The following is a 114,910-nucleotide window of genomic DNA, read 5'->3' as shown; positions in this document are numbered from 1 at the left end:
ACACTAAGTATTACAGGGGCTACAGCGCTGTTTTAAACAGAGATCACGATTTTACCAACTACTGGCCGTTTTAATTAAAATAAACCGATTTTTTACCAACTCATTGGGTCAAAATGGCCATTTAGAATAAATATTGAGCATTTAAGGCCAAATAATCATGAATACCAGCCAATTAATAGAGCAAGTTAGTAAATGCGTGATCTGCGAACCTCATTTACCTTTAGGCGCACGCCCAGTAATACAATTTAACCCTAACGCCCGTATTTTAATTGCAGGCCAAGCGCCTGGTATTAAAGTGCACCAAAGCGGTAAACCCTTTAACGATGCCAGCGGAAACCGCCTACGCGAATGGCTTGGGCTAACACCTGCTGAGTTTTATAACGCGAATAATATAGCTATTTTACCTATGGGCTTTTGCTACCCGGGTAAAGGTAAGTCGGGCGATTTACCACCTCGAAAAGAATGCGCGCCCGCATGGAGAGAGCAATTACTGGGCGCACTGCCAAATTTAGAACTGACAATAGTGCTTGGTAAATACGCGCAGGCGTATCATTTACCCCACACAAAAAATAAGCCTTTAACCGAGTTAGTAAAATCGTGGCGTGAGTATTGGCCACAATATTTAGTGTTACCGCACCCAAGCCCACGCAATAATATTTGGTTTAAAAAGAATCCATGGTTTGCACAAGGTGTACTGCCAGAACTTAGTAAGCGTGTTGCTGCAATATTAAATAAAGAGCCATAATGAACAGTTATAAATCAAACGGCTATATGCTTGTAAAGGGGCTTTACAGCACCAAAGAGCTAAATAAAGTTAAGTCAATTATTGATGCATTTCATACACAATGGAAAGCTAATAACCGTGAGTTTTATAAATCCCGTGCCATTAATAGCTCAGGCATAACAAATAGTGAGTATTTGACGGCGCAGCAAAACGAGTTTTTATTTAGTTTAATTGCTGATAACAAATTAATTAAGCGTGTAAAGCAAGCGATTAGTGAGCCACTGTTTTTAAACACTCAGTTATTTTTTAATCCCGTTAATGTTACACAAAAAAATTATTGGCATCGCGATATGCAATACCATTTAAATGTGCAAGAACAACAAGCCACGTTAAACGGCCCAGACGTAGTGCACTGCCGGTTAGCCCTACAAGACGAGCCAGGTATTGAGCTTGTGCCCCAGTCACATAAAAATTGGGATACCCCAGAGGAGCTAAATGTACGTCTTGCAAAAAATAATAAACTACCAAGCGATAACTTAACTACAGGTAAAACAATTAAGCTAAATGCGGGCGACTTATTGTTGTTTTCAGCCAATATGATTCACCGTGGCTTATATGGTAAAAACCGCTTAGCACTGGATATTCTTTTTTGCGAAAATGCACCACAGCTTACTGCTTTTATAAATGCAGCAAACACCCCAAGCTCAGCAATAGCAAATAAAACCGCTAATCCACAGGTATTTTTTAACCCGCTCTAACTCCTCACTAAACCTACATAGCCTCGTATAAAACTAAACTTTTTAGCTCAACTATAAATATTACTAATAGTGCTGAATAAATAAACATCACTGTTATTTATTTTAAGAGCCGTCAGTATGAAATAGACGCAAACATATCCAATAAAAATAACCTCAATAATGGAGTTGCAGCTATGACAACTGAACACACACAGTCACACACATGTTTAAATCATGCTTTTTTAAAGCAAAAAGCACTTACTTTATTTACCCTAAGCGCACTCAGTGTGGGCATGGCACAAGCTGCCGAGAATAAAGTAAATAAGAGCGAGCTTGAGACCATTACCGTTACCTCTCAAAAGCGGGTGCAATCACTGCAAGATATTCCTACCTCTATTCAAGCGCTTTCGGGTGACTACCTCGAGCAAAACAGTGTTGACGATTTACTTGCCCTAAGCGAAAACCTACCTAATGTGCATATAACCGAAACCTCAAGCAGTAAACGTATTTTTGTACGCGGTATTGGCTCTGGCACTAACTCAGGCTTTGAACAATCGGTTGCTATGTATAAAGATGGCGTTTATTTAGGGCGCGGGCATCAAGCTAAATTTCCATTTTTAGATATGCAGCGCCTTGAGCTTATTAAAGGTCCACAGTCGGTTATGTTTGGTAAAAACGCCACAGCAGGTGCCTTTAGTATGGTTTCAAATTCACCTACAGATGTACTTGAAGGCAGCGTATCGGCAGAGTTTGGATCAGATAACGAAAAGCGCTTTACAGGCGTTATAAATATTCCTATTCATGACGATTTAGCCGTTCGAATTGCTGCGTTTGATCATTCTGTTGATGGCTTTTTATATAACCAAGCTCGTCAAACCGACGAGCAATCTAACGATTCATCAGGCGCGCGTTTATCAATAGATTGGCAAATAAACGATGATATAAACGCATTATTTAAATGGGAACACGGTGAGTTTGAGTCGCACGGTTCGCGCTACCAATACATTATTGATACGCCAAACCGAGATTTACAAATAGCTAATGACCCTACTAACCCAGGCAATGTAGGGTATCGCTCACTTTTATTAAGCGATAACTCGGGCCTAGATTACACAAGTTCAGTATCGGGCGATGGCCACCCCGGTGGGCTTAATGAACAAAGTAAAACCACCCTTGATAACGCATCACTTAAGTTAACGTATAACCATGGCGAATACGAATTTACCTCCGTAACCACGTATAGCGAGTACGATTGGGACTCAACCTTTGACGCCGACTTTTCTGAAATCCCGCTTATAAAACAAGACTACTTAGAAAACTATAACCAGTTTACGCAAGAGTTGAGAGTAAGCTCGCCAACAGGGCGCACGCTTGAATACGTTGCGGGTATTTTTTATATGAGTAGCGAGCTTAAGCACCCAAACGATATTTTATTTGGCGCATCGTTACTTATTCCTGATTTAGTGGGTACATCACTGGGCGTAAATGCGCTGTTTGATCAAGACCAACAAAGCTACTCAGCATTTACCGCCCTTACGTGGAATGTAAACGCGCAATGGCGCGCTAATTTTGGCCTGCGTTATCAAAAAGAAGAAAAAGAAGTGAGTAGTATGCAAAGTGTATATAGCGAATTTGAGCCCAATACACCGCAAGCAGTACAACAATTTGCCAATGCTGCCGCGCCCACTATTGCGGGGCAACTTTCGGGCGCGGGGGTACATAACCTTAACGCTAAGCGAGATGAATCGCACTTATCACCCAATATTAGTGTGCAGTATTTAGGGCTTAACAACACGATGTTATTTGCAAGCGCAGGCATAGGTTACAAAGCCGGTGGCTTTGATGGCTCGGGCTTAAACGGCTCGCAAGGTAATATAATTGATGAAAACTCAGGCTTTGAGTTTGACGATGAAAAAGCCACAAATTTTGAATTTGGCATAAAAGCCGAGCCAATTAAAAATATATTAGAAGTAAACGCCACACTGTTTTATACCCTGTACGATGACTTACAAGTATCTGAATTTAATGGTAATGCATTTGTAGTTAAAAACGCTGCCAAAACCAAGGTAAAAGGAGTTGAATTAGACTCGCGCTGGGCAATAAATCAAAGCTGGCAGGTATCGGCAAATCTTGCGTTACTTGATTTTGAATACGAGCAATACGCTAGTGCCTCACCAACGGTTATGCAAAGCGAGCTACTTGGGCAAGCATTTCAAGATTTAACAGGAAAAACTGGCGCGTTTGCGCCCGATTACTCAGGCAATATAGCAATTGATTACAATACCGAGGTGTTTTCAAACCTAACGTTAAGCAGCAATTTAGCGCTTAACTTTAGTGACGATTACTTTTTAGAGCAAGATCTTGATCCAATAGCCAAGCAAAGTGCTTTTAAGAAACTTAATTTACGCGTAGAACTGGGTAGCAGTGAAGGGAATTGGTCGGTGTCGTTATTAGCTAAAAACCTAACCGATAAACAAACCTTTTCGCAGGCCAATGATGTGCCAGTAATTAGCTATGCTCACCGCTTTTTATCAGAGCGTGGGCGCAGCTATCACGCACAATTTAATTACCGCTTCTAAGTTTTTCAGCAGGGATAAGCTGCTGGGCTAAACCTAGCAGCTTCTCTCGCATCCAACTATTTACTAAATCGTCATTGGCTTGTTCGTGCCAGTACATATGCACGGGCATTAACGGCACATCAAACGGCAAACTAGTTACATGCACGGGCATTTGCTCTTTTAATACTTGCGCGTACGAGTTTGGCATGGTCATTATCATGTCGCTTTGGCTAATCACTTTAGTCGCCGCAAAATAGTGTTCACATTTAAGCACCACATTGCGCGCAAGTGCATGCTTTGCCAACGCCATATCTATAATATCTACCTGCGCCCCTTTTAACGACACCAACGCGTGCGACGCCTTAGCGTAATTTTGTACGGTTAAATCATTTAATATTGGGTGATCGTGCCTACATATCAGCGAAAAGTGTTCATTACAAATAAAGGTGTTTTTTATATGGTTGCTGGTAGGGGTAAGCACATCAATCACTATATCGAGTTCTTGGTTTTCGAGAGATTTTTCCATATCAACATGGGACACCTGCCGGCTGTTAATCGTGATATTAGGAGTGTTTGTAAGTAAATCGCTCATTAGTGGCGGAAAAAATATCGATTCTAAAATATCTCTAAAGCCAAATTTAATTTCGCGCTTAAACGCGGCTATATCAAAAAGCCGCTCGTTGTTCATGGTGGCCTCTAATGCCTGCACCGATTCAATCACTTGCGCTATTATTTTTTGGCAAAAAGGCGAGGGCACCATACGCCTACCGTGGCGAATAAATAAGGGGTCGTCAAACTTTTCTCTAAGGCGAGAAAGCGCATGGCTAACAGCCGGTTGCGTTAAGTGAAGTTTATCGGCCGCACAGGTAATACTGCCCTCTTGGTATACCGTTTTAAGTATTACAAACAGGTTTAAATCTATCTTTCCATGCATAGTATTTATGTTTAACCATTAATTAACATCACTTCTATTTATCATAAGCGAGACTAAACTAAAGTCAACAGAGTTTAATTTAGGATTATTATGAGCAATACACTAGAGCAACAAGCCGCAAAAATGACCATAGGCAGCGACAAATTTAAACTTATTATGCCGCCTAAATTTAACACCCTAGAAGAGCAACGCACCTACGAAAAACAACGCCTAGCCGCGGGCTTTAGAGTATTTGCGATGTACGGTTTTGACGAAGGGCTTGCAGGGCACATAACGCTTCGCGACTGCATAGAGCCCGATACTTTTTGGGTAAACCCCGTAGGTATGCACTTTGCGCATATTAAAGCGTCAGATCTCATTAGGGTTTGCCACAAAGGTAATATTATTGAAGGCAGCACACCGATTAATAATGCCGCGTTTGCTATTCATTCACGTATACATATGGCGCGCCCCGACGTAAACGCAGTTGCCCATGCACATACACGTTATGGCCGTGCGTTTTCGGCATTAGGTGAGCTTCTTAAACCTATTTCGCAAGATGCCTGCGTATTTTACGAAAACCACAGTGTATTTGATGTATTTAGCGGCGTAGTAGCCGATAGTGAAGAAGGCGATATGATAGCTAAATCACTCGCTGACAACTGCGCTGTTATTTTACAAAACCATGGTTTGCTTACCGTTGGCTCATCGGTTGATGCCGCAGTTGCCAACTTTGTATTGCTAGATAGCTGCTGCCAAAGCCAGTTATTAGCACAAGCCGCTGGCAAGCCTAAGCTTATCTCGCACGAGGTAGCGCTACATACTAAACAAGCCAATGGCTCAGAGCTGGTTACATGGGGAAATTTTCAGCCCATGTATCAGGTCGTTGCCGCAAAAGACAATAGCTTTTTAGATTAAAACAGTGGCACTTAGTTTTTGCTAAACTAAATTTTGCGCGGTAGCTGCCCACACAGCACAGCCGCGTTTAAACACCATGCACACACAACACACACATTATAAAAATACGTTGAGGGTTTTATGACTATAACAACAATTAAAAACCATGCCGATGTTGGCAATTTAAACCTTGCTGAAATATCCCCAGAGCAACTGCCTCGCTCTACTTATCATGCCATTTTACAGTCGGCAAAAAAATTTGGTGATGCAACCGCTATTGAATACATTTTAGATGGCGACTGTATTAACCCATCGCAAATTCCATTTGCTAAAAAGCTTATTCATCGCATTTTGATGACCTTTAAAGGCAAAAGCTTTGCAAATCCGCACCGTAAAATGAGCTACAAAGCGCTCGCCAATAACGTAACAGGGCTTGGCAATGCATTGCACTCGTTAGGCATAACAAAAACCGATGTAACCTCGCTGGTGTTACCTAACTTTCCTGAAACCTATGTATCGCTTTGGGCAGCAGAGGCCGCTGGCATTGCAAACCCAATAAACCCATTGCTTGATGAGTCCATAATGAAAGAAATTATGATCTCTGCTAATACCAAAGTCATTATTGCTCTAGGCCCAGTACCAGGTAGCGATATTTGGCAAAAAGTAATGGCAATTAAAGAGCATATACCCGGCCTAAAAGCCGTTATTAGCTTATTTGGTGACGACATAGCGTGCTCGCAAAACAATAAAGTACCGGTGTATGGGTTTAAAAAGTTACTCGCGGCGCAAAATACCCAAACAGCTAATTTTACTGTGCCTGAGCAAAGCGATGTGTGCGCGTATTTTCATACGGGCGGTACCACCGGCTTACCAAAACTTGCTAAGCACTTACACTTAAACCAGCTTACCAATGCAGGGCAGGTTAATTTACTTTCGCCGGTAAACGCAGGCGATACCATGTTAGTTGGCTTACCTATATTTCATGTAAATGCAGCGGTAGCAACGGGCATAGCCTCGGTAATGAAAGGCTGTAAAATTTTACTCGCAAGCCCGTCAGGCTTTAGAGGTAAAAACATCATTCAAAACTTGCTTACCCTAATTAATAATTACGATGTAGCGGTTATGACCGCGGTACCTACGGTTTATGCAGCTATGGTTGAGCAAATTACTTCGCAAAAAATGACTGTACCACCGCTTAAAATGAAGTTTGCTATTTGTGGTGCTGCGCCGCTTTCATCTGATTTACAAGCCCTGTTTACTAAACTCACCAACACCCCACTGGTAGAGGGTTATGGCTCAACTGAGGGCAGTTCGGTAAGTACGTTAATGCCTGTAAACCCAATTAATAAAGAGGCGTCTGTAGGGCTGCCAATACCCGGTATTACGCTTAAAATTGCCGAAATAAACGAGCAAGGCACACTTGTAAAAATGTGCGATACGCACGATGTTGGCGAAATAATAATAACCGGTAATAATGTATTTCCTGGGTACGTAGAAGATGCACATAACCAAGGTGCATGGGTTGTTGATGAAAACGGCCAACAGTATTTTAGAACCGGCGATTTAGGTAAAATAGACGAGAGCGGCTATGTATCATTATGCGGTAGGCAAAAAGAGCTAATAATACGCGGCGGGCACAATATAGACCCTAAAATGATTGAAGATGCCGCAACCAAACACCCAGATGTAACACTTGCAGCCGCCGTGCCACGCCCCGACAGCTACGCAGGCGAAGTGCCGGTACTTTACGTAACGCTAAGCCCAAATAGTACGCTTAATCTTAATGAGCTCACCGAGTATGTTAGCACCCACATACCTGAAAGAGCAGCAATACCGAAAGAAATTTATATAATTGATGAAATACCGCTAACTGCCGTAGGTAAAATTTATAAACCCGAACTGGTTTGCCTTGAAATAAAACAAACCATAACAGATGCACTTAACGAGCATTTAAAAAACAAAACCGTGCAAATAAATGTGTTTGCTGATAAAAAGTTAGGCATAAAAGCCACAATTTTAGTTAAAGAGGATGAGTTAAACGCGCTGCAACAACACATAAAAACGCTGCTAACCCCATACTCATTTAACTACGAAGTGCTGGCATTAAAAACAACAGAGGCCGCCTAATTTGAACGCATCATTTTTAACAGAAATCATACTCCCCCTCGCGCTTGCCCTTATCATGTTTGGCATGGGGCTTGGGCTTACACTTGACGACTTTACGCGGCTTTTTAAAAAGCCCATAGCAATTGCTATGGGCTTAGTGGGCCAAATTATTGCCATGCCGCTACTGGCTTTAGGTTTGTGTTATTTACTTAATTTACCCACGCCTATAGCAATAGGGTTAATGATTTTAGCCGCTTGCCCTGGCGGTACTATGTCGAACGTTGTAAGCCAGCTGGCAAAGGCTAATTTAGCGCTGTCGGTAAGCTTAACCGCGGCCTCAACTGCTATTAGTATTATTACCACACCGTTTATTATTGGCTTTGCCATGCACCAATTTGCCCCGCAAATTGATGCTAATTTTTCTATATTAACTACATCACTTGGGCTATTTGTCATTACCTTAGTGCCTGTAGCTATCGGCGTAAGCTTGCGCCATTTTAAAAGCGAATTTGCGATTAAAAGCGAGCCATTTTTTAGGCGTTTTTCGTTATTTTTTATGCTCGCCATGATAGCCGCACTCGTAATAAAAGAACGCGCATTATTGCTAAGCTCGTTTAACGATGTATTTTGGGCGTGTATAGCCCTTAATATTGGCTCAATGGTCATTGGTTTGCTCATAGCAAAACTCTCAAACCTAAACCTTACCGATTCGCTAACACTTGGGATTGAGGTAGGGATTCAAAACGCATCATTGGCTATTTTAATTGCTATAAGCTTTTTAAATAAGCCCGAATACGCAGTAACAGGCGGCGTATATGGCCTTGCCATGTTTATAGGCCCGCTGATATTAATTGCTGCGCTAAAAATTAAAAACAAGCGCGCACAAATTACGTTATAACCCTTAAATAATGCTTACAAAACGCCAAACCTAGCCCGCTAAGTTTGGCGTTTTTTTGTATCAATTAACGCTTAAAAATGTTTTCTACTTGGCTTCGTAGCCACATTAGTGCCTCGTCCTTATCGGTGTTTTGGTGCCAATATAAATGCTGGTAAATAGCAGGCATAGTAGTAGGTACTGACCGTGCTATAAGCGACTCATCAAGCAATTGACTGGCAACCAATGAGGGCAAGGTGAGCAAAAATGGCGAGCTTTTAATAACCTCTTTAGCTGCAAAATACGTTTGGCAGCGCATGGCTACCTCGCGGTTGAAGCTCAGCTGCAATAAAGCTATGTCTTCAATTACGGTGCCGGTGGCTCTGTTTGAAACCGCTACATGTTTAGCGCTTAAGTAATTTTCAATATTTAACTCATTTTTTAGTGGGTGATTTTTTTTCATTAATACACAAAAATGATCGCTAGAAAGCACGGCATGACTAATCGGCGCTTTTATTGGCCGTGCTACATCTATGGCCATGTCAATTTGATGATTAGCCAATTGTTTGTGCATGTCGTCGCGGTTTAGTTTAACGCTTGCAAGGCTAGCGTTAGGCGCGTGTTTTGCAATTATTAACTGTAATTTTGGCAGCACTATGGGCTCAATGGCATCGTGCAGGGCAATTTTAAATGTTTGCGCTGTGGTAGCTAAGTCAAAATCGCCACAGGCTTGCAGTACTTGGCGTAACTTTTCGAGTAAATCTATTAACTCGGGTGCCATACGCTGGCACGCAGGGGTTGGTACCATTAGTTGCCCTTGGCGCTCAAATAACGGATCGTTTAATACACTGCGCAAACGTTTTATAGCATGGCTTACGGCAGAGGGCGTTATGTATAGCACCTTTGCGGTTTCGCTCATGTTTTTTTCGCGGTAAAGGCACTCAAAAATTTTAAGTAAATTTAAGTCTAACTGCTGAATATTTTTAGCTTCAATCACGGTTTATCACCCACATATTATGAATTTGATTCACAGTACTTTGGTAATATATTTCATTTAATTCATTGGGGCGAATGTTTTATGCTGGGTTAACTAAAAAATAATCAGGCAACCCTAATGAATTTTGAACCAAGTCAAAAAAGCCAAGACTACCTAAAGCGTGTTACCGCCTTTATGGATGAACACGTATTGCCAATTGAGCAAGCGGTAGTTGCGCATAACCATACTAAAAATAATTCAAACGATTGGACTACTTGGCAGCTAAGTGAGCACATAGAGCCATTAAAAGCGAAAGCAAAAGCAGCAGGCCTGTGGAATTTATTTTTACCCGATACAGAACTAGCACAAGGTTTAACCTGCCTAGAATACGCCCCTATTGCAGAGCAAATGGGTAAATGTTTATTTGCCTCAGAAATATTTAACTGTAACGCCCCCGACACCGGCAATATGGAAGTACTTTATCACTTTGCAAATGATGAGCAAAAACAACAGTGGTTAACGCCTTTATTAAATGGCGAAATACGCTCTGTATTTGCCATGACCGAGCCCGATGTCGCCTCGTCAGACGCAACAAACATGCAAGCAACTATTGATACTGATGGCGACGAGCTGATTTTAAATGGCAAAAAATGGTGGACCACCGGCCTTGGCCACCCTAATGCGCAAGTGGCTATTTTTATGGGGCTTTCTAACCCCGAAAACGATAAACACAGCCAGCACTCCATGGTACTTGTGCCATTAAACACGCCAGGTGTAAAAATTAAACGTATGCTAAGTGCCTGTGGCGATTATGATGCGCCATATGGCCACGGCGAAATGGAATTTAATAACGTACGCGTACCAAAACAAAACCTTATTTTAGGGTTAGGCAAAGGTTTTGCCATTGCACAAGGGCGCTTAGGGCCTGGGCGAATTCATCATTGTATGCGCGCAATTGGCGCAGCAGAGCGCTGTTTAGAGCTCATGATTAAACGCGGGCTGTCGCGCAGCGCCTTTGGTAAACCGTTACTTAAATTAGGCGGCAATTTAGAACGCGTTGCGCAAGCGCGTATGGCAATAGATCAAGCCCGTTTATTAACACTGCACGCCGCATGGAAAATAGACACTCAAGGCGTTAAACACGCCATGACCGAAATATCGAGTATAAAAGTTGTAGTGCCCAATATGCTGCAAATGGTGTCTGATATGGCCATACAAGTATTTGGAGGCGCTGGGGTATCGAGCGACTTTCCTATTGCCTCGTTTAATGCAATGGGGCGTATTTTACGCCTTGCCGATGGCCCAGACGAAGTACATATGGGCATGGTTTCACGCCTCGAACTTAACAAATACCGCTAAGGCAACACCATGAAAACACGACTAATAATAACAGGTGGGGCCACAGGCCTGGGCAAAGCATTAGCGCTTAGTTACGCGAGTAATTTGGGCGCAAACTTACAAATTTGTATTGCCGATATAAACGCCGAACGTGCAGCCATAACCATTAGTGAGCTACAAACACTAAAAGCCGATGCCTTTTTTTACGCCTGCGATGTAACCAAACAAACAGATGTAAAGGGGCTTTACGATATTATACAAACCAAATGGAAAGGCGTTGATATTGTTATTAATAACGCCGGCGTTGCCACTGGCGGCTCGCTTGAGGGCGAATCGCTTGAGCAATGGCAGTGGATTATGGACGTTAATTTGCTCTCTATGGTGCGGGTGTGCAAAACGTTTTACCCGCAATTTAAGCAACAAGGCAGTGGCTACTTTATTAATATAGCCTCACAAGCAGGGCTGACCCCTATTCCGTTTATGAGCAGTTATAACACAGTAAAGGCGGCGGTTATTGGCTTTAGCGAAACCCTAAAACTTGAACTCGCCCACGATAATATAGATGTAAGTGTTGTGTGCCCCAGCTTTTTTAAAACCAATCTTGATGAATCAATGCGCACCAGCGAACCGGCTATGAAAACTATGCTTAACCGCGCCTTTGAGCGCTCACCCATTAATGCCGAGCAAGTTGCAGATATTATTTATAAGCAGTCACTTAAACGCCCATTTTTAATATTGACCCATAAATTAGGTAAACAGGCCTTTTTAATGAAAAAACTACTCCCCATTGAGTGGTACATTAAAAACATGCTGAAAAAAACACGCTCTATGCAACGTTTAAAATCAAAATAATAAAGGCTAACAATGAACACACAATTATTAGATCAAGCCAAAAACGTACGCCAAGGCGAAGAGCTCGACACCCAAAAAGTAGATGCATGGCTTAAACAACACATACCGCAGTTAACTGGCGAGCCAAGCGTTACACAATACGCAGGGGGTGCCTCTAACTGGACATACTGCCTAGAGTATCCTAATCAATCCCTTATTTTGCGCCGTGCCCCAAAAGGCACAAAAGCCAAAGGCGCGCATGATATGGGTCGCGAGTTTAAATTACAACAAGCACTAAAACCGGTTTACAGCTATGTGCCAAACATGGAGGCGTTTTGCGCCGATGAAAGCATACTCGGCACCGACTTTTACGTTATGGAAAAGCTTACGGGGATTATTCCGCGTAAAAATTTACCGCGCGGATTAACGCACACTCCCGAGCGCACAAAACAGCTGTGCGAAAACGTACTCGACTGCCTAGTAGAGCTACACAAAGTAGATTTCAAACAGGCCAATTTAAGCCATTTAGGCAAAGGCGAAGGCTACACACAGCGCCAAATTAGCGGCTGGAGTGAACGCTACACTAAAGCTAAAACATGGAACGTACCCAGCGGCAAAAAAGTAATTAAATGGCTTGAAAACAACATGCCAAGCCATGAGCGCATTTGTATAACACATAACGACTTTAGGTTTGATAACGTTGTGCTTGATGCAACCGACTACACGAAAGTTCTGGGTATTTTAGACTGGGAGCTTGCCACCCTTGGCGACCCATTGATGGATTTAGGCAATACATTGGCTTACTGGGTAGAACCCGGGGATGACTTTTTAGCCCAAGCCACGCGCCGCCAACCTACCCATTTAGAGGGCATGCTAACGCGCAAAGAAGTCGTGGCCTACTACTGTAAAAAAATGGATATAACCGTAGATGATTTTACCTTTTACGAAGTGTATGGGCTATTTAGGCTTGCAGGCATAGTGCAGCAAATTTATTACCGCTATCACCATGGGCAAACAAAAAACCCCGCGTTTAAAAACTTTTGGGTGTTTGTACATTACCTTTTATGGCGCTGTAATAAAGCCATTAAAAACCAAGGAAAAGCCTAATGTGTATTTTATATTTAGTGCGCCACGGACAGGCCAGCTTTTCTGCTGATAATTACGATACGCTCTCAAAAAAAGGGCAACAGCAAGCCACATTACTTGGTGAGTACTTAATACAAAAGCAGCTAACGCCCGATGTGGTATTTGCAGGGAGTATGCTGCGCCATAATCAAACCGCAGAGTTAAGTTTAGCAAGTGCTAATAATGCGCCTGTGGTAATAAACGATGCGCGTTTAAACGAGTACGATCATGAACATATTTTAGCGGTTTATAATCCAGCACTTGCCACTCCAAGCCAAGTGCGTGCTGCACTAAACAAACAAGCCGACCCTATGGAATATTTTAAAACGGTATTTATTAGCGCCATTAAGCAGTGGGTACTCAACCCCGACAGCACTCAATATAGCGAAAGCTTTAATGCATTTACTGCACGTGTATTGGGTGCCCTTGAGCAAATAGCCAATGAAAACCATGGTAAAAAAGTGCTTATTTATACCTCTGGCGGGCCTATTAGCATTATTACCAGCCATTTAATGGGGCTAAAACTCGAGCGCTTTATTGATATTAATTGGAGCTTAGTCAATGCAGGCGTAACCAAAGTAGTGGCGCGCGGCAAAGGGGTAAATTTAAAATTAACGATAAGTAGTTTAAACGAGCATCACTTTTTAGAGTGCCACCCACAACAAAAATTAATTACATACACCTAAGGATTTAATTATGCGCAAAAATATACTAATAACAGGTGCAAGTTCAGGCTTAGGCAAAGGCATGGCAAAAGAGTTTGCAAAACAAGGCTGTAACCTTGCCTTATGTGCACGGCGCTTTGAGCTACTAGAGCAGCTAAAAAGCGAGCTTGAACAGGTAAACCCCAATATAACCATTAGCATAAAAGTGCTTGATGTTAACGATCACGAGCAAGTGTTTAGCGTATTTAACGCCTTTAAAGAAGAGCTAAACGGCCTTGATAGAGTAATTATAAATGCAGGTATGGGCAAAGGCGCTTCTATTGGTACAGGTTATTTTAATGCCAACAAACAAACCGCACAAACTAACTTTGTAGCCGCACTTGCGCAAGCTGAGGCCGCAATGGAAATTTTTAGAGCGCAAAATAATGGCCACTTAGTGACTATTTCGTCTATTAGTGCGGTGAGAGGTTTTAGGCGTGCCATGACCGTTTACGCCGCCACTAAAGCAGCCATTACCTCATTAAGCGAAGGTATACGCATAGATGTAATGCATACGCCTATAAAAGTAAGCTGTGTACACCCAGGTTTTATAAGAAGCGAAATAAACGAAAAAGTAAAAACAGTGCCATTTATTGTTGATACCGAAACCGGCTGCAAAGCACTGGCAAAAGCCATAAATAAAGAAAAAGCCAACAGCTTTGTGCCAACTTGGCCGTGGGCATTGCTGCATTGGATTTTACGAATAGCACCGCTTAGTACAATTCGTAAAATGTCGTAATTATTAAATTTTGGCATTAAAAAAGGTGGCAAATGCCACCTTTTCAGTAAAAATTCACTTAATTACAGTAGTGCAAAAATCTTTTGCAGCTGTGGCATATACTCGCCCACAAGCTCAAGGTTATTTTCGCTTACTAGTGGGTCAGTAGATTCTTCTGCTGCGCTTGACGCTTTACCAAACGCACCCATTAGTGAGCTAGCATCACTGCTTTTAGCACTTTTAAGGCTTTGTAGGCCACCCATTACTTTATTTGCTGTTTCTTGGTTTTCAGCAGAAAGACCCGATTTAAGGTTTTCGATGTAAGCCATAGATACTTCAGAACCCACAGAAACTAATTCTTCAGGCGAAAAACCGTAACGGTTTGTCACACTTGCAAAGCTTTTGTATAGGTCTTGTTCTTTGATCATGTTTAGTGCGCTGTTAGCAAGAGAGCTTTGCTCTTCAACGCTTTGATCGGCAGAGCCACCTAGCATGCTTGCTAAATCAAGGTTTTTTAACGAATCTTGGCTGCTTGCCCAGCTAGAAACAGCCGGCAGTGCTTTCATGTAGCTTTGTAACTGGCCTTCGCTAATGTCTTCTGCAAGGCTTGAAAAACTCATTGCTAGTAAGCTAAGTGATAAAATTATTTTTTGCATTGGGGATTTCCTATTATTTAATTAAAGCCATTAAAAACTAAATGTAAGCGCTTGCCAATACAAAACTAAAGTATTAGGTGCATTTAAACTACAAAGTAGTATAAATACTTTAACCCCCTATAACTTAAGCTGATTCAGCACAAATATAGTTACAAATGTTATACTGCATTTTTGTCGATAAGAGCTGAACGTAATGTTAACTATTTCAAATACTGTCACTATAGATGAGTGGGAACTAGAGCTAACCGCTATTCGTTCGCAAGGTGCCGGTGGCCAAAACGTTAACAAAGTAGCCAGTGCTATTCATTTACGCTTTGATATTAACCGCTCAAAGTTACCCGACTTTTACAAAGAGCGACTATTAAAACTAAACGACTCGCGCATTACAAAAGAGGGCGTAGTGGTAATTAAAGCTCAAAGCTTTCGTACCCAAGAGCTTAACCGCGAGGATGCACTAAAGCGTTTAAAAGATTTAATTTTAAGCGCAACCAAAGTAAACAAAGCCCGCCGCGCAACTAAACCAAGCCGTAACTCGCAGCGCAAACGCATGGATAAAAAAACCAAACATGGGCAAACCAAAGCCCTGCGCGGAAATATTAAGTTTTAATAAAAGTTTGGGGTTATAAGTTTAAATTACTTGTAGATGCGAAACTTTTTTGCGTGATGAGCTATTAAAAGCTTCGCTTTTCGCGCGAGCAAGCTCTGCGCCTACGGCATAATTCTAACCTTGAGTTTAAATTACTTGTAGACGCGAAACTTGTTTGCGTGATGGGCAAGGCCCATAAACAAAGTGCCGTTAATTTAGCAAAGCCAAATAGGTGCAAGCGTGTAAACGGTTAAAGCCATTAAAAGCTGCGCTTTCGCGCGAGCAAGCTCTGCGCCTACGGCATAATCCTAACATTGGATTTTAATTACTTGTAGACGCGAAACTTGTTTGCGTAATGGGCAAGGCCCATAAACAAAGTGCCGTTAATTTAGCAAAGCGAAGCAGGAGATAGAGTGTAAGAGTATAAATTCATAATACGTAATTCACTGTAAGAAAGATTCTAATTCTATGTATTGATTTTTAGTCTTCAAATATATAAATTGAACCTCAATTAGGAAAATACAAAAAAGGATTTTATTATGCTAAAAGTACACGTCTAGTTACCTCACGGAAGTATGGTAGGTCATGCTTCAATTTCATTTGGCACTACTTACATTAGCTTTTGGCCAGCTGATGATGCTGGTAAAAAAGATTTAAAAATAAAGCGTCGTCGTCCTGGTCACTTTATGCAAGCACTGGAGTTTGATATTGAAAGTGAGGGTAACCGCCGCCCCATAACTGTTACTATTTCAGGCGCAAATACGAGTGCCTTAGAAGACTATGTTGTTTCTTTAATGGAAAATATACCTCAATACAAGCTAGCTAAATTCAATTGTTCAAATGTTGTAGCTGATTGCTTACGAGTTGCCTGTGCTAAAGAGCCTAGTTTTAAGCCTAATGCTGGTGCATATGGTAAATTAGCAAGAACATTAGGTGGTGGTATATGGACGCCCCATGAAGTTTTACGTTACGCGAAGGAACTTGCAGAAACGGAAAATGCATAGACATGAAAATTATTTATGAGCCCCGCTTTAATTATCAATTAGGATTACTAAAATACTTACACCCATTTGATGGTGAAAAGTTTGCAAAAGTAATTACAGAACTTGATAACTTAGATATTGAAATAATCTACCCACAGGGGCCTGTTTCGTCAGTCAAGATCAATGAATATCTCAATGAATTAATGCGAAAATTGGTTTTAAGTAAAACGCTTATACTTAGGGCTTTGGAAGTTCCGAAAATTCCTTTCGTTAGTTTTAATTTTCTAGATAATAAAATTTTGCTACCTATGCGCTTAGCTGTTGCGGGAACTTTGCTAGGTGCTGAAAAAGCATTAAGCTCTGGCGATATAATGTGGAATTTATCAGGAGGCTTCCATCACGCTAGCAATGTTAATATGGAAGGCTTTTGTATTTATAATGATATTGGAATTAGTTATCAGCAATTATGTAAAAATGGCCAATTAAGTGAAACGGATAAAGTATTAATTATAGATGTTGATGCTCATCACGGTAACGGTAATGCATACTCTTTCAAGGATAACCAAAATGTACATTTACTAGATGTATACAACGCAGATATTTATCCAACCTCTGATTTTACGCGTAATAGAGTTAACTTCCCCGTTCCATTGAAAAGTGGCATTGAAGGCCATGAATACTTGGATAATTTAAATCAAGCGCTAAAGTTAGTAGAAACTGATTATGCTTTAGCATTTATTATTGCTGGAACTGATGTGTTAGCCGTTGATAAGTTAGGTGGTTTTGAGCTTACTGTTGAAGATGTTGCTAAGCGAGAGAAAGCCATACTTACATATTTGAAAAACCTAGATATACCTACTGTAGTTACTGGTGGCGGTGGATATTCAAAACAAAGTGCCTCAGCCATAGCTGCATCAATTAAGACATGTTCAGAACTGTAAAGCTTCGCTTTTCGCGCGAGCGAGCTCTGTGCCTACGGCATATCCTAACCTTTGAGTATAAATTACTTGTAGACGCGAAACTTGTTTGCGTGATGGGCTGCACCGCCTACAGGTAAAATTACCTCTAGGCGTAAACAAACTACTCATAGGTATGATGGCGGGTGGCACTAAAGCGGTTTAATATATGGTGCATCACATACACCGCAGATAAACTGGCCACAATAGCCACCGCTACAGAGCTAAAGCGATACAGCGCGCTGTAAACTAAATCTTGCCCTGGGCCAAGAGAGTTGCCAAACAAAATACCAAAGGTAGTTAGTACGCCAAACCCTATGCCCGGTGCGCCGCCACCTATAATATGAAAGCGGCTAAACACAAACGAAAGCGTCCACAATATTAATACCGGAAAAAGTAAAAAGTCGGTGTGATTATAAAGTAAAACTTGCGCTAACAACGCCGCATTACAGCCAATCAATGTGCCAATAGCACGCTGCCAACCTGCCATGCCTGCCGCTTTCCAGCACAATGAAAACAAAATTAACACCGATGAGGCTTGCGCCGATATTGAATCTTGCAAATCCAGCACCTGAAACACCACAAACGAAAGCGTAGCGACCGTTGCGCACAGTAATACCTCATGGCGAATACTCTCTTTTGCCTTTGCAGGTACCGCTCTCACGGCACGCGCGGTTACATCGGGGAAAATACCATGCATAGCAAAAGCTATAGCCGTAGAGAGTAGGGTCGCCAAACCATTACTTAAAATAAGCGGATATACGCTGCTTGTACCCGTTACATAACTTGAAAAGTGCAGCTGAATAGATAACCCCACCACACCTAGCGCACCAAATAAAAAAGCCGCGCCTGAGCTCATTTGATAAAACAAAAAACAAAACGCTAAAAATACAATAATGGTCATTAAAACAGGTAAATGCGAAAACAAGCCCTGCATAACTAACACCATAGGAATACTAATGGCGGCACTGGCTAAAAACTGGCGTACTATGCTTTTATTTAATACCGGCACTAAACCAAGTAACAACATGGGGTAAACGGTAAAAAATATACCGTAAGGCCAGTTCATTAACTTACTAATAGTAAACCCTATGGTACAGCCACCGGCTATACGCAACGCTTGGCGTAAACCGTTTGAGTCTAATTGCGGCGCTTGGCTTACAACTTTGCTCATACCGCCTCCATTAATAAATGTAGTGTAACCAACTAATAAACCTAATTTGAGCAGACGCTAGCCACTGCCCAATTGTAGACTCAGGCAGTAGTTGCACTGTTGCACGTGCGCCACTTGGCATATTAGCAATTAATTTGGCGTTATCTGGCATCACTAAATGGATACGCTGACGCTGCGCATCGCGTACCCAACGATTACTTGTTTCGGTACTACTAAGCGAGCCATTAGCACTGAGTTGTCCATCGCTAACACCAGCCTCAAATGTGCTTATATGTGCGTTGTAAACCTCACCTGGGCGGCTATCAAACACAACACGAGCCAAGCTGCCCGGTTTCATATTGCGTAATGACTTTTCTCTAAAATCAGCCACTAAATCGGCTTTGTTTGCCACAATAGCTAAAAGTGGGCTACCTGTTACCGCATACGCACCATCAAGTAGTTGCAAGTTAGACACCACACCCGCACTTAGCGCTCTTATTTGGGTGTACGATAAGTTAAGCTCGGCCTGTGCTAATTGGTTTGCAGCGTGGCGAAGCGCTAAATTTTGCGCACCGCTTTCGCCACGGGCAAGTACTGCCTCAGCTAATTGCGCCTGTAATGAGGCAACATCTGACTTACTGGCTTCAAAGTTAGCTTTAATGCTTTCAAGCTCTTGTTCAGAGATAGAGCGTTGCTTAAATAATGCTTCGCCACGATTATTAAGTAATTGCTGTTCGTGCAGCTTAGCTTTGGCAGCCGAAATTTGCGCCTCAAGAGCTTTTACATTGGTATCTAGGCGTTTATTTTGTAATTTGGCATCGTCAAGGGCGAGCTGTGCTTGTTCGAGCGCTAATTTATATGGGCCGGAGTCTATTTCAAATAATACATCACCTGCCTGTACGGTTTGATTGTTATTAACCAACACCTTAGTTACACGGCCACTTATTTGCGGTGCTATTTGCACAACAGGGTGATAAACCCGTGCCTGTGGCGTTACCGGCATAAACATATCGGCAATTAAATAATATACAAATATAACTACAAACGTCGCTAACGAGAGTCTTACATAACGTGTAAATTTTTGATCCGGGGTCATTACGTGCTTTACCCTTTAACTTGGTTTTGAATACAGTTTAGTGCGTTTTTTTCTATTTCAACTATGCCATGCGCGAGTGCGTCGAGCTGCTGTGTGCTTAAGCCGCTATAAAGTTGGCTTTTAATATCAATGAGTTTTTCGTTTAGCAACTGTAAAACAGTGCCGCCTTGCTTGGTAAAGAAGATTTTTTTGCTGCGTTTATCGTGCTCATCAACTTTGCGGGTAATTAAACACTGCTCTTCTAGCTGCTTTAATGTACGGGTAAGTGAAGGCATTTCTATACCTAGGCTATTGGCAAGTTCAAGTTGAGTTAACCCTTCGCCATGCATATCTATATGCATAAGTGCGGTCCAGCGCGATTGCGTAAGCCCTAATGGCTCTACTGCGATAGTAACCGCTTCACGGCATAACCTATGAACGCGGCCCATATTACCAATTAAGGTTAAATCGAGCGTTTCGTGAAAAGGTTTTTGAGTAGTCATAACCACCTCAAGTTAGTTAGCATGCTAACTACTTTAACATTAGTTAGCGTGCTAAGTAAATATTGCGGTAGTTGGTAAATAAAAAAGCCCCAAAGCTGGGGCTAAATATACTCTATAAGTTTTAAAAATTAAGAAGGTTAGCGGGGGAGTATTGATCGGTTAGTATTTTGGTATTTGCTGGCCAGTCTTGGTTGTTTTTGGTGCTTTGCATATAGGTACTAATTGCTTTTATATCTACATCGTATTTTTTTAAACGTGGCGCAAGGGCTTTAATGCGCTCGTTAAGCTGCGCCTGCGTTGGCATGGCTTTAACGCCAGCTAAAACAATACGGTTAGAGCGATTAGGGAGGCTTACGTTTATAAAGTCGCCAAATACACTATGGTAGGTTGCCGACTCATGCTCGTATAATTTGCTGCTCGAAAACGTATTAGCTGCAATAACACCGCCTTCGGCAAGTACACTTTTAACCTCTTCAAAAAACTCTTTAGTAAGCAAATGCTCTGGAATGTAGTCACCATTAAATGCATCAAGAATGATCCAGTCGTACTTTTGCTTTTTAATAGCGGCGCGTTTTATAAATATACGGCCGTCTTGCACGCTTGATGTAACGTTGTCGGTTTCTATAAAATTAAAGTAATCGCGAGCTACTTTTAAAACGGCTGGATCTATTTCAACATTATGAATTTTAGCCGCAGGGTAAAGCTCATGAATTACATTAGAAAGTGTCCCGCCACCTAGTCCTATAATAAGCACGTTTTTGGGACTTTGTGTTACTAAAAGACTGGCAAACGTAAGCTTGGTGTAGTTAAAAACCAGTTTGTCAGGGTCGTTTTTATACATGCAGCTTTGGCTGGTTTGGCTACTTTTTGTATTAAATTTTAAGCAGCGTAAGTCGCGTGTTTCATCAACAATAATATTGCGATACAAGGAGCGCTCTTCGTGTATTACATTACTAAACGCTGCACCTGAAAACACACTGGCAGCTAAAAATAAGTATTTAAGCATGGGCCAACTCCTTATTACCTGCAATATTATTAATAACAATAGCCAGTACGCCAAGTAAGCCAAGTAAGCCAAGCGTAGACGCAAATGCGCTAATTATAGTGTTTACATCAAACGCCAGTACAAAGTAAAACGAGGTAATAATAGTGCCCAAAGCACTGCCCAGCGTGCTTACAAAGTATAAAATACCCGCCACTTGGCCGCTTTTTTCGCTATCAGTAACTAATAAACGCACCGAGTAAGGCGAGATCATGCCTAAAATAACGGTAGGAATAAAAAACAAAGCCGTAGAGGCAAGCAAAGAACCATAGCGTGTATCTTCAATGTGGGTAAAAATAAATTCCATTATTGGCTGCGAAAAAAGCGCAATAGGCACCACCATAATACTCGCGACTAAAAATATTAGCCCATATTTAGTAAGCGATGCATTTTTAGTACTGAGCTTACCACCAAGTAAATAACCAAATGAAAGGCTAAGCATAAATACGGTAATTATACTGCCCCAAATATGTACACTACTGCCAAAATAAGGCGCTAATATACGCCCACCTAAAAGCTCAATACCCATAATGCAAAAACCACTGCAAAAGGCTAAAAAGTAAATTAATGCGTTTGTTTTTATGCTCATATAATTATCGTTATGTAACCTAAATAGAACACCATACTAACGTGATGTATACAAAGCTGCTAATGCAATTTTTAAATTCAAAAAAGTCTTTTTGTTATAAAGTAACACATGCTAAACTTATCGTTATAATATCACATTTTCTTATTCCCTATTATCATCATGAAGTACTCTTTAATTTATTTAGCCTGTTTAGGCATGAGTGTGCAAACACTTGCGCAAGAGCAAACCGACGAAATAGAAAAAATATCTGTTACTTATAAACAAGCTTACCGTGGCGACATTCCTCAAAAGCAAATGCCGCAGTCTATTGTAAGTGTTAGCAGCGCTGCGCTTGATCAAAAAGGCATAACCGAATTACAAGACGCGCTTGATTTTTCGGCGAGTATTTCGCGCAAAAATAACAGTGGCGCATTATGGGATAGCTTTTCTATTCGTGGCCTTTCGGGTAACGAAAACATGCCATCGGGCTATTTAATTAATGGCTTTAGCGGCGGGCGTGGTTTTAGCGGCCCACGTGATGTATCTAACATTGACTACATAGAAGTACTAAAAGGCCCAGGCTCGGCACTTTATGGGCGCTCGGAGCCCGGCGGTACTGTAAATATTGTGACCAAAAAGCCACAGTTTGATTCTCAAGGTGAACTAAAACTAAGCTTAGGTAGCGACAGTTTTAACCGTATTGAAGGCGATTACACTAACGGCATTAGCGATACTACTGCGTTTAGAATAAATGGCGCGTGGCAAGATAGCGACAGCTACCGTGATGAGGTGTACACCAATAAAAAGGTGATTACGCCGTCTGTTTATCATCAAATAAACGCATCGACCAGTGTAACGTATGAGTTTGAATACGTAGATTTAGCTCAGCTATTTGACCGTGGCGTTGTTGTTCTTAATAACGATTTTGACACCGTACCAAGCTCGCGTTATTTAGGTAACCCAAACGATGGCGACACGCAGGTGTATTCGCGCGGTCACCAAATTACACTAAATCACGATATTAACGATGATTGGTCGTTAGTGGCCGGTGCAAACTATCGCAGCTCTACATTAACTGGGTTTTCGTCGGATGCTGAGCTTTCGCCATCGCGCCAATCGTTATTTGACGATGGCCGCACGCTTACCCGCCAGCAGCGCTATCGCGACTACGAAGTAGAAGATTTAAGTGTAAAGTTTGAGCTAAGCGGCAGTGTAGACACAGCAGGCGTTATGCATCACTTATTAATAGGTGCCGATGCATATAAATACGATTTACGTACAGCGCTTTCACGCTACCGTGGCGGTAACGGTACATATACTGTTGATATTTTTGAGCCAAATTACGATGTTGAGCGCCCAGAAGTAAGCCTACTTTACGAAAACGACGAAGAGCAAAACGCATACGGTATTTATGTTCAAGACCAAATGGATATTACCGATAAATTTAAGCTATTAGTTGGCCTACGATTTGACAGCGTTGACCAAGACATTTTAGAAACCAACAGCGGCGTTTTTTCAACCAGTTCACAAAGCCAAATAAGCCCACGTGTTGGCCTAGTGTACGAGCTTAATAATGCACTCACCTTATACAGCAGTTACTCAGAAGGCTTTTTACCACTAAGTGGTACTGATGCCAGCGGCGACCCGTTTGGCTTTGAATACAGCGACTCGTTTGAAGTTGGCGCTAAGTTTGAATACTTAGGCGTAAACGGTACAGTGGCATTTTTTGATGCTTCTAAAAGTAATATGTTAGTGGCAGACCCGGTAAACGTTGGTTTTTCGGCGCCTATTGGTAAAGCCGATAGCAAAGGGTTTGAGCTTGATTTAAACACCTATATTACTGATGCAACCGCGTTTAACTTATCGTATGCCTATATAGATGCCACCACAGCAAACGACATTATTAATGCCGATTGGGGCGTACCAATTGAAAAAGGTAGCCCGCTGGTAAATGTACCAAAAAACAACTTAAACCTTACGCTTAGCCATCAAACAGCATTAATGGGCAAAGAGCTTGAGTTTGGGGCAAGTTACCAATACACAAGTAGCCGTTTAGGTGATGCCGCCGATTTAAGTTTTAGGCTACCAAGCTACCAATTAGTAGGCGTGTTTGGCCAAGTTAATTTAACCGAGCAAACCGAACTTAATGTAAGTGTAAATAACATTTTTGATGAAGATTACGCCGAAAGCAGCTACAACGCTTTATGGGTTTACCCAGGTGCGCCAACTCAATTTAAAATGTCGTTAGCTTATAATTTTTAATAGCTAGCAAATTAAAGTTTTCATCCTAAAGCGTCTTAATGTAGTGGTTAAGGCGCTTTATATTTTTAAGCGCTTTTTTATAAAGAATGCATAAGTTTATTCAGCCAACCATCGGCCTTTGAAGGTTTGTATATCATTACAATGCTTTCAGTGTAGTGATTGTTAACCCCCTTTACAGTTAATTTTGTAAGCCCTAAGTCGTCAATCACAAAGTTAGGTAAATACGCTAACGCCAAACCACTTTGTACTACTTCTATTAATGCACTGTAGTCGCTACATCTAAATACAATATTGCGCGGGGCAGTGTGATCTTGCCAGCCGTCGGAGCCAATGCCTTGCTCGAGGCCGCATAACGGCGAAAACAAAGGGCATGCAAAAGCCGCGTGCAGTAATTGGTTTTTATCAAGCGTTAATGTACCTTGTTGTATTAGCTGATGCGAAGCGTGCGCAGCCACACTAAACCCAGTATTAAATACATCAACCGCCACTAAATTAGTATGTGAGCTATTATTTAGTGCCTCGCGAGTAACTAGCGCAATATGCGCCGAGCCCGACGCAACTTGGCTTATGGCTTCACCTTCAAAAACATTATTAATACGCACCGAGCAGGGCAGGTTACTAAGAGGAGTAAGCAGCTTTTTAAGGCCACTTTTAAGTAACATGGCAGGGCCTGCAACAACCGCATTAAATTTATGATTATCACTTTTAAAACGGCTAGTAAGCTGCTGGTAATTATGAACTAAATCGCTACTGTGCTTAACAAACTCTTTGCCTTTATCATTAAGTACTAAGGTTTTGCCTACACGGTTAAACAGCTCCGTGGCTAAGTTTGCCTCAACCTTTTTTAGCGTTTTAGACAGCGCCCCAGGGGTAATACTAAAATGCTTAGCGGTTGTATGCAGATTTTGCGAACCCGCCATATGAATTACTTTTTCAATGTCGTCTAAATGCATAACGCCAAACCGTATTGATTAAAAGGAAACAACTAACAACTTATTATCGATTATTTATACATAAAAACTAGCTTATAGTAACGCTATATTTATTTTTTGAGCATTAACATGAAACACATACTGCTAGTTTTTATTATATTTTCGAGCGCAGCGCTTGCAAACACACCTCAACACAATGCGCACAACACACATAAAGCCCACAGCTACGTGGGATTTCATGGCATGGCGCTTATATTAGCAGGCGATAAAGTACTGGCTAGCCACATGCCGTTATACGCCCCGCCACACGACTACCAAATAGTGTATGAAGTAACTAATAAAGACACCCATCCTAAAAGGGTAACTAATGAAGACACCCATCTTAAAAGTAAAAGTGATACTCAACTTGAAACTATCAAAAATATTTTAAAAAAAGCAGCAGACGAGCAACGTCAGATCACTATTTTACCAACCAAATTTGATCTAAATTTATTAATAAATAAGAAGACACCCACCTTAAATGTAACTGTATTTAACGGCCATTTTGAACGCGGTGGCAAAGCACTTTTTACTACCAAACTAACTTTTAAAAACCCGTTATATGTTGAAAAAATAACGACCAATAAAGCACGCAAAAATGCGTTTGAGTTAATAAAGCTAACAGCACAGCAAGGCTTGGTAATTCATAAAATACAAAGCAAGCCAAGCTATGACTCATTAAGCTTAGTGCCGCTTAATAGGGGGGAATATAATGGGGAGTTAAAGTGTGATGTTGCTATAAATACTTCGGTAAACGCTGCGCTGAAAAGCAAGCTAGAGGCATGTTTTAAAAGCGTGCCAAGCTATTTAGAAACAAAAGATTTTGCGGATAATTAATTTATAAATAGCCAGCGCTTGAGCTTAAAAAGCGCTGGTTTATAAAGTGTTACTTAGTATTTAATGAGTACAAGTTTGCCAGCATAATCAGCATTGTGTAACTTACAAAATGGCTTAATATACAAAGTAAGCCTCACCTACAAACTCATCAAGCTCTGCCCAACAAAATTTACGATGACACCCACTGTTAATTTTGTATTCTAACCATTTAGCAACTAAAGTTTATTTAGCTCAATAAATAAACAGGTGTCACATGGCTATTGCAAGAAAACGCCAAATAAGTTTGGCCGATACAAAATATTATCACTGTATTTCGCGCTGTGTGCGCCATGCTTACTTATGCGGCGAAGACTCATTAACTGGCAAATCTTACGAACACCGAAGGGGCTGGGTAGAGCAAAAGCTATTTAGCCTCACTAAAATATTTTGTATCGATATATGTGCTTATGCAGTTATGAGTAATCACACGCACATTGTGCTTTATGTTGATGATAAAAAAGCAAATAGATTGAATGATAAAGCCATAGTGTTGCGCTGGCATAAGCTATGTAAAGGTACACCACTAACGCAAAAATTTTTACAAGGTGAGGAGCTAAGCAGTACTGAGCGCTATTTTTTAAGCCAAACTATTATTCAATACAGAGAAAGGTTATCTAGCATTAGCTGGTTTATGCGAGTTTTAAACGAATATATTGCTCGAAAAGCTAATAAAGAAGATAAATGCACTGGCAGATTTTGGGAAGGGCGCTTTAAATCACAAGCTCTTCTTGATGAGGCAGCCCTTGCAGCTTGTATGGCTTACGTTGATTTAAACCCAATAAGGGCAAAAGTAGTAAAAACTCCTGAAAGCTCGCACTTTACCAGTGTGCAAAAGCGAATTCAAAGTGCTGAAAATGCAAAGCAGCCCAAACAACTTTTAAAATTTGCAGGTAAACCCCGTAAATTTATGCCAAAAGGTTTACCGTTCGAGCTTAAATATTACCTTGAATTAGTTGAACTCACAGGGCGAATTATTCGCAATGATAAACCAGGTTTTATTGAAAACACCCAGCTTCCTTTATTAGAAAGAGTAAACATATCACCAGAGAATTGGTTAAAACTTACTACTGATTTTACCCGCGTATTTCACGGCGCAGTAGGTAAGCCGCAATCACATGTAAGTTACTGCGAACACTTAAATAAAAAGCGCCGAGTAAATTATAGTAATTGTAAAAAGCTACTAGCCTAAAACCTTCTTAATAGTTTTAAAACTGCCTTGCTGCAGGTTTAAGCATGCCCTTAATTTAGCTAACCATATACATAACAGTACATTTTTAAAATGTGCTGCCGTAAATGCCTTTAAATAAGCCATTAGTTTATGAATTTTTAAAATTGGCTAGTTGATTATGTCGATTTATTTAAAAATTGAGATGGGTGTCATTTTAAAAGTATCATGTCGATTTATTCAAAAATTGAGATGGGTGTCATTCTAATTCTAATTTAGTTATGGATTATTTAAGTGGGTGTTAGGTTAAATTTATAAATCAGGACATTATTCTGCCAGAATCTAGGTTCTAATTAATACCGAAAAGTTAAGATGGGTGTCATCTTAAAAATAATCTTAAATTTTAAAATAAACAAACGCTGCAGCTATATACAGCGTTTGTTGTTATTTAATATTCTAAGTGCTAATTAAAACTCATAGCTTATTTTGGCTGAAAAGTTACGCCCAGGTTGGGTGTATTGGCTAAAGTCAGCACTTGCAGATTGCCCTGCAATTAGCTCAAAAGGTATATATTCTTTATCAAGCAAATTAAGTACACCTACATTTAATTGCCACGCTTGCCATTCGTAGTTTGCGTATAAATCAACAACGCCGTAGCCATGCCCTTGGGTGGTTTTGTCGCCGTTTGTATCAAGTACCACATCCGATTGCGATTTAGCTAAACGCCACGCAGCGGTCCAGTTAACATTGCCAAGCTCCGTGCTTAACAATACCGAGCCGTTTAGCGGGCTAATACTGGTAAGTGGCTGATCGGTTTCTTTATTTTCACCATCAACATAGGCCACATTTGCCTCTAGTAGTATATTTTCGGCGACATACATGGCAATTCCGGCTTCCACGCCGCTTATTTGGGTCTCACTAATATTTTGATACTGAAACAGGGTTTTGTTTACGCCAGGAATATATGTTGGCTCAACACCCACTACGGCGGTTTCAATAAAGTCATCGTATGCTGCATAAAAAGCGCTTAAATTTACGCTAATATCGCTGCTGGCGTATCTTAACCCAAGCTCAAATGAGTCACTGCTTTCTGGGTCTAAATCGGCGTTTGGTAATATTTGATAAAACGGCTCAACGCCATGGCTTTGATAGGCTTGGTCGTGTGGTGGTATTTTAAAGCCTCGTACGTATTGCCCGTACCACGATAAGTTATCATCCACTTGATATATAACACCTAGCTTAGGTGAGAAAGCAGATTCGGTAATATCATCAAGCTGCGCATCCAAGTAAAGCTCATCATTTTTAGCTTCTAGGGTGTAGTAATCATATCGCACACCAGCAATAACCGACCACGCACTGTTTTTAAACGAAATACTGTCTTGTACGTAGGCACCAATTAAAGAGGTATCAGCTCCTGGGAATGCTTTTTGTTTTTGGTCTGTAAAATCAACCGTGCCATCAGCTAAAACACGGGTTTTAAAACGTGGGCGGGTGGTGTCGTATAAGTCTATATCAATCCCATATACCACTTCGTGATCGGTGGTTTCTCCTTTAAGACCTTTATTAAATACCGCTTTTAAACCTAAAATATTTTGCTCAAAACGATAGTCGTTATAATCGGTGTAGGTGCTTGCGCCACTAATTTGGTCGCTTTGTTGCTCGTAACTACTGTAAGACACTTGCCCGTGCCATTTATCAAACGCCGCTGTTGCTACCTCTGAATGGTAATCTAGCGCTAGTGACCAATTAGTGTCGTCTTCCTCAGTTTCTTGAACGGTGGGAGTAATTACTTGCTCAGTTGTTTGGTTAAAGTAATCGAGGGTGTATTTAACTGTGCGTTTTTCATCAAGCTGTTGTTCAAATTTAACTAATAAAGCGTCCGACTTAGCATCATAACCGGGTAAGTTTTCATCATAATTTTGTACTTCTTCGCTGTCGCGGTGGCTATAAACGGCGCTTACAGCAAAGTCGCCTAAATCTTTTGCAGCGGTAATATCGGCGGCAACTTGGTTGCTTTGACCTTGATACCCAAGCGCCATTTTTACAAAGCTGCTGTTATCTTTTAAATAATCGCTTGGATCTTTGGTGGTTATAACCACAATGCCACCCAGTGCATCAGAGCCATATAATGACGATGCAGCACCTTTGGCTACTTCTACTTGTTTTACGCCTGCAACATCAAAGTAATTGCGGCCAACTAAATAACCCCCTCCACCTGCGTAACCATCGTTAGTGCGTCGGCCATCTTTTATAAATACAACACGGTTACCACCAACACCACGCACGGTAAGTGTTTGCGCGCCTGCGCCACTGCCTGTGGTTGCAATGCTAGGATCGTATTTAAACATGGTTTGTAAATCTACTGCTAGCTGGCGCTCTATGTCTTGCTCGGTCATAACCGTTACTGAGCCTGTTACATCTTTAAGCTTTTGTTCAAAGCGCGAGCCACTTACAACAATATGATCGTCAATTATGTTTTCGGCAAATGCAGTACCCGAGCCAAGTAATAAGGTTGCTATAGCAGTAAATTTAAATGCAGAGGGATTCATTTCAACTCCAAATGATAATAGTTATTATTTATGGCGGAGATGTTACAACTAAGTCAAAATAAGATCAATTAATTATGATAATCATTTTCATTTAGGTTTAATTGATTATAATAGCCGAAAAATAAAAACCGGAGTATGTAATGAAATACCTATTTATAGTGTTTGCTTTAATGGCCCAACCTGCACTTGCGCAAGAACGCGTTATTAGCGCGGGCGGCACCCTAACTGAAATAATTTATGCGCTAGGCCAACAAAATGACCTTGTAGCGGTTGATCAATCTAGCATGTACCCGCAACAAGCTACGCAGTTACCGCAGGTGGGTTATTATCGCGATTTAGCAGCAGAAGGCGTACTTTCTATGCGCCCAACCACCTTATTAGCGCTTGAAGGGGCAGGGCGAAGCCAAGCACTTAAGCAAATTGAGGCAACAGGGGTTAAGCTCATTCATTATAAAAAGCCTACTTCTGTTAACGAGCTACTTGCGCTAATTAAACGCCTGGGTGACGATTTAAACGCCCAGCAAAAAGCACAGTCACTTATTACTCAAATTAAAAAATCGCTGCCCAAAAAGGCAAAACAGCAAACGCACAGTGCGCTATTTTTACTCTCAGCTAATGAGCGCGGGCTTGTTGCCGCCGGGCAAGAAACCGTGCCTAATTTATTATTTAGCTACGCAGGCATTACTAATATAGGCGCTACGCATTCAGGCTTTAAAGCAATTAACACTGAGGTGCTGGCTGTAAGTCAGCCCGATTTTTTAGTAGCCCCAGCCCATGTTGTACACAGCCTTGGCGGTAAGCAGGCTTTTTGTGAGCAGCCTACACTACGTTTATTAAAAGCGGCGCAAACCTGTAACTTACTTGTAATGGATAGCCTACTTTCGCTTGGCATGTCGCCGCGTATTGCCACAGCAATTAATACGCTTAGCGAGTATAAAGCTAACTTATGAACACCCTAACATTGAGCCACTTTAAGCCTGTAACCCTTAGCCCAGCCCATAAATGGATGCTTTTAGCCTCTATGTGCGTTTTTGCTTTGGCGCTACTTAGCATTGGGTATGGGCCTGCCGGGTGGGATTGGCGTTTAGCCATTGCGTGGCTTGCGCCCGAGCGCTTTAGTCAGTTTGATGCACTGCAAATTAATGTAGTAATGCAAATTCGTTTGCCACGCTTTATGCTTGCTGTGCTTGTCGGGTTGGTACTTGCCCAAACGGGCGCTTCAACGCAAGCGCTGTGTCGCAACCCATTGGCCGACCCATCCATTATTGGCATTAGTGCGGGTGCGGCCATGGTTGCAGTAGCATTTATTGCCCTTAGCGCACAGTTTAATTTTAACGCTCAGTCGTATTTACCTTATGCCGCGTTTTTAGGGGCGCTTGGGGTAACCTCGCTGGTATATTTTATTGCCAAGCAGCAGGGGCAAATAAATATCACCACACTTATATTGGTGGGGGTTGCCATTAACGCATTAGCATTTGCTGTTATTGGGCTACTGAGTTTTTTTGCCGACGACAGCGCACTACGATTAATAAATTACTGGACCATGGGCTCATTAGGCGGAGCAAGCTGGGGCACTATTATTCAAGCTTTACCGTTACTGCTTATTAGCCTTATTGGCTTGTGGCGGTTAAAAGAGCCCATGAACTTGCTCCTTATTGGCGAATCACAAGCTCAGTACCTAGGAGTAGACACCAGCAAACTCAAACTATATGTAATTATACTTGTTGCATTAGGCGTGGGTGCGGTTGTGGCGCTTACTGGTTTAATAGGGTTTGTTGGTTTAGTAGTCCCGCATATTGCCCGCTTAATGGTGGGGCCGCATTTACGTAACATGCTGCCACTTTGCATGTTAATTGGCGTAGTAGTATTGCTACTTTCTGACTGGTTAGCACGCTTAGTAGTTATGCCCGCAGAGCTACCTATTGGCATTATAACCGCGATTTTAGGTGCGCCATTGTTTATTTATTTAATCGTTAAAAATAAGCGAGCTTGGTCATGATCGCGTTTAACAACCTAAGCGTTGGCTTTGGCAACCACAACGTTTTAAACACCATTAATGGCAGTGCTAAACAAGGCCAACTTGTCGCATTACTTGGTGAAAATGGCGCGGGTAAGTCTACTTTGCTACATACCTTAGCGGGTATGCATGCCTTTACAGGTAGTGTACTTTTTAATAATAAGCCGCTGGCCACTCACGCTAAAAAAAGCCTAGCTACACAGCGCGCAGTAATGATGCAAGCTAACCATGTAGGGTTTGATTTTACCGTATTTGAGCTTATTGCTATGGGCCGCTACCCGTATGTAGAGTCATTAAAAATGCAAAGCGAAAAAGTACATAAATACGCCGCTATTATGGATTTAAGTAATTACTTAACTCGCCGCGTAAGTGCGCTTTCGGGCGGCGAGCAACAACGTGTGCATATGGCGCGTACTTTGGCGCAACTAAACGCCTTTACACAATCGGCCGAGCCAAAACTCATGCTGCTCGACGAGCCTACATCCGCACTTGATATGCGGCATCAGCATGCTCTGCTCAGCTGCGTTAAAGCATTTGTAGAGCAAGGTAACAGCGCTATTATAGCAATACACGATCTAAATTTGGCCAGCCTGTATGCAACCGACGCTATTTTACTGCACAACAAAAAAGTGCTGCAAAGCGGGCCTATAAACACTGTACTAACTGAACAAAACTTACAACAAATGTACGCCATGAAACTGCACGTAAACCCTCACCCTTATAACGATGCACCCATGGTTTTTTCTCAACGTCAGGAGTTTTTATGAGAGAACAAGCGTTAAGCGATGCACGTACCTTGGTTTACAAAACCAATGCTGGTGTTATGTCGACCATTTCTAATAATTTACGCGGCTACCCGTTTGGCTCAGTAACCCCCTATATGTGCGACGAACAAGGCCGTATATACTTTTTTATTAGCGATATAGCCCAGCACACTAAAAACTTAAAGCACGACTCCCGTATGAGCCTTACTGTATTTGACGCCGCCGACAGTGGCGATCAAAACGAGCACGGGCGAGTAACGCTTGTAGGCGATGGCTCTATTGTGCCAAGTGAGCAAGCACACACTTTACTTAATAACTATATTGCCCTATACCCCGAAGCCGCTAGCTATCGCAATGCGCACGACTTTCAGTTATGGCAATTAGACGTAGTGCGAGTGCGTTACATTGGCGGATTTGGCAAAATATTTTGGCTTGAGCAAAACGAATGGCAAAACGAGGCAAAAAACTGGGACGAAAACCAGCAGCAAAGCATGATTAACCATATGAATGAAGATCACCAAGATGCTATGTCGCTCATATTAATGCAGCACTATAACGTTGCTGATAACACCCCAATAATGAGCGGCTTATTACCCACAGGCTTTTATATACAAAGCCAAAAGCGTAACTACTTTATTAATTTCAAAACACAGTGCAACAGCCCGCTAGAGGTTCGTAAAGCGCTGGTTGCATTAACTAATCAAGCACGTAACAACTTAACTAAAACAGAGGAAACAGTATGAAAAAGTTAATAACCAGGGCCTGTTGACCTTTCAGAATTAAAATTTGTTCAATCTAGGGGCGATTAAATCGCGGCGCGAGGTTTGTAACCTAGTGGGCTAAGTAAAAATCGAGCAACAAGGAGTTTATCGTCCCTAGGTAGAACCCGAAGGGCAGCGCATGTTTGGCATTTATGCTGCGTTATCGCCTATTTATGTGGAATAACCACACTTCACGGGCTCTGCCTTGCCTAAAAACCAAACATACTGCTGCAAATTTAATCTCGAAAGATAAACAGGCCCTTAGTGCACTACTACTTAGCGCCAATGCTGTATATGCAGACGAATGCACACTAAATATAGATGCAAACGACATGATGCAGTTTTCAACTAAAACACTTAGCGCCCCTAAAAGCTGTAAAAAAGTAACCGTAAAGCTTAGCCACACCGGTAAATTACCTGCCAATGTAATGGGCCATAACTGGGTGCTATCTACTGAGCAAAACATGCAAGGTATTATCACCGATGGCAACACAGCAGGGCTTAGCAACCAGTACTTAAAACCTAATGATAGCCGCGTACTTGCCGCAACAGACATTATTGGTGGCGGTAAAACAACCGAAGTGACCTTTAATACCAGCGGCTTAACTGCCGGAACCGATTATACTTATTTTTGCTCTTTCCCGGGTCATTACGCCATGATGAAAGGCACATTTACACTTAAATAAATAGCAAAAAGTGTATTACACAAACACACTGCCAACCTATTGTTGGCACTGTGTTTTTTTTCCGCGTTTAGCTAATGCTTTAAAAGCGGCTTGTTGATGCTGTTTTTGCACATAACGAGGTGGCAACGCGTTAACCTGCAACTGATACCCTGTTTGATTAGCTTGCACACTTGTTACCGGCGATATCCAAACAACATTTAGCTCTGGCGCTAAACGCTTAATAACACGCGCTATACCTTCGCCATTTTTTACATGAAAATCGCCCGCAATATGCATTACCTGCGCATCTTGATGATTATTTAAATAGTTAACGATAGACTCCCCCATGGTTTCATCCCAAGTGACTTGCGCGGCATAATAATTTTCGTTTTGACTGGGCGAGCCGTGGTGCATTGATACCATAAAGCGTTGTTTATAATCACTGGGGGACGTATCAATAGTACTCGCAATGAAGCTTTGCTGTGTTTCATCAAGCTTATTTACATAACTTATGCCTTGCCTGCCAATACATGTAACAATGTTTTTAGGCGCATTGGCAGCTATTACATCGCTATTGTTCGTTTTTGCCAGCTCTATAAGCGCACGGTAGTCGCTTTTGTAATTGGGCCACGCTTGGGTGTTATCAATTAAATATTGCTCGCCAATTTCCCCCTTAACGTACTGATTTATAATAGGCTGTTCGGCACGGCTAAATTGTTCAAGCGAAAGGGCAGTGCGTTTATTACTTTTGCTTAATTGCTCAAATAACTTTGCCTGAAATAAATGCACACCTGGGTGTGTATGCCATTCACCCACTAAAATCACATCGGCATTTAAAAGAGTTGGCTCTAATAATACAGAGCTAACAGGCTTTGCTTGTGCATTGTAAAGTGCTGAAAAATATAACGATGAGCTGTTATCAGGCAGCACATTTGTTGTACTACAACCGCTCAAACCAGTTACTAACGCCAGAGCTAACATAGACTTTTTCATACACACTTTACACACCCGTAAATACAAATAATTATCAATATCATATATTTATAATACACTTTAAGCCACTCCAATAAAACACAAACACCCACCAATACAAATAAAAACAATTATCATTTGATCTATTTATGTTTCTGCTTTACAGTTTTAGCAAGTAAATAAATGAGGAACATATTATGGCTTTGCCATTTCTGTGCGCTAGGCATAAACAACATGTTTTATGCCAACCTGAGCAAGCACTTATAGATATTGAAACCGCACAATTAAGTGGCGAGGCATTATTTAAACAGTATCAGTTTGCACAGGCATTACCGCATTTAGGTAGTGCGCTAGAAAGCGTTACGCTGCTAACGCAAATGCATAATTACGCCGATAAAACGCAGCTTATCCAAATAACCTCACTTACAGAGCGCCTGTACGCCACGCTGTATTTTTTAGGCGAAAAACACGCAGCCCATAACGCCCTAGCACAATCAATTAGCCTGCTATACGACCTTTTTTATTGTGACGACAAACTCAGTGATTTTGTTTTTGCGTGTATTGCGCAGCTTAAAAAGCTTGCATTACAAAACCCACAACACCTTACAGAGCACTAATATATGCACAATTTAAGCGAGTACCAGCAGTGGCAAAGCTATACAAAAGCAGGTAACGAATGCTTTAACAATGGCAATATTAAAAGTGCTAAAAGCCACTACCATGTTGCTTTGTCGTTATCTAATAACTTGTTAAGTGCACACCCAACCGATAAAGCCGCTGTATGTGCCATGTTGGTCGCCCATCATAATTTAGCAGCGTTACTCACACAGCAAATGCAATGCGGCTCAGCCTACAGTTTATTAAAACAAGCCCAACAGCGCCTAGAAAAACAGCTTAGCAACAGCAATAAGCACAACGACTTATCGGCTTTATTGTGGGGGCTAAGTAAAAACCGCAGTGAGCTTATGGTGTTTGTTAAAACGCATTCATTTACACCCATCTCGTTTGCAACACAGACTCTTAATTAAAGGAGATAAACAATTGAAAAATTTACTCGTTATTTTTATAGCCATGGTGAGCTTACCGCTTTTTGCCCACGAAGGTCATGACCACGCGCATTGGTCTGCTGCGTACTTACACTTACTATTTTATGGCGCCATTATAGCCGTAGTAGCCGCTTTTTCGTTTTCGTTTTACAAACGCGCCAAGCGCAATAAATCATAAGGAAATGCAGTATGCTTTACTCATTTATTAACAGCCTAGATAAACTTTTAAAATTTAAAAGTGCAGCAGCACATTGCGATATTCCTTGCAAAATTTACGACCCAAGCACGGCACAAATTGCAGCATTAAGCGTAATTAGATTTATTGATATTATTAACGAATTAGAACAACCGCTATCAGTAGCAAATACTGCACAACTTGCGCGGTTAGTGCGCGAAAAAGAAATTCATGCTTCTAAAGTAAAAGAAGAAGTACGCGTAATTTGGGGCGACTACTTTAAACAGCCTCAGTTTGATCAGTTTCCTGATACGCATGCATTAGTGCATTCAATTATGCTCACTGCATCAAAGTGTAAACAACATATAGATCGCGAACACGCTGAGCAATTACTCGCGCTAGTAAATCAATTTGCAGACTCGTTTTGGCAAACCAAAGGCATTGCAACCTATCAAGCAAAAAGCCCATACCCGCCAAGCGAGCACGTGGTCTACCCAGACCTAAAAAGCGCCTAGCTCTCACGTTGTGTTAAAGTGCAACATAAGCAAAGTAAGGGGGCAGAGTATGTCTCCTACTTTTTTTGATTTAGATTATGTACTGAGTATGTGCTGGCCAAATATAAACTACAAACTAGGTGATGTAGTACTGGTAGAGCACCCAAAGTATGGCCGCATCATCAAACGTATTTGCCATATAGGACTGCATAATACCTACTTATTAAGCGGCGACCATGCCAGTAGCACAAGTACAAAAGAGCTTGGTTTAATCAAGCAAGGGAATATTTTAGGCCGCGTTATATTTCATATAAAACAGCCTCGCTACAAAAATTAAAAGTAAGGCTACTTTGCCAGCAGCTTAATAAACTTTAGCTTGCTTATATAAGCGGCTTGTAGGGCGGTTAGTGTGTTTAGGCTTGGTATTTTTTGGTAAATATCAAAACAATAACGGCCAGTAATAAAGGCACAAACGATGCCCATAAAACGGTGTGCCAACCGTAGGCACTTAATAACCCACCCGATGAAAAAGAGCCCACCGCCATTAAGCCAAACACTATAAAGTCACTAAACGATTGAGCGCGGTTTTTTTCTTCTGGCTTGTGCGTTTCGAGCACTAAGGCTGATGCCCCTAAAAAACCAAAGTTCCAACCTATGCCTAACAAAATTAGCAGCGCGTAAAAGTGATATACACCTTCACCTAAAAAGCCTATAGCTGCTGAAATTGCGATTAAAATAATCCCAAAAACAGAAATACGAGCAGCGCCAAAACGTGCAATGAGCTTACCGGTAAAAAAGCTAGGTGCATACATAGCAATAACATGCCACTGCATTCCTAAGTTTGCTGACTCTTGGCTATGCCCATGCATATGCATTACCAAAGGGGCCGATGTCATCAAAAAGTTCATCACCATATACGACGCAGCTCCACAAATAACCGCGCTTATAAAACGTGGTTGCAGGGCAATTGTGCTCAATGGCCTTCCTGAATATGCTTGATTTGCTAAAGGCTTTGCCAATTTAACGCCAAACAAAATAACACCAGCGAGAGCCGCAACAATGGCTTGCGCTATAAATGTGGCAGCAAACATTTTGTCTGACCAAAGGTGCATGGTATGCGTAACTAACTGCGAGCCAATAACACCTGCAGCTACGCCACCGGCCATTACCATAGAAAGCGCTTGCGGGCGTTTATTTTCGGGCACGCCATCGGTTGCAGCAAACCGAAATGACAAGGCCACTGCCGCATAAGCGCCGCCCAATAGCGCAGATAAACAGTACAGCCAAAAGCTGTCTATATACAACGCAATAGCCGCCAATAGTCCGGTTAAAACACCGGCGCCAGTTCCTGCCATAAAGGCGGCACGTCGGCCATATTTTCGTGCTAATTCACCGGCGGGTAAAACACACAAAGCCATGCCCAAAACAAAAATAGAAACAGGTAAAGTGGCTAAAAGTGCAGTAGGAGCAAGCAAGCTGCCCACTACCGCACCTGTTGCATACAGCACAACGCTGTTAGCCCCAGAAAGTGCCTGCGCTAACATTAAACGCCATAAGTTAGCTGTTTGAACTTGAGGGTCGCTTTGCTCAAGCCTATCTGAGCCTATAGCGTTTAATTTTTCCATGATTTCACTTTCCTAAAAATATTGAAGGAGCTTAAAAGAGTTTTATGGTTGATGTATTTAAATGTCTAACGCCACTAAAAAGCGCGATACCATGTTATAAGCAGCAACAGTTGCTACCGCTTCTACAGTTTGCGTTTCGCCAAGTAGTGCTTTTAAACGCTCAATAACACCGCTATCAACATTTACTTTAGTGGTTGATTGCTCAGTAAGTTCAAGCAGAGCTAGTTCCTGCTCAGAGAATAACTCAGTATTTACTACCACGCTTTTAAGTGCAGTGGCTTTTTCATCGGTACCGCCAGCTTGTATGTATGCTGGGTAGTGCACATTCCATTCAAAATCGGCTTTGTTTAATACCGCTACACGCAGCATAATAAGTTCGCGGTACTCAAGCGATAAGCCAAAGTTTGCTCTAACGCGCCCTAGCAACTCATTCCAGCCTTTAGCTAAAGGAAAGCTTTTTAGTAGTACTCTATCTATGCCTATTAGTTCACCGTTTGGACGACGACCTTGCATTTCGGCTAGTAGTTCGGCTGGGGCTTGCTCGCCATCTTGCCATGGCGTTACTCTTACTTGTGACATAATTTTTACTCCTAATTAAACGCCACTTTAGTCATTAAAGTGGCTAACTTGGAGCGAAAGCTTACGGGGAATGAACGTGGTTAACCACAGAGATTATCTTTTACCATGGTAAATATTTTCTTTACTGCTGTGTTTTATAAAAATACTGCTCAGTTTTAATCTTTTTTAGCCAGCGAGTTTTCTACCTCTTTAAACAGCCACTCTTTAAATGCGTGTATTCTTGGCAGCTCAGCACATTCGGGGCGGTAAACAACGTAATACGCCAAAGGCGATTCAAAATAAATATTAGGGAATAACCTGACTAATCGCCCAGCGGCTAGGTCATCTTTAGCCATAACACTGCGCGCTAAAGCTACGCCGTGGCCGTCAATAGCTGATTGCAATACAGCCGCTGAGTTATTTATTTGAATGCTTTTAGTGGTTAAAGGGCCTGTTACTCCGGCTTTTTTTAACCACGCCGACCAAGACGGAAAACCAGTATGGTCATCCATTGACTGATCGTGTATTAGGGTTTCGTTCAATAGTTTATCAATGGTATTTAAGCGGTTTGAGTCTTCTAAAAATTTAGGTGAGCATACCGGGTATACCTCTTCATCCATTAGTTTTTCTGCGCTTAATCCTTGCCAATTGCCTACGCCAAAGCGTATGCCTACATCTATGCGCTGTTCTGCAAAATCGACCGGCTTTAAATTAGTATTTAAATTTACATTGGTTTGCGTACATATTTCTTGAAAGCGATGCAGCCTAGGTAATAACCATTTAGCAGCAAATGCAGGGCTTACTGCAACTGTTAATGCGCCGCTTATAGCGTTGTCTTTTAAAATGTCTAGCCCTTGGGCAAGTTTATCAAACCCTTCGCGTATTAATGGCAGGGCACTTTGCGCGGTTTCGGTCGTTATTAGCCGTGTTTTGCCTGAACTCATTCTATGAAACAGCGGCGTGTCGAGCCACTCTTCTAATGTTTTTACCAACTGCCCAACGGCTGCTGGGGTTACGTTTAGCTCATCAGCTGCCGCTGAAAAACTTTGGTGCCTTGCGCTTGCTTCAAACGCTTTTAATGCATTGAGATGTATAGGTGATTTCATACGATAAACTTTTTCTTTATTGATGATTCAGATTATCTCGTTTGTTAAAGCAAGTAAATAAGTAAAAAATACCTCCCAAGCCAAACAGCAAGTTACTTGCTATTAGGCAACTCAATACTTTTTATTTATATAACAAATAAAGCGCATAGTAGCGCTTGGAGCAATAAACATGACTAAGCAATTTTCAAGTAAAAAATTACTCGTTATTGGCGGTACTAGCGGAATGGGTTTTGACACGGCTCGATTAATTTTAGAGCAAGGCGGCCAGGCTGTCATTGTTGGCCACCGTAAAGAAAAAGCCCAAGCAGCAAAAGAGCAGTTATCTGCTTTAGGCACTGTTGAGGTGTTAACTGCTGATTTAACCAGCGATGAAGGCGTGCAAAACTTAATTAATACACTTTCACAAGACCACACAGACGTCGATTTACTGGTAAATGCTGCCGGTGTGTTTTTCCCTAAACCATTTTTAGAGCACGAAGCGGCTGATTACGATCAGTACATGCAAATTAACCGCGCGTTGTTTTTTATTACACAAAAAGTAGCCGCTAATTTAGTGGCAGCAAAACGCGCAGGCGCCATTGTTAATGTGGGTTCTATGTGGGGTAAGCAAGCTATTGCCGCTACACCCTCGTCGGCGTATTCAATGGCTAAAGCAGGTTTACATGCGCTAACGCAACATCTAGCAATGGAATTAGCAGCGCATAACATTCGCGTTAATGCAGTATCGCCAGCGGTTGTACAAACGCCAATTTACGAAGGTTTTATTCCTAAAGCAGAAGTAAACGATGCCCTACAAGGCTTTAACAGCTTTCATCCAATTGGCCGTGTAGGTACAAGCGAAGATGTCGCCAATACCATTGCGTTTTTACTAAGCGACAAAGCCGCTTGGGTAACGGGTGCCGTATGGGATGTTGACGGCGGCGTAATGGCAGGTCGTAACTAATAAATATTGTAAGCGCTAATGGGCTAAAGCAGCCCATAGCTAGATTTAAACACTGGAGAGCAAATATGGTTTATTTACAAATTACACTAAGTGTTGACCACGGTAATAGAAAAGCAGCAACAGAGGTTTTTAACACCTACAAAGCCCCATTTTTAGACACTGTAAGAGGCGCAGTTTCAAAAGAGCTATTAGCGCGTGATGAAGATGTACAAGTGCTTCACGGCTTTGAAACTATTGAGCACGCTCATGAGTATTTAGAAAGCGATTTATTTAATGCCGATGTAGTTACCGCGCTCGCGCCACTACTTACTAATGACCCAGAAGTACGCATTTACTGCGTAGCTGAGTAAAAACTTAAGATAGGAAAGTAAAAAATGTCACAAGATTGGAACGCGTACCGCACCGAAGTAATGAACACTGTAGGTGCGTTTGCTAAGCAAAGCCCAGATACCCTACGCGGATTAATGACAATGGATGGCGCTGGCGCAAAAACAGGCCATTTAACGCCTAAATTACATGAGCTAATAGCACTCGCTGTTGCCGTAACAACACGTTGTGATGGGTGTATTGCAATGCACACTAAAAAAGCGGTTGAGCACGGCGCAACAATTGGTGAAATATCTGAAGCGTTAGGCGTTGCTGTAGCCTTAAATGCAGGTGCAGCGCTAACTTACAGTGCACGAGTACTTGACGCCCACGCACAATTACAAAACGCTTAATAAGCGTAAATTTATAGAGCAATAACTTATGTTATTGCTCTTATTTTATTTAGGTTGGACAAATGCGAGTCAATTCAGATTTTTCACAACACGCTTTAATGCTGCCAAGTCAATATAGTTGGCAAACATCGCCTCAGGCGGGTGTTGAGCGCGTAATGCTCGACAGAATAGGCGCTGAAAAAGCCAGAGCAACAAGCGTAGTACGCTACGCGCCTGAGTCTACTTTTCCAAGCCATGCTCACCCAGGTGGAGAAGAAATAATGGTACTTTCGGGCACTTTTTCAGATGAGTCGGGCGACTACCCACAAGGCTTTTATTTACGAAATCCGCCAGGGTCTTCACATGCACCTAAAAGTAAAAGTGGCGCAACCATTTTTGTAAAACTGTGGCAAATGTGCGTAACAGAAACCACCTCTGTGCGCATAAATACACACGATCCGGCTACGTGGATAACACAAAATAACCGCACAATATGCCCGCTTTATCAAGATGATAACGAAGTAACTAAACTGGTTAAGTTAACCCCGCAACAGCCCCTATTTGATAACCTAAAAGCACATAATGCCTTAGAGCTATTTGTACTGGGCGGCAGCGTAATACACAACGAGGTAGAATATTCAAAAGGAAGCTGGCTAAGGCTGCCAAGCACGAGTAAAGCGTTAATATCAGCGGGAAATAACAGCGCTACAATTTACCTAAAAGTAGGGAATTTTAAAAACATAGGATGTGGAGGCTAAATAATGCGTACAAAAATTGCGATTATAGGCGGTGGGCTAAGCGGCGTGTATGCTGCTTACCAGTTAGAGCAACGCGGCATTACCGATTACATATTGCTTGAAGCCAGAGACCAATTAGGTGGCCGTATTATGAACTTTACAAGCCTGTCGCAAACTACAGCAAATAACTTTGACCTTGGCCCAACGTGGTTTTGGCCAGAGTTTCAGCCGCAATTAAATGCCATTATTAAAACGCTAAACCTAGAAACATTTGCCCAGTACGAGCAAGGCAATACCTTAGTAGAGCGCTCACATACGCAGCCGCCAATAGCGATACGCGGTTATACGCATGCTCCTACGTCTATGCGGTTAAAAGGTGGCATGGGCACACTCATTAATGCCTTACAAACAAAGCTCAAAAACAAACAAATAGTTACCGGTGCTTTGGTAAAAAAAATTACCAACCAAAACGGTCATATTGAAGTTAACTTTAGCACCTCAAACGCAGCCGATAATAAGGTAAACGTTGAGCACGTAATGCTTGCGCTACCACCACGCTTAGCCGCAAGCCAAATAACATTCACCCCCGCATTACCAAGCGATTTAGTATCGCAGTGGCAAAATACCGCAACCTGGATGGCACCCCACGCTAAGTATATTGCTGTGTACGATACGCCATTTTGGCGTAAGCAAACGCTCTCGGGCAGCGCCCGCAGCAGTGTTGGGCCAATGGCTGAAATACACGATGCATCAAATCCACAAGGCCAAGCCGCATTATTTGGCTTTATTGGCATACCCGCTGATGATAGAAAACGCATTAGTAATGAAGATTTAATCACACATTGCAAAGCGCAATTAGTCAGGCTTTTTGGCGCACAAGCCGCCACACCCAAAGCCGATATTATTAAAGACTGGGCACAAGACCCACTCACAGCAACGTCGCTTGATACTCACACAGCTAATACACATACCCCAGCACCTTACATAACCGCGCAAAATGGCCCGTGGTATCAAAATTTAGTCGGTATTGGCAGCGAATGGTCGGTGCAATTTCCAGGCTATGTAGCTGGTGCGGTTGATGCAGCAAATATAGGTGTTGAGCAGTATTTGAAAAAAGTTAACGCGTGATGTGTAATGGCTGAGACTTGAGCTTAGCGTTTTAATGGATTGCTCATAACGGCAGCTGATGGGCGGTTATGAGCGTTCAAGAAACAGCCATCATTATAGTAATTTAAACAGATTAACTTATTCGTTTTTAAAGCTCCTAAATATCCACACATTCAACCCAATCAGCAACATAACAATTAATGTTAGAATTGGAGGCTTTGATTGTAATGGTAAAAACTCAGCTGTTACTTCTGGAATCAAGTGAACATATACTGCGACAAACATAATAGATAGCGCTAATAGTGATGAGCAATAAAATACTTTTCTTATTATATTTTTTGTTAAAACCTTGGATAGAGTAAGCACAATCAAAAATCCTAAACCTGCTGAAATTTCACCTAATTGACCAGCCCACCTAGCTATCTCGGGTAATGGCAGTCCACTCAAAGCTATTTGTTTAGTAAACATAGTATTGAACGGCTCAAAGAACTTTACTGTGCCAGCCATAATTAAAAAAATAGCTAACAAGCCGGTTAATAGCTTTTGCATGATGGCCGAAGGGTTCATCGCTGAATGGCGTAACGCCAGCCACATTAACCCGACAATAACGAATACACTCGATATTAGTGATACTTCTAGTAATAATTGTTTCCCCATTTCGTTTTTCCTATATTTTATGGTGAATTATTTCTCTTCAGATTCTAATAATACTTTGCTAACAAAAAGTCGAACTGTTGGTGCAACTACAGCTAAAAGCAATAGTGCAGAAGGAATAACTTCTCCTATAGAGTATGACCATGCACTCATAAATGAGACATCGCCAGACACCATTTTCCTGGCCATAATAGCCGTCATGCCCAAAAGCATTGAAGGTAAAACCATTGAGGCTATTAGCGGATATTTAAATTTTTGAGGGAATTTTTTCATATTGGTCACACCTTGAATAATTTAGAGGGCATATTTTAAAGCCTTGCCATTATTTCAAAAATAGCTATTATTGAAATTTATAAATTCATACTTGAATGATTAGATATTATGGATGCAAAAGAGCTCGGCAATTTATATTGGTTTTGCCTGTCAGTAGAGTGTGGTGGTTACGCCCCGGCTAGTCTTTTAGCTACAGCCTCTGCCCCGACGCTTTCTAGGGCTGTGAGTCAATTAGAAGAAAAAGTAGGTGAGAAACTCATTCATCGCCATGCCAAAAAATTCCAACTCACTAATGCAGGTGAAGAATATTACCGACGCTTTGCTCCCATTTTCAAACAAGTTGATGAACAATGGCTCAACCTTTCTAATACACAGGCAACATTAACGGGTGATATTTATGTTTCGTGTCCAGAGCCTTTCGCTGATTATTTTCTTCAGAATCTAGCAATCGAATTTATGACAGAACATCCCGATGTTAAAATCCACATTAGTTTCTCTTCTGACACTGAAAACTATATTGATGAACGTATTGATCTCGCGATTGTTACTACACCGAGCAATATACCAACATTAATTCAAAAACCCTTATTTCAAACTGAGCTAGTCTTAGCTGCATCACCCAAATACCTTAAATCTCAAGGTATTCCCAATAATATAGAGTCATTACTTGAACATAATTTACTTGCAGGAAATACTATGCCTTTTTGGGAGTTTAAGTACCAAGGTGTAACTACAAAGCTACCTGTAATGGCTAAGTATTCAATAAATAGCCTCCGTTTAATGATTAATGCAGTTAAAGCGGGCATGGGGATAGGCTTGATACCGAAAGAAGTGTTATTAGAATTTGAAAAAGACGCAGTGCTACAGAGGGTATTGCCCGATGTAGAGTGCCCGAAAGGCAAAGCTTATATTGTATGGAGTGATCGTCAGTTAATTGCTAGTAGGGTGGTCGCATTTAGAGAAAAAATAATTCAAAAAATGGATAAACCATCAGACTTATTTAAATCCATGGTGAGTTAGTTTTTGCTAGAACAGATTAAGTGCTAACTACAATAAAAAGATAAGTCTAATAGACCGCTATTGGCTATTATAGTATTGATGACGTTGATAAAAATAAGCGCTTAAAGTCAGTACAACTTCTCATTTTGCTTCTGGCTCTAACAATATTTTCGTCACAAGGAGTTTAATCGTTGGTGCGACAACTAATAATAGCATTATTGCAAAAGGGATAATTTGCTCAATAGAGTTAATCCATGCACTGATAAACGAAGCCTCATCAGGCAGGGTTTTATAGGCCATCACCCCAGACGTTCCTAGCAACATTGAAGATGACACCATAGAAACAGTAAGTGGATATTGATACTTACGCGGAATTTTTTTCATGTTTGCTCCAAGGTGTCATTAAAATTCAGCTTACTGAATAGAAAGTAAATAGCTAAGTCCTAATACAGAAATAATACCAAAGCTTGCCATGGTCCATTTCCTTCTATCTTTCTCTGCTATAACGACAAAAGAAAATAACAGTGCTTGAGAGTAGATAGCCGTATAACCCTTAGCTATTAGATCAAGATTTACTATGAAAAATCTTTCAAGATAATATTGTCTGCGTAGCTTTGGTAAGCATCTTCAATCATCTTAGCCATATCGTCTGGGAAGAGTAGAAAGTTGCCTTTTTCAAGAGAATCTATAATGCCTTCAGAAACAGACTCAGCACTTGCTAAGTTATTAAAGCCTGCTCTTTTTCCCATATCTGTTTCAATTGGGCCTGGGTGAACACTAAGTACCTGAACGCCTTTTTCGGCAAATGCGTCTTTCAAACCTTGTGTGATTGAGTAGGATGCAGCTTTAGATGCCGAGTAAGTGGTTTCCTGAAGGAAGTTTTTCATCGATACAACAGAATTTAGTTGGACTAACGCACCTTTATTACGCTCAAGCACTTTAGCAAAGGCGTTAGCAATACGCACTAAACCATAAACATTAACGTCTATTTCCCTAGCTAAAGACTCAAAAACATTCTCTGCTAAAGGTGTAGTTGACAACATAATACCTGCGTTATTAACTACAAGGTCAACATCAGTTGCTTCAGCTGCCGCTTTGTTAACTGAGTCAGTGCTTGAAATATCCGTTTGGATAGTTGTTACTTTATAGCCGTATTGATCTTCTAATGCTTTAGTTGACTCAGGGTTACGAACACCAAGATATACTTTTTTGGCACCGTGTTGCAAAAGTGAGTCAACGATGGCTTTACCTATGCCGCGATTTGCACCCGTAACAAAAGCTACTTTGTCTTTAATGATAAAACTCATTTGATATTCCTCTGGTTAAGCACCCGTTGCGATTGCTCGATTTTTATCGCAACGGAAAATTTATTAGGCTGTAATAAAGTATTTACTACCACTGCACAGTTTAACCCGTTACTTTTTAGTCCATTCAAATTTCTTAAACATTGTATCTACTGGAGTTTCAGCAATGTGGTTTACATAGTTGCTGATCACTTTTTGTGATAATCCAAGAATAATTTCTAATACTTGTTGTTGCGTGTAACCTGCGGCAAAGAAAGCATCAACTTGTTCAGGTGTTACATTACCGCGTTGACGTACAATAGCTAGCGTGAAATCTTGAAGTGCTTGTAATTTTTCTGTTGGCATCGCTTCTTGGTTACGTAACGCCTCAGTTAAAGCGGCATCAACCTTCATTGAGTGTGCAATACCAGTATGAGCTGGCACACAATAATGGCATTCATGCTCAACATTAATTGTTTGCCATACTACGGTTAATTCTTCAGCATTGAATGATGTTGCAGTAAATAATTGATGTAGCTGTGTATAAGCTTTTAGAGTTTCTGGTGATTCAGCCATTGCTGCATATAAGCTAGGAACAACACCCATTTGCTTTTTAGCGCCCTCTAAAATTGCTTTGCTTTTTTCTGGTGCTGTTTCTACTGTGTGTAATGTAAATTTGCTCATTTTTAATCTCCAATAACATAAGTTGTTTAGAGGGAATTCCCTATACAAAAAGGGAATAATCTTGAAGCCCTTTAGTTGATGGAGTGAACTATATACAAGTTTGAACGATCGCTCAAGTAAAACTTGAGCGATCGTTCAAATATTTGTGCACGTAAATGTAATTTATTGTATTTACATAGAAATTTTACTTGAAATATTTTGCTTTATTACATGACACCTCTACTGAGTTTAACTTTACCTAAAGATAAAATATAACTATAATTGAACGACTGTTCATTTAACGTTTTTAGTTGGAGTTATGGCAAAGAGCTCGACATTCAACCGCCAAGAAGTGATAGATAAGGCAACCAACCTTTATTGGAAGAAAGGCTTTCATGCAACCTCAATGCGAAATCTGCAAGACGCGGTAGATCTTCGCCCTGGTAGCATATACTCAGCATTTGGTAATAAAGATGGTTTATTTAAAGAAGCCTTAGCTAACTATGCTGATATGAGCCTCTCACTATTACAACAATGTAAAGACGAACATGATTCGCCACTTGATGCACTAAAAGCCTTTATGAAGTTAATAATAGTCGAGTCACAAAATAGTGCTCCAAATGGCATTTGTATGTTGTCAAAAACTATTTCAGAATTAACAGATGAGAATCAAGATTTAATTGATGTAACTAAAGCGCATCTAGTTAATATTTCCTCAGCATTGGTCAGGTTAATTGAAGAAGCGCAGTCATTAGGTGAAGTAAATAAGAATAAAAATGCTGAAGATCTCGCGACCCATATACAAATCCAAATTACAGGTTTGCGTACTTTTGCCAAAATCAATAACAACAAAAATAAGGTTAGCGCCATGATAGACGATATTTTACGCATTATCCTTTTTAATAGATGCTAAGGTGTTAGTCATAGAGATCTGAAGAATCAAATCTTGACAGCATATAGCACTTGTTAGCCACTCAACAACATAAAATGGTGATAATAATTGGCAAGGTATTTTACTGTGTTGGATGGCGCTTCGCTTATCCGACCTACACTGGTACATACCTAACAGCTCAAGTTAATACTCCCCCCAAAATTATTAATTCACTTTACCGCCCTACATTTAACGGCAAAGTCATTTACATATTTGAGCGTGTTGATTCTATAAATCCTTTTACATAATCAAGCTGTAAGTCGTTATCGCGCACGCCTACATTAACGCTTTTTTGCAGCCCTTTATTACCTATGCTGATACCTTTTATACCTAAACGGCTTTCGTGCGACGACACTAGCCACTCGGGTAATGCTGCTACACCCCGATTGGCAGATACTAATTGCAACATCATCTCAGTGCTTTCTATAGGTACTCTGCGTTTGGGTTGCACGTTAGCGGGGTCTAAAAATCGGGTATATACATCTAAGCGGTTGTAGCCTACGGGTACGGTGTAAAGTACTTGGTCTTCGAGGTCTTGCGCTGTAACAAACGCTTTGTTGTATAGCGGGTTTTGCTCGCTCACTACAATACATAAATTGTAGTTAAACACCGACCTAAAGTTTAAGCCCTCTGTATTTACCGGGTCGGGGGTTATTAGCACATCTATTTCGTTGGCTTTTAGCGCTGCTATGCCATCAAATCTAAAGGCACTTTTTATTTCTACGTCTACCTCTGGCCATGCTTTTAAAAATTGCTGAATTTTACCCATTAGCCATTGCTCACACGGGTGGCACTCCATTCCTATGCGCATTATTCCTCGTCGGCCTTGGGCAAATTCTTGCAATACGCGCTCGGCATATTCAAACTCGGCGACCATTTTGTCTGCAAGCGAAAGTAAATAAAGCCCCGCCTGAGAATACACCAATGTATTGCCTTTACGGTGCCACAGTTTTACGCCAAATCGACGCTCTAATTTAGCAATAGTATGGCTCACAGCCGACTGGCTTAAGTTTAAACTCTCGGCCGCGGCGGTCACGCTTTTAAGGCGATTAACCTCTTTAATGATGTGTAGATGATTACGTTCAAGCATTATGATTTATATTCATTCCAAAACCAGTTTTTACCATTAGTGTTCATAATGGTGTTTTGGTAATATTATCACATTACATAGCCAAGTCTACGCGCTTCGCTATTTATGCTAGGTATATTCAACAGCAAAGCGCCTACCAATTTACGTATCGTCGGGAGACACAACACATGATCAACGACTCTATCTATACTTTTATATTAATAGGTATAGGGGGCACACTAGTGTTAGATATTTACGCGGGGCTACTCGCTAAGTTTTTTGATTTACCCGCCACAAATTGGCGATTAGTTGGGCGCTGGGTAGGCCATATGAAGTCGGGGCAATTTTATCAGCCTGCACTACCTAAGGCCGAAAAAATACCGGGTGAGCTTGCCATTGGTTGGGTTGTACATTACCTAATTGGCATAGCGTACGGGTTAATATTAATGGTGTGTGTAAACACGCAGTGGCTTGATTTGCCAACCATACTACCTACATTACTTGTTTCGTGGTTTGGCATAGTTGCCCCCTTTTTTATTATGATGCCAGGCATGGGGGCGGGTATGGCCGGTGCAAAAACACCTAACCCCACAGTTACGCGCATAAAAAGCTTTGTAGGGCACACCATATTTGGCTTAGGCATGTTTTTAACCGCACTGGTTTTAGCATAATTTTAAGTAGGAAAGCAGTACATGAACATTTTAAATTTAAGCACCTATTCTGCGCATATTAAAATAGTGGGCTTAATAGCTATTGTTATTTCAATAGCCGCGTGGAGCACAGACCTTTCGGGCATCGTTTATGTGTGCCCCTATTGTAGAGTACAGCGCTCAGTGATTGGCCTTTTAGGTTTATTATTAATAACGCCCGCGGTTACACACTGGATAGGCAAATATTTTGCTTTAGTAATTGGTTTTTTTGGTGCGACAGTGGCCGCTAATCAGCACTTTATGGGCTGGAAAAAAATATCAGCAGGCACCTTCGAATTTAAAGATAACCTGTTAGTTGACCCATTTATTTTATCGGCCTTTGCACTAACAGGTATTATTGGACTCACTTATTTAGCAGTAACAGCCGCAAAATCACCTGCTAAAACGGTTTAACATTAAATACCGTAGCTAAAACCAACAAGGCGCACTTTTTATTAAAAGTGCGCCTTGTTTTTTAATTTATAAATTTAATTTAGTTACGTTAAATCTGTTTTTACTACGCGCTTAAAGCAATCTACTTATTACCACCTATCTAAAAATAACTCGCAGGCTTCTAATAGTTTTTCGCGTGCAATGCCGTCTCTTGATTGAATAGAAAGTCCATTAATAAAGGTATCTAAAATTAGCATAAATTGCTCTACGGGCATTTCTTGTTGCCACTCTTGCTGAGCAGTCCCACGCTCTATGCATTTTACAAGCGCTTTACGAATGTCGTTACGTACCGACAGCGCCATTTGCTCAACTTCTTTATTTTCGTCGCCGCAGTTTAAGCCAGATAAAACAATCATGCAGCCAGAAGGTTGCTTAGTTGAGGTTTGCATATGAATGGTTTTAAACACCATATTTTTAATCGCTGCTTTTGCAGGAACAGATTCGTTTTCTAGCTCCGAGAATGTCTCTCCACAGGTACTGGTATAAAGTGCTAAACATTCACTGTATAGCGCTTGCTTTGAACCAAATGCTGCGTAAAAACTCGCAGATGAAATATTGCCTAACACTTTGCGTAGCTCAGCTAAAGAAGTGGATTCGTAGCCTTTTTGCCAAAACAAATCCATTGCACTTTTTATTGCATCTTCACGGTTAAACTGGCGTGGGCGTCCGGTTCGGGCCATATAAATTACCTCAAGTAAGTAAATCAAAAATAAGTGTATTGTTAGTTAAAACACTCAAGCCCGAGATACAAAGTATTGTCGGGCATTGTGTTGATCATATCATAAGTTTTAAATACTGTTGCTGCGCTAAGCACCTAGACGAACAAAGTACTGCTCTACATCTAGTGCAGCTTTACACCCAGTACCGGCAGATGTAATTGCCTGCCTATAATGGTTATCGCTTACATCACCAGCGGCAAATACGCCGGGAATATTCGTTAATGTTTCACCATTTTCAAACCCAGAATACACATTAATGTAGCCATCGCTCATATCAAGCTGGTCTTTAAAAATGTGCGTATTAGGCTGATGCCCAATCGCAATAAACACCCCATTAACGCTCAGTGTTTCTCTATCCTGCTCTGGTAACGTTGATTTAATAGTAATTCCCGTAACGCCATTAGCGTCACCCACTATTTCATCTACTTGGTTATTCCACTTAATAGTTACTTTACCTTGCGCTACTTTATCAAATAGGCGCTGTTGTAAAACTTTTTCGGCACTGAGCGAATCACGACGATGAATAAGCGTGACGTGCGATGCAATATTAGCTAAATATAAAGCCTCTTCAACTGCGGTATTACCACCGCCAACCACAGCTACGCTTTGGTTTTTATAAAAAAAGCCATCGCAGGTTGCACACGCCGATACACCCTTACCTTTAAACTCAGTCTCGCTTTGTAGGCCAAGGTACTTTGCCGATGCGCCCGTAGAAATAATTAACGCATCAGCGGTGTAAGTTTGCTGCCCTTTAAGCACAAATGGCCTTTGCTGCAGGTCAACATGTGTGATGTAGTCATGCACTATTTCGGTATCAAAATTTTCAGCATGTTCTTTAAACTGCCTCATCAGTTGTGGCCCCTGAATACCCGTTGGGTATCCTGGCCAATTTTCAACATCAGTCGTTGTTGTGAGTTGCCCACCCACTTCAAGGCCAGTAATTAGTAATGGTTCAAGGTTTGCTCTAGCTGCATAAATAGCTGCGGTATAACCAGCAGGCCCTGAACCCAAAATTATCAACTTTCGATGTGTGCTCATTTACCACCTCTTTGGCGTACTAATCTTTTAAAATTAGCGCTTGTAGCTCAGGCGCAGGCATCATACCTACAGAACGATTTATTTCTTTACCGTTTTTAAATACAACAACAGTAGGAATACTTCTTACCGCTAATTTGGCCGCAACTGATGGAAAATCATCAATATTAAGCTCACCCATAATAATATTTTCATCAGCGAGGTTATCGGCTACTTGCTCGTAAATAGGTGACATCATTTGGCACGGAGCACACCACTCAGCCCATAGTCTTACAACTAATTTGGCGTCTTTTTTGTTTAGCGATTCAAAGTTTTGATCATTTAATTTAATTACTTGGTTAGTCATTTTTGGCTCCTAGTTAAAAGTAAAAATCGACCCACAGTGACACACCTATATTTCGCCTAACAGGGTATTTATATATACAAACTACGCATAATAAATATCAGAGCTATAAACATGTTTTAAAGAGATACTAATTAAAAAAGAGGAACAAACTCTTAAAAGTCTCAACTTTAAACACATAACCCAGAACACTTATGGATCGATCGATCCGAAATTTACACGCAAGAATAGTGAGTGTCAACAACTTATAGAACACTCAATCCATAAATAAGTAAAATTAACACTCAAAAGGCCGCACTAAGCAATTAACAGAAGGCTGCTTTATTTTTCTTTTTGTTAATTAAAGCAATTAGTTACAAAGTAAAAAAACAGCACAGCCAGGAAGTGAAATTTAAAATAATTAATTTGTAGTTTTTGAGAAAAGAGTAGGGAAGGAGAGCAATATATAATCGGCAGCGGCAAAATAAATGAGTTAACGGCTAATTTTAATAACGGCTAACATGTCGTCTTCGTCCTCATCGAGGCCAACTTCCTCAAACCCAAAGCTTGTATAAATGTTTTTAGCTATTGGGTTTTGCGGGTTGTAACAAATTTCGATTTGTTCAAGCTTAGAAGTCGTTTTAATCTCTTCAATTGCCATGAATAGTGCTTTGCGTCCAATGCCTTTATTTTGATAATACCAACTCCATTAAGTATGTGTTCTAAATTTTACGCCGAAAAAACAATTCAGTTCTAGGCGTAAATTGATGTAAATGGTTGTTCCCTTTACGAAATTTAAAACAAAGAAATGGGTTGTTTTAGCAAGTAAAATAGAGCAGCTATTTATTGGAGTTGGTATAAGTTTGATCAACCATAAAGCGCCAAATAGAAACCTTTGTAGGGGTTTCTTGTACCCACATAAAAAAGCCTACTGGCAGAGCATTTAGGTAAATCGCTTTACAGGTATACCCACTATTATAGTGCGCCTCAACCAACGACCACATATTACATGCTACGTATTCTTGTTGTGTTTTAGCAACCTCTAAATCGCATACGGCTTCGTAGTTATCGGCGGTGATGTCTTCCAATGAGAGCTTCATGTTTTTCCTTAAAAAGTAACTAACCTAAACTTACCAGCATCTGTACCTATAAACAATAAATGGCTTTACCAGCCCAATAGGGCGTGTTGATTTTTGATGGTTGAATTTGCAGCAGCATGTTTGGTTTTTAGGCAAGGCAGAGCCTATGAAGTGTGGTTACTCCCCATAAATAGGCGATAACGCAGCATAAATGCCAAACATGCGCTGCCCTTCGGGTTCTGCCTAGGGGCGATAAACTCTTTGTTACTCGGTTTTTACTTAGCCCACTAGGTTACAAACCTCGCGCCGCGATTTAATCGCCCCTAGATTGAACAAATTTCAATCCGCAATGATCAACACGCCCTAGAAAGAGCCTTAATTATTACCTTTTTAGGATATAACCGATATGTTATATTGTAACAATTAATATCTTTAGCTCTATTTAAAATAAGGGTTAGCTTATGAAAACGTTTACAAAAGGGCTGAGTATTGCCCTGCTATTAAGTATGGGCTTTAGTGCTCATGCTCAAAAACATGTACATGGAGAAGGTGAGTTACTTATTGCTCAAGAGGGTAGCGTGCTGCAAATGCAGTTTATTATTCCTGCTGCTGATGCGCTAGGTTTTGAGCACCAAGCTGCAAACTCAGCAGATAAAAATGCTATTGATGTACTTGCCCAGCAGTTAAAAAATAGTAGCCATGCTATTGATATAAAAGGGCAGTGTATTTTACAAAGCACCGAAAACTCACTGGCTCACAGCCACGATGACCACGATGACCACGATGACCACGATCATCATAATGTTGAAGCCACTTACAATTTTAACTGCAAAACGCCGGTTTTAGGCTTTTCGGTCACGTTGTTTAAGTTAATGCCTTCACTTACTGCGCTTAACGTGCAGTGGATTAGTAAAACAGGGCAAGGCTCAGCAGAGGTGACGCGCAATAACCCTGTTATTAGTTGGCAAAGCTAATATTTGGCCGCCAATACTCCCATATAACCTGCTAATTAAAAGAGCTTATAAGCATGAAAAGCCAACTAATAAAAAATGCCCAAATGGTTAACGAAGGTAAAACGCAACTTGCTGATGTACGTATTACTAACCAATTTATTGAATGCATTGCTGCTAATATCACCCCGAGCATAAACGATGATGTAATTGACGCAAAAGGCGCGTACTTACTCCCAGGTATGATTGACGACCAAGTGCATTTTAGAGAGCCCGGGCTTACTCATAAAGGCTCTATATTAACTGAATCACGCGCTGCAGTAGCCGGCGGAATAACCAGTTATATGGAAATGCCTAATGTTACCCCTTCAACCACAAACAAAGCGGCGCTTGAAGAAAAATACGCCATAGCCGAGCAGCACTCTTATGCCAATTACTCTTTTTACCTTGGCGCAACCGAGCACAATTTAGATGATATTAAAGCGCTCGACCCTAAAAAAGTCTGTGGCGTAAAAGTGTTTATGGGTGCATCTACCGGTAATTTATTAGTAGAGAACCCACAAGCGCTTGAGGGAATTTTTCGTGAATGCCCAGTGCTTATAGTTACCCACTGCGAAGACGGTAAAACCATTAGCAAAAACAATCAGCGCTATGAGCAACAAGGCATTATACCTAACATTACCGACCACCCTAAAATACGCGACGCAGAGGCTTGTTATGCCTCATCGTCGTATGCGGTGTCGCTTGCTAAAAAATACAATGCGCAACTGCATGTATTACACATAACGACCGAAAAAGAGCTGAGTTTATTTACTAAAGGCGATATAGCCAATAAAAGCATTACCGCAGAAGCCTGTATACACCATTTATACTTTAGCGAGCAAGATTACGAAGCGTTGGGCAACTTAATAAAATGTAACCCTGCCATAAAAGCTAACACCGACCGCGATGCGCTTATAAACGCGGTTAAAAATAATCAAATAGATATTATTGCCACCGACCACGCCCCGCATACCTGGCAAGAAAAACAAACCGATTATGTTAATGCACCAGCAGGTTTGCCCTTAGTAGAGCACGCACTTTTAAGCTTACTTGAACATGTAAAACACAACCGTTTAAGCATAGAGCAGGTGGTAGAAAAAACCGCACATAACCCCGCGCTGCGTTTTAAAGTAGATAAACGCGGCTTTATAAAAGAGGGTTACTACGCCGATTTAGTGCTGATAAGTACACAGCAAACCACAAAGGTGAGCCACGACGCTTGCCGCTACCTATGTGGCTGGACACCTTTTGACGAGGTTGAGTTTTCTTCAAAAATAGTGAGCACTTGGGTTAATGGCGAGCGCCTTTACGATGGCAAAACAGTCACTAAACCTAGTAAACCTAGTAAACCTGCTATGCCTCTTGTATTTAATCGTTAACCGGAATAGTTAAATTTATGAATGCTAAAAGCCATTTGCCCGATATTACTTCGCAGCCTAATTCTCTTAATGCACGCCCATTACAATGGGTGGGTATGGAAGAGGTTTCGCTGCCGTTACATATTTTAAATAACAAAGGTGAGCAACTACATACTCACGCCAAAGCAGGCATATTTGTTAGCCTTGATAAAGAAAATGCAAAAGGCATACATATGTCGCGCTTGTATTTATTGCTTAATGAACAACTGGCTAATAAGCCACTCAATGGCCAAGTTTTAACAACGCTAGTTGAAAACATGCTGAGCTCTCAGCAAGGCTTAAGCTTAAGTGCCAAAGTAGATTTAGCTTTTGAGCTGGTAATAAATAAGCCCGCGCTTTTATCTAATCAATCTGGATTTCAGGCGTATCCGGTGGCTATTAGCAAAACCATTAAAAATGGCGTTATTAATACCGAGCTTAGCCTAACAATTCCTTATTCTAGCACGTGCCCCTGTTCTGCCGCGCTTTCTAGGCAAGCGTTAAGTGACGCCGTAGCAGAGCAGTTTACAGAGCAGCAGCTTGATAAAAAAGCCTTGTTAGAGTGGCTTACATCGCAGCAAGGCAGTGTAGCTACCCCGCACAGCCAACGCTCGTATGCATATATAAACATGAGCTTACAAGGCGAGCAACTTCCTGATTTACCCACTCTTATTCCGCAAATGGAACAAGCCATAGGCACACCAGTACAAACCGCAGTAAAACGAGAAGACGAGCAAGCCTTTGCTAAATTAAACGCCAAAAACCTACTGTTTTGTGAAGACGCTGCCCGCAGGTTAAAGCACGCCCTTGAGCAAAATACAGATATTTGCGACTACCACTTTAAAGTTGAGCACCAAGAAAGCTTACATGCGCACAATGCCGTAGTGTACGACCAAAAATTTGTATAGTCAGAGCGTTAAATAGTAAGGAGTAAACATGTTAAGAAAAAACCCAAACGGCCACATGCCAAGCGTAGCGCAAAGTGCATTTATAGACCCAACCGCCATTATTTGCGGTAAAGTAATTATTGAAGACAACGTATTTATTGGCCCCTATGCAGTAATTAGAGCCGACGAAGTAGACGACACCGGCGACATGCAGCCTATTGTTATTAAAAAAAATTCAAACATACAAGATGGGGTGGTTATTCATTCTAAATCGGGGGCGGCGGTATCTATTGGCGAGCGTACATCTATAGCACACCGCTCAATTATACATGGCCCATGTAGTGTAGGTGACGATGTATTTATTGGCTTTAACTCGGTAGTATTTAGATCAGCAATTGGCAATGGCTGTGTAGTAAGGCACAACTGTGTAATTGATGGGTTGAACTTACCAAACGATTTTCATGTGCCGCCAATGACCAATATAGAGCCCGGCTTTGATTTAAACAGCATAAGTAAAGTACCGCCAGAGTACTCAAGCTTTTCTGAATCGGTGGTTTCGGCCAATCACGATTTAGTAAAAGGCTATAAAAAACTGGCAAACGAACTCTAATAACAAAGGACTAAATACATGAAAGTGCTTAATGCATTAACAATTACTTTTATTGGCGCACTTAGTATTGGCTGTACCTCAAGCGTAACAACTACAAAGAGTGCCACAGCTGAGCCTAGCGCACTAATAGCAAACACAGCGCAGCCATTAAAAGTAGTAACGTGGAACGTTGAGCACTTAGCTTACCCCATTAATACAGGGTGTAAACCCAGAATGCCTAGCGATATTGAAGCCATGAAAGCCTATGCAAATTCGTTAAATGCCGACATTTTTGCCCTGCAAGAGGTAGCGTCTAAAGAGGCATTAAAGCAAATATTCCCTCAAAGTGAGTGGCAACTTATTGTGTCGAATAGGGCTGCAAGCCCCGCTTACACGTGTCGTAAAACTGGGGCTTTATCAACTCAGCAAAAAGTGGCTTTTGCAGTTAAAAAAAGCATTCCTGTATTAAAAAGTACGCCCTTTGAGCCGCTAGGTTTAACAAAAACAGGGCTACGTTATGGTTTACAATTAACAGTAAACTCGCCGCAAGGTCCCACCGATATACTTAACGTACACATGAAAAGCGGCTGCTTTGTAGACGACTACCTTAAAAGTGACTCGCCAGCATGTAAAACCTATGCCCAGCAAGCACCGGTGTTAGATAGCTGGATAGCAAAGCGCGAAGCAGCAAACACACCATACATCGTACTGGGTGATTTTAACCATCGTATTTCTGCTCCCTATAACCGATTAACCCGCACTTTAATAAGTAATGAGCGCTCAACAAGCATAACCACTAAAAATTTACCCGGTTGCCAAGCACGCTATCCTGCGCCTATCGATCATATAATTGTGGGTAAAATGGACGCTACAAACATTGCAAACTCTGCTCAAGTACACCTTTTTAAAAATATGCAAAAAGAGGCCATGCTAAGCGACCATTGCGCGGTGTCGGTTTCAATTTCAGATAACGCAAATGCACTATCGGCATCAGTTTTGTGGCAAACAACCAGTAAAGAGTATCAGGCATTAACCACTTACATGTATCAACAAGCTCAAACTGCTGTTGCGCAACTACCGCGCTCTGCAACTAACTGGGTAGCCGTGATGGATGTAGATGAAACCGTACTTGATAACTCTGCCTATCAAAAACAAACCGAGCTTAGCGGTAAAGGTTATACTCCAGATACCTGGCAAGCCTGGGTAAAAAGCGAAAACGCAACGCTAGTACCTGGTGCTAAATCTTTTATAGAAGCGCTTTACAAGCAAGGCGGTAAAGTCACCTTAATTACCAACCGCGATAAAGCAAACGATGAACACACATGGAATAACCTTAAAGCCGTTGGCTTGCCTATAACGGTAGAAAACACCTGCTTAATGGGCCGCTCTGAGGCTGATAAAACCGCTGTAGATGGCACACACTTTATTAACGATAAAGACCTTCGCCGCCAACAAATAACAAAAGGTACAGCCGATTGTTTTACACCTAAAGGCACACAAAATAACTGGCAACAACCGTACGTTATAAAATTTCAGATAGGGGACAATATAGAAGACTTTAGTGGCATCACGCAAGAGTCGGCCAATATAGAAGCGCTACAACCAAAGCTTGGTAAGTCTTTATTTTTACTACCAAACCCTATGTATGGCTCGTGGTAGGCACTCTTTAACCAGAGCTCAGGTTATTTAAAAAGGAAAAAAACATGACAGATAAACCTTCAACGCCAACCAGCTCGGGCTGCACTAACACAAGCTGCTGCCCACCACCGCAAAGCCCTATAACACGAGGCACACCTAAAGTAGGACGAAACGATCCGTGTGTATGTGGTAACGGCCGTAAATATAAAAAGTGTTGTGGTAAAAACGCATAAATTGCAGCAAAGCTGCTTTTAATTTAGGTATAAAAAATAGGGCTAACGTAACGTAAGCCCTATTTTAATTTTTAAATAGCTATATTTAAATCATAGTTCCTTAGGTTAAAAGCAAATTAAATACAATCACTTATTAAGTAGCTGCGTAGCTATATCCTCTTTCTCTTTGGCTACTCTTCCTATATGTTCTTTTAAAAATAGTGAAGATTCTTGAAGCTTATTTTCAGCTATAAGATCTAATAAAACTAAATGCTCTTCACACTCTTTTTTAGGGATTGCCCTTTCGCTATACACGTTATATTCAATTAGTCGCCTTAGCCTATTCACTTTTTTTAAGGCATTTAACAGAAATACATTATTTGCCATCCCAACAATAGTTTCGTGAAATAAAACACCAGCATTAAACATTTCTGCTGCAGATACCTTTTTTTCTTTATTATTGAGTATCTCTCTTTGAGACATACGCAACATAACTATTTGATCATGATTAACTTCAAATGTCGGCTCTAATAACGCAGCTGACTCTATCAACACCCTAAAACGATAACTTTGCGCATATGAAACAGGTGAAGAAATAAAAGAATTAAATTTCCAGCCATAACCGACCCTTCTCGATATCCAATGATCTTTTTCCATCGCCATTAAGGCAGCTTGTACAGACTTTCTGTTTTGTTGGTATTTATTAATTAATTGATTTTCTACAAAGGTGGTATCAATCTGACCTTTTAAATAATCTTGCCCTATTTGATAGCAAAGTGAGTTAAGACCACTGTCATCACTTAATTTCTTGTAATCAAAACTCTGAGGCACTTTATTTGGACGAACCTTAAGAAAGTAGCCTTGATTTGGCTTTTTAGTAAGTATGCCTTGTTGCTCTAATACATTAAACGCTGCCCTTATTGGTGTACGCGATACCTTAAGCTTATCAGAGAAAAATAGCTCTTTAATGTGTGTATTAGCTTCAAAACCTTCAGAGATTATCTCTTCATATATTTTATCCGCGAGTAATTCAGCAGACGTTTTATTTGAAGTCTTTTCCATAAATATTTGCCTAAAACGATTATTTTTTGCCATATAGAAACAGCCGCCATTGTAGTAAGTATAATACCAGCAATTATATTTATTGTACTTTATTTTGAATAAAACAATTTTAAATTGGTTTACCCCCTCAATTCCACTTGAATTTAAAGAAATTAAAAAACAATGAGTTAACTTTTATTTGAAGTTATCTAATTTAATAAGTTGACATTCTATTTTTCATACAATAGATTGTACTTTGTCGAAACAAAGTACAATTAATTTGTAACACTTACGTTTACCAATATAAAAGATTAGAAATATGACAACGATTGTTTTAGTTCATGCAGTAAAGGCCGCTATGGGGCCAATAGATGACGCATTTAAAGTTATATGGCCAGAGGCTAAATTGATTAATTTACTTGATGAGTCACTTGGTATTTTACGAAGCAAAAACGAAGAGTTATCGCAAGAGTTAGTTCAGCGTGTAATCGAACACAGCCGTTATGCTGTTGAATTAGGCGCTGATGGTGTGTTGTATACATGTTCAGCATTTGGTGAGGCAATTGATAAAGCAAATGAGATATTTCCTATACCAATTTTAAAGCCTAATGAAGGTATGTTTCGAAAAGCATTACAAATGAGTAGTCAAATAGGTATGGTTGCCTCTTTTATGCCTGCCGTTTCAGGAATGGAAAATGAGTTTTATGCACTAGCTAAGGAAGTTAATCCAGATGCTCGCTTAACTAGCATTTGCGCAAGCGGTGCTAAAGCAGCTCTTAATGAAGGTGATACTGCTAAGCATAATGATCTGATGGCTGAAACAGCGCAGCAACTGATTAATGAAGAAGTATTAATGCTTGCCCATTTTTCTTCATCGTTAGCACTAGAGTCTGTATGCAAAATAAATGACAAGCCCATTTTAACAAGCCCAAATAGTGCTGTTGAGTTATTAAAAATATTAGTTAACGCTAAAAGTAAATAAATTTAAAAATAGAGATGAGGTAAAAATGAAAATATTAGTAATGCCAGGTGATGGTATTGGTCCAGAAATTACAGATGGTGCGCTTAAAGTTCTTGAAGCTGCAAATCAAAAATTCTCGTTATCTTTATCTTACGAGTTTGAAGATGTTGGTTTTAAAAGCCTAGAAAAACACGGCACTACGCTAAGAGAAGAAACGTTAGAAAAGGCCAAAACCTTTGATGGGATCATTTTAGGTACACAGTCTCATGCTGACTACCCTAAACCGGAGCTTGGTGGTCGTAACGTTTCTGCTGGTTTTAGAATTGGCTTAGATCTATACGCAAACGTTAGACCCGCAAGATCGCGCCCTTACATCCAAACAAATATGAGTGAAGGTAAGAGTATGGATTTAGTCATCATGCGTGAAGCTACTGAAGGTTTCTACCCAGATAGAAACATGACACAGGGCTGGGGTGAAGTAAAACCATCTCCAGATATGGCGCTATCTACACGTAAGATCACGCGCCATTGTAGTGAGCGCATTGCACGTAAAGCTTTTGAATTAGCAATGAAGCGTAATAAAAAAGTAACGGCGATTCACAAAGCAAACAGTTTTCATATGACTGATGGCTTATTCATGGAAGCAGTAAATGATGTAGCAAAAGACTTTCCAGATGTTGTCTTAGACGATCTATTAGTCGATGCATCTACTGCTCATTTGGTTCGCAACCCTGAGCGCTTTGATGTGTTAGTGGCAACCAATTTCTATGGCGACATTATTAGTGATTTAGCGAGTGAGCTTTCAGGCAGTTTAGGTTTAGCGGGCTCAATTATGGCAAGTGATGAGCACTGCTGCGCCCAAGCCCAGCATGGCTCGGCTCCAGATATTGAAGGCCAAGATAAAGCTAACCCTGTATCTATGATCCTATCTGTTGCAATGATGATTGATTGGATGGGTGAGAAACACCAAAAACCAGAGCTTATTAAAGCAGCACAAGCAATGGTTGATGCCGTTGATGAAACATTAAAAAATCCTGAAAAGCGTACTGCAGACTTAGGCGGTAACACTGGATGTAAAGCGTTTAGTGCAGCAGTAGCTGAAATGCTGATTGCTAACTAAATTGAAAAAAGAATAAAGATTACAAATAACGCTGCTAAGGCAGCGTTCCAAAACATGAGTTATGTATTTACACACACAATTAAAAGCATAACTCACTATAACAAATATTAAAAAAGGAAAACGTATGTCTATATTCAAAAAAATAACGGCAATATCAATACTGACAACAGTGTTTTTCGCACCGGCGAGCTTTGCTGACAACGATTATCCAACTAAAAGAATGAATTACACCATCGCATTTGGTCCAGGAGGGGGGAATGACCTTATGTCTAGAACGGTGGTAGATATTCTTAAAAAATATGACATTTATGAGCCAACTATTCGTGTTGATAACTTAGCTGGCGGCAGTGGAGCTGTAGGTTTTAATTTTGTTGCTAAAAAGAAAGGCAGCGAATACAACATGACCTCTACAAGCGGTAACTTTTTAGGCACGCCATTAATCTCAAATACCGGCTGGACATACCGTGACTTTACGCCAATTGGCTTATTAGCCCAAGATGCAATGTTTATTGTTGTACGTGCAGACTCTAAATTTAAAACAGCTAAAGACTTTGTTGAACATGCTAAAAATAACCGAGTAACAATTGGCGGTACAGGTGCTGCCGGACCTGAACGTGTTACAGCCTCTTTATTTTCACAAGTAGCTGGTTTTAATTTCGACTACGTCCCGTCTCAATCGGGTGGTGGCATGGTTACATCATTAACTTCTAATAGTGTGGACGCTATTGTGGCCAACCCGTCAGAGGTATCCGGACAAATAGCAGCAGGTAAGTTTCGTGCGTTGGCCTATTCAGAAGCTCAGCGCAGCACTGTATATAAAGATGTGCCAACTTTTAAAGAGCAAGGCTACGATTTTGCCTTTTCATTACCTCGAGGCATTGTAATGCCAGCAGGAATTAGTAAAGAAGTTCAACAATGGTGGATTGCAGCACTAAAAAAAGTTATAGCAACTAAAGAATGGAAATCTTATTTAAAAACTAACAGCTTATCTGGTAACACCATGTGGGGTGAAGAGTTTTCCGCTAATTTAGCCCATACAAGTGCTGATTTTGAACGAGTTCTTAAAGAAATTGGCGCTGTTAAGTAAAGCTAAACAGAAATAAATGATAGTGGTGATAACTCACCACTCTTAATTTAAGGTTTGAATATGCAACATTTATTTTCCATAGGTCTTTTTATAGGCTCTCTTGGTTTTACTATATATGGATACTTGACGCTTGACCTTCATGGGATCAACGAAAGACCTGGTCCTGGGTACTTTCCATTAATTATAGGTATTGCATTAATTATAGCTACAGGCATTAACACAAAGAACGACCTGATTCAGTACTTAGAAAAAAGAAAACTGAATCAAGATGTTGTGGATAAAAAAACAAGTAATAATGAAATTTTTTATCCTCTCGATACGTTAATTCTTGCAGCTCTAATAGCAGTATTTATTCTGATTCTTAATAGTGCTGGGGCAATTATCTCAATGGTGGCATTTGTATTTGGTTACCTATGGTTCTTTAATCCAAATCAAATAAAGAAGAACATTATTTATTCTATTGTTTTTCCGGCGTTAGTTTATTTGTTATTTGATGTGTGGTTACAGACAGGTTTACCCAATGGTTTACTGTCTTATTTCTATGAGTGAAGGTAATTTATAATGTTTTTTAGTGATGTTTTTACAAATTTAGAGTTTGGACTCTCGGTTGCCTTTACCAGTACTAACTTAATGTTTTTATTGTTAGGAGCGTTTGTAGGGATGATTGTTGGGCTATTTCCTGGCTTTGGTCCTGCAGCTGGTATTGCGATATTAATTCCTATGACCTTTGGCTTAGATCCCACTACAGCAATAATTATGCTTTCGGGAATTTATTATGGCTCTATGTATGGAGGAACAATTACCTCAATATTAATAAATACTCCAGGCGAGTCTGCTACGGTAGCTTCCACCTTAGATGGTTATCCGCTAGCGCAAAAAGGTCGCGCCGGTCCTGCACTGGTAATGCAAGCTATTGCATCGTTTATTGGCGGTACTATCGGGGTAATTTTAATTTGCGGTTTTGCGCCAGTACTAGCTGGCGTAGCGTCAGCATTTGGTCCTTCAGAGTACTTTTTAGTTATCATGCTAGGCCTACTTTTGTTAACAACAATGATGGGAGATAACCGTTTAAATGGGGTTATTTCTGCTCTAATAGGATTTGCTATTGCCATGGTTGGTGTAGATGCTGTGAGCGGTTCTCAACGCTACACTTTTGGCTCTCCTGAACTAATTGGGGGTATATACTTTGTACCTGTAGCTATTGGTTTATTTGGTATTGGTGAGCTGTTGTATTGCATTTATACCGGGCAGCACAAAAAACCAGCCGAGCATATTCAATTTTCATTTATGTCAAAAGACTTTTGGCCGACAATGAAAGACTATGTTGAATCTAAATTTACTTTTTTTAGAGGCGCTATTATTGGCTTTATTGCAGGTGTATTACCTGGCTCTGGAGCCACAATCGGATCTATTTTAGCTTATTCAGTGGAAAAGAAAGTAGCAAAAAATTCAGAAGACTTTGGGAAAGGCGAAATGCGTGGGTTAGTTGCTCCAGAAGCTGCTAATAATGCAGCATCTGCAGGGGCTATGGTTCCTCTTATTTCTTTAGGTATTCCTGGCTCTGGTGCAACAGCGGTTTTACTAGGTGCACTTATGATGTGGGGTTTACAACCAGGACCAACATTAATTGATAATAATCCTGAGTTAGTTTGGGGCCTTATTGCAAGCATGTACCTTGGTAATATAGTACTTGTGATCTTGAGTATTGTAGCAATACCAGTGTTTGTTAAATTTTTAGATGTTCCATATCGCATGGTTGTTCCCGTTATTGTAATTTTATGTGTGGTCGGCTCTTATGCATTGAATAACAGTATTATTGAAGTTGCGATGCTAATAGTTATGGGCGTTTTAGGTTTTGCTATGAAACTCTATGGTTATAGCCCTGCAGCAACAGTATTAGCACTAGTATTAGGAGCAATGGCTGAAAGTACATTTTTACAGTCATTAATAATCAGTGAAGGTAGTTTAAGTATCTTTATTGAACGTCCTATTTCTCTGGGGCTTATTTCAGTCATTGGGATCTCAATGGCCCTCTCTATTGCTTTACGTTCTTACAAACGAATCAAAGCAAAATCAATTAGCTAAATCTTTTAGCACTAATTAATACACTTTATTTTTGGGTACATTTTTGTACCCAATGGGTTCAACTGTCCTTTTTTTAGGAGAATAACATGCGTATTGGCGTTATTGCCGATGACTTTACAGGTGCAACAGATATAGCAAGCTTTTTAGTTGTTAACGGTTTAAGTGCTATTCAATATAGCGGAACACCCAAAAAAACAATTAATACTGCGGCTAGCACTGATGCAATAGTCATCAGTCTTAAATCACGATCGTGTTTGGTGAATGAAGCTATTAGTGACTCTTTAGAAGCTTTGGAATGGTTAAAGGCTCAAGGCTGTAGCAAATTTTACTTTAAGTACTGTTCAACATTTGACAGCACCTCACAAGGTAATATTGGGCCAGTAACTGATGCATTACTGGAAGCATTAAATTGTAAACATACAATTGTATGCCCCGCACTACCTGTTAACGGGCGCTGCGTGATCAATGGGCACCTTTTTGTCAATCATCAACGACTAAACGAATCGGGTATGAAAGACCACCCTGTCACTCCAATGCTTGAGTCTAAAGTCGAACTATTAATGAATAATCAAAGTAAAGGCCTTGCCACTAGTGTGTTTTATAACGATGTGGAAAAAGGTTCCGAACATTTGAAAAAAACCATGGATACACTTTTTGACAAAGGATCTAACTATATTGTTGTTGATGCCTTTACTGATCAGCACCTTAATATAATTGCACAAGCGTCCTTCGAGCTGCCTTTGGTTACCGGTGGTTCTGGTTTAGCAGCCGGAATTGCACAGTCTTTTAAAAATAAATCATTAAGAAAAACTCAACTTAAAAGTATAACGCCTTTAGCTGCACCAAGTGTTGTTATATCAGGTTCATGCTCACAAATGACAAATGCACAAGTGAACATGTACTTAAATCTTGCCCCTCACTTTCAAGTGGATGTAGGAGAGTGCATTAACAACTCAGCTTACGATGATGAAATTTGCCAATGGGTGCTCAATCACCAAAACACAGATTTAGCACCTCTTGTATATGCAACCGCGCCTAAAGAGCAATTAAAAATCACTCAAAATAAATATGGCGAAGAGAAAAGCAGCGCTGCTGTAGAAGCCTTATTTGCCAAAGTGTGTAAAAAACTTCAATTCGCAGGCGTTAAGAACTTTGTGGTGGCAGGGGGAGAAACATCGGGCTCAGTAACTAAAGCTCTCGATGTAGAAGCATTAGAAATAGGTGCACAAATAGTACCCGGTGTTCCATGGGTAAAAGCTTTAAACACTTCAATTTTTTTGGCTTTAAAGTCAGGAAATTTTGGAGACATTGATTTTTTTATAAAAGCACAACAATTAATCACACATAAAAACACACAATAATATTCATATAAATAAACTGGGGAAAGTAATGTACAAAATAAACACACTAACAACATTAATAAGCTTAAGTTTTGCTGCTAGCATGTCATTTACGGTATTAGCAGAAGACTTCGAATCACTTGAAAGTCGTATAGATAAGCTTGAAAAAGCTACAACGGTTAAATTGGGAGGACGTTTACATTTAGATTTTGCAGCTTACGATGGCGCTTATAATCCAGGGAATGGCACAGGAACCGATATTTATGTGCGCAGAGGGCGAGTTTATTTTGCAAGTAGTCACGGGGATTTTTCGTATAAAGTAATTCTAGATTACGATGATGGCGAAACTGTTTTACATGGTGCAACAGTTACATATAAAGGCTTTGGTAAAGATAAAAAGCTCAATGCCGGAAAACTAAAAGAAGACATTTCATTGCAAGGCATGACGTCGAGTAAATGGGTAACATCAATCGAACGAGCCATGATCCCAGATACCTTTCAAGTAGGCTTTAACTATGGTGTTCAATACAGTCATGCTATGCAAAATGGTCTGCGTTACTCCGTTAGTTTAACTAAAGATCAAGAATTAGCTGATGGTAATGAAGCTGATGGCTCTCTACAACTTGCAACAACAGGCCGCTTAACTTACTCCAACACAGATAATAATGAAGTCTTACATTTAGGTTTATCTGCTAGCCATCGAAACTGGGGATCTAATGATTTTTCAATCAGGCAAACCGGCGAAGTTCGTAAAGATCAAAATCGTTTAGCTAACTTTTCAAGTCAAGTTGGTGCACAACAAATAGATGCTAGTAGCGCAATGTTGCTTGTTGGTGAGTTTGGTTATCAAGTTGGTCGAGTACACCTAAGTGCTGAATATGGTCAAATCGATGTATCTGCTAATCAAGGCCCTGATGAAACATTTGAGGGTGGCTATGCCCAGTTAGGCTACTTTCTTAGTGATAATTCAAGAAAATATAGTAAAGGCAGCGCTAAATGGGACAAACCAACAAACTTAAATAATCAATGGGAAATATTTGCTCGTTTGAGCACTTTTGATATGACGACTGATACTTCAGGTACTAAAGCAGAAGTTATTACCATTGGTGCAAACCATTATATAAATGAAAGTGTTCGTATGTCTTACAACTATGTATTTGGTGATGTTTCTGGTCCGAGCCAGGTTGCTTTAACTGGTTCGGAGGATGATGGGCAAGCCTTTGTAGCTCGTTTGCAGTATGTGTTTTAAACAAACTTGCAGTTATGTAAAGCACGCATGATTACAAATAAACAATCCCATTAACATGAGTGTTTACTATTAATGTGGTTATTTATTCTTGGGATAAATAACCACTAAATACATAAGCTTAAAACTATTTTTTAAGGTAGAAAGTTGAATAACTCTAAAATTAAAGATCAAATTATCGAGATGGCAAGCTCTCTTTATCATCGTGGCTACTCTTTTGGGTCAAGCGGAAACATAAGCGTTAAAACCGAAACTGGTTTTATTATGACACCAACAGGGTCATCAATGGCTGATTTAAAACCTAGTGAGCTATCAGTTTTAGATTCACAAGGAAATTTACTTTCAGGGCATGAACCTACAAAAGAATCTTTTTTGCATATGGCCATGTATGAACAACGCTCAAGGGCAAAAGCGGTTGTGCACCTTCATTGTTCGCATTCATCTGCGGTAAGTTGTATGCACCATGGCTGCACTGAAAATGTGCTCCCACCTCTTACTGCTTACTATGTTATGCGTATTGGTATTTTGCCTTTAATTCCATACTTTGCTCCTGGCGATATTAATTTAGCGCAAGCCGTTAAAGAAAAAGCGAGTAAATCACATGCACTTTTGCTAGCTAACCATGGGCCTGTAGTTGCAGGGACCTCTCTCAAAGATGCTGTATACGCAACGGAAGAGTTAGAAGAAACCGCCAAACTTTACTTGATGCTTAAAAATATGGAAACGCAACCATTAACGCCTGAGGCAATAAGCGAATTAAATAAAAAATACCCTAAAAAAATTTAAAGGGAGTAATACATCGCCTTTAGGGAAATGTACTTACTCGTTTGTGGAGAATTAAAATGTTATCAAAAATTATTTCTTGTGGTGTTAAAACAGGCGAAGATGTAACAAAGCTTTATGATTTTGCTAAAAAAAACCAGTTTGCCTATCCTGCGGTAAATGTAATTGGCACTAGCTCAATAAACGCTGTGCTGGAAGCCGCCACTCATGCAAAATCTCCTGTCATTATACAACTATCATACAGCGGCGCTTCTTTTTTCATAGGTAAAGGTAGCCCTTTGAGTGGACATGAAGCTGCAATTGCAGGGGCCGTTGCAGCTGCTAAATATGTACATGAAGCAGCAGAACACTATGGTATACCTGTTATCCTACATACTGATCATGCTTCAAAAGAATTATTACCATGGATTGATGGCTTATTAGCCGCTGGCGAAGAACACTTTAAAAACTTTGGTGTTCCATTATTTAGCTCTCATATGATTGATTTATCACAAGAGCCTCTTGAAGAAAATATCGCTATATGTGCATCCTATTTACAAAGAATGAAACAAATAAAGATGGGCTTAGAAATCGAGCTTGGTTGTACTGGTGGTGAAGAAGATGGCGTAGATAACACTAACATTGATAGTTCATTATTATATACACAACCTGAAGATGTTGCTTATGCGTATGAAAACCTTAATAAAGTAAGTGAAAACTTTACCATAGCAGCGTCGTTTGGCAATGTTCATGGCGTGTATAAACCGGGGAATGTTAAGTTAACTCCTAAAATTTTAAAAAACTCACAACTATTTGTGGAAGAAAAATATCACCTTTTAGCTAAGCCTTTATCTTTTGTTTTTCATGGTGGCTCAGGCTCTAACAGCTCCGATATAGAAGAAGCAATTAGCTATGGTGTTATAAAAATGAATATTGATACTGATATGCAATGGGCTAGTTGGAAAGGTGTATTAGAATATTCAAAAAGTAAAGAAGCTTATCTACAAAGTCAAATTGGTAACCCTGAAGGCGAAGATTTACCAAATAAGCAATATTATGATCCACGAGTATGGATAAGGCAGTCTGAAAGCTCTATGGCGACCAATCTTTATAAATTTTTTGAAACATTAAATTGTATAAATAAATATTGAGAGCCCTATGCAAACTATTAATAATTATTTAGAAAGCCAAGACACAAACCCAGCTTTATGCTCATTAATTACAACCTTATTAAACGCATGTACGCATATAGCTTCAAAAGTTGGGCAAGGTGAATTAGCTGGAGTATTAGGCGTTACAACCGAGCAAAATATTCAAGGTGAAACCCAAAAAAAATTAGACGTTATTAGTAATGATATTTTAAAGGTTGCACTTCTTAAAAATAAAACGGTTAAAACTCTTGCATCAGAAGAAGAAGATTTTGTTGTTGCCGGCAATGAAAATGGAAACTACGTTGTAGCATTTGATCCACTCGATGGCTCATCGAATATAGATATCAATGGGCAAATTGGGACTATTTTTACTATTTATGCGGCCCTAAAAAAAGAGCCTTCAAATAGTAAAAAACAGTTTTCGCAAAAAGGCTCGCAACAGCTTTGTGCCGGTTATGTTTTATATGGTGCTTCAACTTTACTGGTGATTTCTGTTGGCGGTCCAACAAAGATTTTTACGTTAGATCGCACTCGTGGTGATTATTTTATGTCAAATAAAGACGTTACTATTACACACGATACTAATGAGTTTTCAATTAATATTGCAAACTATTGCAAATGGCCTACCCAATTTAAAAAATATGTTGAGCATTTAATCGCTGGAGAAAATGATAAAAGAGCTAAACGTTTTAATATGCGATGGAATGGCTCTATGGTTGGTGATATGCATAGAATTTTGTATAGAGGGGGTATTTTTTGCTACCCATCCGACATTTCGAATCCACACAAGCCAGCCAAGTTAAGACTACTGTATGAAGCCAACCCTATCGCATTTTTGGTAGAAAATGCTAAAGGCAAAGCATATACAGAAAATGAACGTATTCTAGATGTAACCCCATATGATATCCACCAAAGAGTCCCCGTTATAATAGGCTCTGCTGGAGAAGTAGATATCTGCTTAAGTTACTTAAAGGAATAATTAACTACTTTTAAAATACCAACCCCAACCAAAGTAAGTTAATTACATCAGTGCTCTATAATTCACGTAAATATAGGCGCTAAAACCAATGCTTAACGCTTTTTATAAATAGCGTTAAGCATTTTTTTAATATCAAAAAATACATATTTAACATATAAGCCACATCAATAGCCCAATTTATCGTTACCTATTTTAACTCGCTGTTACTTCTATTTTTTGCTCTAGCGTAAAAGGCTTTGCATTTAAAAGGCCGCTTATTTGCACCAAAATTTCTGATTTACCGGGTTTATTAGCAACGTATTTTAAGCTGTGTATTCCGCGTGTGCGCTCTAATAATATTGAAGGCTCGCCGGTAAGTTTAATACCTTGTGGCGCTACAAATTTAACACTTACCGCGCTGTAACGTTTAGGTACTAAGTAGCTAAAGTTAGCTGTGCTTGTATCGCCAACATTTACTTGCGCTTGTTTAGCGTGCTTTACAGAAAAGCGCTCAAATATAGGCGTCTGAAAGCTTTGACGAGCAAAAGGATGAAACTGATTTAAGCCAACCCCAGAGTGAAACTCGCACGCATTAACGCCAGCAGATGCACTTGCTAATACTAATGAGCAGAGCAGGTATTTTTTATTCATATTATTCCTCGTACGGTAACACTCGGTCTAACTTAAGCTCGTAAGCCGATGTACCTAATTCGTTTTCTACGGTATTTATTGTTATTTTTCCTTCAAACCAGAATGCGTCGTATAGGCTTTGCAGCTCAACGCCTTGTTCAAATTTAACATAAATTATTTGGTTTGGCGGCGGTGGCGGCATATGCAAACACGCCCCAAAGTAAGGCACTACAAAAAACTCACTAATGCGCTTACCTTCTTCAGATTCAAGCGGCACGATAAAACCAGGCACACGAATCTTTTTATTATTATAGCTCTCAATTACTCGTGCGGAGCTTAATGCTTGCTGATAGCGTTTATCTTGCTCGTTTTCGAACGGCTTAGCGTCTAGGCTATCGAGTGTGTCTTGCTCTGAGCCATCTTCAATTTCGGTTAAATACTCTGGCGGATTAAGCAGTGCGTCTAAATCGTCTTTAGGCATTAACTGAATCCACTCTATTTCTTCGTAGCTTGAACTTTTAGCCACTGACTCACAGGTAAATACTAAACTGGCCAAGGCTATAACAAACCAAGCAACCATTTTAGTTACATTTTTTGACATATTTTCATCTCAATTGGCTTAGGGGTTCAGGAAAAACGTTATAACATATCAGTCATTATCAAACCATAGGAGTCTCATTTTTGCCAAATACATTTTCTTCGGCCTCAACTCCCTTTGCCATACATATTAATCAACTTAACTATAAGTACCACAAAGCCGATAAAACCTCGTTTTATATTCCTACTTGGCAAGTAAAGCAGGGGGAACAGGTGTTTTTACACGGCGAATCTGGCTCAGGTAAAACCACATTACTTAATTTATTAGCAGGGGTGCTTACACCACAAAGTGGCGATATAACCTTGCTTGAGCAAGCATTTTCAACGCTTTCGTCAAAAAAACGCGATAAATTTAGAGCCCAGAACATTGGCGTGGTGTTTCAGCAGTTTAATTTAATACCGTATTTAAGTGTTTTAAAAAATATTCAGCTGGCTAGTTACTTTGCAAAAACGGGCAATACGCAAATAGAGCAAGAGGCGAGCGCACTGCTTTTAGCGCTTAAGTTACCAACTACTATTTTGCACAAAGCAGCAAATACACTAAGTGTGGGCCAACAGCAACGTGTGGCCATTGCCCGCGCTTTAATAAATAAACCTAAACTGCTACTAGTTGACGAACCCACCTCAGCATTAGACGCCGCATCGCGCGATGCATTTATGACCTTACTCATTGATTTATGTAAGCAGCACAGCATAACGCTTGTATTTGTAAGTCACGATATGCACTTACAACAATTTTTTAAGCTAAGTGTTGATGTAACTTCGCTTTTAAAAGAGGAGAGCAAAAAATGCTAGTATCGTTAGCGTGGAGCAGCTTAGCCAGTAGGCGCAAATCGGTCATTCTTACGTTTTTATCATTACTTATAAGTATTAGCGTACTGTTAAGTGTTGAGCATATTCGCCAGCAAGCCAAAGAGAGCTTTAACAGAACCATTTCAGATGTAGATATGATAGTAGGCGCACCTAGCGGGCAGTTAAACCTGCTGCTTTACTCAGTATTTAGAATGGGCAGCCCCACCAGTAATATTAATTATAAAAGCTATGAAACCCTAAAGAGCAGTTCATTAGTCAAATGGGCTATACCTATTTCGCTTGGCGACTCGCACCGCGGTTTTAGAGTAATGGGCACCAATAACAGCTACTTTGAGCACTTTAAATACGGCACTAAGCAACCACTTACTTTTAATAGCGGCCAGCCGTTTAATACATTATTTGAAGCGGTAATAGGGGCCGATGTAGCCAAAAAACTGAATTATAAAATTGGCCAAAGCGTAGTGATTGCCCATGGCATTGGTAACACAAGCTTTACCCATCACGACAACACCCCTTTTATTATAAAAGGCATACTTAACCCCACTGGCACACCCGTTGATAAAACAATACATGTAAGCTTAAACGCCATTGAGGCCATACATTTATCACCGGCAAAACAAGCTAAGTTACTTAATAATGTAGACTCAGTAAACACCACACCTAAGAGCATTAACGCAGTAATGCTGGGTTTAAAGTCTAAGTTTTCTACCTTTAAATTACAGCGCGATATAAACAACTATAAAGCTGATAGGTTAATGGCCGTGTTACCCGGTGTTGCCATGACCGAGCTTTGGCAAATGATGGCAACCGTTGAAAGCCTATTACGCGTTATTGGTATTTTGGTATTGGTATCGTCGTTATTTGGCTTATCAACCATGTTACTTGCCTCAATGGCGCAGCGTAAAAACGAAATTGCCGTGCTGCGTGTGTTGGGCGCAGGGCCAAGCGTTATTTTTAGCTTAGTACTAGTAGAGGCGTTAATTGTGGTATTAATTTCAAGTGCAGCTGCAACGGCTTTACTAAGTTTAACTTTATGGCTTTTAGGTGATTGGCTAGGCGCCACGTACGGCTTATTTTTAAATGCAAACATGCTTAATCTAGAAACACTAAAAGTAATAACCGTAATTGCTGTTGCCGCTATCATTACCTCAGCTATACCCGCGTATGAGGCCTATAAAAATGCCCTGCATAGCTCACTTAGTGCTAAAAGTTAGCTCCTTTAAAAGTGGCACCACGTACTAAACAAAAAGGCCGCAGTAATAAATACTGCGGTCTTTGTTTTTAGCTAAACTTTTTTAAACTAGTTAAGTTTAGTAAGCGCCTGCGCTGTAAATAAGCTCGTAGCTGTGGCTGTAAATCTCAAGGATGTTACCAAACGGGTCTTCCATGTAGATCATGCGGTACGGCTTTTCGCCAGGGTAGTAGTAACGTGGCTCTGGCATACGTTTTTTACCACCTGCAGCAACAATGCGGTCCGCTAAGCCTTCAACATCTGGGTCTTGTACACAAAAATGAAAGATACCGGTTTTCCAGTATTCAAAGTTGTCTTTAGGGTTTTCTTGGTCTTTAAATTCAAAAATTTCTACACCAATACGGTCGCCTGTTGAAAGGTGCGCTATTTTAAATTTTTCCCAATTTGGACCAAATACATCGGTACACATTTCGCCAATTGGGCTGTTATCTTCAGTGATCACGGTAGGCTCCATTATGGTGTACCAGCCCATCACCTTAGTGTAAAACTCGACGGCTTTTTCAACATCCGGTACAGAAATACCAATGTGCGAAAAACTACGTGGATATGTATGACTCATAATATGTCCTCTTTAACTGTGATTAGTTGATGGAGTTAGTTTACGAATTAGCCATTATTAAGTAAAATTATCATTAATCATCATTTTGAGTATGTTTTGTAATGATAAACCCGACATGGTTAAACACGTTTTGTACGTTGGTTGAGGTAAATCACTTTACCCAAACCGCCGAGCGCCTTTTTATGACCCAATCTGGCGTGAGCCAGCATATTAAAAAGCTAGAACAACAAGTAAACTGCGCGCTATTAGAGCGTCACGGCAAACAATTTACCCTTACTGTACACGGGCAAAATTTGTATCAGCAAGGCAGCTTGTTATTAAAAGAATGGCAATTTTTAGAGCAGCAATTAAAAGATGACTCGCCATACAGTGGCCTTGTAAAAATACAATCGCCAGGTAGTTGTGGGCTGCAATTTTATAGCCAGTTGTTAGCACTGCAAGCAAAGCATACCGAGCTTAATATTGATTATCGCTTTGCACCCAATACAAGTGTAGAGCAAGCTGTGGCAAACCACAGTGCCGACATAGGCTTTTTAACCCAAGCCCCCACGCTTAGCGAAGTTACCAGTCACAAAATAGGTAAAGAATCTTTATTATTAGTAACCCCTGCACATATTAAAAACCCAACATGGGAGGCTTTGTGTGAGCTTGGCTTTATTGGCCACCCCGATGCAAAACACCACGCTCAGCTATTACTTAGCGAAAACTACAATGAGTTTGAACATGTTGATCAATTTAAGCGCACGGGCTTTTCTAACCAAATAAGTTTGATACTGGAGCCAGTAAGTTTAGGACTGGGTTTTACGGTTTTACCTGCGCACGCCGTTAGCGCATTTAATAAACCTGCGCTTATTAAAACGCATCATTTAGCTAATCCAATCAGTGAAAATATTTATGTGTGTCATCATCGCAATAGACCAATGGCAAAGCGTATGAATACAGTAATTGAAGCAATAAAAGCGAACTAGGGCGCTTTTATTGCATTCGTAAAGCCCCTTTACACTTTAAACTGCGCACTTAGGCTTGTGCCTCAAAGTTGATATGATTAAGGGTTAGATATCAGTTTTTCTCTTGTTGATAAGTGATTGGTTAGTTATAAAGAATTACATTTAAAACTAATAAAATGTATAAAATGAGCTACTCAAATATTTATAGTGCCGTTTAATTAGTAAGGGTTTGTTCGGAAGAAGTCTATTTAAAACTTAGGCTTTTAGGCAGACAAAAAATAAGGGCGAAACCCTCTTTACAGCTAAAGCACTAAAGAGGGACATAAAAGTAAAAATGCGGTTTAGTTGATCTCTTCGAGCTTGTTTTCTAAATCCACTAAGTCAGTGGCAACAGTAGTTGGCTGAATTTCCCACGGATCAAAAATAGAGTCTTCTGAGCGTTTTATCCACGCACCGCGCATACCATGCGAAATAGCGCCAGTTATATCAAACGGATTACTCGAAATAAGCCACGTATTTGCACCCGTTGAATTGGTTTCGCGTAATAAATGGCTGTAAACACCAGGGTTTGGCTTAAATGTTTTCATGTCGTCGGCGCTTACAACGCCTTCAAAAAGCTCACTAATACCTGCGGTTTCGAGCAATTGATTTACCGCATCCGCAGCGCCATTAGAAAACGCAAACAATCGGTAGTTTTGTGTTTTAAGTTGCTCAAGCCCTTTTTTAACATCATCAAAGGCGGGTAAAATTTTATATTGCTCAAGTAATTGCTGTTTTTGGTCATCACTAAGCTGCGTTTTATGCGCTAAACACGCGTAATCGAGAGCTTGTTTTGTACATAACGAAAACGGTATATAGTTTTGCATTAATCCGCGCCTAAAGGAGTATTCCAACTGTTTTTCGCGCCATGTATTTGAAAAGTTTTGCGCGTTATCGCCAATCATATCTTCAAGTAAGGTCAGTACGCCATGGGTATTTATAAGCGTGCCGTATACGTCAAATGCGAGTGTGGTTGCCATGTTTACTCCCAATAAATTTAAATTACTTGTAGGTTAGTCGCTCTGAGCTTAACTTACTTTGAACGATTGCTCAAATTAATAAAGCTTATTTGCTTTAGGCGCTAAAGTGTTAATTATCATATTGGTAAAAAGGGTTTTAACTTATCATTAATTACTCTTACAGCTTTTTAAATAACTTTAGTTAGGGAAAGTGAAAGGAGTTTTGTTTCAGTCGTTAAAAGCGATAGCTGTATTATTCTAAATTCACAGTTAATTGTGAATTTATATATTCCGAGTCAAACACATCAATAATTCACAAAATACTGTGAATTATTAGTATTTCTAAGCATCTCATTAATAAATTCACAAAATATTGTGAATCTATCGCTTTTTAGCTATTACTTTACTATAGTTCACAAAATACTGTGAATTTATTGAGGTAGTAATGGAAGTTAAAATAAAGTCAGCACAGCAATTGGGGAAATTGGCAAGCATTGTCAGAAAAGGCCAAAAGCTTGATCAAAAAACGGCTGGGGACTTCTCCGGTATTAGTATTAATACAGTAAGTGATTTTGAAAATGGTACGGGTTCGTTATCAATTGGCCGCGCGTTCGACTTAATGGAAGCGTTAGGCTTAGAAGTGAAAATAGACGTGGTAGTACCTCAAAATGATGAGCGAGCTAAAAATAAATTAATAGCTCAAATCAACAATTTGGTAGCTTACCATGAATGATAGATCACTCTATGTTTATGCTGGCAAACAGCTTATCGGACAATTACAAGATAATAACGGGTTCTGGTCATTTAAATATGCTAAAGCTTGGCTTAATTCTGCTGATAAATTTCCAATTACTCCCAAAATTCCATTACAAGAACAAGTAATTCTAGACTCAGGTACTATTCGTCCTGTTCAGCAATTTTTTGATAATTTACTACCTGAAGAAAATGCTCGTATGTTGTTAGCAAAAGAAGTAACAGTGGATCATGAGGATTCTTTTGCTCTGCTTACTGCATCAGGGATTGAATCTGCTGGTGCTCTAACTTTATTGCCAGAGCATGTAGATTTTCCAAACCCAAGCACTATGCAACTTCCTTTTTCAGAGCTATCAAACCGTATAAAAAATTTACCTCGGGCACTTTTAAATAGTCGACAAAGTACCCGTATGTCAGTTGCTGGCGCACAACATAAAATGCTGGTAATTAAACTCGGATATGATTTATTTGAAGGAAATGAAGGCACTCCATCAACTCATATACTTAAACCCGATCATTGTGATCCAGACCAATACTGGCAAACTACCTGCAACGAATGGTTTATGATGAAGCTAGCCAGGCGTCTAGGAATAGATGTTCCTAACGTAGAGCTCATTTATGTACCAGAGCCAGTCTATTTAGTTGAGCGCTTTGATAGAATAGGAAGCTATCCGAATCAAGAACGAAAACATATTATAGATAGTTGCCAGTTATTAAGTTACAGCCGGCACGCTAAATACACAGCCTCAACAGTTGAAACATATCAAAAAATACTTGATAACGTACGCCCAAGAGCATTAACAGCAATAAAATTATACCAGTGGGTGATTTATAATTTATTAATAGGTAACGGAGATGCTCACTTAAAAAATATTAGCTTTTACTATGAAAATGGTTTTGCACAAATAACGCCTTTTTACGATTTATTGAGCACTATTATTTATGTATCAGATGGTATAAAGCCTCTAACGGAAGCACTATCGGTTCCAATTAATAATAAAAAACGTTTTTGCGATGTAACCAAAGCTGATGTCATCACTTTTGCAAAAGAGCTAAGTATTCCAAACTCTTTTGCAGTAAAGCAACTAAGTTATTTTGTAGGAAATATAGAGAGTGAATTTAGCAACTTATACCAAGAGATTGAAAATATGCCACCTTCAGATGTGCGTACAGCGGAATTAAGAATGTTAAGAGAAGTGCAATTCTTAGTGGTAAAAGAAATGGTTAATAAATTGAGTTAGCCCCCTTAAAAGGAAAATCAAAACTCTAGATAGTGCTCCTTGAAACTAAGTAAATACAGATCAACGCTGGGGCTTGACTTTGAAAAGGGTATTAATAGAATTGGCTTGATACAGCTTATAAATGAGCAACCTTGCATAAACATCATCGACTCCGTTACAAAGCGTATGAGTTTCAACCCAATAAACGATTAAATAACTCACACTGCGTAAAGCGTAGAAATACAATATAAGGCATAAAATGGAAATTATAATACGCCAAGCTGAACTAACTGATACCGCAGCGGTAAAAATGTTGTGGCAGTTTTACCAATATCACCAAAGTGTGTTTGATTTAGAAGATGTTGATTCCAATGGCCGCTTTGATATTGATGATGAGTATCTTGATTGCGTCGTTCGTGGCGAAGAGGATAGCATTGCTTACCTTATTGTCGTTTCAAATCAAATTGCAGGCTTTGCTACTGTTGAACCGACCGAGATTGCAGGCAAAGAAATGCCTGAATTGGCAGATATTTTTATTCTTCCCAAATATCGAAAACAGGGAGTTGCTAAGTGTGTAGTACAACGCTTAATGTTAACCGTGGGAAATCAATGGCATGTATCTGTATACCTAGAAGATAGTTTGGCGCTGACGTTTTGGAAAAATTTGTTTTTGAATTTAAATGTAGCGCGTGTTGATAAAATTGAGCCAGCTGAAACTGAAGGCTTTCACGAGTTTGTCATTACAAATTACTAATAAATGCTTCCATGCGGCATATTAAACATACGCTATATAGTTAGTGTATGTTTGATATCCGCTTTAATAATAATCTGTAATATACAACACCGAATGTAAACCCCCATTACACTTTGATTAAATAAACGACTAGGTGCTTGCACTGTACTAATTAAAATTAATAAAACTGATACGCATCGAGCGCTAAAATATCCATTTCGGTATCACTAAAAACCTTTTCAACCTGTGTGCCGCCTGCGCCCATTGCGGCAAATAATGGTAAAAAGTGCTCTTGGGTAGGGTGGTTAAATAATACATGGGGTGCTTGGTTTAAATAATCTAACAGAGCAGCTGTGTCTTGCGCTAAAAGCGTTTGTTCAACCCATTGGGTAAACGCTTTTACCATTTGAACGCGATTAGGTGTAGGTGGCTTTTTAAATATTTCGGGTAGGTTATGGCTAATCCCGCCGGAGCCAATAATTAATATATTTTGCTCGCGAAGTGGGGCAAGTAACTGCCCGAATTCGTACATGGCTTTTGCGCCTAAACGCGTATTTATAGACACCTGCACTATAGGAATATTAGCCTGTGGGTACATTAAGCGCAGAGGTATCCATACGCCATGATCCCAGCCTTGGGTTACATTAAGCTCGGCCTCTATGCCTTTTTCTTTAAAGCGCGCTGCAATAACGTTAGCAAGTGAAGGCTCGCCCGGTGCGGAGTATTTAATGTTATACATATGTGCAGGGAAATTATAAAAGTCGTGAATGGTTTTGGGCGCTTTCCCTGCAGTAATCACTATGTTGTTGCTTGTGTCATTGTTAGCAACATCAAAATGGGCCGAAAAAATAATAATAGCGCTCGGTGTTTTAAGCGTTTGACCAAGCGATGATAAAAAATTAGAGGTAGCCGATTGCTTAATTGCCATTATTGGTGAGCCATGTGAAATAAATAAAGCGGGCTGAGTCATGCTAATTCCTAATGATACCAATTCACAATAATACTTAATTATTTTTCAGGGCTAAACGTGTCGCTATCTGTGTTAAAAAATTCTCATTTACGACTGCATGGATGCAGAAGGTAGAGCAATGCAGGAGCAATTGCCGAGAACAACTAAATAGCAAATTTTTTGCCTAGCTATCAACACGTTTTTTCATCCTAAAAATAGATCACTTAATTAAGCGAATTGGTATTAATCTATTTTAATATAGCCATTTTATTGCTTTTTAATTTGGTGATAAATGTGCTATTTATTTATAAATTACAAACAACGTATTGTTAATTATGGACAAGCTAACCACCATGAAAACTTTTGTGAGCGTAGTGCAAGAGGGTTCATTTTCTAAAGCCGCCGATAAACTCGATATATCGCCGCAATTGGTGAGTAAATATGTATCAGCACTGGAAGAGGGGCTGTCTACCCGTTTATTGCACCGCACCACACGAAAAGTAAGCACCACAGAGGCGGGGGATCACTATTTTACTCGCTGCCTACAAGTACTTGGCGATATAGACGATATGGAAAATTCGCTTAACAACTTAAGCGAAAACGTATCGGGTGTGCTGAGTATTAGTGCGCCTATGTCGTTTGGGGTTAAGCATTTAGCACCACTGCTGGTTGAGTTTCAAAAGCAATATCCAAATTTAAAGTTAGATTTAAAACTCACTGACCAATTTATAGATATAGTTGAGCAAGGCATTGATATAGCGCTGCGTATTGGGGTGTTAAAAAACTCATCCCTTATTGCTAAAAAAATAGCGCCTATACGCTTAGCGGTATTTGCATCGCCTGCGTATTTAAAGCAGCACGGTACACCCACTACACTGCAAGAGCTTCAACAGCATAACTATTTACGCTACGCCAACGCTGAGCCGGCTAAAAGGCTTACAGGAGTCAATGAGCTTAAAAGCGAGTTTAAACTTGAAAGCAATTTAGTGGCTAACAACGGCGATTTATTGCTAAATACAGCCATTGCAGGTGGCGGCATTGCTATGCAACCTACCTTTATAGCTGGTGAGGCACTAGCCCAAGGTAAAGTTGTGCGTATTTTACAAAACCATGAGCCAGAGCCTATGGGGCTTTACATGGTATACGCAAACAGGCAGTTTTTGCCTAGTAAAGTGCGTGCATTTGTTGATTTTTCGAGTGGCTATTATGGCGATATACCTTATTGGGATTTAGGAGAATGACATGTCGATAACCAATCAATTAGCGTTATTTGTAGATGTAGTACAACAAGGCTCATTTGCTAAAGCTGCCGCATTAAACGATATGGATAACTCATCACTTTCTAAGCAAATTAAAAAGCTTGAAAGCAGCTTAGGTGTGCAATTACTTAACCGGTCTACGCGCTCGTTTTCGCTTACCTCAGCAGGGGATGAAATACTCCAACAAGCGCATATTCTTATAGATACCCTTAGTGATATTCACAATATTGCCGACTCGTACCAAGCCAAACCTAAAGGCATTTTACGCATTACCTCAGGCATGTTTTTTGGGCAACAGTATATTCAGCCTGTTATTAATATATTCATGCAAAAGTACCCAGAGGTAAAAATTACCCTAATGCTTGATGATAAGCGCAACGATATTATTAGCGACCATTACGATTTAGCATTTAGAATTGGCAAACTTGACGACTCAAACTTAATGGCAAAAAAAATATCTGACATGCATTTTGCACTGGTTGCCTCGCACGATTTTATAGCGCGCCATGGTATGCCAAATACACCAGAGGAGCTTTTAGCTTTGCCTGCAATAGTTTACGGCAATGGCGATGTAAGCCTAGATCAAGTTAAATTAAGCACACAACCTCATGGTGATGAATTCAAAACCCACAAAATGAAGGGCAATTATAAAGTAAGTGACGTACGCGCCATGCTTGATGCAACTAAAGCTGGTGTTGGGTATGTAATGCTTGATTTATTTAACCTAGAAAAACCCATAGACGAAATGGGGTTAGTGCCACTTTTAACCAACTATAAGCTTAGCGCATCGGGCACTGGTATTTATGCATTGTATCCGCACCGTAAACAAACGCCACTGGTAAGCGAATTTATAAAAACTGTACAAGAGTATATTGGCAGCCCTGCATTTTGGGTTAACCATATTCCTAATTACAACCAGTTATATAATTAATACCAATCCGCATTAATACTTAATCATTTTCAGGGGCTAAACGTGTCGCTATCTGCGTTAAAAAATTCTCATTTAGAACAACTAAATAGCGATTTTTTTGCCTTGCTATCAACACGTTTAGCCATCCTCAAAATAGATCACTTAATTATGCGGATTGGTATAACAGCCACAAAAAAGCCCCGTTAGGGGCCTGTATACTCAAAAAAACGTTATACGTAAGGTAGCTTAAAAACCTTCTAAAACCACTTTGCCTTTCGATGTTTGGGTTTCAAGGTGCTGATGCGCTTTGCGTAAATTGGCAGCGTTAATTTTACCTAAGTGCTCACCTACCGTGGTTTTAATTTGCCCTTGGTCAATCATCGTGGCTACGTTGTTTAAAATAACGTGCTGCTCTTGCATATCGTCGGTTTTAAATAACGAGCGAGTAAACATAAGCTCCCAATGTACCGACACACTTTTATTTTTAAATGGCACAATATTAAGTGTTTCAGGGTCATCAATAAGTGCAAATTGACCTTGTGGCTTCACTACTTTTTCAATTTCAGGTAAGTGTTGCTCTGTATTGTTTAAGCTTACTACGTAATCTACTTCGCTTAAGTTTTTAGCTGCAAACTCTTCACTTAATAGATTGCGGTGATTAACAATAGTATCGGCACCTAAATCTTCTAACCACGATATTGTTTCGGGGCGAGAGGCGCTGGCAATAATATTTAATTTAGTACGCTGCTTTAACAGCTGTACCATAATTGAACCCACACCACCGGCGGCTCCAATAACTAAAATGCTTTTAGAGTCATCATTTTTAGCTACGTTTAAACGGTCAAACAATAACTCCCACGCAGTAATGCTGGTAAGCGGCAATGCAGCGGCTTCGCCATACGAAAGCGAACTTGGCATATGGCCAACAATACGCTCGTCAACTAATTGAAACTGCGCGTTACTGCCTGAGCGAGTAATGTCACCGGCGTACCATACTTTTTCGCCTGGCTTAAATAACGAAACGTTTTCGCCAACTGATTTAACAACCCCAGTTGCATCCCAACCAATTACTTTATATTCGCCATCTGCCGCTGGCATTGCTTGACGAATTTTAAAATCAACCGGATTAACCGATACCGCTTTAACTTCAACTAAAATATCGTGGCCGTCTGCTGTTGGCGTTTCAAGTTCAATGTCTTGTAGTGATAGGTCGTTCTCGATTGGTAAACTTTTTTGATATCCAATTGCTTTCATGGGAGTTGCCTCTTTAGCTAGTTAATACTCTGTGTTGATGACGCTATTTTGGCTTTACCAACGCTATTAAAAAAGAGACAAAACACCCAATTATTATGGATGTAAAAATCCATAATAAAACTCATACATAAGCGTTATAAAATATTTCGAAGCTGCTTTCTAAGTGTTTTAAAAATAGCGAGATCGCTGTATTTTTGGTGCTGCAAAATATCAACATTAGCGTGCCACTGCATTTTTTCAAACTCTATGGGTAGCCTAACGAGCTCATTAGCCTGCAGTGCCTCATGCGCAACATGCTCTGGTAGTAGGCACCAGCCGTGCCCTTGTAATGTTAGCTGCAGTAATAAGTAGTAGTTGTCGGCAAAAAGTACGTCGGGGCTTACCTTTAGCTGAAAACTACTGGTTTGCGTATTACGCGAGCGAATTAACAGCTGTCTATATAAGCGTAAACTATCAATATTTTTTACAGCCTCTTTTGCCAATGGGTGCGATTTAGCCACATATAAATCAAAGTTAACGCTACCTATGCACTCATAATCTAAATTTGTGGGTAAATTCAGCTCACTAAAAATAATGCCTGTTAGTGGGGTTTCTTGTTTTAGTAAATCAATAATATCGAGACTTGAGGCGCTTAAAAATTCAAGCGTTACATTTGGGTACGCATTATTTAGCTCCTCAACAACGCTTGCCATAGCGCTAAATGGTATCCCTTCATCTAAGGCTATAGTTACCTCACTTGGGGTTGAGTCGTTTAATGCTAAAGCCGAATTTAAAAGCCGTTGATGCTGATTTAATAAAGCGTGTGCATGAGGGAGTAATTTATGCCCCGCTTGGGTTAATTGTGGATAGCGACCCGTGCGCTCAAATAAAGTAGCATTGCAGTCTATTTCAAGGTTAATTATATGTTGGCTTATTACCGACTGCGCTTTACCTAATTGCCTTGCTGCTGCCGAAAACGACCCCGAATCAACCGTTGCTACAAATGCATGTAATTGTTCAACACTAAACATATCGCTTTTACCGATACTAGTTAACTATTTAATATCTTAATAATGAATGAAAATACCCACATCGTCATTCTTTAAATAAGTTATTTATGAACACACTAGAACGTATTTTTCAGGCTGTTATGTTTGAAATAATAGCCTTAGCCATTGTAATACCAAGCACTGTACTATTTGCGGGGTTTGAAGCGGGTAAAATGAGTGTAGTAGGGATTGGTTTATCGTTATTTGCTATGTGTTGGAATTATATTTACAACATTATTTTTGATAAATTAGCAGGCCATAACCGCTTAGAGCGCACTTTAATAACGCGTATTACTCATGCATGTGGCTTTGAGCTAGGTATGGTAGTAATAACGCTTCCTGTAATTGCTTGGTATTTAAATGTAAGTTGGTTTACAGCCATTATGCTAGAGGCAAGCTTTTTAGTGTTTATACTCATATACACCTACGTTTTTAATGTACTGTACGACAAGTACCAGCCTTATAAAAAATGGTTTAATAACTCCTAATGTACTTGATAAGCCCAAGCTAACTCACATACACTTTATAAAACACATCAAAAATAAGTGCGAATGGATATACCCAACATTGGCTTTAACCACGAAAAGTCGGCAAATGCAGAGCTTGAAATATTGCCCCTGAGCGATTTGTATGGGGGTAAAACCCACGACCACGATCCGCAAATGGCGCATCGGGTTTCGTTTTATATGATTATTTGTATAGAGCAAGGCAACGGTAGTCACATGGTTGATTTTATTCAATATCCGTTTGATTCAGGCACACTTATTTTTTTACAGCCCGATCAAGTACACGCGTTCGACTTTGCAAAACAACCCACTGGTTATGTGGTTTTATTTACGCAAACATTTTTAGACCGTGTACACACCAATATGCGCTTACCTAATTACACGCCAACTCATTTAAGCCAACAACACTCGCCATTACTTAAGCTAAATAAACATAGCCAAGCGCGGGTAATAAATGCCATAAACGAAATGGAAATAGAAATTGCACACCCGCAATCAGACCCACTCATTGTTATGTATTTATTTAGCTCGCTGGCTTTAGGATTACATAGGCTACGCCCAGAGCTGCGCCACGACAATATCAACCCAGAGCAAAGCATTAAACTGGGTACTTTTTATAAGTTGCTACAGAGCCATTTTTTAACTATTCGCGATGCTAACTGGTATGCAAACAAACTGCATACAACCTACAAAACCCTTAATAGTATTTGTAAATTAAGTACCGGCCTTACAGCAAAGCAAATGATTGACGCGTTTACCTTAATAGAAATAAAACGCCGCCTAGTTATAAGTAATATAACAACCCAAAAGCTGGCCTACGACTTTAGCTTTGATGACGCTAGCAACTTTGTTAAGTACTTTAAAAAGCACACAGGGGTTACGCCAAGCCAATTTCAGACAGCTCATAGTAAGGCTATTTTATAATAATGGCTTAGGTTCGACTTTAACCATTTTAGCGCCCATTTACACTCTACTGTACATTTTAAATATTACATAAAATGCTCCTATACAAACACATTAGGGCATTACAATGAAACCACTATCACTATTTACTCGCAGTATTTTAGCCACAGCAATTATTAGCTTAAGTGCATGTGCAAGCATCGAACAAAATACCACAAAACAAGCACCGCTAAGCATTACAGATAAGGCCGTTGCGGTTATTTCAAGCATAGAAACAGGCGATACAAAAGCGATTAGCTACATAAACCCAAACCAATATACACAACATAACTTAGACGTTAAAGATGGCCTGGCTGGTTTTGCACAAGCAATTCAACAATTGCCAAAAGGCAGTGCAAAAGCGCAAGTAAAACGCGCCTTTGAAGATGGTAACTATGCAGTAACCCATACTGAATATAATTTTTTTGGCCCAAAAGTAGGCTTTGATATTTTTAAGTTTGAGAACGGTAAAATTATAGAACATTGGGACAACCTACAAGCTATAGCCCCTGCCAACCCAAGTGGTCGTACTCAGCTAGATGGTGCAACAACCATAACCGACTTAAATAAAACAGCCGCTAATAAAGCGCTGGTTAAACGCTTTGTAAATACCATTTTGATCAACGGTGACATGGCAAAGATAAACAACTTTATTAGCAGTGAAAAAGGCGCGTATATTCAGCATAACCCAGCAATAGCTGACGATTTAAGCGGCTTAGGTAAGGCGCTGGGTGAGTTAGCTAAATTAAACATGCCAATGGTAGTGAGCAAAAACCATATTATTTTAGGCCAAGGCAACTTTGTACTGGCAGTAAACGAAGGTACATTTATGAATAAACACGTATCGTTTTATGACTTATTTCGTGTTGAAAATGGCAAAATTGTAGAACATTGGGACACCATTCAAACTATTCCTGCTAAGTCACAATGGCAAAACAATAATGGTAAATTTGGCTTTTAAACTTACTTAACCCGAGCTCTGGTTAAGAGATTTACTAACATTTTGAATTAGTTGGATATTTAAATTTATTCTCTCTAGCCAGAGATTTTTAGTGAAAACAAGGCGAATTTACGCGTCAATAGCTGGCCTATTGCAAGTAAATTCAACGCAGTTAGCGCTGAAAATAGCTGCTCGAGATAGATTTATTATCCAGAGTTCAGGTTACTTAAGCTTTGGCACTATTTAATTTGTAAATAGTGCCAATGAACATTTATTTTTTGCCTTTTAGCTGGTTAACCTTAATGCTAAGCCAAAGGTTCGTACACTAAACCGCCTAACTGTAACGGGGGTTTACAGTTAGGTTATATTAAGCTCGGTTAATTTATTCCATACGCTTTCGCCACCGGGGTGCAAAGCCGCATGATACCTATACGCATAGTAAGTTATTGGCACGCAGTGGTGCTCACTCCCTACAACTACAAGGGTATTATTTTTAAGCTCATTAGATATAACGTAGTCGGGCAGCCAGGCAATACCATTACCCGCAACTGCGTGTACTTTTAAAAGCTCCGTCATGGATGAAACAAACACTTTATTAAGCTTAGCGCCCGATATAATTGGCTCTAATTGCCGGCCCATGTAGGAGTCGAGACTGTAGGCTAAATGCGGTATAGGCGCTGCGCTTTCTAGGTTATATAAGGCTTTGCCTTGCTCGTCACAGGCGCTAACAGGTAATAACTTAGCATTCCCTATTTTTTGATGACTAAACGGCGGCAGTTTAAGGCGTTCGTTATCAAAGGCGATAAGTAAGTCGCACTCACCTTGCTCTAGCGCTTCAGTGGCTTTATCTACGTCTATTGCTTCAAGGTTAAGTACTATATCGCGCTCATCTTGCGTTTGAAAATTAGCGAGTTTTAAGGTTAAAAAACTCGCTAAAGAATGTGCAGCCGCAACCTTTACAGAATAATTTTGCTGCACCGATAACTCCTCAAGCATGCTAACCGAGGTATTCATTTGGTTTATTAAATTACGCGCTGTTATATGAAATATTTTACCGCTTGGGGTAAGGGTAATAGGTAGGTTTTCTCGGTCAATTAACGCTGCGCCAAGCGCATCTTCAAGGGCTTTTATACGCCGACTAAAGGCTGGTTGCGTAATATGCCTAAGCTTTGCCGCTTGCGAAAAGCTCTTTGTATGCGAGAGCGTTAAAAAATCTTCTAACCATTTACTTTCAATATTCATAGCAACCACCTAGTTATGCAAGTTATGCATGGGCTGTAAAATAATAGCATTATTCAAACTAAATAAAACACTATAAATTAAACCTATAAATTCAATAACCGGAATGCAATCATGCTCAGAACTCTTGGTGTATTAGGCGGAATGGGGCCTTTGGCTACCGCCTCATTTATGAATCAAGTAATAGCGTTATCACCTGCTAAAAATGATCAAGAGCACATACCTATGTTTATAAGGAATATCCCGCAAATTCCTGACCGAACAAAATTTTTAATGGGCCTTGAAGACGAAAACCCATTTTTTGAGCTTAAAAAAGGCTTTAAAGAACTATCAAGCTTAGGGGTAAGTTGTATTGTTATTCCGTGTAATACCGCGCATTACTGGTACGACGCACTAACTCAAAATGCCGATGTACACACTATTAGCATTGTAAAAAGTGTTATTAAACAGGTTAAAGCTACTAATAAGCAAAAGGTGGGTATTCTAGCTACTACAGCCACACTAAATATGGGCATTTATCAAAACGCATTTGAGCAGCACAATATTGATTTTATTGAGCCAAACACACAGCAGCAAATTGCTATTATGGATGGTATAACCGCTGTAAAAGCAGGGGATTTAAATACAGGGCGCAGCTTATTAAGCAAAGCTTACGATTTAATGCTTGCCCAAGGGGCAGATTGCGTGCTGTTTGGCTGCACCGAAATACCGCTAGTATTAAATGAACAAGCTAAGCAGTCGCCCGATATCTGCTTAGATACCATCACTATTTTAGCGCAAGAGTGCGTTAACTGGGCGTATGCAAACGCCCATCAATCAACGCTTTCAAGCGTAGCATAGATAAAGCTAATTAAGCTCTTTAGCAAAGCGTTTACGATAGCGCTTTGTAAGCTTTGCAGCGCGTATTTGGTCGCTTATTATAGTAAAAATAGCTGAGGCATTTGCCTTAACGTGCTTGCCTTGGCCAAGGCGGCGAAGCTGCCTTTTTACCAGTGCCATAGTGGCAAGCCCTGCAAGTGTTTTGTCTTTAAAAGTAACACTTGGCATTATCAGCGGCTGCGCTGAATTACTTTGCCACGCATTAACCAAATTTGGCTGATATGCCAGTGCTGTTGCCATACCAACGATTGCAACGCCTGATTTAATAACTTTATTTGCCACATCTAGTCGGCTAATACCGCCGGTGGTCATAATGGGTATGTTTGACTGCTCGCTAATTGCTTTAGCAAACTCTAAAAAGTACGCCTCACGTGCAAGTGTTCGCTCATCCCCTGTTTGGCCTTGCATAGCAGGTGCTTCGTAGCTGCCACCCGAAAGCTCCACAAAATCAACCTTTAATACGCTTAGCATATCAACAACCGCTTGCGCGTCACTTGGTTCAAAACCGCCACGCTGAAAATCAGCAGAGTTTAACTTAACTGATACCGAAAAACTCTCGCTACAATGTGCTTTAACGCTTTTGGTAATTTCGAGTAATAAGCGGGCACGGTTTTCAAGGCTTCCGCCCCATTCATCATTACGTTTATTAGTCAGAGGAGATAAAAACTGTGCGAGTAAATAACCATGTGCAGCATGTATTTGTACGCCATTAAACCCTGCTTTTTCAGCTTGTTGTGCCGTTTGAGTAAATCGGGCGATAACATCATTTATCTCGCTTTTATCCATCGCCTTTGGCTGTGCAAATAAGTGCGAGTGCTTGCCCATATTAAGCCCAATATCAGAGGCGCTAAGCGCTTTACCGCCCATTTTTTTAAATACTTGGCGGCCGGGGTGATTAATTTGCATGACAATTTTACAGTCGTTTTGCTGTGCTAAACGTGCTAGTTCTGTAAAAGGCGTTATATCTGTTTGTTGTTCAAGTGCTAGGCCCCCTGGGCCTGTCATTGCAAGGTGGTCGACCATCACATTGCCGGAAATAATTAACCCGCAACCGCCTTTTGCCCATTCGCTATATACATTTTTAAGCACCTGCGATGGGGTTAAGTCGGCCTCTGCGAGATTTTCTTCCATTGCGGCTTTTACTACTCGGTTTTTAAGCGTTAAACCACTTGGTAGGGTAAAAGGGGTTAATACAGGGTGTTGTTTATTTTTAGACATTAGGTAAACCATAAATTGACATTACAGGCACTATAACCTTAAAGTCAGCTTTAAGGTCAACTGTCATTTTAGGCAAAAAAACAGCAATGAAAATAGGTGAACTAGCTAAACAAAGTGGGACGGCAGCCAGCACTATAAGGTATTACGAAAGCATAGGTTTACTGCCAGCGGGCGTACGCAACAGTAATGGCTATCGCCAATACACAACAAGCAGTGTTGAGCAGCTTAAAATGATTAAGTTTGCACAAAGCTTAGGGTTTTCGCTTGAAGAAATACCCACACTACGTAAACCAAATAAAGAGCTTGATCACACTGCTATTATTGAGCGTCTCACTCAAAAACAACATGAGGCCAACGCACTGATAGAACAGCTACAGCTTAAATCAGAGCGTATTGGTAGTTTAATTACCCTGCTTACTGCAAGCTGGTCTAACGGAGAGTGTATTGGCAATGAAAAAATAAATGAATTGTTGAATGAGTTGGATTATTAAAGCCGTAAGCTAGTACACAAGAGCTTTAGTTGTATTATTTTAGCGGCGCTTTACCATGAAAATTAATATAAAGCGTTTGTAAACTTTCCGGAACCAAGGGCCACCCAAGCGCAATAGTGTGGGGGCTAGCGCCCCAAAATAATGTTTCTACGTAATATACGTCTATGTGTTCAATTACTTTTGCCTCAGCGTTTATTAGTTTTTTAGCCATGTAATTTAAATAACGCAGGGCTTGCTCCACATTACCAAGAGCAAAAGCGTGTGTTGTGGCTTTAGAAAATGCCTCCATTCTAAACGAGGTTTCATCTTCATCATAGATGCTCATTAACGCTTTAACTTCAGGAAATTGAGTAATGATTTCATCTAACAAATTAAAAATCGTTTTCATACTTTTTACCGTGAGCTCAATTAATTGCAACCTAAGCAAAGAGAACCATAAACCTTTTGCTTGTAAAAAGTAGAGCTAATCCAGCTCTAACTGGGCTTTTTCTACGCTGTCGTTTGGTAACTCTTTTTGAACAGATACACCTAGCTCTTTAAATTCTGACGCTTGTTTAATTAAGTTACCTTTACCACGGTAAAGCTGTGAAAAAGCTTTATCGTAACTTTCTTTTGCGCGGTCGAGTTGTTTTCCAACACCTTCCATACTTGTTAAAAAGCCATTGAGCTTGTTGTAAAAGCGCTCGGCACGATTTGCCAGCTCTTTAGAGTATTTAGTTTGCTCTTCAAAGCGCCACAGCTGTTTAACAATATTTAAGCTGGTAAGTAGGGTGGTTGGTGTGGCAACTAGAATATTTTTTTCGATGGCTTGTTGGTAAATATCACTTTGGTATTTAAGCGCCTCTACAAATGCAGATTCTATAGGCACAAACATAATAACCACTTCAGGCGAATTTATACCTGGGAGACGATCGTACGATTTACTGGCAAGCTCGTTAATACGCGCGGTAACAGCATTTACATGCTCTTTAATTGATTGGCTAGCCTCTAGCTCGTTTTCGGCATTAACGTAGCGGGTATAAGCATTTAGCGACGTTTTAGCATCAATCACTAAGTGGCGGCCCTGAGGTAAATACACCACTACATCTGGGCGCAGTCGGCCGTCTTCGGTATTAAACGATACTTCGCGTTTGTAATCAGTACCTGCGCGCAGGCCTGCGCTGTCGAGTACGTTTTCGAGCATCAGTTCGCCCCAATTACCTTGCATCTTTTTTTGCCCTTGTAAGGCATTACTAAGTTTATCGGCTTGCTCGGTAATAGCTTGGCTCTTAGCTTGCAAGTGCAGTAGCTCAGCTTTAAGGGCTGCACGTTGTTTTAAATCTTCAACATGAATCAATTCCATTTTATCTCTAAAGCCTTTTAATTCCCCTTGAACTGGCTTTAATAGTTGCTCAATGCTTTCTTGGTTTAGCGTTTTAAAGCTTTGCGATTTTTCTTCTAAAATTTTATTCGCTAGGTTTTCAAACTCTTTTTTAAGCACATTTTTGCTTTGCTCTATTTGTGCAAGCTGCTCGGTAAAGTTTTGCTGCTTTTGCTCAAGCGTAGTGCGCATATTATTAAGCTCAATATCGCGCTGATTATATTGCTCTCGCAAGGCACTAAGTTCGCCTTCAGCTTTACGCCAAAAATGATTGTACTGAACACTTTGTTTTTCTTGCTCGCTAAAGCGAGTTTTAAAATGCTGCGCTTCGTCGCGCTGCTCTTGATGGGATTGCTCGAGCAGCTCGTGCTCATCAGATAAGGCCGTGTATTGCAGCTGTTTATTGTCGTACTGGTTTTGTAATAACGATAACTGTTGCTGCTGCTCGCTAATTTGTTGTTTTAACTTATTACGAGAAGGGAGCGACACTAGGCCATATAGTACTAGCCCTGTTGCGAGCCCTGCGCTGGCACTTAACCAATCTATATGCGTTAATAGCTGAGTAAACATAAAATAAACTTATAAAATTTAGAGACATGCCATCATAACGAATTAGTATCGTGTGGGGTAGAGGAGAAATACACGCATAAAAAAAGCCAGCTTAAAAGGGCTGGCTCAATCATTACTAAATTTAGTAATTAAACGGGGTAAATCAACATGAAGCTTGTGATAACTGCAATTAAACAACAAGCATAATAGTAGACGCCGCACATTAAATTTAGTTCACATAAAAATATAAATAATTTAAAAATTAAAATGTGGGCATAAAAAAAGCCAGCTTAAAAGGAGCTGGCTCAATCATTACTAAATTTAGTAACCAATCAGGGAAATCAACATGAAGCTTGTGATAACTGCAATTATTCAACAAGCATAATAGTAGACGCCCTCGTATTAAATTAGTTCAACTGTTTGTTTAAAAATTTAACTTTTTATAAGTGATAGCATTTGCTGCTCGTCAAATGATGTGAAGCTCATTGATTTATCGGTAAATAATGCATCAACAAGCGCTTGCTTATCTTGCTGCATTTTAAATACCTTTTGCTCAATTGAGTTGCTCATAATTAACTTATAAACAAAGACTGGATTTGTTTGGCCAATGCGATAAGCACGATCGGTGGCTTGTTTTTCTACAGCTGGGTTCCACCACGGATCAAAATGAATAACCGTATCGGCTTGCGTTAAGTTAAGCCCAGTACCGCCTGCTTTTAAACTGATTAAAAACACCGAGGTTTTGCCACTGGTAAACTCGTTAATAACTTTGTCGCGATGACGCGTTTGCCCAGTTAGCATACTAAAATTAATATTTATGTCGTTTAAACGCTCTGCAATTAAATCGAGCGCAGAGGTAAATTGACTAAAAATAATCACTTTACGACCAAGGCTTAGCATTAACGGCAAATGCGTAGTTAGCCATTCTAATTTTGCTGAACCTGCTTGTGTTTCTGGCTCAATTAATTTTGGATGACAACAAATTTGCCTTAGTTTTAGTAGCGCCTCTAAAAATGCGAGCTTACTTTTTTGTGCGCCTTGCTCAGCAAATAAGTCGATGAGCTTTTCTTCTAGGGCGCGTGTAATACCTTGGTACATATCTTTTTGCTTAGGTTCAAACTCAAACTCTTTTAACAGCTCTGTTTTTTGTGGCAACTCTTGCGCTACCTGCGCTTTTGTACGGCGTAATATAAACGGCATAATAAGCGCTTTTAGTTGCTCAGCTCGCTCTGAATCGGCTTCGCGTTCAATAGGAGTTTGAAAGTGCTGTTTAAAGTGAGCTTGCGAGCCAAGTAATGAAGGCATGGCAAAGTCGAGTAACGACTTAAGCTCAAACAAATTATTTTCGATAGGCGTACCGCTTAAACATAACTTAAAGTCGGCATTTAAACGCTTAACTAAGCGCGAGACTTGTGCAGTATCGTTTTTTATATATTGCGCTTCATCTAAAATAATATTTTCAAAATAAAGTGGCGAGTAATAAGCAATATCACGCTTTAATAATGGGTAAGTAGTTAAAATACATTGCGCTTGCGCTAAATGTTGTAAAGGCTCATTACGTTGCGAGCCAAAAATAGTGGTTACCTTAAGGCTTTTAGCAAATTTGGTTATTTCGTTTTGCCAATTACTGACCAAACTTGTAGGGCACACGATAAGAGTAGGCCCCGCTTGCGGGCGATTAAAACTGCTGGCTAAAAAGGCAATAACTTGTAGCGTTTTGCCAAGCCCCATGTCATCAGCAAGTATGCCACCTAATTGGTGGCGCTTTAAAAAGCTAAGCCAATCAACGCCTTGTTGCTGGTATTCACGTAGTGTTACCGACTCATTTAAACCGTGTAAGGGCACCACTGGCATTGCCTGCTCGGTGTTGTTTAACTCATCAAGATAACGCTCCAATGAGTCATCATGAAGGTCTATAGTAACTGCGGTATGCTTTACCAGCTCAGGTAAATAAGAAAGCGGGATATTAAATTCATCGCGTGTTTTTACAAATTCAAAGCGTTGCTTAAATTCGGTCAGTAAATTAATGGCGGCTTTACTAATAACACCAAATTGACGCCCAACAGGGTAGTAATAAAACAGCTCACTTTGGCGGTTTAACGATTGATACGTGGCGTCATCGGTATTAAAAAGTACAGCAGCTTTGGCATCGCTTAATTGCACTTTACAATGCATTTGGTGCCCTGCAGCACGGTTTACATCGAGTGTAACGTGCCCTTTGGGATCGGCTACATTTACTTTAGTTTGAGTTACCTGCCAGCCACGCTTTTTAAAGCCAGGGAATACTTCGTAAACAAGCCAATGTAAATGTATAGGTGATTGTTTATTAAATATAAACTCACTTTGTAAACCCCCTTTACAAAAATCAAAACCTAAATTTACTAACTCATTTGTTACTGTGTTTTCAAATGCACTGTTTATTAAACTCGCAGGTGCTGTTCCCGCTAAATAATTTTTATTTTTATATTTAAATAATAGCGAAACTTTAAGCCCTTGCTCATTCATAGTGGCTTTTAAAACAGCATTACCAAGTTGCTTAACGTTAACTTGTTCGTTATTCGGATGCGGAATAACACCGGCCCCAAAATTGTCGGCAAGTTGTGTATAAATGCGATCAAAATTAGCATCGTGCAGTGCAGGAATAGATTGCAAATGTGCTATTTCGTCAGCGCTAAGCTGTGTTCTGATCCGGCCTACTTTAAAATGATCGAGATCTAAATAAGCAGGCGGCGTGGTTTTTATTAGAGCCCAATTTTTACTGTGTTCAAGCTCAGTAATTAATTGCGATAACTCGTTTTGTTGCTGCCAATTAAAGTTAAGGGATTGCCCAGTTTGGGCTTTAATAGCCACTCGAGAGCGTTGTAAAAATAGTCGGTCGGTGGCAATTAATTGTTGTAAAGCGCTAAAACCCCATTGACCTTTTAGCTCTAAATTACCCACAGCATTTTGTGAGCGAATCCAACTAAACAGCCTAAAGTCACTTTCGAGCAAATCATTTGGCGTTACAAAGCTATTTAATTGTTGCTCAGTTAAATTGCGCCCAAGCGTGTAATTATTATTTTTGTCGTAATTGGCAATTTTTGGCGTTAAAAATACTTTATTGTTTTCAATATCTAATACAAATAAAAGAACTTGCGAAGGGGCTTTAGCATCGACACTTTTAAGTGCTGTCAGCTCACTAAACCAATCGTTAATAAAGTAATCTTCACCGTATTCACCTGAATGCTCTATTTTAAGTTTAAATAATACAGCGGCTAAGTGCCTACATTTGATTTTAGCATTACAGGTACAATGCGAATCAACAGAGTAACCAGTAGGTACTTTACTGATCTCAATTCGTTGGTTAAATGCTGATCCGGTGTCGCCTTGTACCGTTGAATCAATAACAGCAAAGTCACTGCTATGTTCTAACCAACTAATTTGGCCATTTTTATAATACTCTTTGCCTTTCTCGAGTACGTTAGGCCTAAACAGCTTTTTTATAAAGCGCTCAGATAGAGGGAACAAGGTTGCCTGCTCATTTTTTATTTCTTCAAAAATAGCCAGTAAATCATTTTTTGATAAGTTAGCAGACATGTCACTCTAAGCATTAAATTTTTAAAATAATTCTGCCAGTATATTCTTTAACTGCGCACAGCAAAAGCAATATTAACGTTATATAAACTGGTTGGAGCTGATAGGTTAGTAAAAAATCGGTTTATACGTGCTTTATAGCATTTTAACTGCCAAAAAATAACAGGTAAACAGCAAACACACATATTACAAACAACTTATTAACAACGCAGGGGCTTTACAGATCAATTTTTTACTAACAAAAACAGATCGCGCATTAAATAGTCTTAAAAACTAAACTCAGTTGGTAAAAATGTGATCTTTAGAGCAAAAATGAGGGATTTATTGGTTTTAAATAGAAAAAAAGATCAGGATTTTACTAAGTAAAAAGCCCATTAGATCAGAATTTAACTAACCTAACAGGCTTTTAAGATCACTATTTTACTAAGTAATACTGGGCTAATTAAACGCGCTTAATAGCTTAGTAAGTTGTTCTAAGCGTTTGTCCGTCAACACTTTATTATCTATTTTGATAGATACGTCACCACTTTTTAAATTGCGTTGTACGTTTATAAAGTTGTTTTCAAATACAGCTTCACGTTTAGCCACCGTGCTAGGCTCGGTAGTTAACCGTTTAGTAATTGCCATTGCACGCTTGTCATCGCTTGTAATGGCGTTAATCTCATTGTCTGTATGTAATTCGCTGACAAGGGCGTTAAACGCATTCTCGTCGCGCTCCTTTGCACTAACAAGCTTTTTAGCGACTTCTCTGCCTACGTGATTAGCCGTTGGGTAGAGTGAGATTACATCTGCCGGTATTTGCTCGTACGCTTTAATGGCATCTGCAATTGCGGTGTGCGATACACCTTCAATAGCGGCAATTTCGCGATAAGAGCCTTTTTTACCTTGCTCAATAAGATCGTTTTTAGTTTGTTGGTAAGCTTGGCCTAGTTCCCAAAGGCTCGGGGCTATGTACTGATCTGACGATACAGCCAAAATTTTAGCGTCTTGATCAGTAAAATCAGGTGAGCTTAAAACTAAATAATCGGCATTACCTAAAATACATGCCTTGCGACGACGCGAACCAGCAAGTACTAAGTTAGTATTTCCCTGATCCCAAAGTAAAGCAGGGTGTTGATTGCGTCCATCTTCACTGATTGCGGGTAAAATATCAGAAACCGACTTTTCGTTTAATAGCGCTTGTACACGACGATTTTTACCGTAAACCGTGGTGCTAGATTCAATATCTGCATGAGCAATAACTTTACACACTAAGGTTATTTCGCGTGTAGGGTCGCTTGGCGCAGGCATTCTTATTACATCACCAGCGCTTGCTTGCTCAAGTAATGCATCGAGGCTGCTATTACCTACGGCAGTTGCAAATGGATCTAAGCGGGTGTCGTTTTTACGTTTTGTAGCCATTTTTATGTAACATCCTTACTTAGTGTTGTTAAGTGATGATTGGGTTGACTCCCAATTAGAACGAATAAGCATTTCTAGTTCGTCCACAACATCTTTAATATTTTCTTGCGCGCGTAATAAAGACTCGCGACTTGCTAAACTATCCGATGCTTTTTGATCAAATATGGTATTAAAAGACGATGAACTAGCCGTAATGGCCGAGCTGTGATTAATTGGGTAACTCATAACCTGGCGGCCAAACGCACTACGTACATCTTTAACAATATCTCGCTGTGAATGATTACCCTTAACGTAATTAGTCACTAAAAACTGCATAAAGTCCCAACCTTCATGACCAAGTGCCGCAACAGTGTGGTAAATCTCACCTAAACGCTTTAAATATTTATTGTTAGCATCAAAATCTACAGCTTCTGGATGAACCGGTATAAGCATTGCTGTAGAAGCCATTAAAGCATTATAAAACATAAAGTTAAGTGTAGGAGCTGTGTCGATTAAAATAATATCAAATTCGTCTTTAACCGGCTCAATAACCTTTTCTAAAAGCTTATGATAATGACGTGTTTGCTCATAATTGGAGGTATCTTTTAAAAGTGTAGCGGTCTCGTGCTCAAAGTAAAAATCATCCATACCTGAGGGTAAAACACGAATATTTGGAATATGCGTAGTTACAAAAGCACTAGAAACAAACTCCGGCCAAGTTTCGCCTTCGTCTAAATCAATACAATCACGCATTAAGTCGCCTACCGTAACAGGGTCATGGTCGTTTGAAGGGAAAAAGCTAGAAGATGAACCTTGAGGATCTAAATCAATAATACCAATACGATAACGTTTGATATTCGTCGTCGCCAACGCAGCAGCGATATTAACCATACTGGTTGTTTTACCGCACCCACCTTTAAGTGAGTTAATAACAATAACTTGGAGTTTATCGTTAGCAGTGCGGTGATCAGGCTGAATATCCATGATATCGGCCATAGCAAAAATATTAACTAACGTGTAAGCATAGTGCCCATTTGCACCACGCTTAATGTTTAAATCATCAAAGTCACCATTGTCATGGCGGCGTTTAAGGGTGCGATTATTACACCCTAATAAATCTGCTGCCGCTTTTTGGGTGTAAGTTCTTAATTCTTTTTCTTCTGATTTAAGATGAGCGCGGTAATGTTGTATGCGTCCTTTTAAAGATTTTTCAGCAACTTCGGCTGTTGCTTTTAAAAGCCGGTAAGTACTTAGCGCGTTATTATTGATAGACATACTTTCTTCCTCAAAGTTAGGCAGTTAGTATAATGTCCATTCAAATACCTGTAAACAACTATTTAAGGCGACATGCATTTTAATAACAAGACATTTAAAAATATTTTTACACCTTTAAGATTGCTTAGTATAAATAAAGAAGTTTAAAGGTGGTTAAATATATAAGGTAATAAAGGTTAAAGGTGTATAATAGCTATATAACTATATGATATTTATAAATAATGTAAAAAAAAGCAGATCACCTTTATACTTGGTTAAGATCAGATCTTTATCTACACGCAGATCAGCTTTTTACTAAGCCTTATTTAAAAATTAGAGTTATGCACAGCTTACTCAAAAAGTTATATACAAAATGACTCTGCGAGATCAGTTTTTTACTAAGTAAATTATAAAGTTATACACTTTACCTTGCTAAGAACAGGGCGTTTAATTGGTATAGATCTGATCTGTAGTAAGTACAGATCAGATCTATGCTAACTCGAACTGCTGTTATCCACAGCAGGTATTTATTTTACTAACGTTTGTCGTGTAAAAAGTTTAAAAATAGCGCTTTTGATGGACAAAAAATAAGTTGAGTTAGTAAAAATTTAGCTTGAGAAGCTTACCTTAGTAAAATAGTGATCTGAAATTAAGCTTATCACTCCTTACTTAGTATAATAATGATCCGATACGTTTATTTATACTCAGATCAGTTTTATACTAACTTAAACATTTAACTTTTGTTGCTTAATGTGTTGTTATTAGCTGTCGCAATAAAAAATGGAAATCAGAACAATGAGCCGAAAGGTCAACATCTCGGTAGATAACTTGCCCGATACACTTAGGGGCCAAATACACGGGGTGGAAAGTGCAATAGATAACGAAAGTTTAGCACTATTTACAGATAACAAAGATGTGCGAATTTCTATCGAAAATGCCGCTCATGGGTTACGTGCTTATTCGAACACGTTTAACCACTATGATTTATGGGGGCGTTTTGTACGTTCTGGGCATAAAAAATTGCCATTGGAAGAAGCTCCTAAAAAAACAATTATTACGCGTAAAATATCCGAAAAAGTAGATGGTATTTTATATGATGGCGAAATAAAAATTACACCGGCCGTTGTAAGCACGCGTAAAGATGGCGAAGACGTAGAATATTTAGTGTGGCCATCTGATAGAGAAGAAAAAGTTGAGCGCGCATTAATTCGCCTTGCATCAAAAGGCAAAATTGTAAAAATCAATTTTAAGTCCGGTATTCAATATGCCGTGGTTTTTTCGATGAACGAATTAGCCCAAGAACTTAAAGCGGTTGGCCAGTCAATGCCATACCCGCAAATTAAAGAATCACTTGAAGCACTTCAAGGTTCTAAACTTTCATTTAAATACTCGGCTACTGATACTAAAAATACTGATATTGATGACTCTTTTTATGAGTCAAACATGAACTTTTTATCGTCACTTCACTTTAGTGGTAAAAAAGGTCAAGGCGGCAATGTTAAATGTGTTGCATGTTTAAATGCATTTGTTCATAACATGATTGATAACCTTGAATACAAAGGGTATTACTTTAATAGCGCACAAGAGCTAAAACGTGGTTTATCGCGTTGGATGATGCTACGTTTATACCACCTTTGGCGTTATGCCGCGCCTGGGAAAACGTATCATTTTAGATTGTTATCTATTATGGAAAAATACGGTTCTATTTATTCAACCGACGATATCACAGAAAATAAACTAAAAGCATTACGCCGTGATATGACCACAACAATGAAAGACTTGATTGAAAAAGGGGCTATTTCAGAGTACAGCATTACTAATGTAAAAGATGATAAAACCGGAAATATTATTGATTACACCTATGAAATGCATCCTTCTGATCAGTTTTGTGATGAGATACTCACGCTCAACAAGCACAATAAGCGTATTGAGATTCAAGGTGGTAAACGAATTGTCGAAAACGCAGTTTTAATTGATGAAGATAAAATAGAAGAAATAGTCGAAAAATAGTAGCAGTTAAAATACTAATACTTACCAAAAAGGCCACATATTGTGGCCTTTTTAACATAATCATTTATCAACTTGTTCTAAATAAAGTCTATCCACTAAAAAGTCATACTCTTTTTTTCGCGGGTGAGACTCTGGTTTTTGATAATCAGGCAAAGTACCTAACTTAACATCGGGCTGTGGGTTAATTAAAATAAACGGCAATGCTGCACTTACGTGATACCTATTTTCTGCAGTATACCTAACATTAACTTGGGGGCTGACTCGGGTAGGGCGGCGAATTCTTAACTTTTCTTTTTCACCCAAACTAGCTACCCGTAACTGTTCTTGTGCAACAAGGGACTGCCATTTTTGTTGGTCGATCATTCTTGGGTTTCTATAACCTGCAGATTTATCCAGCATTTCGAGTGCCATTTTTTTAGTTAGAGTTTTAGTTGCATGCTTATGCATCCATGTAAATCGCACTGAAAAAGGAGACTCGCTTTGAAAATGAATTTTTCGATAGGCTGCAAGGGTGATTAAATTTGGCACCGCGTTATGAACAGCTTCAAATCGAGCATCGTTATTATCTATGGCCAAAACACATTCCTTAAAAGCAGCCTTCGCTTTATTTACTTGTTGTATTCGGCTAGTTAACCCTGCAACATCTGCATTTTTTAGAACCAAAAGCCCAGGGTGGCGCTTTAGTACTCTACTACTTAAACTTTCTTTTTTATAAATATCAGTAAAAGAGTTTAAAATTGACCTATGAGCAATTTCACCGGTTATTTTTTTCACAGGAATAGATTCGGGTATAATATTCTCGTCAACACTAGTTATATCAGGCAGCTGATAATATTCAGCTTTTGAATATTCACAGTCGCGTAATTCATAAATCAATAACGACGTTAATTCATTCATTAAATCAAATTGACTTCTTATTTGTACTTTAGAAACCATAACCACCTTAAGAACACATCTTACTCACATAAACACTTAGTTTAACCTTTTGCTTTGTAGATTTAAATTTAATTTTTTCATTAATGCCAAGTTATACTTAAAATTAATATAAGTATGATGTGTTCTTAATATTCCCTTGTATTGGTAATTTCTCATGCTTAAGTATCTGCATTAAACATAAGAATAGTGAGGCCAGGCGTGATCAATATACTTTTGCGTATTTAAATATACAGGTAGTTTATTGTGTCAAAAGTGCTCACTAGGATAACGCATGCGTTTATGTATTATCGAAATGTGTAAAATATATATTGAGTTTAAGGGAACGTAATTTTTTTGGGTTGTGCCACTTTAGATAGTGTATTCACTTATTGTATGGTACTGATAGACAATAATCGGTAATTAAAACGCTAAGCTCGTTTAACGAAAATGCAGCACTGTGAAAATGAACTCTTATAGTTAATATTAGCCATTTATGAAGGCTGTTTTTTTAGTAGCTTTAATTGGAATGTTGGCATTGTCTAACAACCTGAACACAGCGTTACAGTTACGTACACTCAAGCAGGCTTGTTTCTGAATGCATTTACAACTCAGCAGCCATTACCATATAATTAACCACACATCCAGCCTGTTAGTTAATTTAATTTAATCTGCACTGTAAAGTTAAGATTACGTTACACCCAATTTAAGTATGATGTGTTCCTATCGAAACTTTTAACTATGAGGCTTTTGATCCAAATTAGTTTGTGATGGTTAAAAAAACACCTTAACTGGCTTAACTTATTGTATTAAAATAAAAATAAGTAAATTAAATAACTTTTAAATCCCAGCCTGAATAACCTTAAAGTCACAAATAACCTTAAAAATATTTAACTCATAACAAATTAGTTGGTAAATAGTGAATATAGTCCTTGAACTTAGTGCCATGCATACGTTAATTTCCTTATATCAGGTAAAGTAGGAATGAGGAAAGAACATGCAATCGTGGAACCCAAATAGCTGGAGAGAACTGCCAATACTGCAGCAGCCACAGTACCCGGATCAAGATGAACTGAAAACAGTAGAAAGCCAGTTAAAGAGTGCTCCGCCACTTGTTTTTGCAGAAGAAACAAGAAGTCTCTTTAAACAATTAGAAGATGTATGTGAAGGTCGTGCATTTTTACTTCAAGGTGGCGATTGTGCCGAATCATTTAGTGACTTTAATGCCGCTAATATTCGCGATACATTTAAAACCATTTTACAAATGGCTGTTGTTTTAACTTACGGCGGTAAATGCCCAGTTGTTAAAATTGCACGTATGGCAGGCCAATACGCAAAACCACGCTCTGCTGATTTAGAAACTATTGACGGTGTGTCTTTACCATCTTACCGTGGTGATATTGTAAATAGCTTTGAGTTTACAGAAGAAGCACGTATTCCCGACCCACAACGTTTAATGAAGGCATACCACAACAGTGCTGCTACGTTAAACTTACTTCGTGCATTTGCACAAGGTGGTTTAGCAGATTTACACCAAGTGAATCGCTGGAACATGGGCTTTGTAGCCGCTAATCCGCAAAAAGAACGATTCCAACAGCTTGCAGATAAAATTCAAGATGCGCTTGAATTTATGGAAGTATGTGGCATTAATTCTACTATTGCGCCAAGCCTTAAAGAAACCGATTTGTACACGTCTCACGAAGCATTATTGCTAGGCTATGAAGAAGCGCTTACTCGTCGCGATCACCTATCAGGTGACTGGTATGACTGTTCTGCGCACTTTGTATGGATTGGTGAGCGTACGCGCCAATTAGACCATGCACACATTGAGTTTTTCAAAGGTATTAAAAACCCTATTGGTGTTAAAGTTGGCCCAGGAATGGACCCAGATGACCTAATTCGTTTAATTGATGCTGTAAACCCAGATAACATTCCGGGTCGCTTAACGCTAATTACACGTATGGGTGCCGACGTACTACCAGAAAAACTTCCAGCACTTGTAAGACGCGTTCAGCAAGAAGGCCGTAAAGTTATTTGGAGCTCGGATCCAATGCACGGTAACACTGAAAAAGCGACATCAGGCTATAAAACGCGAAGCTTTGATAATATCATGCGCGAAATTAGCCAGTTTTTTGCTGTACATAAAGCTGAAGGTTCATACGCAGGTGGTATTCACTTAGAAATGACTGGCCAGCACGTTACAGAGTGTACCGGTGGTGCATACGGTTTATCTGATGATGACCTAGCGCAACGTTACAAAACACAATGTGACCCGCGTCTAAATGCAGACCAAGTATTAGAAGTAGGCTTTTTAGTAGCTGACTTACTAAAAGATGCACGTAAATAATAAAGTTAAAATTAAAGCCGCATTATGCGGCTTTTTTTAGCAAAACAGTAAATTAGTTGGTTAGTACTTACGTCGCTCTAGGTTACCGTCAATCAAGATTTTTGCTGATATTTCTTCAACAGAATGATGGGTAGAATTAAAGTATGCAATTTTATGTCGCTTATAAAGCATTTCAACTTCACGCACTTCAATTCGACACTGTCTTATTGATGCGTATTTAGAATTTGCCATACGGCGATGCCTAATTGCAGCCAAACGCTCAGGGTCAATAGTTAACCCAAATAACTTATGTTTGTAAGGGAGTAAACATTTAGGTAATCCCTCACTCTCTAAGTCATCTTCAGTTATTGGGTAATTTGCAGCCTTAATGCCGTATTGTAAGGCTAAGTACAGGCTTGTTGGTGTTTTACCGCTTCTACTTACACCTACTAAAATAATATCGGCTTCAGAAAAGTTTTTAATATTTCCGCCATCATCATTCATAAGGGCATAGTTAACCGCATCTATTCTAAAGTCATAGCTTTTTTCATGAATAGAGTGGGTGCGATGCATTTTTGGCACTGGCGCAACATTAAGCTCTTTTTCTATTTTTTCACTGTAAGTAGACAAAAAATCATACGCGATTGCATCGGCAGATTTAATAATTTCACTTAAGTTGTGATTTACAAAGGTAAAGAATACAAATGGCTTCTCACCTTCTTTTGCAGCAGTTGCGTTTATTAACGCTTTAATTTCATTTGCTTTTTCCTCTGTTTCTACAAAAGGAATAGTTTTATGATTAAATTCAACCGGAAACAACGACAAAGTCGCGTGACCAAACACTTCGGAGGTAATAGCAGTGCCGTCTGATATATAAAAAGCAGTTCTCATAGTTAACCTTTTTATTACGTTTAATCCCTAAAATGGCTTACTCACGGTTTACGTGAGGTCTAATGCCAGTGTAGAATGAAGGTGACCTTTATAAAAGGTTTTCTTTCTTAACTCTCACAGTTACAACTACAATTTGTTTTTTGGAGAAAGACCCGTGCAAGAATACGTTCTCTGGTATCAAGAGCTTGGTATGCAAGATGTTCCTCGTGTTGGCGGCAAAAATGCCTCACTTGGTGAAATGATTTCAAACCTCGCTAACGCAGGTGTACAGGTTCCGGGTGGTTTTGCCACTACAGCCGACGCTTTCAATGAGTTTTTAGAACAATCTGGACTCAATGCAAAAATTCACGACATTTTAGATACGCTTGATGTTGATGATGTAAATACACTCGCTAAAGTCGGTGCCGATATCCGCCAATGGATTATCGATACCCCATTCCAACCTAACCTAGACCAAGCCATTCGCGACGCATACAGCCAACTTCATGGCGATACATCAGCCGATGTATCATTTGCAGTACGCTCATCAGCCACCGCTGAAGATATGCCAGATGCATCATTCGCAGGCCAACAAGAAACCTTCCTTAACGTACGTGGTATCGACTCAGTAATGGTCGCTATTAAACACGTATTTGCTTCTTTATTTAACGACCGCGCCATATCATACCGTGTTCACCAAGGTTACGATCACCGTGGTGTTGCACTATCTGCTGGAATACAGCGTATGGTGCGTTCAGATAAATCAGCATCAGGCGTTATGTTTAGTATTGATACAGAGTCTGGTTTTGAAGACGTTGTATTTGTTACTTCAAGCTACGGTTTAGGTGAAATGGTTGTACAGGGCGCAGTAAACCCTGATGAATTTTATGTTCATAAACCTACATTACAAAAAGGGTTGCCATCAGTAGTACGTCGTAATATTGGCTCAAAAGCCATTCAAATGATTTACTCTGCTGATGAAGCACACGGTAAGCAAGTAGAAATTGTTGACGTAGAGCCAAGCCTTTCAAACAAATTTTCAATTACAGATGAAGAAGTGCAAGAACTTGCAAAGCAAGCTGTAATTATCGAAAAGCATTACGGTCGTCCTATGGACATCGAATGGGCAAAAGACGGAAACGATGGCAAATTATACATAGTGCAAGCGCGCCCAGAAACCGTTCGCTCAAACGAAGATGCCAATATTATGGAGCGTTTTCAATTAAATGGCACAAGCAATGTCATTGCTGAAGGCCGCGCCATTGGCCATAAAATTGGTAGTGGTGTTGTTCGTGTACTTGATTCAATCAAAGAAATGGACCAAGTGCAAGAAGGCGACATTTTAGTTACCGACATGACCGACCCAGATTGGGAACCTATCATGAAGCGCGCCGCGGCCATTGTTACAAACCGCGGTGGGCGTACGTGTCATGCCGCAATTATTGCCCGTGAACTCGGTATTCCTGCGGTAGTTGGCTGTGGTAACGCAACCGATTTAATTAAAGCGGGACAAGAAGTAACCGTATCATGTGCTGAAGGCGATACAGGTTACATCTACGAAGGTATTTTAGATTTTGAAATACTGACGTCGCGCGTGGATAAAATGCCAGAACTACCAATGAAAGTGATGATGAACGTAGGTAATCCAGACCGCGCGTTTGACTTTGCACGTTTACCACATGCAGGTGTTGGCCTTGCACGTGTTGAATTTGTAATTAACCGCATGATTGGTGTTCACCCTAAAGCGCTATTAAATTTTGATGCCCAATCACCTGCTCTACAAGCAGAAATTACCGACATTATTGCCGGTTACGAATCGCCGGTAGAGTTTTATATCTCTAAATTAGTAGAAGGTATTTCAACGCTAGGCTGTGCCTTTGCACCAGAGCGTGTAATTGTGCGCATGTCTGATTTTAAATCAAACGAATATGCAAACTTAGTAGGCGGTGAGCAGTACGAACCTGAAGAAGAAAACCCAATGATTGGTTTTCGTGGTGCTGCACGTTATATCTCTGAAGACTTCCGTGATTGTTTTGCCCTTGAGTGTGAAGCAATCAAACGTGTAAGAAACAGCATGGGTATGACCAACATCGAAATCATGATCCCATTCGTACGTACCCTTGAAGAAGGTAAACGCGTTATCGAATTACTTGAAGAGCACGGACTTAAACGTGGCGAAAATGGTCTTAAAGTAATCATGATGTGTGAGCTTCCTTCAAATGCATTACTTGCGGATGAATTTTTAGAGATGTTCGATGGTTTCTCTATCGGCTCTAACGATTTAACTCAGCTAACACTTGGCCTTGACCGTGACTCAGGCCTAATCGCACATTTATTTGATGAGCGTAATCCTGCGATTAAAAAGCTACTTTCTATGGCAATTAAAACTGCTAAAGAAAAAGGTAAATACGTAGGTATTTGTGGCCAAGGTCCTTCAGATCATGAAGACTTTGCAGCATGGTTAGTAGAGCAAGGCATTGATTCTGTTTCACTAAACCCAGATACAGTACTAGAAACATGGTTATACCTAGCAGACAAACTTGCTAAATAATCATCAGTACCCGTAACAAATAAAAATGCCAGCAATTAAGCTGGCATTTTTGTATGTGGGATAAATTACCGTGCTAATTTTTTATCTAAATAATGACACGATTTAGTTAAGGCTTTTTGGCATAGTTTTAAATAATGCCTCGCTTTTGGGTAGTAAAAAGAAAAACACAGTAATCCCCCCATAAAAAATATCAGGGAGGGGCCTGGCACCAGAGAGAAAAACAACCCAAGCAAAATAAACAACACACCTATGATCTGTAATAGACATTTTTTCATATAAACCTCAATACAATGGTTTAACTTGATTATAAATACAGAACATCAAATTACGATAAAAAGAGTGTTACAAACTGTAAAATCTTCAATTTCTATTAGTCATCACCATGATATAATTACACAAATGCCTTAAATTATCGCCGTCATGATAGCAACAATTACACAGCAAGATGCAGCGACCGACCTTGTCGCAAACTACTTAAGTACACTTAAAAATCAGGGGTTTAGTGGAGACACCGATGCAAGCTATGCAACGCGTTTAACCGCCTCTACCGATAACAGTATTTATCAGCAAATCCCACAAGGTGTTATTTTTCCTAAAACCGAAAAAGACATTCAATTGGCATTGCAAACAGCATCTCGCGACCCATTCTTGTCGCTTACTTTTGGCCCACGCGGTGGTGGTACAGGTACTAACGGGCAGTCACTCACACCTGGTATTGTGGTTGATTTATCACGTTATATGCGCGAAATACTCGAAATTAATGTTGAAGAAGGGTGGGTTAGAGTACAAACAGGTGTAATTAAAGATCAATTAAACGACTTTTTAAAACCGTACGGCTTTTTTTTCTCACCCGACTTATCTACAAGTAACCGAGCAACCATTGGCGGAATGATCAGTACCGATGCATCAGGTCAAGGTTCATTAGTTTACGGTAAAACCAGCAACCATGTTTTAGGACTTACTACCTATTTAGTCGATGGCAGCCCAATGGTGACATCACCAATAAACATAGAAAAAGCTAAAGTAATAGCCGAGCAAGAATCATTAATCGGTAGCCTTTACAAAACAGTATTGGAAATTTCTTTAAATGAGCGTGAGGCTATTTTAGAAAAATTTCCACGTTTAAATCGCTTTTTAACCGGCTACGACCTAGAGCATGTGCTAAGTGATGACTTACAAACTTTTGATATGAGTAGGCTAATTACCGGATCAGAAGGCTCGCTTGGTATAGTTACCGAGGCAAAATTAAACCTAACTCCCATAGCCGAATTTAAAACACTGATAAATATTAAATACGATAGTTTTGATTCGGCACTTCGTCATTCTCCGTTTTTAGTAGATGCACGTGCAACATCGGTAGAAACAGTCGATAGCAAGGTATTAAACCTGGCTCGCGAAGATATTATTTGGCATTCAGTATCGGACTTAATAACCGATGTACCAAATAAAGATATGCAAGGACTCAACATGGTTGAGTTTAATGCAGTATCACCTGAAGATATAAAAGACAAAGTAAATACACTTTGTACATTATTAGATGAGTGCGTAGCAAATCAAACCAACGGGGTTATTGGCTATCAGTTAACCAGCAGTAAAACTGATATTTTAAAAATTTACGCAATGCGTAAAAAATCTGTCGGGTTACTTGGTAATGTTAAAGGCAGCCAAAAGCCATTGGCCTTTGCTGAAGATACCGCCGTACCGCCAGAAAACTTAGCTGACTACATCGTAGAATTTAGAGCATTACTCGATAGCCATAATTTACAATATGGTATGTTCGGCCATGTTGATGCGGGGGTTTTACATGTACGCCCAGCGCTAGATATGTGCGATCCAGAACAAGAAAGACTGCTTCGGAAAATTTCTGATGAAGTTGTAAAACTCACCGCTAAATACGGCGGTTTAATGTGGGGCGAACATGGTAAAGGTTACCGCAGTGAATATGGCCCTGAATTTTTTGGTGAGCATTTATTTAAACAACTACGTAAAATAAAAACCGCCTTCGATCCTAATAATAGAATAAACCCCGGAAAAATATGCACACCTATTGAAAGTGAAGACTCACTAGTTAGCGTAGATGGGCAAAAACGTTCGTACTTCGATAAGCAAATTTCTATAGATGTAAAAACAAGTTTTAACAATGCAATGACCTGTAATGGTAACGGTATTTGTTTTAACTACGACGAAAATTCACCAATGTGTCCGTCGTATAAAGTAACCGGTGATCGTAGACACTCGCCAAAAGGGCGCGCAACATTAATGCGAGAATGGTTACGACTTCAAGAGTCTAAAAATGTAGATTTGCTCGAAGTAGAAAAAGAACTTAACAAAGGCGAAGTTATTACCTGGTGGGAGCGCTTTGTTCATAGCCGCGAAAAAAACAAAGGCGTTTACGATTTTTCGCACGAAGTAAAAGAATCAATGGATGAATGTTTAGCGTGTAAAGCCTGTACAACATCTTGCCCAATTAAAGTAGATGTACCTACTTTTAGAGCACGCTTTTTAAATTACTATCACAGTTATTACGCGCGTCCACTCAAAGATTATTTAGTCGCTAACATTGAAAGTTCAGCGCCTGTTATGTCTAAATTTGCACGTGTAATAAACCCAATTGTTAAAACAAACTTAGTAAGTAGTTTAATTAAAAAAACAGTAGGGTATGTAGATACACCTCAATTAAGCATTCCATCACTTGAAAAACGCGTAGCAAAAGCACATAAATTTGATTTTGAATTATTAAATTCACTTTCAAGCGATGAACAAAATAACTATGTGCTAATAGTGCAAGACCCATTTACCAGCTTTTACGAAGCCGAGTTAGTGCAAAGTTTTATAACACTTATCACCGCACTGGGTAAAAAGCCGATGCTATTACCATTTAAACCTAATGGTAAAGCCCAACACGTAAAAGGGTTTTTGCATGAGTTTAAAGTAACGGCAAAAAATGGCGCAGAGTTTTTAAACAATCTCGCTGATATTAATTCGCCTTTGGTTGGTTTAGATGCCTCGTTGGTTATGTGTTATCGCGATGAATACAATACTATTTTAGAAAATAATCGCGGTGATTTTCATGTACAACTTGCCCATGAATGGCTACAAACTCAATCGTTTAAATCGCTATCGGCTAAACAAAAAACCGATACTGAATTTACATTATTGAGCCACTGTACAGAAACAACCGCTTTACCAAAAGCGGCAAGTGTGTGGAAAACTATTTTTACCGATATTGGCTTAACTCTAAATACCACCAATACGGGGTGTTGTGGCATGGCCGGCACTTATGGCCACGAAGCACAAAACCAAAAAAATTCACGTGCACTGTACGAAATGAGTTGGAAACCAATAGTAGATAAAAATAAACCAGAGCAACTTTTATCTACCGGGTTTTCGTGCCGCAGCCAAGTAAAACGCTTTGAACAATTTAAACCTAAGCACCCAATAGAGCTACTTGCACAGGTTCTTAGCTAATAAAAGTTAAAAATAAAAAAGGCGTAACTTAAAATAAGTTACGCCTTTTTTATTTATATCAACTTTCTTAATTAATTTAGCAATTTTGATGCTGGAAAAACGTGTAGACAGCTCGGCAAAAATTTCAGTAATTTTTATAACCGTTATTTAGATTGTTTAGTAAAACTATCTGCAATTGGCTTTGTACTTATACCATGTATAAACACACTAAATAAAATAGTGGTCATAGCAATAGTGGCAATCTCGTATTTATTCTCTATTTGCGTGTCTATTACCATTAATGTAAAAACAATTGATGCTAAACCACGTGGCCCAAACCAAGCAAAAGTAAAACGCTCTTTCCAGTTAAGTGCTGTAAATTGTAACGACAACATAACCGGAATTATTCTAATCAATGTAGTACTTAGCAATGCATACACAATTATATTTGTATTTAATTTGGGTATTACTAAATAAGCACACACAAATCCAAATAAACACCAAATCATCAACGATGTAAAATCAGCAATGTGTTCAGAATCTTCTATTAATTCAGCGCGAATATCGGTTTTAGAAAATTTATCAAATAACAAACCTGCAATAAACACCGCTATAAATCCACTGCCATGAAAATATTGAGTGATAGAAAACACCGCCATCGCAAAACCTAAAAGTAAAAATGGGCTAGTGCTTTTTGCAAAGTAATGTCGCTTCATTGCAAAATTTAACAACGGAATAAATATCGCTATAGAAAAACTTGCAATTAAAAGTGCTAAGCCAAGCTCTCTTGAAAACACACTTAATGTATGTGATGCCGTAATGGCAGAGTCAGGGTTTTTAGCGAGTAAAATAAAAATTAAAAATACTGGTACACATAAGCCATCGTTTAATCCGCTTTCGGTATTTATACCTTCCCTAATTTTTTCAGGCACTTGTGTACTTTGCAATAAACCTTTACTTAATGCTGCATCGGTTGGGGTTAGAATAATTGCTAGCAAAGCCGATTGAATTAGCGAGAGCTCTGCAAATAAAAATAAGCTAACACCAATACCGCATAATAAAGTTAAGGGTAGGGCAACAAATAATAATAAACTAGGGTACTGAAAACTATGCCTCAATACCCCTAACTTAGATTTAGCCGCATCAGAAAATAAAAATATACTTAGCGTTAGCTCTATTAATGGTAATAAATAATCTATCCCTGCTTTTAATTTTTCTCCTTCATTGGGGAGTAAAAATGCCAAAAACATACCGCCAATAACAAAAAACATAGGGCCAGTTATTTCTGTACGTTCTAACTGCCTAATTGAAATTGAATAAACCAAAAATAAAAAACCAATAAATGCTATTACTAAGTATTCCATTAAATTTTCCTTTTAACGCCAGATTTTGCTCGCTCTTTAATATTTGTTTGAATATAAATTTGATCGGTTGTCGCAATTTTAGAATGCCCTAAATCTTCCGATAAATGTTTTAGCGGTCGCGTATGTGCATCATGCGTTGCACCCGTGTGACGAAGCCAATGGGCAGTGGCTGCTTCAAGTTGTTCTGCATCATCTTTGAAGCCATCATCAAGTAAAGATTGTTGAGCCAAATCAAAACTTTGCTGTACTAAACGCCTAATTTGCCTAACTGTCATCCCACCTTGGCCACGAATTTTATGCACCAATGGCTCAGCTTCATCAACACGAGGTAGGGCGGGTAATCCTCTGTACAATCTATAACGTTTTAAATACTCAACAAAATCATCACTTAGGGTAACATCTCGTAGTTTATTACCTTTCCCCATTATTCGTAAAAACCAAAAACCGTCATTATCTTGCCAAAAGTGCGACATAACGGGTGACCATTGAGGGCGCTCGGATAGTTCCGAGATCCGTAAATATAAACCTTTTAAACATGCCAAAGTAAACAAGTTACGTTCAAGCTCTGGTTTTTTTTCACATAAATCGCGTGTTACGCCAAATACATATTCCCATTGTATGTCACTTAACGTGTCTGGGATCTGAATTTGTGATTGCACAACCAAATAGGGGCTATTTTTTTTAACTACAGGAATAAAGTTAGCAAATGTTTTTTCTTCTAAAATAGAAAACTTATAAAATACATTTAACGCAGTAAACATTGCGGCTAATGTTTGCTGACTCGCAATTGACTCCTTTAACATAAAAGGGCGCCAATTTTGGTTTAATCTACGAATGCCTTGCTCATCTTTGTAGCGCCATTGCACCGAAGTTGATGCCCATTTTTTATCTGGCTCAACCATAAAATCGACATAGGCTTCAATGTCTTCGCGTTTTAAATCGAACACTGATTTTTCGGCAATTAACCAAGACCACAAATAAAATCGTTCGAGCTCGTTACGAAAACGATTAAATGTTGCTTCAGATTTTCGACCGTACACATATAAAAATTGGTATAAGAATTTAAGTTCGTCCTTTGATTCAGTTACAGTCAAGCCAACTTGCTGTATAAAGGATGCAAGTTCTGGGTATTCTGAATTTAGAGTATCGTCGTCAAGATGAGCAATTTGATATCTTAATTGTTTTAACGTATCAACTAAAGCAACAAGCATAATGTATAAATATTCAATAAAATAATAGACTTACAGCTTAACGATAAAGTCCGATACTGTCTAGTATTGGACATAGTGAAAGTGTATTTATTTAAGCATTTTTGTTACTGCGCATTGGTATGAATCTTATTAAGGAAAGTTTTATGAAAAAATTTATCGTGTTAGGCCTACTTACAATAAGTGTATTACTAACAGGTTGTGCTACTACAGGCAGTGCATCACCAAGCGAAAAACGCGCTTTAGTTCAAAGCATGAAAAACAATACGCTCGACAAATTATACGCACAAAAACCCGATGTTAAAAAACAAATTGCCAACTCGGCCGGTTACGCGGTGTTTGATAACGCAAACGTCAATGTTGTTTTAGCCAGTTTTGGTGGCGGGTACGGTGTAGTAAAAAATAACTTAACCGGTAAATCAACCTACATGAATATGGGTGAAGCCGGTTTAGGGCTTGGTTTAGGTGTAAAAGACTTTAACGTTGTTATGGTTTTTCATAACCAAGCAGCAGTAAATAGATTTATTGAACATGGTTGGGCCTTTGGCGGTAACGCAGACGCCGCAGCAAAATACGAAGATAAAGGTGGAGCACTGGTTGCAGAAGCCATTGCCGACCAAGTTACCGTATATTCTTTAACCGAAAATGGCCTTGCACTTCAAGCTGTACTAAAAGGCACTAAATTTTGGGTAGATTCTGAGCTAAATTAACAGCTAATTACTCTCCTAAAAGCGGGCTGGTTTGTATAATCACGCTCGCTTTCTTATTCCTTGTTTAATTTAACATAACGTAATTTATGGGAAGTTAGCTATCAGCTATCAGCTATCAGCTATCAGCTAT

General features: G+C 39.8%; 114 protein-coding genes and 2 pseudogenes (1 of these 116 only partly in view). 71 read left to right on the top strand and 45 right to left on the bottom strand.

Translation table 11 applies throughout. From position 1 onward, the window contains the following. The 4 genes from WDB87_RS13860 to WDB87_RS13845 all read left to right on the top strand — a co-directional run. Positions 1-7, top strand: the 3' portion of a protein-coding gene (locus WDB87_RS13860; protein WP_138682757.1) for a VOC family protein. It extends 350 nt beyond the left edge of the window; 7 of the gene's 357 nt are visible here — the last part of the coding sequence; its start codon lies off the left edge, out of view; the stop codon is at positions 5-7. Positions 8-157: 150 nt separating this feature from the next. Then, positions 158-745, top strand: coding sequence for a uracil-DNA glycosylase family protein (locus tag WDB87_RS13855; RefSeq protein WP_337850179.1), 588 nt, complete (start codon positions 158-160; stop codon positions 743-745). Further along, positions 745-1,482: a phytanoyl-CoA dioxygenase family protein gene (locus tag WDB87_RS13850; protein WP_337850178.1), complete on the top strand. Its 738-nt coding sequence runs from the start codon at positions 745-747 to the stop codon at positions 1,480-1,482. Before WDB87_RS13855 ends, WDB87_RS13850 begins: the two co-directional genes overlap by 1 nt. A gap of 173 nt (positions 1,483-1,655) precedes the next feature. Further along, a complete protein-coding gene (locus WDB87_RS13845; RefSeq protein ID WP_337850177.1) occupies positions 1,656-4,040 on the top strand; it encodes a TonB-dependent receptor in 2,385 nt (794 codons plus the stop codon). Here the strand turns inward: WDB87_RS13845 and WDB87_RS13840 are convergent. Further along, entirely contained in the window at positions 4,024-4,953 is a 930-nt protein-coding gene (locus WDB87_RS13840; RefSeq protein ID WP_286248482.1) for a LysR family transcriptional regulator, read from the bottom strand. The two genes, WDB87_RS13845 and WDB87_RS13840, sit on opposite strands and share 17 nt — an antisense overlap. Before the next feature lie 90 nt (positions 4,954-5,043). Between WDB87_RS13840 and WDB87_RS13835 the strand changes: the two genes are divergently transcribed. The 3 genes from WDB87_RS13835 to WDB87_RS13825 all read left to right on the top strand — a co-directional run bounded on the left by WDB87_RS13835 (position 5,044) and on the right by WDB87_RS13825 (position 8,833). Then, complete coding sequence (locus WDB87_RS13835; RefSeq protein WP_286248480.1) at positions 5,044-5,850, top strand: class II aldolase/adducin family protein; 807 nt, start codon at positions 5,044-5,046, stop codon at positions 5,848-5,850. Positions 5,851-5,970: 120 nt separating this feature from the next. Then, positions 5,971-7,956, top strand: coding sequence for an AMP-binding protein (locus WDB87_RS13830; protein WP_337850176.1), 1,986 nt, complete (start codon positions 5,971-5,973; stop codon positions 7,954-7,956). 1 nt (position 7,957) lies between these two features. Further along, positions 7,958-8,833: a bile acid:sodium symporter family protein gene (locus tag WDB87_RS13825; RefSeq protein WP_337850175.1), complete on the top strand. Its 876-nt coding sequence runs from the start codon at positions 7,958-7,960 to the stop codon at positions 8,831-8,833. A gap of 64 nt (positions 8,834-8,897) precedes the next feature. Here WDB87_RS13825 and WDB87_RS13820 read toward each other — a convergent pair whose 3' ends face one another. Next, positions 8,898-9,806 (bottom strand): LysR family transcriptional regulator, encoded by a 909-nt coding sequence (locus WDB87_RS13820; RefSeq protein WP_055013506.1) that lies wholly within the window; start codon positions 9,804-9,806, stop codon positions 8,898-8,900. 117 nt (positions 9,807-9,923) lie between these two features. On the opposite strand from WDB87_RS13820, the gene WDB87_RS13815 reads away from it, so the two are divergent. From WDB87_RS13815 to WDB87_RS13795, 5 genes are read left to right on the top strand one after another with little or no spacing between them, the layout of a single operon-like run. Further along, a complete protein-coding gene (locus tag WDB87_RS13815) occupies positions 9,924-11,144 on the top strand; it encodes an acyl-CoA dehydrogenase family protein (RefSeq protein ID WP_337850174.1) in 1,221 nt (406 codons plus the stop codon). Between the two features lie 9 nt (positions 11,145-11,153). Continuing rightward, entirely contained in the window at positions 11,154-11,975 is an 822-nt protein-coding gene (locus WDB87_RS13810; RefSeq protein ID WP_337850173.1) for an SDR family oxidoreductase, read from the top strand. Positions 11,976-11,987: 12 nt separating this feature from the next. Then, complete coding sequence (locus WDB87_RS13805) at positions 11,988-13,061, top strand: phosphotransferase family protein (protein WP_055013509.1); 1,074 nt, start codon at positions 11,988-11,990, stop codon at positions 13,059-13,061. Further along, the gene (locus tag WDB87_RS13800; protein ID WP_286248465.1) at positions 13,061-13,765 is read left to right on the top strand and encodes a histidine phosphatase family protein; all 705 of its coding nucleotides are present in this window, start codon (positions 13,061-13,063) and stop codon (positions 13,763-13,765) included. Before WDB87_RS13805 ends, WDB87_RS13800 begins: the two co-directional genes overlap by 1 nt. Before the next feature lie 10 nt (positions 13,766-13,775). Then, entirely contained in the window at positions 13,776-14,522 is a 747-nt protein-coding gene (locus tag WDB87_RS13795; protein ID WP_337850172.1) for an SDR family oxidoreductase, read from the top strand. Between the two features lie 62 nt (positions 14,523-14,584). Here WDB87_RS13795 and WDB87_RS13790 read toward each other — a convergent pair whose 3' ends face one another. Continuing rightward, a complete protein-coding gene (locus WDB87_RS13790; protein ID WP_337850171.1) occupies positions 14,585-15,157 on the bottom strand; it encodes a short-chain dehydrogenase in 573 nt (190 codons plus the stop codon). A gap of 193 nt (positions 15,158-15,350) precedes the next feature. Between WDB87_RS13790 and arfB the strand changes: the two genes are divergently transcribed. The 3 genes from arfB to WDB87_RS13775 all read left to right on the top strand — a co-directional run bounded on the left by arfB (position 15,351) and on the right by WDB87_RS13775 (position 17,667). Further along, positions 15,351-15,764, top strand: coding sequence for an alternative ribosome rescue aminoacyl-tRNA hydrolase ArfB (gene arfB / locus WDB87_RS13785; RefSeq protein WP_273588563.1), 414 nt, complete (start codon positions 15,351-15,353; stop codon positions 15,762-15,764). A 554-nt stretch (positions 15,765-16,318) separates the two neighbouring features. Further along, the gene (locus WDB87_RS13780; RefSeq protein ID WP_337850170.1) at positions 16,319-16,747 is read left to right on the top strand and encodes a hypothetical protein; all 429 of its coding nucleotides are present in this window, start codon (positions 16,319-16,321) and stop codon (positions 16,745-16,747) included. A gap of 2 nt (positions 16,748-16,749) precedes the next feature. Continuing rightward, the gene (locus WDB87_RS13775) at positions 16,750-17,667 is read left to right on the top strand and encodes a histone deacetylase family protein (RefSeq protein ID WP_337850169.1); all 918 of its coding nucleotides are present in this window, start codon (positions 16,750-16,752) and stop codon (positions 17,665-17,667) included. A 139-nt stretch (positions 17,668-17,806) separates the two neighbouring features. Here WDB87_RS13775 and WDB87_RS13770 read toward each other — a convergent pair whose 3' ends face one another. The 5 genes from WDB87_RS13770 to WDB87_RS13750 all read right to left on the bottom strand — a co-directional run bounded on the left by WDB87_RS13770 (position 17,807) and on the right by WDB87_RS13750 (position 22,044). Further along, positions 17,807-18,856 (bottom strand): DUF2955 domain-containing protein, encoded by a 1,050-nt coding sequence (locus tag WDB87_RS13770; protein ID WP_337850168.1) that lies wholly within the window; start codon positions 18,854-18,856, stop codon positions 17,807-17,809. Between the two features lie 10 nt (positions 18,857-18,866). Next, positions 18,867-19,931: an HlyD family secretion protein gene (locus WDB87_RS13765; RefSeq protein WP_337850167.1), complete on the bottom strand. Its 1,065-nt coding sequence runs from the start codon at positions 19,929-19,931 to the stop codon at positions 18,867-18,869. An 8-nt stretch (positions 19,932-19,939) separates the two neighbouring features. Beyond that, positions 19,940-20,413 (bottom strand): MarR family transcriptional regulator, encoded by a 474-nt coding sequence (locus WDB87_RS13760; protein ID WP_337850166.1) that lies wholly within the window; start codon positions 20,411-20,413, stop codon positions 19,940-19,942. Positions 20,414-20,534: 121 nt separating this feature from the next. Then, positions 20,535-21,419, bottom strand: a complete 885-nt coding sequence (locus WDB87_RS13755) for a spermidine synthase (protein ID WP_337850165.1) — start codon at positions 21,417-21,419, stop codon at positions 20,535-20,537. Then, entirely contained in the window at positions 21,412-22,044 is a 633-nt protein-coding gene (locus WDB87_RS13750) for a fused MFS/spermidine synthase (RefSeq protein WP_337850164.1), read from the bottom strand. Before WDB87_RS13750 ends, WDB87_RS13755 begins: the two co-directional genes overlap by 8 nt. Before the next feature lie 159 nt (positions 22,045-22,203). Here WDB87_RS13750 and WDB87_RS13745 point away from each other — a divergent pair, with 159 nt between their 5' ends. Beyond that, complete coding sequence (locus WDB87_RS13745) at positions 22,204-24,285, top strand: TonB-dependent siderophore receptor (RefSeq protein WP_337850163.1); 2,082 nt, start codon at positions 22,204-22,206, stop codon at positions 24,283-24,285. 77 nt (positions 24,286-24,362) lie between these two features. Here WDB87_RS13745 and WDB87_RS13740 read toward each other — a convergent pair whose 3' ends face one another. After that, on the bottom strand, positions 24,363-25,238 hold the full coding sequence (locus WDB87_RS13740) for a LysR family transcriptional regulator (protein ID WP_337850162.1): 876 nt from the start codon (positions 25,236-25,238) through the stop codon (positions 24,363-24,365). 108 nt (positions 25,239-25,346) lie between these two features. Between WDB87_RS13740 and WDB87_RS13735 the strand changes: the two genes are divergently transcribed. Then, on the top strand, positions 25,347-26,093 hold the full coding sequence (locus WDB87_RS13735; protein ID WP_337850161.1) for a hypothetical protein: 747 nt from the start codon (positions 25,347-25,349) through the stop codon (positions 26,091-26,093). A 253-nt stretch (positions 26,094-26,346) separates the two neighbouring features. Further along, positions 26,347-27,321, top strand: coding sequence for a transposase (locus WDB87_RS13730; protein ID WP_337850160.1), 975 nt, complete (start codon positions 26,347-26,349; stop codon positions 27,319-27,321). A 443-nt stretch (positions 27,322-27,764) separates the two neighbouring features. Here WDB87_RS13730 and WDB87_RS13725 read toward each other — a convergent pair whose 3' ends face one another. Further along, positions 27,765-29,846 carry a TonB-dependent hemoglobin/transferrin/lactoferrin family receptor gene (locus WDB87_RS13725; RefSeq protein ID WP_337850159.1) on the bottom strand — a complete coding sequence of 694 codons (2,082 nt, stop codon included), beginning with the start codon at positions 29,844-29,846 and terminating at the stop codon, positions 27,765-27,767. A gap of 140 nt (positions 29,847-29,986) precedes the next feature. Here WDB87_RS13725 and WDB87_RS13720 point away from each other — a divergent pair, with 140 nt between their 5' ends. The 5 genes from WDB87_RS13720 (at position 29,987) to azu (ending at position 34,074) form a co-directional block, all read left to right on the top strand. Beyond that, the gene (locus WDB87_RS13720; RefSeq protein ID WP_337850158.1) at positions 29,987-30,796 is read left to right on the top strand and encodes a heme/hemin ABC transporter substrate-binding protein; all 810 of its coding nucleotides are present in this window, start codon (positions 29,987-29,989) and stop codon (positions 30,794-30,796) included. Next, positions 30,793-31,845 (top strand): FecCD family ABC transporter permease, encoded by a 1,053-nt coding sequence (locus tag WDB87_RS13715; RefSeq protein ID WP_337850157.1) that lies wholly within the window; start codon positions 30,793-30,795, stop codon positions 31,843-31,845. The genes WDB87_RS13720 and WDB87_RS13715 overlap by 4 nt, the downstream gene beginning before the upstream one ends. Next, positions 31,842-32,630: a heme ABC transporter ATP-binding protein gene (locus WDB87_RS13710; protein ID WP_286248428.1), complete on the top strand. Its 789-nt coding sequence runs from the start codon at positions 31,842-31,844 to the stop codon at positions 32,628-32,630. Before WDB87_RS13715 ends, WDB87_RS13710 begins: the two co-directional genes overlap by 4 nt. Beyond that, entirely contained in the window at positions 32,627-33,370 is a 744-nt protein-coding gene (locus WDB87_RS13705; protein ID WP_286248426.1) for a HugZ family pyridoxamine 5'-phosphate oxidase, read from the top strand. The genes WDB87_RS13710 and WDB87_RS13705 overlap by 4 nt, the downstream gene beginning before the upstream one ends. A gap of 161 nt (positions 33,371-33,531) precedes the next feature. Further along, positions 33,532-34,074 carry an azurin gene (gene azu, locus WDB87_RS13700; RefSeq protein ID WP_337850156.1) on the top strand — a complete coding sequence of 181 codons (543 nt, stop codon included), beginning with the start codon at positions 33,532-33,534 and terminating at the stop codon, positions 34,072-34,074. A 36-nt stretch (positions 34,075-34,110) separates the two neighbouring features. On the opposite strand, the gene WDB87_RS13695 is transcribed toward azu, so the two are convergent. After that, positions 34,111-35,046, bottom strand: a complete 936-nt coding sequence (locus WDB87_RS13695) for a ChaN family lipoprotein (RefSeq protein ID WP_337850155.1) — start codon at positions 35,044-35,046, stop codon at positions 34,111-34,113. Between the two features lie 176 nt (positions 35,047-35,222). Here WDB87_RS13695 and WDB87_RS13690 point away from each other — a divergent pair, with 176 nt between their 5' ends. From WDB87_RS13690 to WDB87_RS13670, 5 genes are read left to right on the top strand one after another with little or no spacing between them, the layout of a single operon-like run. Continuing rightward, positions 35,223-35,642, top strand: coding sequence for a hypothetical protein (locus tag WDB87_RS13690; RefSeq protein ID WP_337850154.1), 420 nt, complete (start codon positions 35,223-35,225; stop codon positions 35,640-35,642). Positions 35,643-35,645: 3 nt separating this feature from the next. Continuing rightward, entirely contained in the window at positions 35,646-36,053 is a 408-nt protein-coding gene (locus WDB87_RS13685; protein ID WP_337850153.1) for a hypothetical protein, read from the top strand. A 13-nt stretch (positions 36,054-36,066) separates the two neighbouring features. Beyond that, a complete protein-coding gene (locus WDB87_RS13680) occupies positions 36,067-36,249 on the top strand; it encodes a hypothetical protein (RefSeq protein WP_055013532.1) in 183 nt (60 codons plus the stop codon). Positions 36,250-36,260: 11 nt separating this feature from the next. Then, positions 36,261-36,761, top strand: coding sequence for a superoxide dismutase, Ni (sodN, locus tag WDB87_RS13675; protein WP_055013533.1), 501 nt, complete (start codon positions 36,261-36,263; stop codon positions 36,759-36,761). Positions 36,762-36,771: 10 nt separating this feature from the next. Continuing rightward, positions 36,772-37,077, top strand: a complete 306-nt coding sequence (locus WDB87_RS13670) for a S24 family peptidase (RefSeq protein ID WP_337850152.1) — start codon at positions 36,772-36,774, stop codon at positions 37,075-37,077. Positions 37,078-37,153: 76 nt separating this feature from the next. On the opposite strand, the gene WDB87_RS13665 is transcribed toward WDB87_RS13670, so the two are convergent. From WDB87_RS13665 to gcvA, 3 genes are all read right to left on the bottom strand, one after another. Then, complete coding sequence (locus tag WDB87_RS13665) at positions 37,154-38,365, bottom strand: MFS transporter (RefSeq protein WP_337850151.1); 1,212 nt, start codon at positions 38,363-38,365, stop codon at positions 37,154-37,156. A gap of 57 nt (positions 38,366-38,422) precedes the next feature. Then, positions 38,423-38,944 carry a carboxymuconolactone decarboxylase family protein gene (locus tag WDB87_RS13660; RefSeq protein WP_337850150.1) on the bottom strand — a complete coding sequence of 174 codons (522 nt, stop codon included), beginning with the start codon at positions 38,942-38,944 and terminating at the stop codon, positions 38,423-38,425. A 155-nt stretch (positions 38,945-39,099) separates the two neighbouring features. After that, the gene (gene gcvA / locus WDB87_RS13655; RefSeq protein WP_337850149.1) at positions 39,100-40,029 is read right to left on the bottom strand and encodes a transcriptional regulator GcvA; all 930 of its coding nucleotides are present in this window, start codon (positions 40,027-40,029) and stop codon (positions 39,100-39,102) included. 169 nt (positions 40,030-40,198) lie between these two features. Between gcvA and WDB87_RS13650 the strand changes: the two genes are divergently transcribed. The 5 genes from WDB87_RS13650 (at position 40,199) to WDB87_RS13630 (ending at position 43,535) form a co-directional block, all read left to right on the top strand. Next, positions 40,199-40,972, top strand: a complete 774-nt coding sequence (locus WDB87_RS13650; RefSeq protein WP_337850148.1) for an SDR family NAD(P)-dependent oxidoreductase — start codon at positions 40,199-40,201, stop codon at positions 40,970-40,972. Positions 40,973-41,037: 65 nt separating this feature from the next. Next, on the top strand, positions 41,038-41,322 hold the full coding sequence (locus WDB87_RS13645) for a hypothetical protein (protein WP_055017033.1): 285 nt from the start codon (positions 41,038-41,040) through the stop codon (positions 41,320-41,322). Between the two features lie 24 nt (positions 41,323-41,346). Then, a complete protein-coding gene (locus WDB87_RS13640; protein ID WP_055013540.1) occupies positions 41,347-41,691 on the top strand; it encodes a carboxymuconolactone decarboxylase family protein in 345 nt (114 codons plus the stop codon). Positions 41,692-41,753: 62 nt separating this feature from the next. Next, positions 41,754-42,428 carry a cupin domain-containing protein gene (locus WDB87_RS13635; protein ID WP_055018975.1) on the top strand — a complete coding sequence of 225 codons (675 nt, stop codon included), beginning with the start codon at positions 41,754-41,756 and terminating at the stop codon, positions 42,426-42,428. Between the two features lie 3 nt (positions 42,429-42,431). Beyond that, positions 42,432-43,535 (top strand): flavin monoamine oxidase family protein, encoded by a 1,104-nt coding sequence (locus WDB87_RS13630; RefSeq protein WP_337850147.1) that lies wholly within the window; start codon positions 42,432-42,434, stop codon positions 43,533-43,535. Between the two features lie 117 nt (positions 43,536-43,652). Here the strand turns inward: WDB87_RS13630 and WDB87_RS13625 are convergent, their stop codons facing one another. Together WDB87_RS13625 and WDB87_RS13620 are read right to left on the bottom strand one after the other, a co-directional pair. After that, positions 43,653-44,171 carry a hypothetical protein gene (locus tag WDB87_RS13625; RefSeq protein WP_337850146.1) on the bottom strand — a complete coding sequence of 173 codons (519 nt, stop codon included), beginning with the start codon at positions 44,169-44,171 and terminating at the stop codon, positions 43,653-43,655. Positions 44,172-44,198: 27 nt separating this feature from the next. Continuing rightward, entirely contained in the window at positions 44,199-44,441 is a 243-nt protein-coding gene (locus WDB87_RS13620; RefSeq protein WP_337850145.1) for a DUF2798 domain-containing protein, read from the bottom strand. A gap of 108 nt (positions 44,442-44,549) precedes the next feature. Between WDB87_RS13620 and WDB87_RS13615 the strand changes: the two genes are divergently transcribed. Then, a complete protein-coding gene (locus tag WDB87_RS13615; protein WP_337850144.1) occupies positions 44,550-45,461 on the top strand; it encodes a LysR family transcriptional regulator in 912 nt (303 codons plus the stop codon). 120 nt (positions 45,462-45,581) lie between these two features. Here WDB87_RS13615 and WDB87_RS13610 read toward each other — a convergent pair whose 3' ends face one another. The 3 genes from WDB87_RS13610 to WDB87_RS13600 form a co-directional block, all read right to left on the bottom strand. Beyond that, positions 45,582-45,824 carry a hypothetical protein gene (locus WDB87_RS13610; RefSeq protein WP_054982018.1) on the bottom strand — a complete coding sequence of 81 codons (243 nt, stop codon included), beginning with the start codon at positions 45,822-45,824 and terminating at the stop codon, positions 45,582-45,584. A 191-nt stretch (positions 45,825-46,015) separates the two neighbouring features. Beyond that, positions 46,016-46,747 carry an SDR family oxidoreductase gene (locus tag WDB87_RS13605; protein WP_337850143.1) on the bottom strand — a complete coding sequence of 244 codons (732 nt, stop codon included), beginning with the start codon at positions 46,745-46,747 and terminating at the stop codon, positions 46,016-46,018. A 108-nt stretch (positions 46,748-46,855) separates the two neighbouring features. Next, positions 46,856-47,407, bottom strand: a complete 552-nt coding sequence (locus tag WDB87_RS13600) for a carboxymuconolactone decarboxylase family protein (RefSeq protein ID WP_337850142.1) — start codon at positions 47,405-47,407, stop codon at positions 46,856-46,858. A gap of 298 nt (positions 47,408-47,705) precedes the next feature. Here WDB87_RS13600 and WDB87_RS13595 point away from each other — a divergent pair, with 298 nt between their 5' ends. Beyond that, the gene (locus WDB87_RS13595) at positions 47,706-48,299 is read left to right on the top strand and encodes a TetR/AcrR family transcriptional regulator (protein WP_337850141.1); all 594 of its coding nucleotides are present in this window, start codon (positions 47,706-47,708) and stop codon (positions 48,297-48,299) included. 223 nt (positions 48,300-48,522) lie between these two features. Here the strand turns inward: WDB87_RS13595 and WDB87_RS13590 are convergent, their stop codons facing one another. Beyond that, on the bottom strand, positions 48,523-49,407 hold the full coding sequence (locus WDB87_RS13590) for a LysR family transcriptional regulator (RefSeq protein WP_337850140.1): 885 nt from the start codon (positions 49,405-49,407) through the stop codon (positions 48,523-48,525). Positions 49,408-49,574: 167 nt separating this feature from the next. On the opposite strand from WDB87_RS13590, the gene WDB87_RS13585 reads away from it, so the two are divergent. Then, positions 49,575-50,057: a DUF2938 domain-containing protein gene (locus WDB87_RS13585; protein ID WP_337850139.1), complete on the top strand. Its 483-nt coding sequence runs from the start codon at positions 49,575-49,577 to the stop codon at positions 50,055-50,057. Between the two features lie 21 nt (positions 50,058-50,078). Further along, positions 50,079-50,489 carry a hypothetical protein gene (locus WDB87_RS13580; RefSeq protein ID WP_337850138.1) on the top strand — a complete coding sequence of 137 codons (411 nt, stop codon included), beginning with the start codon at positions 50,079-50,081 and terminating at the stop codon, positions 50,487-50,489. Between the two features lie 128 nt (positions 50,490-50,617). Here WDB87_RS13580 and WDB87_RS13575 read toward each other — a convergent pair whose 3' ends face one another. The 5 genes and pseudogenes from WDB87_RS13575 to WDB87_RS13555 all read right to left on the bottom strand — a co-directional run. Then, entirely contained in the window at positions 50,618-51,208 is a 591-nt protein-coding gene (locus tag WDB87_RS13575) for a TetR/AcrR family transcriptional regulator (RefSeq protein WP_054982011.1), read from the bottom strand. A 126-nt stretch (positions 51,209-51,334) separates the two neighbouring features. After that, complete coding sequence (gene trxB, locus WDB87_RS13570; RefSeq protein WP_337850137.1) at positions 51,335-52,285, bottom strand: thioredoxin-disulfide reductase; 951 nt, start codon at positions 52,283-52,285, stop codon at positions 51,335-51,337. A 19-nt stretch (positions 52,286-52,304) separates the two neighbouring features. Continuing rightward, positions 52,305-52,628: a thioredoxin family protein gene (locus WDB87_RS13565; RefSeq protein WP_055017037.1), complete on the bottom strand. Its 324-nt coding sequence runs from the start codon at positions 52,626-52,628 to the stop codon at positions 52,305-52,307. A gap of 469 nt (positions 52,629-53,097) precedes the next feature. After that, positions 53,098-53,301, bottom strand: a pseudogene (locus tag WDB87_RS13560) (GNAT family N-acetyltransferase); the annotation flags it as partial. Positions 53,302-53,461: 160 nt separating this feature from the next. Then, positions 53,462-53,704 (bottom strand): annotated as a pseudogene (locus WDB87_RS13555) (GNAT family N-acetyltransferase); the annotation flags it as partial. A 440-nt stretch (positions 53,705-54,144) separates the two neighbouring features. On the opposite strand from WDB87_RS13555, the gene WDB87_RS13550 reads away from it, so the two are divergent. The 6 genes from WDB87_RS13550 to WDB87_RS13525 are packed head-to-tail and all read left to right on the top strand — an operon-like array spanning position 54,145 to position 59,419. Continuing rightward, positions 54,145-54,657, top strand: coding sequence for a ZrgA family zinc uptake protein (locus tag WDB87_RS13550; RefSeq protein ID WP_337850136.1), 513 nt, complete (start codon positions 54,145-54,147; stop codon positions 54,655-54,657). A gap of 53 nt (positions 54,658-54,710) precedes the next feature. Further along, positions 54,711-56,054 carry a dihydroorotase gene (locus WDB87_RS13545; protein WP_337850135.1) on the top strand — a complete coding sequence of 448 codons (1,344 nt, stop codon included), beginning with the start codon at positions 54,711-54,713 and terminating at the stop codon, positions 56,052-56,054. 17 nt (positions 56,055-56,071) lie between these two features. Further along, positions 56,072-56,980: a GTP cyclohydrolase FolE2 gene (folE2, locus tag WDB87_RS13540; RefSeq protein WP_337850134.1), complete on the top strand. Its 909-nt coding sequence runs from the start codon at positions 56,072-56,074 to the stop codon at positions 56,978-56,980. A gap of 28 nt (positions 56,981-57,008) precedes the next feature. After that, positions 57,009-57,569: a hypothetical protein gene (locus WDB87_RS13535; RefSeq protein WP_286248380.1), complete on the top strand. Its 561-nt coding sequence runs from the start codon at positions 57,009-57,011 to the stop codon at positions 57,567-57,569. 18 nt (positions 57,570-57,587) lie between these two features. Then, positions 57,588-59,207 carry an HAD family acid phosphatase gene (locus WDB87_RS13530; protein ID WP_337850133.1) on the top strand — a complete coding sequence of 540 codons (1,620 nt, stop codon included), beginning with the start codon at positions 57,588-57,590 and terminating at the stop codon, positions 59,205-59,207. A 44-nt stretch (positions 59,208-59,251) separates the two neighbouring features. Beyond that, the gene (locus WDB87_RS13525; RefSeq protein WP_055013558.1) at positions 59,252-59,419 is read left to right on the top strand and encodes an SEC-C metal-binding domain-containing protein; all 168 of its coding nucleotides are present in this window, start codon (positions 59,252-59,254) and stop codon (positions 59,417-59,419) included. Between the two features lie 126 nt (positions 59,420-59,545). Here WDB87_RS13525 and WDB87_RS13520 read toward each other — a convergent pair whose 3' ends face one another. Beyond that, on the bottom strand, positions 59,546-60,460 hold the full coding sequence (locus WDB87_RS13520; RefSeq protein ID WP_337850132.1) for a GntR family transcriptional regulator: 915 nt from the start codon (positions 60,458-60,460) through the stop codon (positions 59,546-59,548). Between the two features lie 298 nt (positions 60,461-60,758). Between WDB87_RS13520 and WDB87_RS13515 the strand changes: the two genes are divergently transcribed. The 10 genes from WDB87_RS13515 to WDB87_RS13470 all read left to right on the top strand — a co-directional run bounded on the left by WDB87_RS13515 (position 60,759) and on the right by WDB87_RS13470 (position 71,170). Beyond that, positions 60,759-61,421 (top strand): aspartate/glutamate racemase family protein, encoded by a 663-nt coding sequence (locus WDB87_RS13515; protein ID WP_286248371.1) that lies wholly within the window; start codon positions 60,759-60,761, stop codon positions 61,419-61,421. A 25-nt stretch (positions 61,422-61,446) separates the two neighbouring features. Continuing rightward, positions 61,447-62,520: an isocitrate/isopropylmalate dehydrogenase family protein gene (locus WDB87_RS13510; RefSeq protein WP_286248369.1), complete on the top strand. Its 1,074-nt coding sequence runs from the start codon at positions 61,447-61,449 to the stop codon at positions 62,518-62,520. A 124-nt stretch (positions 62,521-62,644) separates the two neighbouring features. Beyond that, positions 62,645-63,607: a Bug family tripartite tricarboxylate transporter substrate binding protein gene (locus tag WDB87_RS13505; RefSeq protein WP_286248367.1), complete on the top strand. Its 963-nt coding sequence runs from the start codon at positions 62,645-62,647 to the stop codon at positions 63,605-63,607. Positions 63,608-63,667: 60 nt separating this feature from the next. Continuing rightward, positions 63,668-64,156 (top strand): tripartite tricarboxylate transporter TctB family protein, encoded by a 489-nt coding sequence (locus tag WDB87_RS13500; RefSeq protein WP_286248363.1) that lies wholly within the window; start codon positions 63,668-63,670, stop codon positions 64,154-64,156. Between the two features lie 12 nt (positions 64,157-64,168). Next, complete coding sequence (locus tag WDB87_RS13495; protein WP_286248361.1) at positions 64,169-65,692, top strand: tripartite tricarboxylate transporter permease; 1,524 nt, start codon at positions 64,169-64,171, stop codon at positions 65,690-65,692. A gap of 86 nt (positions 65,693-65,778) precedes the next feature. Then, positions 65,779-67,053, top strand: a complete 1,275-nt coding sequence (gene otnK / locus WDB87_RS13490; RefSeq protein ID WP_337850131.1) for a 3-oxo-tetronate kinase — start codon at positions 65,779-65,781, stop codon at positions 67,051-67,053. Positions 67,054-67,081: 28 nt separating this feature from the next. Further along, complete coding sequence (locus WDB87_RS13485; protein WP_337850130.1) at positions 67,082-68,281, top strand: OprO/OprP family phosphate-selective porin; 1,200 nt, start codon at positions 67,082-67,084, stop codon at positions 68,279-68,281. A 144-nt stretch (positions 68,282-68,425) separates the two neighbouring features. Beyond that, entirely contained in the window at positions 68,426-69,064 is a 639-nt protein-coding gene (gene otnC / locus WDB87_RS13480; RefSeq protein ID WP_337850129.1) for a 3-oxo-tetronate 4-phosphate decarboxylase, read from the top strand. A 50-nt stretch (positions 69,065-69,114) separates the two neighbouring features. Next, positions 69,115-70,191, top strand: coding sequence for a class II fructose-bisphosphate aldolase (gene fbaA, locus WDB87_RS13475; RefSeq protein ID WP_443197912.1), 1,077 nt, complete (start codon positions 69,115-69,117; stop codon positions 70,189-70,191). Between the two features lie 7 nt (positions 70,192-70,198). After that, positions 70,199-71,170 (top strand): class 1 fructose-bisphosphatase, encoded by a 972-nt coding sequence (locus tag WDB87_RS13470; protein WP_286248352.1) that lies wholly within the window; start codon positions 70,199-70,201, stop codon positions 71,168-71,170. A gap of 192 nt (positions 71,171-71,362) precedes the next feature. On the opposite strand, the gene WDB87_RS13465 is transcribed toward WDB87_RS13470, so the two are convergent. Both WDB87_RS13465 and WDB87_RS13460 read right to left on the bottom strand, forming a co-directional pair. Beyond that, positions 71,363-71,800 carry a hypothetical protein gene (locus WDB87_RS13465; protein ID WP_286248350.1) on the bottom strand — a complete coding sequence of 146 codons (438 nt, stop codon included), beginning with the start codon at positions 71,798-71,800 and terminating at the stop codon, positions 71,363-71,365. Between the two features lies 1 nt (position 71,801). Next, entirely contained in the window at positions 71,802-72,380 is a 579-nt protein-coding gene (locus tag WDB87_RS13460; protein WP_089349234.1) for a DUF3299 domain-containing protein, read from the bottom strand. A gap of 80 nt (positions 72,381-72,460) precedes the next feature. On the opposite strand from WDB87_RS13460, the gene WDB87_RS13455 reads away from it, so the two are divergent. Together WDB87_RS13455 and WDB87_RS13450 are read left to right on the top strand one after the other, a co-directional pair. Next, complete coding sequence (locus tag WDB87_RS13455; protein WP_443197910.1) at positions 72,461-73,171, top strand: ABC transporter ATP-binding protein; 711 nt, start codon at positions 72,461-72,463, stop codon at positions 73,169-73,171. Then, entirely contained in the window at positions 73,165-74,403 is a 1,239-nt protein-coding gene (locus WDB87_RS13450; RefSeq protein ID WP_337850127.1) for an ABC transporter permease, read from the top strand. Before WDB87_RS13455 ends, WDB87_RS13450 begins: the two co-directional genes overlap by 7 nt. 96 nt (positions 74,404-74,499) lie before the next feature. Here the strand turns inward: WDB87_RS13450 and WDB87_RS13445 are convergent, their stop codons facing one another. Next, the gene (locus WDB87_RS13445; RefSeq protein ID WP_008130525.1) at positions 74,500-75,000 is read right to left on the bottom strand and encodes a lactoylglutathione lyase family protein; all 501 of its coding nucleotides are present in this window, start codon (positions 74,998-75,000) and stop codon (positions 74,500-74,502) included. A gap of 101 nt (positions 75,001-75,101) precedes the next feature. Here WDB87_RS13445 and WDB87_RS13440 point away from each other — a divergent pair, with 101 nt between their 5' ends. Further along, positions 75,102-75,968: a LysR family transcriptional regulator gene (locus WDB87_RS13440; protein WP_337850126.1), complete on the top strand. Its 867-nt coding sequence runs from the start codon at positions 75,102-75,104 to the stop codon at positions 75,966-75,968. A gap of 320 nt (positions 75,969-76,288) precedes the next feature. Here WDB87_RS13440 and WDB87_RS13435 read toward each other — a convergent pair whose 3' ends face one another. After that, positions 76,289-76,966 carry a haloacid dehalogenase type II gene (locus tag WDB87_RS13435; RefSeq protein WP_337850125.1) on the bottom strand — a complete coding sequence of 226 codons (678 nt, stop codon included), beginning with the start codon at positions 76,964-76,966 and terminating at the stop codon, positions 76,289-76,291. 424 nt (positions 76,967-77,390) lie between these two features. On the opposite strand from WDB87_RS13435, the gene WDB87_RS13430 reads away from it, so the two are divergent. The 3 genes from WDB87_RS13430 (at position 77,391) to WDB87_RS13420 (ending at position 79,672) form a co-directional block, all read left to right on the top strand. Further along, positions 77,391-77,678 (top strand): helix-turn-helix domain-containing protein, encoded by a 288-nt coding sequence (locus WDB87_RS13430; protein WP_337850124.1) that lies wholly within the window; start codon positions 77,391-77,393, stop codon positions 77,676-77,678. Beyond that, on the top strand, positions 77,671-78,939 hold the full coding sequence (locus WDB87_RS13425) for a HipA domain-containing protein (RefSeq protein WP_337850123.1): 1,269 nt from the start codon (positions 77,671-77,673) through the stop codon (positions 78,937-78,939). Before WDB87_RS13430 ends, WDB87_RS13425 begins: the two co-directional genes overlap by 8 nt. A 238-nt stretch (positions 78,940-79,177) precedes the next feature. Continuing rightward, on the top strand, positions 79,178-79,672 hold the full coding sequence (locus tag WDB87_RS13420) for a GNAT family N-acetyltransferase (RefSeq protein WP_337850122.1): 495 nt from the start codon (positions 79,178-79,180) through the stop codon (positions 79,670-79,672). Between the two features lie 157 nt (positions 79,673-79,829). Here the strand turns inward: WDB87_RS13420 and WDB87_RS13415 are convergent, their stop codons facing one another. Further along, on the bottom strand, positions 79,830-80,621 hold the full coding sequence (locus tag WDB87_RS13415; RefSeq protein WP_337850121.1) for a DODA-type extradiol aromatic ring-opening family dioxygenase: 792 nt from the start codon (positions 80,619-80,621) through the stop codon (positions 79,830-79,832). A gap of 314 nt (positions 80,622-80,935) precedes the next feature. Here WDB87_RS13415 and WDB87_RS13410 point away from each other — a divergent pair, with 314 nt between their 5' ends. Together WDB87_RS13410 and WDB87_RS13405 are read left to right on the top strand one after the other, a co-directional pair. Beyond that, positions 80,936-81,841: a LysR family transcriptional regulator gene (locus WDB87_RS13410; RefSeq protein WP_337850120.1), complete on the top strand. Its 906-nt coding sequence runs from the start codon at positions 80,936-80,938 to the stop codon at positions 81,839-81,841. A 1-nt stretch (position 81,842) separates the two neighbouring features. Further along, positions 81,843-82,790, top strand: a complete 948-nt coding sequence (locus WDB87_RS13405; RefSeq protein ID WP_337850119.1) for a LysR family transcriptional regulator — start codon at positions 81,843-81,845, stop codon at positions 82,788-82,790. Positions 82,791-83,015: 225 nt separating this feature from the next. Here WDB87_RS13405 and WDB87_RS13400 read toward each other — a convergent pair whose 3' ends face one another. Both WDB87_RS13400 and WDB87_RS13395 read right to left on the bottom strand, forming a co-directional pair. Further along, positions 83,016-84,023 (bottom strand): zinc-binding alcohol dehydrogenase family protein, encoded by a 1,008-nt coding sequence (locus WDB87_RS13400; RefSeq protein WP_337850118.1) that lies wholly within the window; start codon positions 84,021-84,023, stop codon positions 83,016-83,018. A gap of 134 nt (positions 84,024-84,157) precedes the next feature. After that, positions 84,158-85,033, bottom strand: coding sequence for a LysR family transcriptional regulator (locus tag WDB87_RS13395; protein ID WP_286248295.1), 876 nt, complete (start codon positions 85,031-85,033; stop codon positions 84,158-84,160). Positions 85,034-85,119: 86 nt separating this feature from the next. On the opposite strand from WDB87_RS13395, the gene WDB87_RS13390 reads away from it, so the two are divergent. The 3 genes from WDB87_RS13390 (at position 85,120) to WDB87_RS13380 (ending at position 87,460) form a co-directional block, all read left to right on the top strand. After that, complete coding sequence (locus tag WDB87_RS13390; protein WP_337850117.1) at positions 85,120-85,539, top strand: PACE efflux transporter; 420 nt, start codon at positions 85,120-85,122, stop codon at positions 85,537-85,539. 63 nt (positions 85,540-85,602) lie between these two features. After that, the gene (locus WDB87_RS13385) at positions 85,603-86,481 is read left to right on the top strand and encodes an AraC family transcriptional regulator (RefSeq protein WP_337850116.1); all 879 of its coding nucleotides are present in this window, start codon (positions 85,603-85,605) and stop codon (positions 86,479-86,481) included. 106 nt (positions 86,482-86,587) lie between these two features. Then, complete coding sequence (locus tag WDB87_RS13380) at positions 86,588-87,460, top strand: nuclear transport factor 2 family protein (protein WP_286248289.1); 873 nt, start codon at positions 86,588-86,590, stop codon at positions 87,458-87,460. A 336-nt stretch (positions 87,461-87,796) separates the two neighbouring features. Here the strand turns inward: WDB87_RS13380 and WDB87_RS13375 are convergent, their stop codons facing one another. Further along, complete coding sequence (locus WDB87_RS13375; protein ID WP_337850115.1) at positions 87,797-88,681, bottom strand: LysR family transcriptional regulator; 885 nt, start codon at positions 88,679-88,681, stop codon at positions 87,797-87,799. A 111-nt stretch (positions 88,682-88,792) separates the two neighbouring features. On the opposite strand from WDB87_RS13375, the gene WDB87_RS13370 reads away from it, so the two are divergent. Then, a complete protein-coding gene (locus tag WDB87_RS13370) occupies positions 88,793-89,518 on the top strand; it encodes an aspartate/glutamate racemase family protein (RefSeq protein WP_337850114.1) in 726 nt (241 codons plus the stop codon). A gap of 6 nt (positions 89,519-89,524) precedes the next feature. Here WDB87_RS13370 and WDB87_RS13365 read toward each other — a convergent pair whose 3' ends face one another. Further along, positions 89,525-90,775, bottom strand: a complete 1,251-nt coding sequence (locus WDB87_RS13365; protein WP_337850113.1) for an NADH:flavin oxidoreductase/NADH oxidase family protein — start codon at positions 90,773-90,775, stop codon at positions 89,525-89,527. 86 nt (positions 90,776-90,861) lie between these two features. Between WDB87_RS13365 and WDB87_RS13360 the strand changes: the two genes are divergently transcribed. Next, entirely contained in the window at positions 90,862-91,266 is a 405-nt protein-coding gene (locus WDB87_RS13360) for a MerR family transcriptional regulator (protein ID WP_337850112.1), read from the top strand. A 34-nt stretch (positions 91,267-91,300) separates the two neighbouring features. Here the strand turns inward: WDB87_RS13360 and WDB87_RS13355 are convergent, their stop codons facing one another. From WDB87_RS13355 to WDB87_RS13335, 5 genes are all read right to left on the bottom strand, one after another. Next, positions 91,301-91,654, bottom strand: coding sequence for a DUF7674 family protein (locus WDB87_RS13355; RefSeq protein WP_337850111.1), 354 nt, complete (start codon positions 91,652-91,654; stop codon positions 91,301-91,303). Between the two features lie 75 nt (positions 91,655-91,729). After that, positions 91,730-93,196: a DNA recombination protein RmuC gene (gene rmuC / locus WDB87_RS13350; protein ID WP_337850110.1), complete on the bottom strand. Its 1,467-nt coding sequence runs from the start codon at positions 93,194-93,196 to the stop codon at positions 91,730-91,732. A 411-nt stretch (positions 93,197-93,607) separates the two neighbouring features. Beyond that, positions 93,608-96,751 (bottom strand): DEAD/DEAH box helicase, encoded by a 3,144-nt coding sequence (locus tag WDB87_RS13345; RefSeq protein ID WP_337850109.1) that lies wholly within the window; start codon positions 96,749-96,751, stop codon positions 93,608-93,610. A 435-nt stretch (positions 96,752-97,186) separates the two neighbouring features. Then, positions 97,187-98,149, bottom strand: a complete 963-nt coding sequence (locus tag WDB87_RS13340; protein ID WP_286248273.1) for a transcriptional regulator — start codon at positions 98,147-98,149, stop codon at positions 97,187-97,189. A gap of 15 nt (positions 98,150-98,164) precedes the next feature. After that, entirely contained in the window at positions 98,165-99,403 is a 1,239-nt protein-coding gene (locus WDB87_RS13335; protein ID WP_004586301.1) for an AAA family ATPase, read from the bottom strand. A gap of 774 nt (positions 99,404-100,177) precedes the next feature. On the opposite strand from WDB87_RS13335, the gene WDB87_RS13330 reads away from it, so the two are divergent. Beyond that, entirely contained in the window at positions 100,178-101,392 is a 1,215-nt protein-coding gene (locus tag WDB87_RS13330; protein ID WP_004586302.1) for a hypothetical protein, read from the top strand. A gap of 60 nt (positions 101,393-101,452) precedes the next feature. On the opposite strand, the gene WDB87_RS13325 is transcribed toward WDB87_RS13330, so the two are convergent. Continuing rightward, a complete protein-coding gene (locus WDB87_RS13325) occupies positions 101,453-102,328 on the bottom strand; it encodes a DNA replication terminus site-binding protein (protein WP_337850108.1) in 876 nt (291 codons plus the stop codon). Between the two features lie 973 nt (positions 102,329-103,301). On the opposite strand from WDB87_RS13325, the gene WDB87_RS13320 reads away from it, so the two are divergent. Next, complete coding sequence (locus WDB87_RS13320) at positions 103,302-104,651, top strand: class II 3-deoxy-7-phosphoheptulonate synthase (protein WP_337850107.1); 1,350 nt, start codon at positions 103,302-103,304, stop codon at positions 104,649-104,651. Between the two features lie 60 nt (positions 104,652-104,711). On the opposite strand, the gene ppsR is transcribed toward WDB87_RS13320, so the two are convergent. Then, a complete protein-coding gene (ppsR, locus tag WDB87_RS13315; protein WP_286248265.1) occupies positions 104,712-105,521 on the bottom strand; it encodes a posphoenolpyruvate synthetase regulatory kinase/phosphorylase PpsR in 810 nt (269 codons plus the stop codon). A 154-nt stretch (positions 105,522-105,675) separates the two neighbouring features. Here ppsR and ppsA point away from each other — a divergent pair, with 154 nt between their 5' ends. Beyond that, complete coding sequence (gene ppsA, locus WDB87_RS13310) at positions 105,676-108,051, top strand: phosphoenolpyruvate synthase (RefSeq protein WP_286248262.1); 2,376 nt, start codon at positions 105,676-105,678, stop codon at positions 108,049-108,051. A gap of 65 nt (positions 108,052-108,116) precedes the next feature. Here ppsA and WDB87_RS13305 read toward each other — a convergent pair whose 3' ends face one another. Continuing rightward, entirely contained in the window at positions 108,117-108,326 is a 210-nt protein-coding gene (locus tag WDB87_RS13305; protein ID WP_337850106.1) for a PGPGW domain-containing protein, read from the bottom strand. 145 nt (positions 108,327-108,471) lie between these two features. Here WDB87_RS13305 and ydiJ point away from each other — a divergent pair, with 145 nt between their 5' ends. Next, on the top strand, positions 108,472-111,519 hold the full coding sequence (gene ydiJ / locus WDB87_RS13300; protein WP_337850105.1) for a D-2-hydroxyglutarate dehydrogenase YdiJ: 3,048 nt from the start codon (positions 108,472-108,474) through the stop codon (positions 111,517-111,519). A 143-nt stretch (positions 111,520-111,662) separates the two neighbouring features. Here ydiJ and WDB87_RS13295 read toward each other — a convergent pair whose 3' ends face one another. Next, positions 111,663-112,862 (bottom strand): cation:proton antiporter, encoded by a 1,200-nt coding sequence (locus WDB87_RS13295; RefSeq protein WP_286248257.1) that lies wholly within the window; start codon positions 112,860-112,862, stop codon positions 111,663-111,665. Next, positions 112,862-114,073 carry a tyrosine-type recombinase/integrase gene (locus WDB87_RS13290; protein WP_337850104.1) on the bottom strand — a complete coding sequence of 404 codons (1,212 nt, stop codon included), beginning with the start codon at positions 114,071-114,073 and terminating at the stop codon, positions 112,862-112,864. The genes WDB87_RS13295 and WDB87_RS13290 overlap by 1 nt, the downstream gene beginning before the upstream one ends. Positions 114,074-114,216: 143 nt before the next feature. Here WDB87_RS13290 and WDB87_RS13285 point away from each other — a divergent pair, with 143 nt between their 5' ends. After that, positions 114,217-114,780 (top strand): YSC84-related protein, encoded by a 564-nt coding sequence (locus WDB87_RS13285; protein WP_055019010.1) that lies wholly within the window; start codon positions 114,217-114,219, stop codon positions 114,778-114,780. The last annotated feature ends 130 nt before the right edge of the window (positions 114,781-114,910 follow it).

This window comes from Pseudoalteromonas sp. C12FD-1, assembly GCF_037414265.1.
GTDB lineage: Bacteria > Pseudomonadota > Gammaproteobacteria > Enterobacterales > Alteromonadaceae > Pseudoalteromonas.
Note: the sequence above shows the minus strand (reverse complement) of the source record. Positions and strands in the feature narration are given on the sequence as shown.

Excerpts from the sequence above, each read along its gene's own strand:
- WDB87_RS13855 (WP_337850179.1), top strand. The coding sequence starts at position 158 with ATGAATACCAGCCAATTAATAGAGCAAGTTAGTAAATGCGTGATCTGC.
- WDB87_RS13850 (WP_337850178.1), top strand. The coding sequence starts at position 745 with ATGAACAGTTATAAATCAAACGGCTATATGCTTGTAAAGGGGCTTTAC.
- WDB87_RS13845 (WP_337850177.1), top strand. The coding sequence starts at position 1,656 with ATGACAACTGAACACACACAGTCACACACATGTTTAAATCATGCTTTT.
- WDB87_RS13840 (WP_286248482.1), bottom strand. The coding sequence starts at position 4,953 with ATGCATGGAAAGATAGATTTAAACCTGTTTGTAATACTTAAAACGGTA.
- WDB87_RS13835 (WP_286248480.1), top strand. The coding sequence starts at position 5,044 with ATGAGCAATACACTAGAGCAACAAGCCGCAAAAATGACCATAGGCAGC.
- WDB87_RS13830 (WP_337850176.1), top strand. The coding sequence starts at position 5,971 with ATGACTATAACAACAATTAAAAACCATGCCGATGTTGGCAATTTAAAC.
- WDB87_RS13815 (WP_337850174.1), top strand. The coding sequence starts at position 9,924 with ATGAATTTTGAACCAAGTCAAAAAAGCCAAGACTACCTAAAGCGTGTT.
- WDB87_RS13810 (WP_337850173.1), top strand. The coding sequence starts at position 11,154 with ATGAAAACACGACTAATAATAACAGGTGGGGCCACAGGCCTGGGCAAA.
- WDB87_RS13805 (WP_055013509.1), top strand. The coding sequence starts at position 11,988 with ATGAACACACAATTATTAGATCAAGCCAAAAACGTACGCCAAGGCGAA.
- WDB87_RS13800 (WP_286248465.1), top strand. The coding sequence starts at position 13,061 with ATGTGTATTTTATATTTAGTGCGCCACGGACAGGCCAGCTTTTCTGCT.
- WDB87_RS13795 (WP_337850172.1), top strand. The coding sequence starts at position 13,776 with ATGCGCAAAAATATACTAATAACAGGTGCAAGTTCAGGCTTAGGCAAA.
- WDB87_RS13790 (WP_337850171.1), bottom strand. The coding sequence starts at position 15,157 with ATGCAAAAAATAATTTTATCACTTAGCTTACTAGCAATGAGTTTTTCA.
- arfB (WP_273588563.1), top strand. The coding sequence starts at position 15,351 with ATGTTAACTATTTCAAATACTGTCACTATAGATGAGTGGGAACTAGAG.
- WDB87_RS13780 (WP_337850170.1), top strand. The coding sequence starts at position 16,319 with ATGGTAGGTCATGCTTCAATTTCATTTGGCACTACTTACATTAGCTTT.
- WDB87_RS13775 (WP_337850169.1), top strand. The coding sequence starts at position 16,750 with ATGAAAATTATTTATGAGCCCCGCTTTAATTATCAATTAGGATTACTA.
- WDB87_RS13770 (WP_337850168.1), bottom strand. The coding sequence starts at position 18,856 with ATGAGCAAAGTTGTAAGCCAAGCGCCGCAATTAGACTCAAACGGTTTA.
- WDB87_RS13765 (WP_337850167.1), bottom strand. The coding sequence starts at position 19,931 with ATGACCCCGGATCAAAAATTTACACGTTATGTAAGACTCTCGTTAGCG.
- WDB87_RS13760 (WP_337850166.1), bottom strand. The coding sequence starts at position 20,413 with ATGACTACTCAAAAACCTTTTCACGAAACGCTCGATTTAACCTTAATT.
- WDB87_RS13755 (WP_337850165.1), bottom strand. The coding sequence starts at position 21,419 with ATGCTTAAATACTTATTTTTAGCTGCCAGTGTGTTTTCAGGTGCAGCG.
- WDB87_RS13750 (WP_337850164.1), bottom strand. The coding sequence starts at position 22,044 with ATGAGCATAAAAACAAACGCATTAATTTACTTTTTAGCCTTTTGCAGT.
- WDB87_RS13745 (WP_337850163.1), top strand. The coding sequence starts at position 22,204 with ATGAAGTACTCTTTAATTTATTTAGCCTGTTTAGGCATGAGTGTGCAA.
- WDB87_RS13740 (WP_337850162.1), bottom strand. The coding sequence starts at position 25,238 with ATGCATTTAGACGACATTGAAAAAGTAATTCATATGGCGGGTTCGCAA.
- WDB87_RS13735 (WP_337850161.1), top strand. The coding sequence starts at position 25,347 with ATGAAACACATACTGCTAGTTTTTATTATATTTTCGAGCGCAGCGCTT.
- WDB87_RS13730 (WP_337850160.1), top strand. The coding sequence starts at position 26,347 with ATGGCTATTGCAAGAAAACGCCAAATAAGTTTGGCCGATACAAAATAT.
- WDB87_RS13725 (WP_337850159.1), bottom strand. The coding sequence starts at position 29,846 with ATGAATCCCTCTGCATTTAAATTTACTGCTATAGCAACCTTATTACTT.
- WDB87_RS13720 (WP_337850158.1), top strand. The coding sequence starts at position 29,987 with ATGAAATACCTATTTATAGTGTTTGCTTTAATGGCCCAACCTGCACTT.
- WDB87_RS13715 (WP_337850157.1), top strand. The coding sequence starts at position 30,793 with ATGAACACCCTAACATTGAGCCACTTTAAGCCTGTAACCCTTAGCCCA.
- WDB87_RS13710 (WP_286248428.1), top strand. The coding sequence starts at position 31,842 with ATGATCGCGTTTAACAACCTAAGCGTTGGCTTTGGCAACCACAACGTT.
- WDB87_RS13705 (WP_286248426.1), top strand. The coding sequence starts at position 32,627 with ATGAGAGAACAAGCGTTAAGCGATGCACGTACCTTGGTTTACAAAACC.
- WDB87_RS13695 (WP_337850155.1), bottom strand. The coding sequence starts at position 35,046 with ATGAAAAAGTCTATGTTAGCTCTGGCGTTAGTAACTGGTTTGAGCGGT.
- WDB87_RS13690 (WP_337850154.1), top strand. The coding sequence starts at position 35,223 with ATGGCTTTGCCATTTCTGTGCGCTAGGCATAAACAACATGTTTTATGC.
- WDB87_RS13685 (WP_337850153.1), top strand. The coding sequence starts at position 35,646 with ATGCACAATTTAAGCGAGTACCAGCAGTGGCAAAGCTATACAAAAGCA.
- sodN (WP_055013533.1), top strand. The coding sequence starts at position 36,261 with ATGCTTTACTCATTTATTAACAGCCTAGATAAACTTTTAAAATTTAAA.
- WDB87_RS13665 (WP_337850151.1), bottom strand. The coding sequence starts at position 38,365 with ATGGAAAAATTAAACGCTATAGGCTCAGATAGGCTTGAGCAAAGCGAC.
- WDB87_RS13660 (WP_337850150.1), bottom strand. The coding sequence starts at position 38,944 with ATGTCACAAGTAAGAGTAACGCCATGGCAAGATGGCGAGCAAGCCCCA.
- gcvA (WP_337850149.1), bottom strand. The coding sequence starts at position 40,029 with ATGAAATCACCTATACATCTCAATGCATTAAAAGCGTTTGAAGCAAGC.
- WDB87_RS13650 (WP_337850148.1), top strand. The coding sequence starts at position 40,199 with ATGACTAAGCAATTTTCAAGTAAAAAATTACTCGTTATTGGCGGTACT.
- WDB87_RS13645 (WP_055017033.1), top strand. The coding sequence starts at position 41,038 with ATGGTTTATTTACAAATTACACTAAGTGTTGACCACGGTAATAGAAAA.
- WDB87_RS13640 (WP_055013540.1), top strand. The coding sequence starts at position 41,347 with ATGTCACAAGATTGGAACGCGTACCGCACCGAAGTAATGAACACTGTA.
- WDB87_RS13635 (WP_055018975.1), top strand. The coding sequence starts at position 41,754 with ATGCGAGTCAATTCAGATTTTTCACAACACGCTTTAATGCTGCCAAGT.
- WDB87_RS13630 (WP_337850147.1), top strand. The coding sequence starts at position 42,432 with ATGCGTACAAAAATTGCGATTATAGGCGGTGGGCTAAGCGGCGTGTAT.
- WDB87_RS13625 (WP_337850146.1), bottom strand. The coding sequence starts at position 44,171 with ATGGGGAAACAATTATTACTAGAAGTATCACTAATATCGAGTGTATTC.
- WDB87_RS13620 (WP_337850145.1), bottom strand. The coding sequence starts at position 44,441 with ATGAAAAAATTCCCTCAAAAATTTAAATATCCGCTAATAGCCTCAATG.
- WDB87_RS13615 (WP_337850144.1), top strand. The coding sequence starts at position 44,550 with ATGGATGCAAAAGAGCTCGGCAATTTATATTGGTTTTGCCTGTCAGTA.
- WDB87_RS13610 (WP_054982018.1), bottom strand. The coding sequence starts at position 45,824 with ATGAAAAAAATTCCGCGTAAGTATCAATATCCACTTACTGTTTCTATG.
- WDB87_RS13605 (WP_337850143.1), bottom strand. The coding sequence starts at position 46,747 with ATGAGTTTTATCATTAAAGACAAAGTAGCTTTTGTTACGGGTGCAAAT.
- WDB87_RS13600 (WP_337850142.1), bottom strand. The coding sequence starts at position 47,407 with ATGAGCAAATTTACATTACACACAGTAGAAACAGCACCAGAAAAAAGC.
- WDB87_RS13595 (WP_337850141.1), top strand. The coding sequence starts at position 47,706 with ATGGCAAAGAGCTCGACATTCAACCGCCAAGAAGTGATAGATAAGGCA.
- WDB87_RS13590 (WP_337850140.1), bottom strand. The coding sequence starts at position 49,407 with ATGCTTGAACGTAATCATCTACACATCATTAAAGAGGTTAATCGCCTT.
- WDB87_RS13585 (WP_337850139.1), top strand. The coding sequence starts at position 49,575 with ATGATCAACGACTCTATCTATACTTTTATATTAATAGGTATAGGGGGC.
- WDB87_RS13580 (WP_337850138.1), top strand. The coding sequence starts at position 50,079 with ATGAACATTTTAAATTTAAGCACCTATTCTGCGCATATTAAAATAGTG.
- WDB87_RS13575 (WP_054982011.1), bottom strand. The coding sequence starts at position 51,208 with ATGGCCCGAACCGGACGCCCACGCCAGTTTAACCGTGAAGATGCAATA.
- trxB (WP_337850137.1), bottom strand. The coding sequence starts at position 52,285 with ATGAGCACACATCGAAAGTTGATAATTTTGGGTTCAGGGCCTGCTGGT.
- WDB87_RS13565 (WP_055017037.1), bottom strand. The coding sequence starts at position 52,628 with ATGACTAACCAAGTAATTAAATTAAATGATCAAAACTTTGAATCGCTA.
- WDB87_RS13550 (WP_337850136.1), top strand. The coding sequence starts at position 54,145 with ATGAAAACGTTTACAAAAGGGCTGAGTATTGCCCTGCTATTAAGTATG.
- WDB87_RS13545 (WP_337850135.1), top strand. The coding sequence starts at position 54,711 with ATGAAAAGCCAACTAATAAAAAATGCCCAAATGGTTAACGAAGGTAAA.
- folE2 (WP_337850134.1), top strand. The coding sequence starts at position 56,072 with ATGAATGCTAAAAGCCATTTGCCCGATATTACTTCGCAGCCTAATTCT.
- WDB87_RS13535 (WP_286248380.1), top strand. The coding sequence starts at position 57,009 with ATGTTAAGAAAAAACCCAAACGGCCACATGCCAAGCGTAGCGCAAAGT.
- WDB87_RS13530 (WP_337850133.1), top strand. The coding sequence starts at position 57,588 with ATGAAAGTGCTTAATGCATTAACAATTACTTTTATTGGCGCACTTAGT.
- WDB87_RS13525 (WP_055013558.1), top strand. The coding sequence starts at position 59,252 with ATGACAGATAAACCTTCAACGCCAACCAGCTCGGGCTGCACTAACACA.
- WDB87_RS13520 (WP_337850132.1), bottom strand. The coding sequence starts at position 60,460 with ATGGAAAAGACTTCAAATAAAACGTCTGCTGAATTACTCGCGGATAAA.
- WDB87_RS13515 (WP_286248371.1), top strand. The coding sequence starts at position 60,759 with ATGACAACGATTGTTTTAGTTCATGCAGTAAAGGCCGCTATGGGGCCA.
- WDB87_RS13510 (WP_286248369.1), top strand. The coding sequence starts at position 61,447 with ATGAAAATATTAGTAATGCCAGGTGATGGTATTGGTCCAGAAATTACA.
- WDB87_RS13505 (WP_286248367.1), top strand. The coding sequence starts at position 62,645 with ATGTCTATATTCAAAAAAATAACGGCAATATCAATACTGACAACAGTG.
- WDB87_RS13500 (WP_286248363.1), top strand. The coding sequence starts at position 63,668 with ATGCAACATTTATTTTCCATAGGTCTTTTTATAGGCTCTCTTGGTTTT.
- WDB87_RS13495 (WP_286248361.1), top strand. The coding sequence starts at position 64,169 with ATGTTTTTTAGTGATGTTTTTACAAATTTAGAGTTTGGACTCTCGGTT.
- otnK (WP_337850131.1), top strand. The coding sequence starts at position 65,779 with ATGCGTATTGGCGTTATTGCCGATGACTTTACAGGTGCAACAGATATA.
- WDB87_RS13485 (WP_337850130.1), top strand. The coding sequence starts at position 67,082 with ATGTACAAAATAAACACACTAACAACATTAATAAGCTTAAGTTTTGCT.
- WDB87_RS13470 (WP_286248352.1), top strand. The coding sequence starts at position 70,199 with ATGCAAACTATTAATAATTATTTAGAAAGCCAAGACACAAACCCAGCT.
- WDB87_RS13465 (WP_286248350.1), bottom strand. The coding sequence starts at position 71,800 with ATGAATAAAAAATACCTGCTCTGCTCATTAGTATTAGCAAGTGCATCT.
- WDB87_RS13460 (WP_089349234.1), bottom strand. The coding sequence starts at position 72,380 with ATGTCAAAAAATGTAACTAAAATGGTTGCTTGGTTTGTTATAGCCTTG.
- WDB87_RS13450 (WP_337850127.1), top strand. The coding sequence starts at position 73,165 with ATGCTAGTATCGTTAGCGTGGAGCAGCTTAGCCAGTAGGCGCAAATCG.
- WDB87_RS13445 (WP_008130525.1), bottom strand. The coding sequence starts at position 75,000 with ATGAGTCATACATATCCACGTAGTTTTTCGCACATTGGTATTTCTGTA.
- WDB87_RS13440 (WP_337850126.1), top strand. The coding sequence starts at position 75,102 with ATGATAAACCCGACATGGTTAAACACGTTTTGTACGTTGGTTGAGGTA.
- WDB87_RS13435 (WP_337850125.1), bottom strand. The coding sequence starts at position 76,966 with ATGGCAACCACACTCGCATTTGACGTATACGGCACGCTTATAAATACC.
- WDB87_RS13430 (WP_337850124.1), top strand. The coding sequence starts at position 77,391 with ATGGAAGTTAAAATAAAGTCAGCACAGCAATTGGGGAAATTGGCAAGC.
- WDB87_RS13425 (WP_337850123.1), top strand. The coding sequence starts at position 77,671 with ATGAATGATAGATCACTCTATGTTTATGCTGGCAAACAGCTTATCGGA.
- WDB87_RS13420 (WP_337850122.1), top strand. The coding sequence starts at position 79,178 with ATGGAAATTATAATACGCCAAGCTGAACTAACTGATACCGCAGCGGTA.
- WDB87_RS13415 (WP_337850121.1), bottom strand. The coding sequence starts at position 80,621 with ATGACTCAGCCCGCTTTATTTATTTCACATGGCTCACCAATAATGGCA.
- WDB87_RS13410 (WP_337850120.1), top strand. The coding sequence starts at position 80,936 with ATGGACAAGCTAACCACCATGAAAACTTTTGTGAGCGTAGTGCAAGAG.
- WDB87_RS13405 (WP_337850119.1), top strand. The coding sequence starts at position 81,843 with ATGTCGATAACCAATCAATTAGCGTTATTTGTAGATGTAGTACAACAA.
- WDB87_RS13400 (WP_337850118.1), bottom strand. The coding sequence starts at position 84,023 with ATGAAAGCAATTGGATATCAAAAAAGTTTACCAATCGAGAACGACCTA.
- WDB87_RS13395 (WP_286248295.1), bottom strand. The coding sequence starts at position 85,033 with ATGTTTAGTGTTGAACAATTACATGCATTTGTAGCAACGGTTGATTCG.
- WDB87_RS13390 (WP_337850117.1), top strand. The coding sequence starts at position 85,120 with ATGAACACACTAGAACGTATTTTTCAGGCTGTTATGTTTGAAATAATA.
- WDB87_RS13385 (WP_337850116.1), top strand. The coding sequence starts at position 85,603 with ATGGATATACCCAACATTGGCTTTAACCACGAAAAGTCGGCAAATGCA.
- WDB87_RS13380 (WP_286248289.1), top strand. The coding sequence starts at position 86,588 with ATGAAACCACTATCACTATTTACTCGCAGTATTTTAGCCACAGCAATT.
- WDB87_RS13375 (WP_337850115.1), bottom strand. The coding sequence starts at position 88,681 with ATGAATATTGAAAGTAAATGGTTAGAAGATTTTTTAACGCTCTCGCAT.
- WDB87_RS13370 (WP_337850114.1), top strand. The coding sequence starts at position 88,793 with ATGCTCAGAACTCTTGGTGTATTAGGCGGAATGGGGCCTTTGGCTACC.
- WDB87_RS13365 (WP_337850113.1), bottom strand. The coding sequence starts at position 90,775 with ATGTCTAAAAATAAACAACACCCTGTATTAACCCCTTTTACCCTACCA.
- WDB87_RS13360 (WP_337850112.1), top strand. The coding sequence starts at position 90,862 with ATGAAAATAGGTGAACTAGCTAAACAAAGTGGGACGGCAGCCAGCACT.
- WDB87_RS13355 (WP_337850111.1), bottom strand. The coding sequence starts at position 91,654 with ATGAAAACGATTTTTAATTTGTTAGATGAAATCATTACTCAATTTCCT.
- rmuC (WP_337850110.1), bottom strand. The coding sequence starts at position 93,196 with ATGTTTACTCAGCTATTAACGCATATAGATTGGTTAAGTGCCAGCGCA.
- WDB87_RS13345 (WP_337850109.1), bottom strand. The coding sequence starts at position 96,751 with ATGTCTGCTAACTTATCAAAAAATGATTTACTGGCTATTTTTGAAGAA.
- WDB87_RS13340 (WP_286248273.1), bottom strand. The coding sequence starts at position 98,149 with ATGGCTACAAAACGTAAAAACGACACCCGCTTAGATCCATTTGCAACT.
- WDB87_RS13335 (WP_004586301.1), bottom strand. The coding sequence starts at position 99,403 with ATGTCTATCAATAATAACGCGCTAAGTACTTACCGGCTTTTAAAAGCA.
- WDB87_RS13330 (WP_004586302.1), top strand. The coding sequence starts at position 100,178 with ATGAGCCGAAAGGTCAACATCTCGGTAGATAACTTGCCCGATACACTT.
- WDB87_RS13325 (WP_337850108.1), bottom strand. The coding sequence starts at position 102,328 with ATGGTTTCTAAAGTACAAATAAGAAGTCAATTTGATTTAATGAATGAA.
- WDB87_RS13320 (WP_337850107.1), top strand. The coding sequence starts at position 103,302 with ATGCAATCGTGGAACCCAAATAGCTGGAGAGAACTGCCAATACTGCAG.
- ppsR (WP_286248265.1), bottom strand. The coding sequence starts at position 105,521 with ATGAGAACTGCTTTTTATATATCAGACGGCACTGCTATTACCTCCGAA.
- WDB87_RS13305 (WP_337850106.1), bottom strand. The coding sequence starts at position 108,326 with ATGAAAAAATGTCTATTACAGATCATAGGTGTGTTGTTTATTTTGCTT.
- ydiJ (WP_337850105.1), top strand. The coding sequence starts at position 108,472 with ATGATAGCAACAATTACACAGCAAGATGCAGCGACCGACCTTGTCGCA.
- WDB87_RS13295 (WP_286248257.1), bottom strand. The coding sequence starts at position 112,862 with ATGGAATACTTAGTAATAGCATTTATTGGTTTTTTATTTTTGGTTTAT.
- WDB87_RS13290 (WP_337850104.1), bottom strand. The coding sequence starts at position 114,073 with ATGCTTGTTGCTTTAGTTGATACGTTAAAACAATTAAGATATCAAATT.
- WDB87_RS13285 (WP_055019010.1), top strand. The coding sequence starts at position 114,217 with ATGAAAAAATTTATCGTGTTAGGCCTACTTACAATAAGTGTATTACTA.